At 63.6% G+C, this 113748-nt stretch carries 106 protein-coding genes, 1 tRNA gene and 1 pseudogene (2 of these 108 only partly in view); 54 read left to right on the forward strand and 54 right to left on the reverse strand.

All coding sequences use genetic code 11. From position 1 onward, the window contains the following. Window positions 1-714 carry the end of an L-piperidine-6-carboxylate dehydrogenase gene (gene amaB, locus AC522E_RS18460; RefSeq protein WP_500747687.1) on the forward strand. The gene continues 852 nt to the left of window position 1, outside the view, so the window shows 714 of its 1566 coding nt (coding positions 853-1566); its start codon lies beyond the left edge, outside the window; it ends in the stop codon at window positions 712-714. A gap of 102 nt (window positions 715-816) precedes the next feature. Continuing rightward, the gene (locus AC522E_RS18465; protein WP_500747688.1) at window positions 817-2496 is read left to right on the forward strand and encodes a thiamine pyrophosphate-binding protein; all 1680 of its coding nucleotides are present in this window, start codon (window positions 817-819) and stop codon (window positions 2494-2496) included. 23 nt (window positions 2497-2519) lie between these two features. Here the strand turns inward: AC522E_RS18465 and AC522E_RS18470 are convergent, their stop codons facing one another. The 3 genes from AC522E_RS18470 to AC522E_RS18480 form a co-directional block, all read right to left on the reverse strand. Next, window positions 2520-3092: a cysteine hydrolase family protein gene (locus tag AC522E_RS18470; protein ID WP_500747689.1), complete on the reverse strand. Its 573-nt coding sequence runs from the start codon at window positions 3090-3092 to the stop codon at window positions 2520-2522. Continuing rightward, a complete protein-coding gene (tal, locus tag AC522E_RS18475; protein ID WP_500747690.1) occupies window positions 3092-4063 on the reverse strand; it encodes a transaldolase in 972 nt (323 codons plus the stop codon). Before tal ends, AC522E_RS18470 begins: the two co-directional genes overlap by 1 nt. 66 nt (window positions 4064-4129) lie before the next feature. Further along, the gene (locus AC522E_RS18480) at window positions 4130-5020 is read right to left on the reverse strand and encodes a LysR family transcriptional regulator (protein ID WP_500747691.1); all 891 of its coding nucleotides are present in this window, start codon (window positions 5018-5020) and stop codon (window positions 4130-4132) included. Between the two features lie 119 nt (window positions 5021-5139). On the opposite strand from AC522E_RS18480, the gene AC522E_RS18485 reads away from it, so the two are divergent. The 5 genes from AC522E_RS18485 to AC522E_RS18505 all read left to right on the forward strand — a co-directional run bounded on the left by AC522E_RS18485 (window position 5140) and on the right by AC522E_RS18505 (window position 11474). Next, window positions 5140-6636: a CoA-acylating methylmalonate-semialdehyde dehydrogenase gene (locus tag AC522E_RS18485; RefSeq protein WP_500747692.1), complete on the forward strand. Its 1497-nt coding sequence runs from the start codon at window positions 5140-5142 to the stop codon at window positions 6634-6636. Between the two features lie 95 nt (window positions 6637-6731). Next, window positions 6732-7886, forward strand: coding sequence for an isobutyryl-CoA dehydrogenase (locus AC522E_RS18490; RefSeq protein WP_500747693.1), 1155 nt, complete (start codon window positions 6732-6734; stop codon window positions 7884-7886). Between the two features lie 15 nt (window positions 7887-7901). Next, entirely contained in the window at window positions 7902-8786 is an 885-nt protein-coding gene (gene mmsB / locus AC522E_RS18495) for a 3-hydroxyisobutyrate dehydrogenase (protein ID WP_500747694.1), read from the forward strand. Window positions 8787-9000: 214 nt separating this feature from the next. Continuing rightward, window positions 9001-10212: a peptide ABC transporter permease gene (locus AC522E_RS18500; protein WP_500747695.1), complete on the forward strand. Its 1212-nt coding sequence runs from the start codon at window positions 9001-9003 to the stop codon at window positions 10210-10212. Between the two features lie 92 nt (window positions 10213-10304). Beyond that, window positions 10305-11474 carry a M20 aminoacylase family protein gene (locus tag AC522E_RS18505; protein ID WP_500747696.1) on the forward strand — a complete coding sequence of 390 codons (1170 nt, stop codon included), beginning with the start codon at window positions 10305-10307 and terminating at the stop codon, window positions 11472-11474. A 76-nt stretch (window positions 11475-11550) separates the two neighbouring features. On the opposite strand, the gene AC522E_RS18510 is transcribed toward AC522E_RS18505, so the two are convergent. From AC522E_RS18510 to AC522E_RS18525, 4 genes are all read right to left on the reverse strand, one after another. Then, window positions 11551-13242, reverse strand: a complete 1692-nt coding sequence (locus AC522E_RS18510; RefSeq protein ID WP_500747697.1) for an L-lactate permease — start codon at window positions 13240-13242, stop codon at window positions 11551-11553. Window positions 13243-13386: 144 nt separating this feature from the next. Next, window positions 13387-14502, reverse strand: a complete 1116-nt coding sequence (gene ribA / locus AC522E_RS18515; RefSeq protein WP_500747698.1) for a GTP cyclohydrolase II RibA — start codon at window positions 14500-14502, stop codon at window positions 13387-13389. Window positions 14503-14650: 148 nt separating this feature from the next. Then, on the reverse strand, window positions 14651-15616 hold the full coding sequence (locus AC522E_RS18520; RefSeq protein WP_500747699.1) for a DMT family transporter: 966 nt from the start codon (window positions 15614-15616) through the stop codon (window positions 14651-14653). 67 nt (window positions 15617-15683) lie between these two features. After that, window positions 15684-16430: a hypothetical protein gene (locus AC522E_RS18525; RefSeq protein ID WP_500747700.1), complete on the reverse strand. Its 747-nt coding sequence runs from the start codon at window positions 16428-16430 to the stop codon at window positions 15684-15686. 152 nt (window positions 16431-16582) lie between these two features. On the opposite strand from AC522E_RS18525, the gene AC522E_RS18530 reads away from it, so the two are divergent. Further along, on the forward strand, window positions 16583-16873 hold the full coding sequence (locus AC522E_RS18530) for a hypothetical protein (RefSeq protein WP_500747701.1): 291 nt from the start codon (window positions 16583-16585) through the stop codon (window positions 16871-16873). A 52-nt stretch (window positions 16874-16925) separates the two neighbouring features. On the opposite strand, the gene AC522E_RS18535 is transcribed toward AC522E_RS18530, so the two are convergent. From AC522E_RS18535 to AC522E_RS18545, 3 genes are all read right to left on the reverse strand, one after another. Next, window positions 16926-17123 carry a hypothetical protein gene (locus tag AC522E_RS18535; RefSeq protein WP_500747702.1) on the reverse strand — a complete coding sequence of 66 codons (198 nt, stop codon included), beginning with the start codon at window positions 17121-17123 and terminating at the stop codon, window positions 16926-16928. Window positions 17124-17180: 57 nt separating this feature from the next. Further along, entirely contained in the window at window positions 17181-18959 is a 1779-nt protein-coding gene (locus AC522E_RS18540) for an SLC13 family permease (RefSeq protein ID WP_500747703.1), read from the reverse strand. A 61-nt stretch (window positions 18960-19020) separates the two neighbouring features. Continuing rightward, window positions 19021-19479: a CAP domain-containing protein gene (locus tag AC522E_RS18545; RefSeq protein WP_500747704.1), complete on the reverse strand. Its 459-nt coding sequence runs from the start codon at window positions 19477-19479 to the stop codon at window positions 19021-19023. A gap of 141 nt (window positions 19480-19620) precedes the next feature. Between AC522E_RS18545 and AC522E_RS18550 the strand changes: the two genes are divergently transcribed. After that, window positions 19621-20886 (forward strand): BaiN/RdsA family NAD(P)/FAD-dependent oxidoreductase, encoded by a 1266-nt coding sequence (locus AC522E_RS18550; protein WP_500747705.1) that lies wholly within the window; start codon window positions 19621-19623, stop codon window positions 20884-20886. Continuing rightward, window positions 20883-22685: a DNA helicase RecQ gene (gene recQ / locus AC522E_RS18555; protein ID WP_500747706.1), complete on the forward strand. Its 1803-nt coding sequence runs from the start codon at window positions 20883-20885 to the stop codon at window positions 22683-22685. The genes AC522E_RS18550 and recQ overlap by 4 nt, the downstream gene beginning before the upstream one ends. Window positions 22686-22789: 104 nt before the next feature. Here recQ and AC522E_RS18560 read toward each other — a convergent pair whose 3' ends face one another. Then, the gene (locus AC522E_RS18560) at window positions 22790-22990 is read right to left on the reverse strand and encodes a hypothetical protein (protein WP_500747707.1); all 201 of its coding nucleotides are present in this window, start codon (window positions 22988-22990) and stop codon (window positions 22790-22792) included. A gap of 14 nt (window positions 22991-23004) precedes the next feature. Between AC522E_RS18560 and AC522E_RS18565 the strand changes: the two genes are divergently transcribed. After that, window positions 23005-23328, forward strand: coding sequence for a YnfA family protein (locus tag AC522E_RS18565; RefSeq protein WP_500747708.1), 324 nt, complete (start codon window positions 23005-23007; stop codon window positions 23326-23328). A 300-nt stretch (window positions 23329-23628) separates the two neighbouring features. Here AC522E_RS18565 and AC522E_RS18570 read toward each other — a convergent pair whose 3' ends face one another. Continuing rightward, entirely contained in the window at window positions 23629-25902 is a 2274-nt protein-coding gene (locus AC522E_RS18570; protein ID WP_500747709.1) for a heavy metal translocating P-type ATPase, read from the reverse strand. A 123-nt stretch (window positions 25903-26025) separates the two neighbouring features. Here AC522E_RS18570 and AC522E_RS18575 point away from each other — a divergent pair, with 123 nt between their 5' ends. Both AC522E_RS18575 and AC522E_RS18580 read left to right on the forward strand, forming a co-directional pair. Next, entirely contained in the window at window positions 26026-26442 is a 417-nt protein-coding gene (locus AC522E_RS18575; RefSeq protein ID WP_500747710.1) for a MerR family transcriptional regulator, read from the forward strand. A gap of 406 nt (window positions 26443-26848) precedes the next feature. Next, complete coding sequence (locus AC522E_RS18580) at window positions 26849-27532, forward strand: Spy/CpxP family protein refolding chaperone (protein WP_500747711.1); 684 nt, start codon at window positions 26849-26851, stop codon at window positions 27530-27532. Between the two features lie 58 nt (window positions 27533-27590). Here the strand turns inward: AC522E_RS18580 and AC522E_RS18585 are convergent, their stop codons facing one another. Further along, window positions 27591-27836, reverse strand: coding sequence for a hypothetical protein (locus AC522E_RS18585; RefSeq protein WP_500747712.1), 246 nt, complete (start codon window positions 27834-27836; stop codon window positions 27591-27593). A 39-nt stretch (window positions 27837-27875) separates the two neighbouring features. After that, the gene (locus AC522E_RS18590; RefSeq protein WP_500747713.1) at window positions 27876-28352 is read right to left on the reverse strand and encodes a DUF305 domain-containing protein; all 477 of its coding nucleotides are present in this window, start codon (window positions 28350-28352) and stop codon (window positions 27876-27878) included. A 514-nt stretch (window positions 28353-28866) separates the two neighbouring features. Here AC522E_RS18590 and AC522E_RS18595 point away from each other — a divergent pair. Together AC522E_RS18595 and AC522E_RS18600 are read left to right on the forward strand one after the other, a co-directional pair. Continuing rightward, entirely contained in the window at window positions 28867-29124 is a 258-nt protein-coding gene (locus AC522E_RS18595) for a heavy-metal-associated domain-containing protein (RefSeq protein ID WP_500747714.1), read from the forward strand. A gap of 11 nt (window positions 29125-29135) precedes the next feature. Further along, window positions 29136-29609 carry a DUF411 domain-containing protein gene (locus AC522E_RS18600; RefSeq protein ID WP_500747715.1) on the forward strand — a complete coding sequence of 158 codons (474 nt, stop codon included), beginning with the start codon at window positions 29136-29138 and terminating at the stop codon, window positions 29607-29609. Window positions 29610-29656: 47 nt separating this feature from the next. On the opposite strand, the gene AC522E_RS18605 is transcribed toward AC522E_RS18600, so the two are convergent. After that, window positions 29657-30661, reverse strand: a complete 1005-nt coding sequence (locus AC522E_RS18605; protein ID WP_500747716.1) for an HAD family hydrolase — start codon at window positions 30659-30661, stop codon at window positions 29657-29659. A 167-nt stretch (window positions 30662-30828) separates the two neighbouring features. Between AC522E_RS18605 and AC522E_RS18610 the strand changes: the two genes are divergently transcribed. Then, window positions 30829-31671 carry a S1 family peptidase gene (locus AC522E_RS18610; RefSeq protein ID WP_500747717.1) on the forward strand — a complete coding sequence of 281 codons (843 nt, stop codon included), beginning with the start codon at window positions 30829-30831 and terminating at the stop codon, window positions 31669-31671. 75 nt (window positions 31672-31746) lie between these two features. Here AC522E_RS18610 and AC522E_RS18615 read toward each other — a convergent pair whose 3' ends face one another. Together AC522E_RS18615 and AC522E_RS18620 are read right to left on the reverse strand one after the other, a co-directional pair. Continuing rightward, the gene (locus AC522E_RS18615) at window positions 31747-33438 is read right to left on the reverse strand and encodes an arylsulfatase (RefSeq protein WP_500747718.1); all 1692 of its coding nucleotides are present in this window, start codon (window positions 33436-33438) and stop codon (window positions 31747-31749) included. Between the two features lie 15 nt (window positions 33439-33453). Next, window positions 33454-34431 carry a formylglycine-generating enzyme family protein gene (locus AC522E_RS18620; protein ID WP_500747719.1) on the reverse strand — a complete coding sequence of 326 codons (978 nt, stop codon included), beginning with the start codon at window positions 34429-34431 and terminating at the stop codon, window positions 33454-33456. A gap of 342 nt (window positions 34432-34773) precedes the next feature. Here AC522E_RS18620 and AC522E_RS18625 point away from each other — a divergent pair, with 342 nt between their 5' ends. Then, window positions 34774-35673: a hypothetical protein gene (locus tag AC522E_RS18625; protein WP_500747720.1), complete on the forward strand. Its 900-nt coding sequence runs from the start codon at window positions 34774-34776 to the stop codon at window positions 35671-35673. 167 nt (window positions 35674-35840) lie between these two features. On the opposite strand, the gene AC522E_RS18630 is transcribed toward AC522E_RS18625, so the two are convergent. The 9 genes from AC522E_RS18630 to AC522E_RS18670 all read right to left on the reverse strand — a co-directional run bounded on the left by AC522E_RS18630 (window position 35841) and on the right by AC522E_RS18670 (window position 44414). Then, window positions 35841-36263, reverse strand: coding sequence for an organic hydroperoxide resistance protein (locus tag AC522E_RS18630; protein ID WP_500747721.1), 423 nt, complete (start codon window positions 36261-36263; stop codon window positions 35841-35843). Between the two features lie 15 nt (window positions 36264-36278). After that, the gene (locus tag AC522E_RS18635) at window positions 36279-38234 is read right to left on the reverse strand and encodes an oxidoreductase (RefSeq protein ID WP_500747722.1); all 1956 of its coding nucleotides are present in this window, start codon (window positions 38232-38234) and stop codon (window positions 36279-36281) included. A 39-nt stretch (window positions 38235-38273) separates the two neighbouring features. Next, window positions 38274-39008, reverse strand: coding sequence for an SDR family NAD(P)-dependent oxidoreductase (locus tag AC522E_RS18640; protein ID WP_500747723.1), 735 nt, complete (start codon window positions 39006-39008; stop codon window positions 38274-38276). A 15-nt stretch (window positions 39009-39023) separates the two neighbouring features. Further along, complete coding sequence (locus AC522E_RS18645; RefSeq protein ID WP_500747724.1) at window positions 39024-39728, reverse strand: ABC transporter ATP-binding protein; 705 nt, start codon at window positions 39726-39728, stop codon at window positions 39024-39026. Beyond that, a complete protein-coding gene (locus AC522E_RS18650; protein WP_500747725.1) occupies window positions 39715-40485 on the reverse strand; it encodes an ABC transporter ATP-binding protein in 771 nt (256 codons plus the stop codon). Before AC522E_RS18650 ends, AC522E_RS18645 begins: the two co-directional genes overlap by 14 nt. Next, window positions 40478-41482 (reverse strand): branched-chain amino acid ABC transporter permease, encoded by a 1005-nt coding sequence (locus AC522E_RS18655; RefSeq protein ID WP_500747726.1) that lies wholly within the window; start codon window positions 41480-41482, stop codon window positions 40478-40480. Before AC522E_RS18655 ends, AC522E_RS18650 begins: the two co-directional genes overlap by 8 nt. After that, window positions 41482-42363 (reverse strand): branched-chain amino acid ABC transporter permease, encoded by an 882-nt coding sequence (locus AC522E_RS18660; protein WP_500747727.1) that lies wholly within the window; start codon window positions 42361-42363, stop codon window positions 41482-41484. The genes AC522E_RS18655 and AC522E_RS18660 overlap by 1 nt, the downstream gene beginning before the upstream one ends. Window positions 42364-42384: 21 nt before the next feature. Then, window positions 42385-43554, reverse strand: a complete 1170-nt coding sequence (locus tag AC522E_RS18665; protein WP_500747728.1) for an ABC transporter substrate-binding protein — start codon at window positions 43552-43554, stop codon at window positions 42385-42387. Window positions 43555-43718: 164 nt separating this feature from the next. Continuing rightward, window positions 43719-44414, reverse strand: coding sequence for a GntR family transcriptional regulator (locus AC522E_RS18670; protein WP_500747729.1), 696 nt, complete (start codon window positions 44412-44414; stop codon window positions 43719-43721). A 204-nt stretch (window positions 44415-44618) separates the two neighbouring features. Here AC522E_RS18670 and AC522E_RS18675 point away from each other — a divergent pair, with 204 nt between their 5' ends. From AC522E_RS18675 to AC522E_RS18685, 3 genes are read left to right on the forward strand one after another with little or no spacing between them, the layout of a single operon-like run. Continuing rightward, window positions 44619-45479, forward strand: coding sequence for an isocitrate lyase/PEP mutase family protein (locus AC522E_RS18675; protein ID WP_500747730.1), 861 nt, complete (start codon window positions 44619-44621; stop codon window positions 45477-45479). Window positions 45480-45497: 18 nt separating this feature from the next. After that, window positions 45498-46181 carry an isochorismatase family protein gene (locus AC522E_RS18680; protein ID WP_500747731.1) on the forward strand — a complete coding sequence of 228 codons (684 nt, stop codon included), beginning with the start codon at window positions 45498-45500 and terminating at the stop codon, window positions 46179-46181. A 5-nt stretch (window positions 46182-46186) separates the two neighbouring features. Continuing rightward, on the forward strand, window positions 46187-47581 hold the full coding sequence (locus tag AC522E_RS18685; protein ID WP_500747732.1) for a dihydroorotase: 1395 nt from the start codon (window positions 46187-46189) through the stop codon (window positions 47579-47581). 685 nt (window positions 47582-48266) lie between these two features. Here AC522E_RS18685 and AC522E_RS18690 read toward each other — a convergent pair. The 4 genes and pseudogenes from AC522E_RS18690 to AC522E_RS18705 form a co-directional block, all read right to left on the reverse strand. Further along, a pseudogene (locus tag AC522E_RS18690) lies at window positions 48267-49379 on the reverse strand (Gfo/Idh/MocA family protein); the annotation flags it as partial. Window position 49380: 1 nt separating this feature from the next. Next, window positions 49381-50166, reverse strand: a complete 786-nt coding sequence (locus AC522E_RS18695; RefSeq protein ID WP_500747733.1) for an ATP-binding cassette domain-containing protein — start codon at window positions 50164-50166, stop codon at window positions 49381-49383. Between the two features lies 1 nt (window position 50167). After that, complete coding sequence (locus AC522E_RS18700) at window positions 50168-51307, reverse strand: ABC transporter permease (RefSeq protein ID WP_500747734.1); 1140 nt, start codon at window positions 51305-51307, stop codon at window positions 50168-50170. Window positions 51308-51379: 72 nt separating this feature from the next. Beyond that, window positions 51380-52321 (reverse strand): sugar ABC transporter substrate-binding protein, encoded by a 942-nt coding sequence (locus AC522E_RS18705; RefSeq protein ID WP_500747735.1) that lies wholly within the window; start codon window positions 52319-52321, stop codon window positions 51380-51382. 291 nt (window positions 52322-52612) lie between these two features. Between AC522E_RS18705 and AC522E_RS18710 the strand changes: the two genes are divergently transcribed. Next, window positions 52613-53461, forward strand: a complete 849-nt coding sequence (locus AC522E_RS18710) for a MurR/RpiR family transcriptional regulator (protein WP_500747736.1) — start codon at window positions 52613-52615, stop codon at window positions 53459-53461. A gap of 70 nt (window positions 53462-53531) precedes the next feature. Here AC522E_RS18710 and iolG read toward each other — a convergent pair whose 3' ends face one another. Beyond that, window positions 53532-54521, reverse strand: a complete 990-nt coding sequence (gene iolG / locus AC522E_RS18715) for an inositol 2-dehydrogenase (protein ID WP_500747737.1) — start codon at window positions 54519-54521, stop codon at window positions 53532-53534. 145 nt (window positions 54522-54666) lie between these two features. Between iolG and AC522E_RS18720 the strand changes: the two genes are divergently transcribed. From AC522E_RS18720 to AC522E_RS18745, 6 genes are all read left to right on the forward strand, one after another. Continuing rightward, a complete protein-coding gene (locus AC522E_RS18720) occupies window positions 54667-56580 on the forward strand; it encodes a bifunctional 5-dehydro-2-deoxygluconokinase/5-dehydro-2-deoxyphosphogluconate aldolase (protein ID WP_500747738.1) in 1914 nt (637 codons plus the stop codon). Window positions 56581-56675: 95 nt separating this feature from the next. Continuing rightward, window positions 56676-58523, forward strand: a complete 1848-nt coding sequence (gene iolD / locus AC522E_RS18725) for a 3D-(3,5/4)-trihydroxycyclohexane-1,2-dione acylhydrolase (decyclizing) (protein WP_500747739.1) — start codon at window positions 56676-56678, stop codon at window positions 58521-58523. Between the two features lie 24 nt (window positions 58524-58547). After that, window positions 58548-59432, forward strand: a complete 885-nt coding sequence (gene iolE, locus AC522E_RS18730) for a myo-inosose-2 dehydratase (RefSeq protein WP_500747740.1) — start codon at window positions 58548-58550, stop codon at window positions 59430-59432. Window positions 59433-59442: 10 nt separating this feature from the next. Continuing rightward, window positions 59443-60246: a 5-deoxy-glucuronate isomerase gene (gene iolB, locus AC522E_RS18735; RefSeq protein ID WP_500747741.1), complete on the forward strand. Its 804-nt coding sequence runs from the start codon at window positions 59443-59445 to the stop codon at window positions 60244-60246. Window positions 60247-60330: 84 nt separating this feature from the next. Continuing rightward, complete coding sequence (locus AC522E_RS18740) at window positions 60331-60540, forward strand: hypothetical protein (RefSeq protein ID WP_500747742.1); 210 nt, start codon at window positions 60331-60333, stop codon at window positions 60538-60540. A 106-nt stretch (window positions 60541-60646) separates the two neighbouring features. Next, the gene (locus AC522E_RS18745; RefSeq protein WP_500747743.1) at window positions 60647-61618 is read left to right on the forward strand and encodes a DUF5996 family protein; all 972 of its coding nucleotides are present in this window, start codon (window positions 60647-60649) and stop codon (window positions 61616-61618) included. An 11-nt stretch (window positions 61619-61629) separates the two neighbouring features. On the opposite strand, the gene AC522E_RS18750 is transcribed toward AC522E_RS18745, so the two are convergent. After that, the gene (locus tag AC522E_RS18750) at window positions 61630-61929 is read right to left on the reverse strand and encodes an HlyU family transcriptional regulator (RefSeq protein ID WP_500747744.1); all 300 of its coding nucleotides are present in this window, start codon (window positions 61927-61929) and stop codon (window positions 61630-61632) included. 69 nt (window positions 61930-61998) lie between these two features. Beyond that, window positions 61999-62805, reverse strand: coding sequence for an MBL fold metallo-hydrolase (locus AC522E_RS18755; protein ID WP_500747745.1), 807 nt, complete (start codon window positions 62803-62805; stop codon window positions 61999-62001). Window positions 62806-63014: 209 nt separating this feature from the next. Between AC522E_RS18755 and kynA the strand changes: the two genes are divergently transcribed. Continuing rightward, window positions 63015-63875: a tryptophan 2,3-dioxygenase gene (kynA, locus tag AC522E_RS18760; protein WP_500747746.1), complete on the forward strand. Its 861-nt coding sequence runs from the start codon at window positions 63015-63017 to the stop codon at window positions 63873-63875. Window positions 63876-63891: 16 nt separating this feature from the next. Continuing rightward, on the forward strand, window positions 63892-65079 hold the full coding sequence (locus AC522E_RS18765) for an aminotransferase class V-fold PLP-dependent enzyme (protein WP_500747747.1): 1188 nt from the start codon (window positions 63892-63894) through the stop codon (window positions 65077-65079). A 12-nt stretch (window positions 65080-65091) separates the two neighbouring features. On the opposite strand, the gene AC522E_RS18770 is transcribed toward AC522E_RS18765, so the two are convergent. From AC522E_RS18770 to AC522E_RS18785, 4 genes are all read right to left on the reverse strand, one after another. After that, a complete protein-coding gene (locus tag AC522E_RS18770) occupies window positions 65092-65991 on the reverse strand; it encodes a carbohydrate ABC transporter permease (protein ID WP_500747748.1) in 900 nt (299 codons plus the stop codon). Continuing rightward, window positions 65991-66842 carry a carbohydrate ABC transporter permease gene (locus tag AC522E_RS18775; RefSeq protein ID WP_500750759.1) on the reverse strand — a complete coding sequence of 284 codons (852 nt, stop codon included), beginning with the start codon at window positions 66840-66842 and terminating at the stop codon, window positions 65991-65993. Before AC522E_RS18775 ends, AC522E_RS18770 begins: the two co-directional genes overlap by 1 nt. A gap of 154 nt (window positions 66843-66996) precedes the next feature. Next, window positions 66997-68316 (reverse strand): ABC transporter substrate-binding protein, encoded by a 1320-nt coding sequence (locus AC522E_RS18780; protein WP_500747749.1) that lies wholly within the window; start codon window positions 68314-68316, stop codon window positions 66997-66999. Between the two features lie 73 nt (window positions 68317-68389). After that, window positions 68390-69442, reverse strand: coding sequence for an ABC transporter ATP-binding protein (locus tag AC522E_RS18785; RefSeq protein WP_500747750.1), 1053 nt, complete (start codon window positions 69440-69442; stop codon window positions 68390-68392). Between the two features lie 410 nt (window positions 69443-69852). Between AC522E_RS18785 and denD the strand changes: the two genes are divergently transcribed. Genes denD through AC522E_RS18800 form a run of 3 tightly spaced genes read left to right on the forward strand, consistent with a single transcriptional unit; the run spans window position 69853 to window position 72386 of the window. Then, window positions 69853-70836 carry a D-erythronate dehydrogenase gene (gene denD, locus AC522E_RS18790; RefSeq protein ID WP_500747751.1) on the forward strand — a complete coding sequence of 328 codons (984 nt, stop codon included), beginning with the start codon at window positions 69853-69855 and terminating at the stop codon, window positions 70834-70836. A 19-nt stretch (window positions 70837-70855) separates the two neighbouring features. Beyond that, window positions 70856-71605 (forward strand): SDR family NAD(P)-dependent oxidoreductase, encoded by a 750-nt coding sequence (locus AC522E_RS18795; RefSeq protein ID WP_500747752.1) that lies wholly within the window; start codon window positions 70856-70858, stop codon window positions 71603-71605. A gap of 22 nt (window positions 71606-71627) precedes the next feature. Next, window positions 71628-72386, forward strand: a complete 759-nt coding sequence (locus AC522E_RS18800; RefSeq protein WP_500747753.1) for an SDR family oxidoreductase — start codon at window positions 71628-71630, stop codon at window positions 72384-72386. A 61-nt stretch (window positions 72387-72447) separates the two neighbouring features. Here AC522E_RS18800 and AC522E_RS18805 read toward each other — a convergent pair whose 3' ends face one another. The 3 genes from AC522E_RS18805 to AC522E_RS18815 form a co-directional block, all read right to left on the reverse strand. Continuing rightward, window positions 72448-73827, reverse strand: a complete 1380-nt coding sequence (locus AC522E_RS18805; RefSeq protein WP_500747754.1) for a COG3904 family protein — start codon at window positions 73825-73827, stop codon at window positions 72448-72450. A 172-nt stretch (window positions 73828-73999) separates the two neighbouring features. Beyond that, window positions 74000-74215, reverse strand: a complete 216-nt coding sequence (locus AC522E_RS18810; protein ID WP_500747755.1) for a hypothetical protein — start codon at window positions 74213-74215, stop codon at window positions 74000-74002. A gap of 788 nt (window positions 74216-75003) precedes the next feature. Continuing rightward, window positions 75004-75080 (reverse strand) — tRNA-Arg (locus AC522E_RS18815). 398 nt (window positions 75081-75478) lie between these two features. Here AC522E_RS18815 and AC522E_RS18820 point away from each other — a divergent pair. Together AC522E_RS18820 and AC522E_RS18825 are read left to right on the forward strand one after the other, a co-directional pair. Continuing rightward, window positions 75479-76459, forward strand: coding sequence for an aldo/keto reductase (locus AC522E_RS18820; RefSeq protein WP_500747756.1), 981 nt, complete (start codon window positions 75479-75481; stop codon window positions 76457-76459). A gap of 137 nt (window positions 76460-76596) precedes the next feature. Beyond that, on the forward strand, window positions 76597-77016 hold the full coding sequence (locus AC522E_RS18825; RefSeq protein ID WP_500747757.1) for a nuclear transport factor 2 family protein: 420 nt from the start codon (window positions 76597-76599) through the stop codon (window positions 77014-77016). Window positions 77017-77033: 17 nt separating this feature from the next. On the opposite strand, the gene AC522E_RS18830 is transcribed toward AC522E_RS18825, so the two are convergent. Beyond that, entirely contained in the window at window positions 77034-78062 is a 1029-nt protein-coding gene (locus tag AC522E_RS18830) for a cysteine synthase A (protein ID WP_500747758.1), read from the reverse strand. Window positions 78063-78742: 680 nt separating this feature from the next. On the opposite strand from AC522E_RS18830, the gene AC522E_RS18835 reads away from it, so the two are divergent. The 4 genes from AC522E_RS18835 (at window position 78743) to AC522E_RS18850 (ending at window position 83014) form a co-directional block, all read left to right on the forward strand. Continuing rightward, window positions 78743-79834 carry a TAXI family TRAP transporter solute-binding subunit gene (locus tag AC522E_RS18835; protein ID WP_500747759.1) on the forward strand — a complete coding sequence of 364 codons (1092 nt, stop codon included), beginning with the start codon at window positions 78743-78745 and terminating at the stop codon, window positions 79832-79834. 39 nt (window positions 79835-79873) lie between these two features. After that, on the forward strand, window positions 79874-81352 hold the full coding sequence (locus AC522E_RS18840) for a hypothetical protein (protein WP_500747760.1): 1479 nt from the start codon (window positions 79874-79876) through the stop codon (window positions 81350-81352). Between the two features lie 269 nt (window positions 81353-81621). Continuing rightward, a complete protein-coding gene (locus AC522E_RS18845) occupies window positions 81622-82389 on the forward strand; it encodes a sulfite exporter TauE/SafE family protein (RefSeq protein WP_500747761.1) in 768 nt (255 codons plus the stop codon). A 184-nt stretch (window positions 82390-82573) separates the two neighbouring features. Then, the gene (locus tag AC522E_RS18850; protein ID WP_500747762.1) at window positions 82574-83014 is read left to right on the forward strand and encodes a hypothetical protein; all 441 of its coding nucleotides are present in this window, start codon (window positions 82574-82576) and stop codon (window positions 83012-83014) included. A 75-nt stretch (window positions 83015-83089) separates the two neighbouring features. Here AC522E_RS18850 and minE read toward each other — a convergent pair whose 3' ends face one another. From minE to AC522E_RS18880, 6 genes are all read right to left on the reverse strand, one after another. Further along, window positions 83090-83353, reverse strand: coding sequence for a cell division topological specificity factor MinE (minE, locus tag AC522E_RS18855; RefSeq protein WP_500747763.1), 264 nt, complete (start codon window positions 83351-83353; stop codon window positions 83090-83092). Next, on the reverse strand, window positions 83350-84165 hold the full coding sequence (minD, locus tag AC522E_RS18860; protein ID WP_500747764.1) for a septum site-determining protein MinD: 816 nt from the start codon (window positions 84163-84165) through the stop codon (window positions 83350-83352). Before minD ends, minE begins: the two co-directional genes overlap by 4 nt. A gap of 22 nt (window positions 84166-84187) precedes the next feature. Then, window positions 84188-84901 (reverse strand): septum site-determining protein MinC, encoded by a 714-nt coding sequence (gene minC, locus AC522E_RS18865; RefSeq protein WP_500747765.1) that lies wholly within the window; start codon window positions 84899-84901, stop codon window positions 84188-84190. A gap of 105 nt (window positions 84902-85006) precedes the next feature. After that, complete coding sequence (locus tag AC522E_RS18870; RefSeq protein WP_500747766.1) at window positions 85007-85549, reverse strand: DUF4399 domain-containing protein; 543 nt, start codon at window positions 85547-85549, stop codon at window positions 85007-85009. Between the two features lie 13 nt (window positions 85550-85562). Beyond that, window positions 85563-87182 (reverse strand): SUMF1/EgtB/PvdO family nonheme iron enzyme, encoded by a 1620-nt coding sequence (locus AC522E_RS18875; RefSeq protein WP_500747767.1) that lies wholly within the window; start codon window positions 87180-87182, stop codon window positions 85563-85565. A 67-nt stretch (window positions 87183-87249) separates the two neighbouring features. Continuing rightward, window positions 87250-88185 (reverse strand): DMT family transporter, encoded by a 936-nt coding sequence (locus AC522E_RS18880; RefSeq protein ID WP_500747768.1) that lies wholly within the window; start codon window positions 88183-88185, stop codon window positions 87250-87252. A gap of 206 nt (window positions 88186-88391) precedes the next feature. Here AC522E_RS18880 and AC522E_RS18885 point away from each other — a divergent pair, with 206 nt between their 5' ends. The 4 genes from AC522E_RS18885 to AC522E_RS18900 all read left to right on the forward strand — a co-directional run bounded on the left by AC522E_RS18885 (window position 88392) and on the right by AC522E_RS18900 (window position 92917). Next, window positions 88392-89624 carry an MFS transporter gene (locus tag AC522E_RS18885; RefSeq protein WP_500747769.1) on the forward strand — a complete coding sequence of 411 codons (1233 nt, stop codon included), beginning with the start codon at window positions 88392-88394 and terminating at the stop codon, window positions 89622-89624. Between the two features lie 141 nt (window positions 89625-89765). Continuing rightward, complete coding sequence (locus AC522E_RS18890; protein WP_500747770.1) at window positions 89766-91004, forward strand: YeeE/YedE family protein; 1239 nt, start codon at window positions 89766-89768, stop codon at window positions 91002-91004. Window positions 91005-91116: 112 nt separating this feature from the next. Then, window positions 91117-91854: a hypothetical protein gene (locus AC522E_RS18895; protein ID WP_500747771.1), complete on the forward strand. Its 738-nt coding sequence runs from the start codon at window positions 91117-91119 to the stop codon at window positions 91852-91854. Continuing rightward, window positions 91847-92917 carry a thermonuclease family protein gene (locus AC522E_RS18900; RefSeq protein ID WP_500747772.1) on the forward strand — a complete coding sequence of 357 codons (1071 nt, stop codon included), beginning with the start codon at window positions 91847-91849 and terminating at the stop codon, window positions 92915-92917. Before AC522E_RS18895 ends, AC522E_RS18900 begins: the two co-directional genes overlap by 8 nt. 95 nt (window positions 92918-93012) lie before the next feature. On the opposite strand, the gene AC522E_RS18905 is transcribed toward AC522E_RS18900, so the two are convergent. Then, window positions 93013-93666: an MBL fold metallo-hydrolase gene (locus tag AC522E_RS18905; RefSeq protein ID WP_500747773.1), complete on the reverse strand. Its 654-nt coding sequence runs from the start codon at window positions 93664-93666 to the stop codon at window positions 93013-93015. A 158-nt stretch (window positions 93667-93824) separates the two neighbouring features. Between AC522E_RS18905 and AC522E_RS18910 the strand changes: the two genes are divergently transcribed. The 4 genes from AC522E_RS18910 to AC522E_RS18925 all read left to right on the forward strand — a co-directional run bounded on the left by AC522E_RS18910 (window position 93825) and on the right by AC522E_RS18925 (window position 97468). After that, window positions 93825-94937, forward strand: a complete 1113-nt coding sequence (locus AC522E_RS18910; protein WP_500747774.1) for an S-(hydroxymethyl)glutathione dehydrogenase/class III alcohol dehydrogenase — start codon at window positions 93825-93827, stop codon at window positions 94935-94937. A gap of 12 nt (window positions 94938-94949) precedes the next feature. Next, the gene (fghA, locus tag AC522E_RS18915) at window positions 94950-95813 is read left to right on the forward strand and encodes an S-formylglutathione hydrolase (RefSeq protein ID WP_500747775.1); all 864 of its coding nucleotides are present in this window, start codon (window positions 94950-94952) and stop codon (window positions 95811-95813) included. Between the two features lie 146 nt (window positions 95814-95959). Continuing rightward, window positions 95960-96481, forward strand: coding sequence for a hypothetical protein (locus AC522E_RS18920; RefSeq protein ID WP_500747776.1), 522 nt, complete (start codon window positions 95960-95962; stop codon window positions 96479-96481). A gap of 102 nt (window positions 96482-96583) precedes the next feature. Next, entirely contained in the window at window positions 96584-97468 is an 885-nt protein-coding gene (locus AC522E_RS18925; protein ID WP_500747777.1) for a tellurite resistance TerB family protein, read from the forward strand. 21 nt (window positions 97469-97489) lie between these two features. On the opposite strand, the gene AC522E_RS18930 is transcribed toward AC522E_RS18925, so the two are convergent. Continuing rightward, complete coding sequence (locus AC522E_RS18930; RefSeq protein ID WP_500747778.1) at window positions 97490-97969, reverse strand: NUDIX domain-containing protein; 480 nt, start codon at window positions 97967-97969, stop codon at window positions 97490-97492. A gap of 407 nt (window positions 97970-98376) precedes the next feature. Here AC522E_RS18930 and AC522E_RS18935 point away from each other — a divergent pair, with 407 nt between their 5' ends. The 4 genes from AC522E_RS18935 (at window position 98377) to AC522E_RS18950 (ending at window position 102459) form a co-directional block, all read left to right on the forward strand. Next, window positions 98377-98946 carry an SIR2 family protein gene (locus AC522E_RS18935; protein ID WP_500747779.1) on the forward strand — a complete coding sequence of 190 codons (570 nt, stop codon included), beginning with the start codon at window positions 98377-98379 and terminating at the stop codon, window positions 98944-98946. Window positions 98947-99143: 197 nt separating this feature from the next. After that, entirely contained in the window at window positions 99144-100307 is a 1164-nt protein-coding gene (locus AC522E_RS18940; protein ID WP_500750761.1) for an OpgC family protein, read from the forward strand. Between the two features lie 17 nt (window positions 100308-100324). Then, window positions 100325-101062, forward strand: coding sequence for an SGNH/GDSL hydrolase family protein (locus AC522E_RS18945; RefSeq protein ID WP_500747780.1), 738 nt, complete (start codon window positions 100325-100327; stop codon window positions 101060-101062). Between the two features lie 77 nt (window positions 101063-101139). Next, entirely contained in the window at window positions 101140-102459 is a 1320-nt protein-coding gene (locus tag AC522E_RS18950; RefSeq protein WP_500747781.1) for an AmpG family muropeptide MFS transporter, read from the forward strand. A gap of 85 nt (window positions 102460-102544) precedes the next feature. Here the strand turns inward: AC522E_RS18950 and AC522E_RS18955 are convergent, their stop codons facing one another. The 4 genes from AC522E_RS18955 to xylF all read right to left on the reverse strand — a co-directional run bounded on the left by AC522E_RS18955 (window position 102545) and on the right by xylF (window position 106727). Further along, window positions 102545-103297: an SDR family NAD(P)-dependent oxidoreductase gene (locus AC522E_RS18955; RefSeq protein WP_500747782.1), complete on the reverse strand. Its 753-nt coding sequence runs from the start codon at window positions 103295-103297 to the stop codon at window positions 102545-102547. A 143-nt stretch (window positions 103298-103440) separates the two neighbouring features. After that, on the reverse strand, window positions 103441-104220 hold the full coding sequence (locus tag AC522E_RS18960; RefSeq protein WP_500747783.1) for an ATP-binding cassette domain-containing protein: 780 nt from the start codon (window positions 104218-104220) through the stop codon (window positions 103441-103443). A gap of 11 nt (window positions 104221-104231) precedes the next feature. Then, window positions 104232-105533 carry a sugar ABC transporter permease gene (locus tag AC522E_RS18965; protein ID WP_500747784.1) on the reverse strand — a complete coding sequence of 434 codons (1302 nt, stop codon included), beginning with the start codon at window positions 105531-105533 and terminating at the stop codon, window positions 104232-104234. 147 nt (window positions 105534-105680) lie between these two features. Then, window positions 105681-106727, reverse strand: a complete 1047-nt coding sequence (xylF, locus tag AC522E_RS18970; RefSeq protein ID WP_500747785.1) for a D-xylose ABC transporter substrate-binding protein — start codon at window positions 106725-106727, stop codon at window positions 105681-105683. Between the two features lie 234 nt (window positions 106728-106961). Here xylF and AC522E_RS18975 point away from each other — a divergent pair, with 234 nt between their 5' ends. Further along, on the forward strand, window positions 106962-108170 hold the full coding sequence (locus tag AC522E_RS18975) for an ROK family protein (RefSeq protein WP_500747786.1): 1209 nt from the start codon (window positions 106962-106964) through the stop codon (window positions 108168-108170). A gap of 6 nt (window positions 108171-108176) precedes the next feature. Here the strand turns inward: AC522E_RS18975 and AC522E_RS18980 are convergent, their stop codons facing one another. Continuing rightward, a complete protein-coding gene (locus tag AC522E_RS18980) occupies window positions 108177-108797 on the reverse strand; it encodes a TetR/AcrR family transcriptional regulator (protein WP_500747787.1) in 621 nt (206 codons plus the stop codon). Between the two features lie 93 nt (window positions 108798-108890). Here AC522E_RS18980 and AC522E_RS18985 point away from each other — a divergent pair, with 93 nt between their 5' ends. From AC522E_RS18985 to AC522E_RS18995, 3 genes are all read left to right on the forward strand, one after another. Further along, entirely contained in the window at window positions 108891-109469 is a 579-nt protein-coding gene (locus AC522E_RS18985) for an isochorismatase family protein (protein ID WP_500747788.1), read from the forward strand. A gap of 122 nt (window positions 109470-109591) precedes the next feature. Then, entirely contained in the window at window positions 109592-112636 is a 3045-nt protein-coding gene (gene polA, locus AC522E_RS18990; RefSeq protein WP_500747789.1) for a DNA polymerase I, read from the forward strand. Window positions 112637-113112: 476 nt separating this feature from the next. Further along, window positions 113113-113748, forward strand: partial view of a calcium-binding protein gene (locus tag AC522E_RS18995; RefSeq protein WP_500747790.1) — the 5' end (the start) only. The gene runs 1680 nt beyond the window's last position; the window shows 636 of its 2316 coding nt (coding positions 1-636); it begins with the start codon at window positions 113113-113115; its stop codon lies off the right edge, out of view.

Raw genomic sequence — 113748 nt, forward strand, 5'->3', positions numbered from 1 at the left:
ACGGCCGATCTCGATCTGGCACTCCGCGGCATCGCCTTCGCGGCCATGGGCACGGCCGGGCAGCGCTGCACAACGCTGCGCCGCCTCTTCGTGCATGAAAGCGTTTACGACAAGCTCGTGCCGCGCCTGAAGAAGGTCTATGCCGGCGTCAAGATCGGTGATCCGCGCGCAGACGGCGTCCTCGTCGGGCCCCTGATCGACAAGGCCGCGTTCGATGGAATGGAGCGCGCCCTCGACGAGGCACGCGCGGCGGGCGGAATCGTCCATGGCGGCGGCCGCTTTACAGAGGGCGAATGCGCCAATGGCTACTATGCCCGGCCGGCCCTCGTCGAAATGCCGGAGCAGAAGGGTCCTGTGGTGCGCGAGACTTTTGCGCCGATCCTCTATGTGATGCGCTACTCCGACTTCGACGCGGTCCTGGAACAGCACAACGCGGTCGGGGCGGGCCTGTCCTCCTCGATCTTCACGCTGGACATGCGCGAGGCTGAGACCTTCATCTCGGCAGCGGGCTCGGATTGCGGCATCGCCAACGTCAATATCGGACCCTCCGGTGCGGAGATCGGTGGCGCGTTCGGCGGCGAGAAGGAGACCGGCGGCGGTCGCGAGGCCGGCTCGGACGCCTGGAAAGCCTATATGCGCCGCGCCACCAACACGATCAATTACGGCACGACCCTTCCGCTCGCCCAGGGCGTCAAGTTCGACGTTGACGCCTGAGACGACCGTGTCCCATAGCGGAGGGCGGCACAGCGCTGCCCTCCTCCCCTCTCCTCTCCTCTCCTCTCTTCGTCAGTTCCCTCCTTTCTTCGTGAGCCTCCCATGACAGCGCCCTCCCGCACCGGCGGCCAGATTCTCGTCGACCAGCTTCTCCTCCAAGGGGTCGATCACATCTTCTGCGTTCCGGGAGAGAGCTATCTTGCGGCGCTCGATGCGCTGCATGATGCCGACATCAATGTCACCGTCTGCCGACAGGAAGGCGGAGCCGCCATGATGGCGGAAGCCTATGGCAAGCTGACAGGCCGCCCGGGCATCTGCTTCGTGACCCGTGGCCCAGGAGCCACCAATGCCTCCCCGGGCCTGCACATCGCCAAGCAGGACTCGACGCCGATGATCCTGTTCGTCGGCCAGATCGAGCGCGGAATGCGCGAGCGTGAGGCGTTCCAGGAACTCGACTACCGCGCAGCTTTCGGCGCCATGGTCAAATGGGCGACCGAGGTCGACGATCCAGCGCGATTCCCCGAAATCGTCTCGCGCGCCTTCCATGTCGCAACATCAGGCCGACCCGGCCCGGTCGTGATCGCGTTGCCCGAGGATGTGCTCACCGAGGTCGCAAGCGTCGCGGATGCGCCGCGCTATACGGTGATCGAAAGCTATCCCGGGCAGGAGCAGATGGCACAACTCGAGGCGCTGCTGCACAAGGCCGAGAACCCCATCGCACTGATCGGCGGCAGCCGCTGGTCGCCCGAAGCGGTTGCTGAATTCTCGCGCTTCGCGGCCGACTTCAAGTTACCGGTGGCCTGCACCTTCCGTCGCCAGATGCTCATTTCCGCCGACCACCCGTCCTATGCGGGCGATCTCGGCCTCGGCGTCAACCCGAAGCTTCTCGAGCGCATCAAGAGTGCGGACCTCGTCCTGCTCGTGGGCGGCCGGCTGTCCGAAATCCCGAGCCAAGCCTACACATTGCTCGATATTCCCGCGCCTCGGCAGACCCTCGTACACATTCATCCGGATTCGAGCGAACTCGGCCGCGTCTATAGCCCGCATCTCGCCATCAACGCCTCGCCGGTGGCCTTCGCATCCGCTCTCAAAAGCCTCAGGGCTCCCGGCGCGATCCGCTGGAGCGAGGGCACCGATGTCGCTCATGCGAACTATCTGGCCTGGAGCGATCCTTCGAAGATCCGCCATCCCGGCAATCTGCAGATGGGCGAGGTCATGGCCCATCTGCGCGAGGCGCTGCCGACCGACACGATTTTCTGCAATGGTGCCGGCAATTTCGCCACCTGGATCCACCGTTTCTGGCCATTCCGTCATTACGGCACGCAGCTCGCACCGACGTCCGGCTCCATGGGCTACGGCGTCCCCGCCGCGGTCGGCGCAAAACGCATCCAGCCGAACAGCCCTGTCGTGGTGTTCGCGGGCGATGGCGACTTTCTCATGAACGGGCAGGAATTCGCGACGGCCGTGCAATATGACCTGCCGATCCTCGTCGTGCTCATCGACAATGGCATGTATGGGACGATCCGCATGCATCAGGAGCGCGAATATCCCGGCCGCGTCTCGGCAACGATGCTGAAGAACCCGGACTTCGCCGCCTACGCCAAGGCCTTTGGCGGCTATGGCGAGCGGGTGGAAACGACGGAGGAATTCGGGCCGGCGCTTCAGCGAGCGCTGACCTCGAGCAAACCCGCCATCCTGCACTGCATTCTCGACCCGGAGGCCATCACCCCGGCCATGTCGCTCTCGGCGATCCGCGAGAAGGCGCTTGCCGGTCGCGCATAAGGCTTCAGCAGGGCGGGGAGATCCTATGCGGCCTCCCTGTTTGCCCTAAAGCGGATCTCGCCTGCGGGAACGACAGCAATGGTCGCCGGTCCGGCATCGAAGCCGTCGAGCAAGGCATTGTGGTGGCTCACGATCTGCTCGACGGTGAAACGATCGGAATCCGCCGTCGTATGAGCATCGGCAACGAGCGAGACATCGTAGCCGAGGGTGACCGCGCGGCGGCATGTCGTGTCAATGCAGTATTGCGTCATCAGGCCGGCGATCACGAGATGTTTGGCATCGTGTTCGGACAGCACCGATTGAAGATCCGTCTCGTAGAAGGAATCGCAGGCCGTCTTTCGAACCACGATGTCCTCGGGCGCGCGATGCAGATCGCCGCAAATCTCCCATCCCGGCGTCCCAGCCTCGAGGCGATGCCCCAGGCTGCCATCGTGCTGGACGAAGATGATCGGAGCCCCGCTTTCCCTTGCCTGATCGACGAGACCGGCAATCCGGGTACGGACCTCATGGAAGCGCTGTTGGACGGCCGGGCGCGCAGCTCCCGGCACAGCCAGAATATTCGCCTGCACATCGATGACGACGAGGGCCATTTTCATCAGGCGGCCTTCGCCTCCTCGAGATGCTTCGCGACCAGGGCCCGCAGAGTGCGCAGATCCTTGACGAAGGAGCGGATTCCCTCGGCAAGCTTTTCGGTCGCCATTGCGTCTTCGTTGAGAGCAAAGCGGAAGTTCTTCTCGTCGAGACGTGATGCAGGCTGGACCTTGGCGACATTGTCGGGCGAGAGCTTGCGCGGCAGGTCGCCCTGCGCCACTGCCAGTTCGTCGAGAAGCGCCGGCGAGATGGTGAGGCGGTCGCAGCCGGCCAGGGCCTCGATCTCGCCGACATTGCGGAACGACGCTCCCATCACGACGGTCTTGATCCCCTGCGCCTTGTAGGATTCATAGATGCGGCGCACCGAGAGCACGCCGGGATCCGTATCGCCCGCATAGGGACCGCCGCCCGCCTTCACGTGCCAGTCGAGGATGCGGCCGACGAAGGGCGAAATGAGATAGGCCCCAGCCTCCGCGCAGGCCTGAGCCTGGACCTGGCTGAACAGAAGGGTCAGGTTGCAGTCGATTCCTTCCTTCTGAAGAATTTCCGCCGCGCGGATACCCTCCCAGGTGGAGGCGACCTTGATGAGGATGCGCTCACGGCCGATGCCGCGCTCCTGGTAGGCCCTGATGATCGCGCGGGCCTTCTCCACCGTGGCCGCGGTGTCGAAGGAAAGGTCCGCATCCACCTCTGTCGAGACCCGTCCAGGCACGATGCCGGCGAGTTCCGTGCCGAATGCAACGGCGAGGCGGTCGCAAATGGCGGCGATCACACCCTCCCGCGAGCCGCCCTGGCTGCGCCCCCAGCCCAGGGCACTATCGACGATGGCCGCATAGGCCGGGTTTTCGACGGCCTTGAGGAGGAGTGTCGGGTTGGTGGTGCAATCCTGCGGTTTCAGGCGGCGGACCGCATCGAGGTCACCCGTATCGGCGACGACGACGGTCATGGCGCGCAACTGGTCTAGCTTGGAGGGCATCGAGAACTCCGTGGTTTTGTTGAAAAAGCCTTAGACCGTCTCAAGGTCCGCGTGAAGTCTCGCCCCCTATGCAAAGAGGCCGCGGTTGGCTTTGACCCGGGCAAGAATGAACGATTGGACCTCCTCCACCCGGCGCAGGCTACGGACTTCCGCATGGGTAACGAGCCAATAGGTCCGCAAGTGGGAGATGCCGGGCAGGATCACGCGCAATTCGGGGAACTGCCGGATCGCATAATCGTGCAGCACGCCGATACCCGCACCCGCCCGTACGGCCTCGACCTGCGCAACCACACTCGCACATTCGTAGCGGCGTGGAGTGAGCTTCTCCAGCCCGGAAAAATAGTCGAGCACGGGGCTGTAGAGGAGGTCGGGCACATAAGTGACGAGGGTCTTGCCGGCAAGGTCTGACGGTTCCGCAATCGGGCCGTGACGATTCAAGTAGCCTTCCGAGGCATAGAGCCTCAGCCGGTAGTCGGTGAGCTTTCGCGAAACCAGACGGCCTTCCGTCGGCTGCTCGAGGGTGATGGCAATGTCGGCCTCCCGCTTCGATAGGGAAAAGATCCGTGGCAGAGCCACGATCTGCAGGGTGAGGTCGGGGTGGCGCTCGGCCAGGGCACCGAGTTCAGGCGCCAGGAAATAGGTGCCGAATCCGTCCGGCGCCCCGATTCGGACCGTTCCTGAGAGAGCGAGATCGGAACCGCCGAGCTCGCTGGCAACGGCCAGTGCCTGGCTTTCCATGCTCTCCGCGCTGGCCAAGAGGCGCTCGCCTTGCTCGGTCAGGGCGTAGCCCTGCGGGCTGCGCTCGAACAACTTGGCCTTCAGGGCTCCCTCGAGAGCGGCGATGCGGCGGGAGACCGTGGTATGATCCGCCTCGAGCTGTCGCGAGGCAGCGGTGAGGCGCCCCGCTCGCGCTACGGCGAGGAAGAAGCGAAGGTCGTCCCAGTTGAAGGCGCTCATCGTGGATACCCGGTTGCATTGGTGTTTTTGCACAATGCCACTTCATTAACGCCCATAGTCGTGCGATTTTGACAATGGTACAGAAGAGCCCGCCACATATTTTCAGGAGGAAAGACGCCATGCGCGAGATCGGACATTTCATCGGCGGCAAGCACGTACCCGGCAAGTCCGGCCGCACGGCGGAGGTTTTCCAGCCCATGACGGGTGAGGTCATCGCCCGGGTGGCTCTCGCCTCCAAGGACGAGCTGCGCCAGGCCGTCGAGAACGCCAAGGCGGCGCAGCCTGCCTGGGCCGCCACCAACCCGCAGCGCCGCGCCCGCGTCCTGATGAAGTTTCTGGAACTGATCGCCAAGGAGATGGATCCGCTGGCCGAGCTGCTTGCCCGCGAGCACGGCAAGACGATCTCTGACGCCAAGGGCGACATCCAGCGGGGGGTGGAGGTAGCGGAGTTCTGCACCGGTATTCCGCACCTGTTGAAGGGCGAATACACGGAGGGCGCCGGCCCCGGCATCGACATGTATTCGATCCGCCAGCCTCTGGGCGTCGTGGCCGGCATCACGCCGTTCAACTTCCCGGCGATGATCCCGCTCTGGAAGCTCGCGCCCGCCATTGCCTGCGGCAATGCCTATATCCTCAAGCCGTCGGAGCGTGATCCCGGCGTACCGATGCGCCTTGCCGAGCTGATGATCGAGGCGGGCCTGCCCGCCGGCATCCTCAACGTGGTCAACGGCGATAAGGACTCCGTCGACGGGATCCTGGACGATCCCGACATCAAGGCCATCGGCTTCGTCGGCTCCTCGGCCATCGCCGAGTACGTCTATGCCCGCGCTGCCGCGAATGGCAAGCGCGCCCAGTGCTTCGGCGGCGCGAAGAACCACATGATCATCATGCCCGACGCCAATATGGATCAGGCGGTGGACGCACTGATCGGCGCAGGCTACGGCTCGGCCGGCGAGCGCTGCATGGCGGTCTCGGTCGCGGTTCCCGTCGGCAAGGCCACCGCCGATGCGCTTATGGACAAGCTGATCCCGCGGGTGGAAAGCCTGAAGGTCGGCCCTTCCACCGATCCATCCGCCGATTTCGGTCCCCTCATCACCAAGCCCCATCTCGACAAGGTGCGTGCTTATGTCGATCTCGGCGTCCAAGAAGGCGCCAAGCTCGTGGTCGACGGCCGGAACTTCACCATGCAGGGCTATGAGAACGGTTTCTACATGGGCGGCTGCCTCTTCGACGATGTGCGTCCCGACATGCGCATCTACAAGGAAGAGATTTTCGGCCCCGTGCTTTCGGTGGTTCGCGCCAAGAACTACGACGAGGCTCTTCGTCTTCCGACCGAACATGAATATGGCAACGGTGTCGCGATCTATACCCGCGACGGCGATGCTGCCCGCGACTTCGCCGCCAAGGTGAACGTCGGCATGGTCGGCATCAACGTGCCAATTCCGGTGCCGCTCGCCTATTATACCTTCGGCGGCTGGAAGCGTTCCGGCTTCGGCGATCTCAACCAGCACGGCCCGGACGCGATCCGGTTCTATACCAAGACCAAAACAGTCACCTCGCGCTGGCCGTCCGGCACCAAGGAAGGCGCGGAATTCGCCATTCCGACGATGCAGTGAGACGAACGACGCCCTAGACTTGGGCAGGCTTCGATCCATTATGCGACATGGCCGGGCTCCCGGCCATGTTGTTAAAGGGGATACCATCCCGGATCATGACCCAGTTTTCCCTCACTGAAGACCAAGCTGCCATTCGCGATATGGCACTCGCCTTCGCGGCCGAGAACCTCGCTCCCCATGCGCTTGAATGGGACGAGAAGAAGCACTTTCCCGTCGATGTGATGCGCGAGGCTGCCGCACTCGGCATGGCGGCGATCTATACCCGCGACGATGTCGGCGGCTCGGGCATGACGCGGCTCGATGCGGCCCTGATCTTCGAGGCGCTTGCCACGGGATGCCCGGCCGTTTCGGCCTATCTGTCGATTCACAACATGGCGACATGGATGATCGACCGCTATGGGTCGGAGGAGCAGCGCCAGCGCTTCATTCCCCGCCTCGTCACCATGGACCTGATCGCCAGCTATTGCCTGACGGAGCCAGGCAGCGGCTCCGACGCCGCTGCCCTGAAGACGAAGGCGGTGCGCGACGGCGACCATTACGTGGTCAATGGCGTCAAGCAGTTCATCTCCGGTGCCGGTGTCTCCGACATCTACGTCACCATGGTCCGCACCGGCGCGGAAGGCCCGTCCGGCATTTCGACCCTGGTGATCGAAAAGGACATGCCCGGCGTCTCGTTCGGAGCCCAGGAGAAGAAGATGGGCTGGAATGCCCAGCCGACGGCGGCGGTGATCTTCGAGGATGTGCGCGTGCCGGTGGCCAATCGCCTGTCCGACGAGGGCATGGGCTTCAAGATCGCCATGTCCGGCCTGGACGGCGGGCGGCTCAATATCGGCGCGTGCTCGCTCGGCGGCGCGCAGGCAGCACTGGACAAGGCCCTCGCCTATGCAAACGATCGCAAGGCCTTCGGCAAGCGCATCGCCGATTTCCAGGCGCTGCAGTTCAAGCTCGCGGACATGGCCACCGAACTCGAATGCGTGCGCACGTTCCTGTGGCGCGCCGCGGCGGCGCTCGATGCAAGGGCGCTGGACGCGACGAAGCTCTGCGCGATGGCCAAGCGCATGGCCACCGATACGGGCTTCGAGGTAGCCAACCAGGCGCTGCAGATCCATGGCGGCTACGGGTACCTGGCCGATTACGGCATCGAGAAGATCGTCCGCGACCTTCGCGTCCACCAGATCCTCGAGGGCACCAACGAGATCATGCGTCTCATCGTGGCGCGGGATCTCGTCGGGCGCGGCAACCGTCCCTAGGAGAGCGAGAGACACATGACCAGCATTGCTTTCATCGGCCTCGGCAACATGGGTGGCCCCATGGCCGCCAATCTCGCCAGGGCAGGGCACACCGTCACCGGTTTCGATCTTTCGCCCGCCTCCTGCAATCAGGCGCGTTCGGACGGCATTGCCATCGCGGGCTCAGCCCAGGACAGCGTGAGGGACGCCGCCGTCGTCATCACCATGCTTCCGGCCGGCAAGCATGTGCTTGCGGTCTGGAACGACATCCTCAGGCAGGTGCGGCCCGACGCCCTGGTGATCGACTGCTCGACCATCGATGTGGACAGCGCACGCAAGGCCCATGCCATGGCGAAGGAGCAGGGCCTTCGCTCCCTCGACGCGCCGGTTTCAGGCGGTGTCGGCGGGGCCAAGGGCGCGACGCTCACGTTCATGGCGGGTGGGACGGTCGAGGCCTTTGCGCAGGCGGAGCCGATCCTCTCCCAGATGGGCAAGAAGGTCGTCCATTGCGGCGAGGCCGGCGCGGGCCAAGCGGCGAAGATCTGCAACAACATGATTCTCGGCATATCGATGATCGGCGTCGCAGAGGCCTTCGTGCTGGCCGAAAAGCTTGGCCTGTCCCACCAGGCCCTGTTCGACGTGGCCTCGACCTCGTCCGGCCAATGCTGGTCGCTCACCACCTATTGTCCCGTTCCCGGCCCGGTCCCGACCTCGCCCGCCAACAACGACTACAAGCCGGGTTTCGCGGCGGCCCTAATGCTCAAGGATTTGAAGCTCGCACAGGAGGCGGCCCTCGCCTCCGGCGCGACGACGCCGCTCGGCGCCGAGGCGGCGCAGCTCTATGCCCTCTTCAACAATGCAGGCCATGAAGGCGACGACTTCTCAGGCATCATCAACCTCATCCGGGGACGGAACGGCTGAGCGTCCATGGACGCGGGACATGTTGCCCGGTCCGCTCTTCGACCGCCATGCCCACGTCCTTGGCCAGCAATGACGAGGTCGCGCGGATCATGACCCGAAGAGGGGCCGAGGCAGAAACCTCTGGGAGGTGTTGCACGGGACCTACAGCTTTCGGATCCATGGTCCACTAGGCTCGTGTTCCAAAGAACCTCAACCTTCGATTGTCGAGCCTGACATGGCCCGTTCGCCTTCCCTTACGGCCGATCCCTCCACCGACGCCGCAGCGATGCTGCGGCGAACCGGCTTCGCACTCCTTCTCTTCGCGATTCCAGTCGCCGCCTTGCTGACCCGTCGGGCGGTCGTGGTTCTTGCGCCTCTGGCGGTGATCCTGCTGGTCCTTGCAGCCCTCATCGACGGCGGCGCGAGAGACCCTCGCGAGAAGTTTCTGCGCCTCGTGAGATCTCCCGGGGGGACGGCAGGTCTTGTTCTCCTCGTCTGGACGGCCCTGTCCCTGATCTGGACCCCGTTCGTTGAGGAGGCATCCGAGCGTCTTCTCAACATCGTCAGCATGGCTCTCCTGGGCCTCGCCGGCTATCTGGCGCTTCCGGACCGCATGCGCTCCGCCAATCTCTACATTCTCCCCGTTGGGGTCGGCCTCACGGCGCTTCTCGGCATGCTCATCGCCTTCGAGGGGGATTTCAGCTTCGATCCGGACGGGCAGAGCCTGGAGCGTGGCATGATCGTTCTGGCGCTGCTCGTATGGCCGGCAGTTGCCTGGCTGCATTCCCGCGGCCGCAGCCTGGAGGCGCTCCTCATCGCCGTCATCGTCGCTCTTGCAGCGCTCATGGCAGCCGAGACCCTCGCCCTCCAGGGCCTCGCGGCTGGGGCCATCGTCTTTGCCATCACCGCCATCGCCCCGCGCAGCGCGCCACGACTGATTGCACTGGTGATGGCCGGACTGCTTCTGTTCGCCCCTCTGCTACCCTTTGTCCTGAAACCGCTCGCCGTCGCCGTCACGGGGGCCGATTCGCCCCTGGCCGCCAGTCTCGACGTCTGGCGGCATGTGGTTCTCGACGAACCGCTTCGCCTGATCACCGGGCATGGGCTCGAGACGGCCCTCCGCGGCCGTTTCTTCAACCTGCTGCCCGTGAACGCGCCATACACGGTGCTCTTCGAGATCTGGTACGAACTCGGCCTCGTCGGAGCGGCCGCGGGAGCCGTTCTTCTCCATGCGGCCGTGCTCAAGTCGGGCGATCAGCGCCCAATCCTGGAGCCGGGGATCATGGCGGCTTTCGCGACCGCCTACGCCTTTGGATGCCTCGGGATCGGCACGGCCCAGATCTGGTGGTTCACGGCGCTCGTGGTGGTGGTGCTGGTCTTTGTCGCCATCGAACGGGGGCAATTCCGCACCATCCGCCCGAAAGCCGTTCTCCACCGCGGCCGCTGAAGAAAGGCGGCGTATTGTTTACCTGTTACAATTGACGGACAGCGCCTTCCTCTGCTTCGTTTGGCCCCTGCCAATTTGAGCAAGGATCTTCCATGCCGATCATCAACCGAATCGCCGATCTCGCAGACGAGATCGCCACCTGGCGCAAGGACTTCCACGAAAATCCGGAGCTTCTTTTCGACGTCCACCGCACGGCGGGAATCGTCGCCGACAAGCTGAGGGCCTTCGGTTGCGACGAGGTAGTGACGGGCATCGGGCAGACGGGCGTGGTCGGGGTCATCAAGGGACGCACGAACGCCTCCGGCAAGGTGATCGGCCTGCGCGCCGACATGGACGCGCTGCCCATCGAGGAAGCAACCAGCCTGCCCTACAAGTCCAAGACGCCCGGCAAGATGCATGCCTGCGGCCATGACGGCCATACGGCCATGTTGTTGGGCGCCGCGAAATATCTCGCCGAGACCCGCAATTTCGATGGCACCGCCATCATGATCTTCCAGCCGGCCGAAGAGGGCGGCGGAGGCGGCGATGCCATGGTGAAGGACGGCCTCATGGAGCGCTTCGGCGTGCAGGAGGTGTATGGCATGCACAACATGCCGGGCCTCCCGGTCGGCCATTTCGCCATCAAGCCGGGCCCGATCATGGCGGCGGCGGACCGCTTCAGCATCACGATCGAGGGCAAGGGTGCCCACGCGGCGCGGCCCCACGACGGCATCGATACGATCCTGGTGGCCAGCCACGTCATCACCGCCCTGCAATCCATTGCGTCACGCAATGTCGACCCGCTGGAATCGCTTGTCGTCTCGGTCTGTGCAATCAAGGCCGGCGAGACCTTCAACGTCATTCCGCAGACGGCGGAGCTCCTTGGCACCGTGCGCACTCTGTCGCCGGCGGTCCAGGATCTCGCGGAAGACCGCATCCGCACCATCGTGGACAGTGTCTGCGCCGCCTTCGGTGCCAAGGCCACCATCACCTATTCGCGCGGCTACCCCGTGACCGTCAACGACACGCAGAAGACCTCCTTCATCGTCGACGTCGCCAAGCAGATCGCGGGGGAGGGCGCCGTCGATGGCGCCGTCCAGCCGATGATGGGATCCGAGGACTTCTCCTTCATGCTTCAGGAGCGCCCCGGCGCCTATATTTTCGTCGGCAACGGCGATACGGCCGGCCTGCATCACCCCGCCTACAATTTCGACGATGAGGCGGCGCCATACGGCGTTTCGCTATGGGCAAAGATCGTCGAGGCCGGGATGCCGGCGCGCTGATCCGGCTCCTCAGCCGTCAACGACGAACGCCGCCGGTCGAAGCCGGCGGCGTTTTCATGTCGACCTTACGCGCGGGTCAGTGAACGACCATGGCCGTAAAGGGATAGACATAGGCCTGCAGCATCACCAGAACGCCGACGAGACACGCCAGCGCGATCGAATGCCAGAACACGAAGCGCAGGATGACGCCCTCGTGCCCGAACCAGTTGGTCGCGGTGGACGCGACCACGATGGACTGCGCATCGATCATCTTGCCCATGACGCCGCCGCTGGAATTGGTGGCGCACATGAGGATCTCGGAGAGGCCGAGCTGGCCCGCCGTGATCTTCTGCAGATTGCCGAAGAGAACATTCGACGCTGTATCCGAGCCCGTCAGCGCGACGCCCAACCAGCCGAGGAGCGCGGCGAAGAACGGGTAGAGCCAGCCCGTCTGCGCAAAGGCGAGACCCAGCGTTGCATCGATGCCGGAGTAACGGGTCAGCGTCCCAAGCGCGAGCATGGCGGCGATGGTGAGGAGGGAATAGCGCACCACCCAAAGCGTCTCGCCATATGCCCTGATCAAGCGCAGCGGCGAGTACTTCATCACGAAGCCGGAAATGAGCGCCGCGAGCAGGATGCCCGTGCCCGTCATGGTAAGGATGTTGAAGCCAAAGACGGCCGCCTCGGGCGAGGCCTTCGGCACAACGGGAGGTACCTTCTGCACCATGTTGTGCAGGCCCTCGAACGTCCATTTCGGGAAATAGAGCGGATTGATGAGATCCTTGAAGGTCTGGGTTCCCCAAACGAAGACGACGGCACAGAGGATGATCCATGGCAACCAGGCCTTGAACACGTCGCCCGAGCTGTGGCGGGGAGTTCCCGAAAGTTCCGCCGTGGCGGCGGCACTGAGGGAAGCGGGCCGGCTCGCTAGCGTTGCGGCGGTCTCGCCACTGCGCAGGGCCGGGCTGGTCCAGATCTCGGCGGGACGCCAGATCTTGAGGAAGCCGAACAGGCAGGCCATGGAAACCAGGGACGCGACCACGTCCACCAGCCAGGGGCCGTGATAGTTCGACACCAGGAATTGCGGGACCGCGAAAGCGACGCCGCATACGAGGATGGCTGGCCAGATCTGCAGCATTCCGCGGAAGCCGGCGAAGGTCCAGATGAGCCAGAACGGCACGATGAGCGAGAAGAAGGGCAACTGCCGCCCGGTCATGGCGCCGAGGGCGATCGGATCGAGTCCCGTGATGGCGCCCAGGGTGACGATGGGGGTGCCGAGGGCGCCGTAGGCGACAGGGGCCGTGTTCGCGATCAGCGACAGGCCGGACGCCGCAAGCGGCGAGAAGCCGAGCCCGATCAGAATCGCACCCGTCACCGCGACCGGAGTGCCGAAGCCTGCCGCGCCCTCGAAGAATGCGCCGAAGGCGAACGCGACGAGGAGCAGCTGGAGACGCCGATCTGCGGTAATTCCGGCGATCGAATCCTGCAGGGTCTTGAACGAGCCGTTCTCGACCGTCAGGCGGTAGAGGAAGATGACGTTGAGAATGATCCAGCCGATCGGAAAGAGGCCGGTCAGAGCCCCGAGACCCGCTGCCTCGGCGGCCATGCCGCCCGGCATGCCGAATCCGACGGTTGCGATCAGGAACGTGACGATCAGCGCAATGATTGCTGCAAAATGAGCCTGCATCTTCGCGAAGGCGATGAGACCGAGCAGACAGACGACCGGCAAGGCCGCGATGATGGTCGAGAGAACAGCGCTCCCGAACGGATTATAGACCTGGCTCCACATGGGCGTTCCCCTGGACCTGCCGGCCGATACCGGTACGTGGTTGAGGCGGTCAGGCCACTGGGTCGTCCGCCCGCAACAAGGTTAGAGCGGCGAACTCATGCGACAATATGGACTAAAGAAGGACAGGACCGGGCAGCGGCCGTTTCAATCCTTGGCGGAGGACGCCAGCAATCCCTCGATATCGATGTAATGGCCCGCGCGGTCGCGCTTGGAGGCGAGATAGCGCACGTTCTCCGCCGTCGCCCGTCCGAGGACGCGGTGGTCCGAGACGACATCCAACCCGGCCTTCTTCAGAGCCCGGATCTTCTCCGGGTTGTTGGTCAGGAGGCGGACTGCCGAAACGCCGAGTTTCTGCAGCATGACGGCAGCGAAGTCGAAATGGCGCTGGTCGGCGCCGAAGCCCAGGACCTCGTCGGCATCGTAGGTATCATAGCCCTGGGATTGCAGCTTGTAGGCGCGGATCTTGTTGGCGATTCCGTTTCCCCGGCCTTCCTGGTCGAGATAGAGCAGGATGCCGCCCTCGTTCTGGGCCATGAAGTGGATGGTTTCACGCAACTGGTCGCCGCAATCGCATTTCAGGCTGCCGAAGAGGTCCCCCGTGAGGCAGGCGGAATGCAGGCGCACCGTTACGGGCTTGGACAGGTCGGGAGAACCGACGACGATGGCGACCTGGTCGCGCATTCCCTCGCCCCCACGGAACACGACGAATTCGCTCTTGGGAGCTCCCTCGAGCGGCACGGGCGCCCGGCTGACGATCCTGATGTCCCGCGTCTTTGCGCTGCGGTGGTTGCGGATGGCAGCCCCGGAAACCCGGGCGAGCGATGAATCGATCACGATTCCCGCCGCCAGAGGCACTACGATCACCGCCGGCAGAACAAGAGACAGGCGGGCCAGTTCGAGAGCCTCCTCGTCGAAGGCGTCCGCGCAGCGAATGGGCGCATCGATGCGGCCGTCGAGCTTGAGGGCGAGCATCTCGATCCGCGTCCTGTCGACGGACGGCAGCGCCACGGCTCCTGCCGCGTCGCGCTCGAGCCCCAGCCGGCGCAGGCGGGCCGATGGCAGCACAAGATGGGCCCGCCCCCCGGCCACGGCCTCGATCCGCTCTCCCATGGCCTCGTCAAGGTCTTCGATGCCGAGCGCAAGCACGCTGCCTTCCGCTCCGTCGATCACGACCGGGCGCGCACTGCGAAATTCCGCGATGGCCCGCTCCACGGCCATGACAGCCGGATCATCGGACAGACTTAGGACAAGACGCGTCATCGATTGAACTCGAGCAGCCCGGCTGCGTTCGCAAAAGGTCGAATTTACCTGGCGACAGAGCGCTTTCCGCCAAGCTTTCGAAAGGTTGACCTTAGCATATCCCCAGGGAAGTCCCTAATGCCGCAGATAGGATGGCTGCCATGCGGGTTCAACAATCCGCCCGCTTCCCTTCGGGCAGCTCGGCCGAAGCGGCGGAGCCGCGAAGGGCCGAAACCAGCCGCCCGTCGATGAGCACCAGTCCGGTGCCGATGAGCGCCATACCAGCGACATGCCGCATTTCCAGCTCCTCGCCCAGAAACACGATCCCGAACAGGATCGCGCTGATGGGGATCAGAAAGGTCACGAGCCCCACATTCGTGGCACCGGCCCGTGCGAGCAGGCGAAAGAAGAGAATATAGGCGAACGCCGTCGAGACGAGGGCCAACCCCGCCAGGGACAATAGGGCCCCAGTGCTGGGCACCGGCAGGGCCCATGGATGATCGACCGCGAGCGCTACGGGCAGCAGCAATGCGCTCGACGCGCTCACCTGTCCTGTCGCGGTCGCCAGCGGCGGGATTCCCATAGCCCGGAACCGCCGCCCGAAAACGCCGGCGAAGGCATAGGACAGGGCGGCTCCCAAAACCGCGAGCTGGGCTGGGACGCTGACATCGTAGGCCGAAAGCGCCGCCGTTCCGATCATCACCGCGACGCCGACAAAGCCGACGAAGACGCCCATGAGGCGTTGCCCCGTCAACCGCTCGTCGGCGGTCAGAAAATGCGCCACGATGACCGTGAAAAGGGGCGTCGTCGCGTTGAGAATGGAGGCCAATCCGCTGGCGATATGGCTCTGCCCCCATACGATGAGGCTGAACGGGACCGCGTTGTTCAGGATTCCCATGCCGAGGAATGCGACCCAGACCTGCCGCCCCCGCGGCATGGACATTCCCAGGGCGGCGAGAGCAAGCCTCAGGGCGATGGCAGCCATCACAACGCGCAGCGCCACGATCGTAAGAGGCGGCAGTTCCTTCACGGCCACCCCCACGAATAGGAACGAACCGCCCCACACGACGGAGAGGACGATCAGAAGCGCCCAGTCCGACGCCGCCATGGTTTTCCGAATGGAAGTCTCTGCCATCTTGCCCTCACGGTTCCGAGCGCCTTGATGGCATGACCGTGGGCGATCCGCGACCCGATTCCTGTTTTCAGGAAAGATCGTACCAGTCTCCATTCTGCTTGCAGACGACCGTCGCGCCCTTTCGCGTGCCCTCGCTCCCTCTCCACTCCTGATTGACGATTCGGCAGACGAGACCGGGCATTCCTCCGTTGGACACGTGCTGAATGCTGACCTTGCCCGAAGCGCCCGTCTCGGGATTGCTCCAGGTGGCACTGCGCCCGGCCACCCCGTCGATGACCGAGAGGATCGCGTTCGCCTCCACGGGGCGATCTTCCTGCGGGACGACCCGCGAAGCCGCCCGCTCGGCGTCGGCCTGGGCCATGGCGCTCTGCACTTGGCCGCGGGCCGCGGACATCTGCGCCGTCACCATCCCGGTCGATGCGGCCTGCATGGCAATGCCAGGGGCGGCGGCCAGCAGCCCGACGCCGCCCGTCATCGCTCCGCCGACGGCCGCCTGGGCAATAGTCGACGCCAAGGCCAGGTTCTGCATGGCGATGGCCTGACCCATCTGGCTGTCCACGGCCGCCATCAGGTTCGGACGATCGGTCCGGCCGGCGGCAACATCGCGGAGCCTTGTCGCGATCCTGCTCAGCTGCAGGTTTTCCGACGCATCGTCGTCCGCCGGAGCAGCGCTCTGTGCGAAGCTCGCGGCCGTTCCCGCGATGCCGGTAGGGTCCAGGCCGGCGACCGCCCCTGCCATCCGGGCGCCTCCCGTCTCGTTGCAGGCGCATAGGGCAACGGCGAGAAACGCCATCGATATGAATTCTTTCTTCATGAAATCAGCTCCGTATGGATACGTATTATCATATCCTTACGGATAGGGAGAAGGCCTGACCGGCGCGCCGGCGGGAAAGAATTGGTTTACGACGATCTCCGGTTCGGCAGGGACTTTACTCCCCGTTCACTCCTTCGGGACGAGGGTAGGTCATGACCTGTTCCCTGAACGTCGCGAATGTCATGAACTCGGATTCCTCCCTCGATCGACCGATCTCGACCTCAGGCGTCCCTGGCAGGCAGCGCCCCTTCATCGGGTCGGGAAGCGTCCGGCCGATCCCTGCTCCGGCGCGGCACCGCAGCTTTATTCTCGGCCGTTCCGACGCAAGACTCCGGTCTCTGGTCAACCAGGAGGAGCGCGACCGGCTCCACTGCTGGTCCATGGTCGTGGCTCTGACCTCCTCGGCGGCCGGTCTGGCGCTCCTGCTGACGGCCGCCTTCTGATTCGCGGCTTGTGAGAGAAAAGCCCGGACCAGGTCCGGGCTTCCCGTCGCGTTCAGGCCACCGGCCCCGGATTGGGCGGGCTGCCGGGATTGGGAGTATTCGGCTCCGCCGGGGGGAGATCGGGATCGGTGGCCGGGATTTCCGTCGGCTCGCCGGCCGGAACCTCGGTCGGCGTATGGCCGGGAAGCACGGGATTGGGAAACGGGGTTTGGGGCTGCGGTTGCGGATCGTAGGGTCCGGGTTCTGACATGACGCATACTCCATGGTTGCCTCTGCGAAGCTAACGGGCGGGTCTTGCGTCCGTTCCTCAGTGCAGCGGCCAGAACAGCATGATGAGCGGAATGCCGACCACCACGACGATGATCGAGAGCGGCAGGCCGAGACGCGAATAGTCTCCGAATCGGTAGCCGCCGGGCCCCATGACCAGCGTGTTGCATTGATGCCCGATGGGGGTCAGGAAATCGCAGGCTGCGCCGATGGCGACTGCCATCAGGAACGCATCGGGCTTGAACCCCAGCTGCGTCGCGAAGCTCGCCGCGATGGGCGCCATCACGAGGACCGTTGCGGCATTGTTCAGGAAAGGCGTCACCGCCATCGCGGAGATCATGATGAGGATGAGCGCGCCCGTCGGCGGCAGCATCTGCGCGACGGACGAGAGCCACGCGGCGATCAGGTCCGTGCCGCCGGTCGTGCGAATCGCCTCACTGACCGGGATGAGCGCCCCGAGCATGACGATGATCGGCCACTCGATGGTCTCATAGGCCTCCCGCAAGGTGATGGACCCAAACAGGACCAGCAGGACCCCGGCGCCGAAGAATGCGATGGCGACGGGCAGGATGTCGAAGGCGACGAGCACCATCGCCCCCGCCAGAATCGCGATCGGCAGCAGGCTTCGGCGTGCATTGCCGAGACGGATCTCCCGCTCGGCCAGGGGCAGGCAGCCGAGATCCTTCAGCGTGTCGGGCAACTTCTTGAGATTGCCCTGGAGGACGAGCACATCCCCCGGCCGCAGGGTAATGGCGCGCAGCCGCTCCGTGAACCGCACGCCGCTCCGGCTCACGGCCAGCAGGTTGACCTGAAACCGCTCATAAAGCGCGATGCGCTCGGCCGAGAGACCGGCGAGAACCGAACCGGGTCCGACGATGGCCTCGATGACGCCGATCTCATCGGTGGCTTCGTCGGTCTCGGGACGCCGATGTTCATGGCTGAGCTTCAGCCCGGCCCGGGCAACAACGCTTTCCAGGGCGCCTGATTCGCCTTCCAGGATCAGCACATCGTTCCCGCGAATCGTGGCGTCGGGCAACGGATACGAGCTTCGGGTCTCGCTGCGGATGATGGCGGCAACCTTGACATCCCCGTTCGCCATTTTCCGCAGATCGGCAACCGTTTGTCCGACAATCTCGGATTCCGGAGGGACTCGCGCCTCCGTCACGTAATCGGTGATGTTGAGGGCCTCGTCGAGGGTCGCGGCACCCCTCCGCCCCTTCGGAAGCAGCCGGTAGCCGAAGGCGAGAAAGATCACGCCCGCAACGGCGATCCCCGCGCCGACGGGGGTGAAGTCGAACATGTGGAACGGTTCGCCAAGCAGTTCACCCCTCACCCGCGAGACGATGATGTTCGGCGACGTCCCCACGAGCGTCACGATCCCTCCCAACAGGGAGCCGAACGCCATGGGCATGAGGAAGCTGGAGGGCGGGGTTTTCGTGCGACGCGCGATCTGGAACGCCACCGGGATCATCATCGCCAGGGCGCCGATGTTCTTCACGAATGCCGACAGGAGCGTCACGATCGCGACGAGGGCGACAACCTGGATCTGCGTCGTCCGCAGATACGGGGCGATGCGGTTGAGACCGGCCTCAAGCACGCCGGATCGTGCCACCGCGGCGCTGACCAGAAGCGCACTTGCCACGATGATCACGATGTCGTCGCTGAAGCCGGAGAATGCCTTGTCCGCAGGTACAATACCGACCAGCACCGAGATCAGGAGCGCGAGGGCGGCGACCACGTCGTACCGGAATCGGCCCCAGACGAAGAGAGCCATCATCCCGGCGACGACGGCAAAGGCGAGGATTTGTGGATATGTCATGAAGGACGCACGGTAGAGACCGACGTCTCAACGCACAACGCCCCATATTGTATCCGTGATCCTATTGGCCGAGAACGAGAGCCCAGTAGCGTCCGTAGCGGCTGTTCGAATCGGCCCGGGCCAGCCCGATATAGCGGGCCTGCGGCATCAGGAGGTTGACGTTGTGGCCGGCAGAGGCCTGCCAGCGCTTGATCGCCGCATCGACCGAGGAGGCACCGGCCGAGAGGTTTTCCGCGGAATAGCCCCGGATGCCGAACTCGTTCATGCGGCTGCTGAAATTGCCGTGGCTCAGGGTTCCCGCCGCGGCAACGGCCCTGGCCTGGTGTTCCGCCGCCTGGTTCAGGCGCGGATCAACCGCTACCGGACTCAGGCCCTTGGAGACCCGGTAGGCTGAAATCAGGGCGGCAGCGGCGGCCGCATCCTTCGTGGAGCTCGACAGGACCTCACTCGTCCGCGGAAGGTCGCTGGCGCAGCCGGCGAGCGCCAGCACGGTCAGAAGACAAAGGAAAAACGCCCGCATTGGAATCCCCTTGGCGGCGTTCGACGCCGCTCCCCTTGAAAAAACCCGTCATGCCGGTCATGTGGAGCACGACCGGACCGTCCCGCTGCATGCCATGTCGTCGGTCGAGGGTCCAGAATGCCTCCCGCGTCAGCTCATCGCATGCCTCCTTCCTCCTCTCGTGCAGCCGTCATCGGCGGAGGCCCCGCGGGCCTGATCGCCGCAGAAGTTCTGGCAAAGGCAGGGGTGTCCGTCACCGTCTACGATCACATGCCGTCCGTGGGCCGCAAGCTCCTTATGGCAGGGCGGGGAGGGCTGAACCTCACCCACAGCGAGGACTTTGTGCGTTTCGCAGGCCGGTATGCCGAATCGGAACCCGCCCTGCGCCCCCTGCTCGAAGCCTTCGGGCCTGGCGATCTGCGCGCTTGGAGCCACGGGCTCGGGCAGGAAACATTCGTCGGGTCGAGCGGGCGGGTCTTTCCCAAGGCCTTCAAGGCCTCGCCGCTTTTGCGTGCCTGGCTCGGACGCCTTGACAGGCTCGGGGTGCGCTTCGCCCTGCGCCATCACTGGGACGGCTGGGATCCGCAAGGACGGCTCGTCTTTTCGCTTCCCGGGGGAGAGGCCGCTTTCGATGCACCCGATGCCGTGATCCTCGCACTTGGTGGCGCCAGCTGGCCGCGGCTCGGGTCTACCGGGGACTGGACCGCGATTCTCCAAGAGCGCGGCGTCACCGTGACGCCTCTGCGCCCCGCCAATATGGGCTTCGCCATCGCGTGGTCGGAGGCGATCCGAAGCCGCTTCGAAGGGGAACCCCTGAAACGAATCGCGCTTGATTTCGGCGGCCGCCATGTCCGGGGCGAGGCCATTGTCACAGCCCATGGAATTGAGGGTGGCGCCGTCTATGCGCTCTCAGGCCCGCTTCGGGATGCCATCGCCCGGGATGGACGCGCCACCGTGCGGATCGACCTGCGCCCGGATCTCTCCGTCGACAGCCTGGAGAAGCGGCTCGGCGCCCCACGCCGCGGACAATCGACTTCGACATTCCTTCGCAAGTCCGCCGGTCTTTCGCCCCTCGGCGCCGCCCTCCTGCGCGAGGGTGATGCCACTCTCCCCACCGAGGCCGGCGCCCTGGCGCGGCTGATCAAATCCGCGCCTCTTGTCCTGACGGGAGTCCGGCCGATCGAGCGCGCCATTTCGACGGCGGGCGGCGTCCCCTTCGAGGAACTCGACGATACCCTGATGCTTCGCCGTCTGCCCGGAACCTTCGTGGCCGGGGAAATGCTGGACTGGGAGGCCCCGACCGGCGGATATCTGCTGCAGGCCTGCTTTGCGACCGGCGTCGCAGCAGCCAGAGGCGTGCTCCGGTACTTGCGGATTCCCGATGCCGCATTGACCGAATCCGGCCCGTCAGTCACACGGCAATCGTGATCGATCCGCAACAGATTCTCCACGACGTCTTCGGTTTCCCCTCCTTCCGCGAAGGGCAGGAGGAAATCGTGCGTGCCGTTCTCGGCGGTGAGGACGTCCTCGCGGTCATGCCGACGGGCGCCGGCAAGTCCCTGTGCTACCAGCTGCCGACCCTGGTGCGGCAAGGCCTGACCCTGGTGGTCTCGCCACTTATCGCCCTCATGCGCGACCAGGTCGCGGCCCTGCGCCATTTCGGCATCGAGGCGGGCAGCCTCAACTCCGCCAATGACGCGGAGGAGAACCGCCGCGTCACGGACGCCATCCGCGATAGGCGCCTGCGCCTGCTCTACGCCTCGCCGGAGCGGCTGGCGAATACGAACGCGACGGAATGGCTCGCGCGGGCCGGAGTCGATCTGCTGGCCATCGACGAGGCCCATTGCGTCTCGCAATGGGGGCACGACTTCCGACCCGAATACGCCATGCTCGGCGAGGTCCGCCGCCGCCTGGGAGGCGTCCAGACCATCGCGCTGACAGCAACCGCGGACGTGGCGACGCGGGGCGACATCATGGATCGCCTGTTCGAGAGCGAGCCGCGCCTTTTCATCCATGGCTTCGACCGGCCGAACCTGCGTCTCGCCATGCAGGCAAAGGAGAACACCAAGCGCCAGCTCTTCACCTTCCTCGACAAGCATCGCCACGAGAGCGGCATCGTCTATTGCTCGTCCCGCGATGCGACGGAGAGGCTTGCGGATTCGCTGTCGCAGGCCGGCTATCGTGCCCTGCCCTACCATGCGGGCATGGCCCAGGCCGAGCGCGCCAGGAACCAGGACATCTTCCTGCAGGAAGACGGCATCGTGATGGTGGCGACGGTCGCCTTCGGCATGGGCATCGACAAGCCCGACGTGCGCTTCGTCGCCCATGCCGCCCTACCGAAATCCATCGAGGCCTATTATCAGGAGATCGGCCGCGCCGGCCGCGACGGCGCTGCCGCCGACACGCTCACCCTCTACGGGCTCGACGACATGCGCCTGCGTCGGCAACAGATCGAGGACAGCGAATCCTCTGACGAGCAGAAGCGCGTCGAGCGCCAGCGGCTCAATGCGCTCGTTGCCTTGTGCGAGGCGCCGCACTGCCGCCGCCAGACGCTGCTCGCCTATTTCGGCGAGAGCACGGAGCCTTGCGGGAATTGCGATCTTTGCATTGACGGTGTGATGTCTTTCGACGGCACCATCGAGGCGCAGAAGCTTCTCTCCGCCATCGTGCGCACCGGCGAGCGCTTCGGCACCGAGCATCTCATCAGCATCCTTGTCGGCGAAGAGACCGATGCAGTACGCCGCTTCGGTCATGCCCAGCTCAAGACCTTCGGCGTCGGCGCCGACCGCTCGAAGACCGAATGGCGCTCGCTGCTACGGCAGATCTATGCCGCCGGCCTCGTCGGACTGGAGCTTGCGGAATACGGGCGCTGGACACTGACCGACAGGGGCGTCGCCGTGCTCAAGGGTCAGGAGAGGATCGAGCTGCGCTCCGACGTGCTGATGAAGCCGCGGGAACGCCGCCGCAGGCGCGCCGCCTTCGAGGCTCATGCCGCGGTGCCCGGCGACGATCCGTTGCTGCTGGAGCTGAAGGCGCTGCGCACCCGCCTCGCGAAGGAGGAGGGCGTGCCGGCCTATGTCATCTTCTCCGACCGCAGCCTCATCGACATGGCGGCGAAAAAGCCGCGTTCGACGAGGGCCTTCGGCGAGATCCACGGCGTCGGCCAGGCCAAGCTCGACCGCTATGCGGACGCGTTCCTTGCGGTTCTGAAGGACCATGCGGCCTAGAGGATCGTGCAGACCCGGAGGCCTGCGTCTGCAACCCGATGGGCCACGCTCTTGAAATGCGATCCGATGGTCTGCATGGAATGATGCACCGAATTCCTTGCGCGTCATTCCGGGACCGGGACGCGCGCCTCGCTGCGGACCGGACAAAGCACCTCGGTGGCGTTTCTTGCCGCCAGCGGCATCCTCGTCCACTCCGGAATGGGCAACGCACTGGAGGCTTGGCTCGTCTCCATCATGCCCGCCTGGCAGACCGAACCCACGACGCGCTTTTCATGGCTGACTGCTTGGCAATCGGGACGATCCATAACAGGGTCTTCCCATGACGATTCTTGCATATGCCGGCGCTGCGGTCGCCGAGATTGCGGGTTGCTTCTCCTTTTGCGCCTGGCAGCGCCTGGGCAAATCCATCTGGTGGCTCGTTCCGGGGGGCGCTTCGCTCGCTCTCTTCGCCTACCTGCTGACGCTCGTCGACAGCGATGCCGCCGGGCGGGCCTATGCCGCGTATGGCGGCGTGTACATCGTCGCCTCCCTGCTCCGGCTTTGGGCCATCGAGGGCGTCCGGCCCGACCGGTGGGACCTCATGGGCGCCGGCATCTGTCTCCTGGGAGCCGCGATCAACCTTTTGGCGCCGCGGACGGCCTGAGCACCTGCAACTCGCTGTCAACATCGCGGTGCTGTTGCTCGGGCGAGCGTTTCGCCTTCGTAGCGCGTAACGGATGACTCATATCCGCAGGCGGGATTCCGGAGCCGCATGCGTTCACCGCCCGCGTGCGGCCCGATTGCGCCTTTGTGTCTTGTGACGAAAGAGCTGCTCGTCGATACGCCCGAGGCTCCGGACCATCGGTGGCTGACGGCCACGTTCATCGACGGTCTCCTTGTCCCTCTGCAGGTGGAAGAGAGGATCAGCTGGACGCCGGGCCAGATGCTGGAATGCTGCAGGGAGTTACACCTTCCCTCCAGCTCGGAGCAACCGCATGGCGTTGGCAGTGACCAGCACCGTCGCGCCGGTGTCGGCCAGGATCGCCGGCCACAGGCCGGTGATGCCGAGTATGGTCGTCACCAGGAACATGGCCTTGAGGCCGAGCGCGATGGCGATGTTCTGGCGGATGTTGGCCATGGTGTCCCGTGACAGGCGGACCATGCGGGCAATATCGAGCACGCGCCCGTGAAGGACCGCGGCATCGGCGGTCTCCAGCGCCACGTCCGTACCGCTGCCCATGGCGATGCCGACGTCGGCAGCGGCCAGGCCCGGCGCGTCGTTGATGCCGTCGCCGATCTTAGCGACCACATGGCCGTTGGCCTGCAACTCCCGGACGATGGCCTGCTTGTCCTGCGGCAGCAGGTCGGCCCGGGGCTCGATGCCGAGCCCGGCCGCGATGGCCGTCGCCGTGCGCCGGTTGTCGCCGGTGACCATGAGCGTGTCGACGCCGGCCCGCCTCAGGGCCTCGAGTCCTTCCTTCGCATCCGGACGCGGCTCGTCGCGCATGGCGAGTACGCCGGCAACCTGGTCGCCCGCGAGCAGCACCGAGACGGACTTGCCCTCTTCGTTCAGCCCGGTGATCAGGGCGGTCTGCTCGGCCGTGAGCGCCACCTTCTCACCGGCCGCGTTGGGCGAGCCGAGGAAGAGCGCGACCCCGCCGACGCTGCCGGTGACGCCCTTGCCACCAACCGCCCCTGCATTCGCAGCCGGCGGAACCGGCACGCCGGCCTCCGCCGCTTTCGCCAGGATCGCCGTGGCGAGCGGATGGCTGGACCCCGTCTCCAGAGCGGCGGCCAGGGACAGCACCTCGCGCTCCGCGCGGGCGACCGGGACAATGTCGGTCACCTTCGGCCTGCCCTCGGTCAGCGTGCCGGTCTTGTCGAGGGCCGCCACGGTTATGGTCCCCAATGTCTCGAGGACGGCCCCGCCCTTCATCAGAAGGCCCCGCCGGGCGCCCGCCGCCAAGCCGGCCGCGATAGCCGCCGGCGTCGAGATCACGAGCGCGCAGGGGCAGCCGATCAGCAGGATCGCCAGGCCCTTGTAAATCCACTCGCCCCATGGCGCGCCGGAGAGCAGCGGCGGCACGACGGCGACGAGCGCACCGACGACGAGGACAGCGGGGGTGTAGTAGCGTGAGAAGCGGTCGATGAAGCGCTCGGTCGGGGCCTTGCTCTCCTGCGCCTCTTCCACGAGGCGCACGATGCGCGCGATGGTGTTGTCCTGCGCCGCCGCCGTGACGCGCACGTGCAGCGCGCCGTCACCATTGATCGTGCCGGCGAAGACGGTCTCGCCGTCGCGCTTGCGCTTGGGCACGCTTTCGCCGGTCACCGGCGCCTCGTCGACGGAACTCTCGCCGGAGACAATCTCGCCATCGGCGGGAATCCGGTCACCGGGGCGGACCAGGATGACGGAGCCGACCGTCAGGCTCTCAGCCGGGACTTCCTCGGTCTTGCCGTCGCGCTCGATCATGGCCGTCTTGGGCACCAGCTTGGTCAGGTTCTGGATGCTGGCCCGGGCACGTCCCGCGGCGACGCCTTCGAGCAGCTCGCCCACCAGGAACAGGAACACCACCATGGCCGCCTCCTCGGTGGCGCCGATGATCACCGCGCCCACCGCCGCGATGGTCATGAGCATCTCGATGGAGAATGGGGTGCCGAAGCGAGCCGCCACGACGGCGCGGCGGGCGATCGGCACCAAACCGACCGCCATGGCGAGGACAAAGGCCCAGTGCCCGGTCTCCGGCAGCAGCTGGCCGATGACGTAGGCGGCGACGAGCGCCAGGCCGCAGGCGATGGTCAGGAGGCCGCGCCGGCTCTTCCACCACGGGCCATCACTCCGGCCATGATCGTGCAGGTGCCCGTGCAGGCCTGCGGAGGCCCCAGCATCATCGTCATGCTTGTGACCATGATCGGGGTCATGGTGATCATGAACGTGGCCGTGCTCGTGATCATGATCGCAGCCGGGGAAATGCTCGTGGCCCTGGTCTTGATGGCTCTTCCGCCGGACGTCCGCCGGCTCCTGCCCAGTGACCTTGTACCCCAGCGTCGTGATCCTTTTGGCGAGCGCGGCCGGGACGACCGTACCATCGTGGTCGACCGTCACGGTGCCGGAGGGGACCGAGACGTTGACGCCAGCCACGCCCGGGGCGCGCCGCAGAGCGGTGTCGATCTTGGCCGCACACGAGGCGCAATCCATCCCGGTAACCCGGTAGCGGGTCCTCTGCTCCTTCGATGACATGGTCTCAGGCCTCTCCTCGGGAGTGTCGGGCACACTGCACGCCTCACACATCACAAACCTCTTCACTTTGATTCGGATGCACCGTACATCCTCTAGCGACTAGAGGTTCAAGAGGCTTTTGTGATGAATCTGACGATTGGCAGCCTGTCCCGGCAGACCGGGGTGAAAGTGCCGACCATCCGGTACTACGAGCAAATCGGCCTCCTGGCTGAGCCGGTCCGCACCGAGGGCCAGCAACGGCGCTATGGCTCCGACGCGGTCCAGCGCCTCAACTTCATTCGCCACGCGCGCGAACTCGGCTTTGAGGTCGAGGCCATCCGGCAGCTCCTCAGCCTTGTAAGCCAGCCGGACCGTTCCTGCGGCGAGGTGCACGAGATCACCAAATCCCATCTCGCTGAGGTCAACGACAAGATCGCCCGCCTGATGGCCCTGCGCGATGAGCTTGAGGCCATGGTGAAGTGTGACCATAAGCGGATTTCCGAATGCCGGATCATCGACGTTCTGGCCGATCACGGGAAGTGCTGCTACGCCGCACACTGACTGATCCGCTGCATTCCCGGCCGCGGGACGAAGCGCATCGGAGCGGCTTCATCGAAACGGCTGCATGTCTGGTCCAGGTCACGACCAGGAGATTAGGGCAAAGAATGGCACGTCCGCCTTGCTCCAGTAAGCTGACGAAGATCTTGGAACAAAGGCTCAGCCTGGGGTTTTGTCGGTGGAACGGCGAAGGTTCACGGGTGGCTTCGCTCCATGCCGCTCTCCCAGGCCAGCGAAATCGGCAACGCCATCCGCCCGTGCACGGCCAAACCCTGATCCGTTGCTGGTGGGCCAAGATCACCGCCTGCTCTAACCTCTTCGGGACCGTAGCGCTCGATCACAAGGGAAACGGATAGCGCATCCATGCATTTCCCAATCCCGAGAGTCGGGTTCAAAAGGAGAGCCTGCCATGAAGACGCCCATTCTCGCCGCCGCCCTGATCACCCTCGCCGCACCGGCCCTTGCCCTGACGCCAGCCGACCATGATCGGCGCCACCCGGCCGTCACGGCCGTAGCCCAGGCCCAGTTGACCGTCCCGGCGCAGTCTCAGGCAGCACCCTCTCAGTCCGGTATGCAGATGCCCATGGGCCAGATGATGGGCAGAGGAATGATGGGCGGGCCCGGCCGGGGCACGATGGGTCGGTTCTCCGCCGAGGACATGAGCGCCTTCATCGACGCCCACATCTCGGCGATCCACGCCGGGTTGAGGCTCACCGCGGACCAGGAGAAACTGTGGCCGCCTGTCGAAGCCGCGATCCGGAATCTCGCCACCCTTCACCTCAGCCATATGCAGGCCATGCGTCAGACACGCGGGATGATGGCAAGGGATCCGGTCGGCCTGCTCCGCGCCATGGCTGACCGGATGAGCCAGGGAGCGGATGCGATCCGCAAGCTCTCGGACGCGGCATCACCGTTATATGCAACACTCGACGAGGCTCAGAAACGACGGCTGCAGGTGCTCGTCCGCATGGGCGGCCGCGGCATGATGGGGCAAGGGATGATGGGTCGAGGAATGATGGGCCTCGGCGGCCCCATGATGCGTGGCGGGTCCGGCGACGATGATGACGCCGACGACAGCCAGGACAACCGCTGACTCCGCGAACCGGATACGGCTCTGACCGGGCACGGGATGACCGGGTGAATTGCGGTGTCTATTCCTGCGTGGGGCCCCCTTTGAGAGCCAATCGCGCGAGCTCGGTCGCGGCCTTGCGAACCTCGTCTTCCACAAAGTCGTCGACGCTCACGCGGGCCGGCGACACGGAGGGCTCCGACAGGCGGCCGTTTTCAATCGAGAAGGTGTAGACACGCCCGTCGGGCGTGAAGGTCAGCATGAGCTTGCCGCCGTCGCGCTCGAGGCGGAAGTCGTCGGTCCTCGGTGATCGCGTCTGGCTTTGCATCGCCTCTCTCCGTGGTGGTGGGCATAGACGCCATGGGTTCTAGGAGGCATCGGCGGACGTCTTCCGGCTGCCGTTCTCCAACGCCCGGATGAGGGCCTTCATCTCATCGATCTCCCGGCGCTGGGCACTGATGATGTCGTCGGCAAGCTTTCTAACGCGCGGGTCGGAGATATTGGCCCGCTCGCTCGTCAGGATCGCGATGGAGTGGTGCGGGATCATGGCCTTCATCCAGGCGACGTCGCCGACCGTGTCCTGGCTGCGGACGAGGTAGAGGGCGATCGCGAACACCGCCACGCTGGCGAGGAAGATGGCGAGATTGGCCTTGGTGTTTGCATACATGCCGAGCATGAAGGCCAGCATGATAATGGCCATGGTCGCGCCCATGATCAGGGCCATGTAGGCCCTCGTCTGGCTCCAGTAGATGTGATCGGCGCTGTAGACGTTCAGGTACATCAGCCCGAACATCACGACGGTGGACGTCACGATCATCACGCCGAAACGCACGTACTTGGACATGTCGTTATCCTCCTTTTTGAGGCTCGGTGTGGATCAGGCCGCCATCCGGCAGCTCTTGGCACGGCGGCGCCACTGGTCGACGCGCTCCCGCATATCGCCGATCTGCTCGAGGCAGTCGGTCACTGCCAGGCCGAGGCGGGTCTGAGACCAGCGCAGGGACTCGACGATCCCGCATCTCTTGGAATATCTGGTGCATAGGGTCTCCCTCAATTCCAGGCCCAGTGAGGTCATGGCCCGTGAGGGCACGGCGCCTGACGCGCGCCGGGCGTGTCCCATGGCGGGCGGAAGCCCACACCGGAGCATGCGCCAGTATCGCGACCGTCAGGAGACGGAATGTGAGGCGAAGACAGGCCACAACACCTTCCTGGGGCCACTCCGCCAACGGCAGCGCCGCGGTTCGGTTCCCAGGAGAGCGAACGCCGCCAAGGCCGGGTTCGCGAAACAAGCGCTTGACCTTGCCATCGTGGGAAGGTGCAGGAAATGCCCATCGTCATCCCGAACTGGAGAGCACACCATGTGCGGATGCAGCACCTACCAGACCCAGTCCATCCAGGCCGTCGGCCGTGATCCGTCCACTCTTACCCTGCGGGTGGAGGACATGACCTGCGGCCACTGCGCGAGCGCGATCAAGAAGGCCATCGAGACCGGATTGCCGGGCACACGCGTCGAGGCGGATCCGGCCTCCAAGCTTGTATCCGTCGTCGGCAGCACCGATTTGCGTTCGATCAACGCGCTCGTGAGCGAAGCGGGCTACACCCCGTCCGCCGCCTGAAGGAGGATTTCATGCTCGACCGCCGCCGTTTCCTGACCGTCCTCGGCGCCGCGGGCGCAGTCCTTGCCATGAGGCCCGCCTTCGCCGAGGCGGGTCTGCCGAACGTCCTGGTGAACAAGGACCCGTCCTGCGGATGCTGTTCCGGCTGGGTCGACCACTTGAAGTCCGCCGGTTTCCCCGTCGCAGTCCGGGAGACGCCGGAGATGAACCGGGTGAAGGACCGGCTCGGGGTGCCCGATGATCTCGCCTCCTGCCACACGGCCGAGGTGGAGGGCTACGTGATCGAGGGGCACGTGCCCGCCGACGCCGTGAAGCGCCTGCTGGCCGAAAGGCCCCAAGCCAATGGGTTGGCCGTTCCGGGAATGCCGATGGGATCTCCAGGCATGGAGATGGCGGGCATGGCGCCGGACACCTATGACGTCGTGCTGTTTGGGCCCTCGGGCCGGACCACATTCGCGCGCTATCTGGGCACTCGCCCAGTCTGATCCTTGCTCACTTGTCTCCTGTCGTTGCGGTGATCCTCATCGCACGTTCAGGGGGATCTCGGTTCGAAGGCGAACACCGTCCTCCAGTCCCGCTTCATGTCGACCACGGTCCACCCTTTTGCAGTGGCTTCATCGAGCGCCTTGTCGAGCTGGCCGATATGCGAGGCTCTGTCATAGGCCCATTCACGGTCGCCGTCGGTGTGGTGGACGATGCCCATGAAGCGGCGACCGTCTCCAGCCGCCGTCCATTGCAGCATCTGGTGGTCGCCGTCGGAGTTGCCGAAGGCAAGGATCGGCCGGCGCCCGATGAAGCGATTGATTCCGACCGGCTTGCCCGGACCGTCGTCGACGAACTCGACTTTGCCTTCCTTGATGAGCTCCGGCCTGCCGTCGGCGCCTGTCTCGAATTTCGTCACGGCGGACGATCCCACCACCTGCTCTGGCGGAATACCATAGGCCCGCTCCGCGAAGACGCGCATGAACTCGACACCGCCGCCGGAGACGATGAAGGTCTTGAAGCCGTTGGCGCGCAGATAGGCGAGGAGTTTGAGCTGCGGTTGATAGACGAGCTTGTCGTAAGGCTGGTTGAAGCGCGGATGGCGGGCCGAGGCCAGCCAGTCCGATACGATCCTGGCGAACGCGTCCGTCGTCATGCCGCCGTGGCTGGCAGCCACGACTTCGAGGACTCCCTTCTCGCCCGATGCGGCGAATGCCTTCGCGTCGCCCTCGATCACCGCCTTGAACGGCTGTGCGTCCTGCCACTCGGGGTGCTGCGGTGCCAGCGCCTTCACACGGTCAAACGCGAAGGAGAACTGGAAGTAGACCGGCTGCTCCGCCCAGAGCGTGCCATCGTTGTCAAAAACGGCGATACGCTCGGCCGGCGGCACGAAGCCGGGACCGTCATCGCGCGTGACGTCCCCGACGAAGTCGACGATGGCCTGCTTGACGGGACCGTTGTTCCAGGATGGCAGCGGATCGGGTTGTGCAGCCGCCGCGGAGATCCAGGCCATGAACAGGGTGAGAAGTCCGAGCCGGTACAGACGAAGCGACATGGATGCCTCCTTTGCCATCGCCTGAACAGATGCCAGGCGTGTGAAGCTCTATCGGCCACGCTGGAACCGCCCCAATCGATCCTGAGTTGAGAGGGAACTCCTGGATCTGTTGCGTCGGCGTCGCCTTCGTTGTTCCGCAGTTCCAGCAGCGGACAACGGGGAAATGCATGGGTACGCCATTGCAGGTCCGGGCGAAGCTTTGCGCCGCCGGTCTGGCGCTGCTTCCAGTCATTGGCTTTGACGGGGCCACCGTGCGGGTTGAGGCGCAGGAGCCTGCCACCCCCTGTGTCGACTCGTCCGGGTTGGCCCGTTCCGTTGTCAGCATTGCCTGGTATTACGACAAGCCGAGGCCGGGTGGCGCAGGCAAGGAAGTCATCGGGGAGCGCGCAACAGCCTGGTTCTATGCCTCGCCACGAATCCTCGTCACCGCAGCGCATTTCGCCAACGAACTCCCCGCTGAAGGATGGCAGGATGTAGAACTGCGCCAAGCCACGCGAGAGGGCGAGCCGGACACGATCACCCAGGCCAAACTGCGCGTCGTCGTTCGGGGACGATCCGCTGAAGGTCAAGCGAGCGGAGCCAGGACGGCAGAGGATGTCGCAATCCTCGAATTGCAGGAACCCTTCCCGGAGGCGCAGATGCTCGATATCGAGCTGCAAACGCTGCCAAAAGGCGCGACTGTTCTTGTTCTGGGCTATCCCGGCGGAAGGATGCAGGCAGCACGCGGAATCATCCGCACGACCGACGATCCCGCCGGCAGGTTTGCTGGCCTGGCGCTTCTTGAGGTTCAAGGGTCCAACCGCCTCCTGTTCAACGGCGGCACCTCCGGGGCGCCGGTGCTCGACTGCCGGCAGGGCCACGTCGTCGCCATACTCAATGGCCTCCTGACAGGACCTTCGCTCCCGTTCCTCCCGCCGGGGCACTCGGTGATCCCGACCCCCTGGGGCAGCCCGACCAACACAGCCGTTCCCGCATCCTCATTGACTGCTTTCCGCAATCGGATCCTGTGACGGGCGGAGGGCACGGAATCGCCTCGGGAACGAGCGCCCTTTCGCGGGGCGCCCGCTACCATCCGGGTTGCAGGCCTAGTTGGCCTGGCGCGACTGCACAGATCTCTCGATCTGCTCCTTTACCGCCTCCATGTTGAAGCTCCCGCCCTTCTGCATCGGCGGGAACTCGATGAAGCTCTGGGCGGCCTTCGCGACCTCCTGCTGCACGAAGACGTAGCGCCAGAACTCGTAAGCGTACCAGTTGTAGTAGCCGAGCGATCCGATTTTGCCGTCAGGCATGCCCGTGCGCTCGTAGGGGTCCAGCCGCAGATTGACCAGGATCGGCCAGTCGACCTTCTGCGTCGCACCCAGCCAGCCATTCGGCTGATCGGTGAAGCGGTACTTGAAGTCGTCTATCCGCACTGCGCTCAGCGTCGACTCCGTGAGATAGTAGATCTCGTGTCGCTTCGACGGGCCCTGGCCGGTGATGAGAGCAGTCTGGTCGTAGCCATCGAGATGGACCTTGTAGGTCATGTCGCCCATCTTCTTGCCGGCCTTGAGCTCGTCGGTGATGCCCGAGTTGCCGGCCGCTGCGACGAGGGTCGGGAACCAGTCGAGACCCGATATGATGCTGTTCTCGACCTTGCCCACGGGCACCTTGCCGGGCCAGCGGATGATCGCCGGCACGCGGAAGCCACCCTCGAGCGCGGTTCCCTTGCCGCCGGCGAACGGCGTCTGGCCGCCATCGGGCCAGGTGAAATTCTCGGCCCCGTTGTCGGTCGTGAAGACCACGATGGTGTTGTCCGCAAGGCGATTGTCGTCCAGGTATTTCATGACCGAACCAACGACGTCATCGAGCTGCGCCATCCCGGCCTCATAGATGCTCCAACCGTTCTCCGGCGTGCGCATCGCCTGGTACTTTTCCGACAGATGCGTGATGACGTGCATCCGGGTCGGATTGAGCCAGACGAAGAACGGCTTGTTCTCGCCGCGGGCCTTGTCGACGAACTTCAGAGTGGCATCGAGAATCTCGTCGTCGACGGTCTCCATCCGCTTCGGACAGAGCTGGCCGGCATCCTCGATCCGCTGCTTGCCGATCCGGCCCCAGCGGGGTTGCTCGCTCGGATCGTCCCGGTCGGTCGCAAAGGCGTGGATCATGTTCCGGGGACCGACCGTGTCCCGTAGCGCCTGCGGATAGGTCGGCTGGCAAGGATCCTCCATCGCATCCAGGTGATAGAGATAGCCGAAGAACTCGTCGAAGCCGTGCACGGTCGGCAGGAAGCGGTTCAGGTCGCCGAGGTGGTTCTTGCCGAACTGACCGGTGGCATAGCCCATCGACTTGAGCACCGTCGCGATGGTCGGCGCCTCGTCCGGCATGCCCAGGGGCGAGCCGGCCTGCCCGACGGTAGTCAGTCCGGTGCGGATCGGCAACTGTCCGGTGATGAAGTTGGCACGTCCGGCTGTGCAACTCGCCTCGGCGTAATAGTCGGTAAAGCGCATGCCCTGGGATGCAAGCCGGTCGAGATTGGGCGTCCGTCCTGACATTATGCCCTGGTTGTAGGTGCCGATGTTGTTCCAGCCGATGTCGTCGCCCATGATGAAGATAATGTTCGGCCGGGACGGCGCCTGGGCGGCGGCCGGCGTCAAGGCGGTGGCGGAGATGAGTGCGGTGGCGCCGAGAAATGCGGTCCGCGACGCGCTGTACGCACCGGCGAACGCCCCCTTGAGCCAGGACTCGTGGTTTGTGGTAGCCGGCTTCGGCGCCTCCGTGGGAACTCCGTGGTGCATGAGTAGCCTCCTCTTTCAGGTCTCAAGGGACTCTCGCCTGACACACCGGAAGCCGATGTGGCTCGTCGAGGTGTCGATGGGCTGGGCGTGGCGGGCAGCGGGCCGGTAGCGGCGGCAGTAATTCTCGGCGCAGAGGTGCGATCCGCCTTTCAGCACCCTGCGCGGAATCCGGATCTTCGGCTGGCATGGATCGAAGCTGTCCTGCTCGCGTCCGCCGCGCGGATTCTCGGGGATGCAGCACGGCCGCGCGGCATCGGCCGGATGCCTGGGCATGTAGAAATCGCTCGTCCACTCCCAGACGTTGCCGATCATGTCGACGAGGCCGTAGCCGTTCGGCGGGAACGTACCGACCGGCGTGGTGCGCTTGTAGGCATGAGGCGAGAGGTTCTGGTGCGGAAACCGGCCATGCCAGAAGTTCGCCATCTGCCGCCCGTCCGGCTCCAGCTCGTCGCCCCAGGCGAACTCGGCCCCGTCGAGCCCGCCTCGGGCGGCGACCTCCCATTCTGCTTCCGTCGGCAGGCTCTTGCCGGCCCAGGCCGCGTACGCCTCCGCGTCGGCGTAGGCGACATGGACCACGGGATGGTCGTCGAGACCCTTGATCGAGGAGCCAGGGCCGTACGGCCTGCGCCAGGTCGCTCCGAAGCGGAACGTCCACCATTGGCTCCAGTCGTTCAGAGTGACTGGATGGTTCGGCGGGGTGAACACCAACGATCCTGCCCGGAGCATGTGCGGCAGCGCGCCCGGGTAATCCTTCGGATCGGGAGGCTTCTCCGCGACGGTGACGTGGCCCGTCGCCGCCACGAAGCGGCGAAAATCCCGATTGGTCACGGGCGCCCGGTCGATCCAGAAGCCGTCGACGGTGACCCGGTGAACGGGCGCCTCCTCGGGATAGTGCTTGTCCGAGCCCATCCGGAACGTGCCGCCGGCAATCCAGACCATGCCGGACCGAGGGTCGGCATCGGCGCTCAGCTCGTGACGCTCAAGAGACGACATGGCGGCGTCCCTGCTGCCCCGGCAGCGGAGCGCGCCGGGTCGCGTGAGCGGACGCAACGGATTTACAGGTATCCATCGGCTCCTCCCTTGGGTTACGCAACCACTCGGCACAGGAGCAACGTCGACAAAGCTGTCGAACCAAGGCGGATCGTCGGGAGCTCAGGTCCTACGCAGGACTTTAACTTCTGGGAGCATGATACGCCCTACAGCCGGGCTGGCAAGCCGCGGGCGCGGCGCGAGTGCACCGCTGACCCGGGCCACGCTCGCCGGCGCCTTGACGCGGGACCCAGCCTCGGCTGCAATGGCCGGGGGCTGGATCACAGGACCCGAAAGGGGTTGTCCATGGACTGCCTTTCACGATGGGCGCTGTCTTGCGCCACGGTGCTGTCTTGCCTGGCCGGGGGAGCCAGCCAGGCGGCACGGGCCGCGGATCTCGCTCCTGCGCCAAATCCTGTCGGGTCCGCACCCGTTTCTCCACCCGGCTGGACCTTCCGGTTCGTTCCCTACGGCTGGCTCACCGCGATGAACGGTACCCAGACGGTCCGGGGACGAAGCGTCAAGGTCGATGCGAGCTTCATCGACATCGTCGAGAAGAGCGACACGCTCCTGGCCCTCATGGGTACCTTCGAGGCCCGCCGCGGCCCGTTCGCCCTTTACGGCGACCTGGTCTGGAGCAAGGTCGGGCTCGAGGGCGGCAACATCCGCACCCGCGCGCTGGCGCCCGGTGTGACGGGAACGCTCGGCACGTCCCTTGGTCTGGATGTTACGATGGCCATCGCCGAGGTCGGCGCCGCCTACGAGGTTGCGCGCTCCGGTCCGCTGGCCTTCGACGTCCTCGGCGGCGCCCGCTACTGGTATCAGGAAGCGGATCTGTCGTTCGCCGCAGCAGGTGCGATCGACATCGGCGACCTGGAGCTGGCGGGGGCTCGGGCCTTCGCCCGGTCCGGGTCCGTCGACTGGCTCGATCCCGTGATCGGCGCCCGCGTGCGCTATGCCGTGGCGCCGGGCCACGAACTCTTCCTGCGCGGCGACATCGGCGGGTTCGGCGTCGGCAGCAGGTTCTCATGGCAGGCCGTTGGCGGCTACGGCTTCGACTTCGGCACCTACAATGGCATCACCTTCTCGGGGATAATCGGCTATCGCGCCTTGTCGGTCGACTACGCGCAGGGCGAAGGCCAGCGGCGCTATGAATTCGACATCATCCAGCACGGTCCGGTGTTCGGCATCAGCGCCCGCTTCTGACCTACGATTGCTCCATTCCAGTCGCACCGGTCCCGATGGGACGAGCGTGCCCAAGGATCGATGGTCTGGAATGGCCGTTTCAGCGAATGCTTCGGCACTGGGAGACCGGATACAGATAAGCCCACGCGAATGGTCTCGTCCGCTATGGAGTCTGCGCGTGGATGCGTTCACTCAATCCTGTGACGAATGACGACATCCACCGTCTGCTTGATCGAGTTGGAATACGGGCAGACGTTATGGGCGTCCGAGACCAGGCTGGCGGCCTCTTCAGGCGACAGGCCGGATAGAACAATGTCAAGTTCCGCGGAAAGGACAAACCCGCCCTCTTCACGCTTCACAAGCCCGATATGGGCCGAGACCTCGTTGCGGGACAGGGTGAGCTTACGTGGCCGCGAGAGCGCTTGCAATGTCGCGCCGAAGCAGGCGGCATACCCTGCGGCAAAGAGCTGCTCCGGGTTCGTTCCACCTACGCCGGGCCCGCCCATCTCGCGGGGCCGCACAAGTTGCACGTCCAGCCCACCATCATCCGTCACCGCGCGCCCCTCGCGACCGCTGAACGCAGTGGCACGGGCAGTGTAAAGAGTCGACATGGCTTTCTCCTAAGATCAGGTCATACGGGCGACGGCATGAGCGTCGTAGATTGCTTCAAACAGGCTATGAGGCGCACGGGCATCGCCAACGACCGCTACAGGAACACCCAATCGCTCAAGTTCGGACTGCAGGACAAAGGCGCCGATGCCGCGGGATGCGAACAGAATGTCGTCAAAAGGACCGAAGGCGATTGTCTCCGCAGTGAACTTGTTGCGGGCGTGCACATGCCGATCCTGGATCGACTTTATCGCATGACCGGGCCGAAGTTTGACCCCCTGCTCTTCCAGACGCTCCATGGCTATCATCCGGCTGTAGATATTGACGTCCCAAAGGGGACTGTCCGGTGCGGAGAAGACCGTGACGGCAGCGCCGCGTGCTGCCAGGGTCTCGGCGGCAGACAGGGTCGCCCACGAGCCTGACTTATCGCAGATAGCAACTTGGCGCGATTGCCAGTGCTGACCGACATCGAGCATGGCCTCTTCGATCCGTCCGTCCATCCCGGGAGGGAGAGGCTCATCCTGAGCACCGGTTGCTAGAATGAGTACGTCGGGAGCAAAGGCAGCAATGCCCTCGGCCGTGGCATGGCGGTTGAGTTCTATCTCAGTGTCCGTTTTCTGAACCTGCTGGACAAGATAGGAGCGCATTCTGTTCAGGTCGCCCCGTCTGTGACCGAGGCCGCCAACCTGGAGCTTCCCACCGAGTTCGCCGGCGGCCTCCCATATGGTCACCTTGTGTCCGCGCTGCGCGGCAACACGGGCTGCTTCGAGGCCGGCAGGTCCGCCACCGACGATCAGAACACGCCGGGGATCATCCGTCTTCTCGGGCAGTTCGGGCCATTCCCGCTCCTTGCCGGAGCGCGGGTTCATCATGCAGGCGATCGGGCGATGAAAGGCGATTTGGCCGATGCAGTGGTTCGAAGAGATGCAGGGCCGGATATTGTCTTCCTCGCCCGCCAACGCCTTTTCGATGATGCGTGGATCGGCCATGTGAGCGCGGTTCATGCCCACCATATCGATCTTACCGGTAGTGAGTGCATCCTCGCAATCCCGCAGCGAGGTGTAGCGGTTAACGGTAATGAGCGGGGTTTCGCCGATCACGTCCCGCAGCCGTATTGTTTCTTCGAGATACGGATGATGGGGATAGCTCATGTCCGCGACATGGTGCCCGATGCTTGGCCAATGATAGGCGGCGACCGAGGCATGGATGAACGCGCAGCCGGATCGCTGAGCGGCGAGCCGGATGATCTCCAGACTCTCCTCCGGCGTCATCCCTCCGTGCATCAGGTCTGCGACGGACACACGGACTCCGACCTCAGCCTTGTCGCCGACGGCTCCAAGAACAGCGTCGAGAATCTCGAGGGGATAGCGCATGCGGTTTTCGAAGCTGCCGCCATAATCGTCCGTCCGGAAGTTGCATGCCGGCGACAGATATTGGTGCAGCAGATGTCCGTGCCCGAAATGCACCTCCATGCCCTCAAAGCCCGCTTCGATGGCAAGCAGGGCGGTGCTGACATAGGCCTCCCTGACCTCGTCCATTTCCGCGCGGGTCATCGCATGGGGAATCTCGCCGCTCGTCGTCCATGGAACGGGCGAGGGGCCCCAAGCCGGCAGGCGCTCGGTGAAGTTATCGGAATGGCGTCCGGTATGGGTGATCTGGGTAAAGGCGTGCGCACCTTCGCTCCTGATGGCATCCGTGATGCGACGGAGCATCGGCACCGCTGCGGGCTCCCCGCCCGAGAGGCCGCCCGCGCGGCCAAGTGACGTGCGATGAACGCGCAAAGGCTCGAGAAAGATCAGTGCCACGCCACCCTTCGCCCGTTCCTGGAGGTAGGCGAGGTGCCGATCCGTCGGCAGGAAGTTCTCGGCGAAATTCGTGGTATGGGCAGGCAGGAAAATACGGTTGCGAAGGCTCACATTGCCGATGCGGAAAGGCTTGAAGACATTAGGGTATTTTTCGTGGGCGGACATCATTCGACTTCCCTGCGAGACACTTAGCAACTGAACAGCGATTTAACTCAAGGTTCCACCGCCATCGGCGAGGACGGTCGCCCCCACCAGGGCCGACATTTCAGGTGCCGCGACGGATAGGATGATGTCCGCGATCTCCCCAATTTCGAGGAAGCGGCCGACCGGCATGCGCGCGACGACCTGAGCGACATATTCAGGGGATTGCCGCGCCACCTCTGTCATCGGAGAAGAAACCGGTCCTGGAGCAACGCCGCAAACGCGGATACCTTCCTCGATCCATTCAACCGAGGAAGCCTTGGTGAACTGCACGATCGCGGCTTTCGACGCCGCATAGACGGCCCGTCCGCCACCGCCGCCGAAGGCATGCTGTGTCGCAACGTTGACGATGACGCCACCGCGCCCACCGGTGCTCTTGCGCATCCTGCGCGCCAGACCGATTGCCAGCTTCATGGAGCCTATCGTGTTGATGCCGAAGACCGAATCGATGTCCTGAAAGCTGTGCTCGAACAGCGGCTTTCGCAGAATCACCCCGGCATTGTTGATGAAGATGTCGACTTCCCCGACCTCTTCGCAGGCCCGGACGATCTGCTCGCTCTGCGTCTGATCGCAATGGACGATGCGCTTGGCGCCCAATTCCGCAGCGAGGGCTGTCAGCGCCTCGCCTGGCTGATCGATAAGGATCAGCTCGGCCCCCTCCCGGCGAAATCTGCCTGCGGTCATGGCCCCAATTCCGCCGGCTGCGCCGCTAATGGCCACGACTTTTCCGTGAAACCTCATGGATACGATCCAGTCCTAGTGGCCCAGATAGGCCGCAAGCAGCGACTTATCCCGCAAGAGTTCTTCGGCAGGGCGGCTGAGAGCGATCTTTCCAGCCTTCAGCACGATGGCATCAACGGCCGAATGGATGGCAACGCCGACATTCTGCTCGACAAGGAGAACCGTCAGGCCATTCTCGCCCAGGGTGCGGATCGTATCGATCAGCGTATCGACCATTGTCGGCGACAATCCTGCGGACGGTTCATCCATCATGATGACTTTCGGGTCGCTCATGAGGGCACGGCCGATTGCAACCTGCTGCTGCTCGCCGCCCGAGAGGGCTCCGGCCGGACGCTTGAGCTTCTGCGACAGCATCGGATAGATCGACAATACGCGATCCATTCTCTCCGCCCGTAGTCTGCTGCTCGAGACGGTCGCAGCTCCGGCCATGAGATTGTCGCGAACGGTCAGGGACGGAAAAACCTCGCGCCCCTGCGGGACGTGGGCGATCCCGGCCTCGACTGCCTTTCTTGGACCGGCACCCGTCAGCCGTCGATCACCGACGTAGATTTCGCCGGACTTAAGAGGCACCAATCCGGAGAGCGCATAAAGCGTTGTCGACTTTCCGGAGCCGTTTCCTCCCATGAGGGCTGTCACGACACCTTCGCGGATGGACAGGCTCAGTCCGCTCAGGACCTGCGTTTGGCCGCGCCAAACCTCAATGTTCTCAGCTCTCAGCATAGTATCCCCGCCCGAGATAGCTTTCGATCACCTTAGGATCGGCCGTGACCGCCTCGGGCTTTCCATTGGCGATCACGCTGCCCGCGCTCATGACGATCACGCGGTCGCAGGAGTTCAGGACGAGCTGCATGACATGTTCGATGAGAAGGACAGTCGTGCCGAAGGTCTTCCGGATCTGCTTGATCTTACTGGTCAGCTCGTCGACACGGGGAGCAGTCAGTCCGACTGCAGGCTCATCCAGAAGCAGGATCTTGGGCTGGCTCACGAGGGCGCGAGCAATCTCGACCAGCCTTTGCTGGCCGAAGGAAAGGCTGGTTCCCAGGCGGTCCGCAAAGGCGGCCATGCCGACCCAGTCCAGGATTTCCATCGCTTTCCGGCGAGCCTCATCCTCCCGGCGCGTGACAGAAGCTGTGTTGAAGAAAGCAGGCACGAAGCCGTAGCCGATCTCGGGCTCGACACCGAGCATGACATTCTCAACGACGGTCATACCACCGCAGAGAAGGCTCGTCTGAAAGGTCCGGCGGATCCCGGCGGTGGCGATGACATGAGCCGCCTGACCCGTCATGTCACGCCCGTCCAGTCTCACGCATCCCTTTTGCGGGCGGTGAATACCGGTAATCACGTTCATGACGGATGTCTTGCCGGCGCCGTTCGGGCCAATCAGCCCGAGGATTTCACCTTTTTCGAGCGCGAAGGTGACATCCTGGAGAACTTTTACGCCACCGAAGGACAGAGAGAGGTGGCTGACCTCAAGCATTATTGCCTCCCGTGGAGAGCTGGGCCAACCGTTCCCCTGTTTTCGGCGCCTCGGCGACGGTCTGACGACGGCGACGGTTGCGGAGTTCCGTGAATAGAGGCGTCAGGCCCTTCGGAAGGAAGAGGACAAAGACGATCAGCATTCCGCCGAAGATAACTTCGAGCCAGCCTTGCGAGTCACGCAGATATTCCTGAAGCGCGATCACGATCACAGGGCCGATGATAGAGCCTCCCATCGTTCCGAGGCCGCCTACTACGACCATGATCTGCATCAGAACCATCTGATCGAGATTGAAGCTCTCCGGCGCCACGAAGCCGAGCAGCGCAGAGAAAAGACCGCCCGAGAGACCCGCGAAGGCGGCGCTGATGGCAAATGCAATGGCTTTGGTGCGCGTGACGTTGACGCCCATCGAGGCGGCGGCGATCTGATTATCCCTCACTGCGATGAAGCGCCGGCCAAAACTGGTGCGTACGAGAGATCCGACCAGGACATAGCTGACGAAGCACAGGACAAGCGTCACAAGAAAGGCGCTTTGGGTTTTGTCGAGACCGAAGCCCAATGAGATGGCCGGTGCTCTGAAGCCGCCTGCTCCAAAGGTCACCGAAGTCCAGTTGATGAGAACCCAATGGACGGCCTGAGCCAAGGCCAGGGTAGCGATGGCCAGATAGATGCCTGACATGCGCAGAGCCGGAAGGGCGAAGAGGAGCCCACAGGCGACTGTGCCAACAATCGCAATCAGCCAAGCCAGCGGGAAGGGCAACCCGAGGTGAAGCTGGAGAAGGCCTGTGATGTAGGCGCCGATGCCGAAGAGCGCCGCGTGCGCGAATGACAGCTGCCCCGTATAGCCCATCAGGACATTCAGCCCGATGATGAGCAGGATGAAGATCAGCATACGGTTGAACATGAACAGGAAGTAGGGGTTCATGTTCAGACCGATCGCCGCAGCAATGAGTGTGACTATCAGGGGGATGAACCAACGCGATTTCAGGACGCGCATCAGACGGACCTCCGCAGCTTCGCGCCGAACAGACCACGTGGGAAGAAGACGAGAGTGATGAAGATCAGGACGAAAGCGGAAAGCTCCTGCGCCTTGGTAGCGATGTAGCCGGAAACAAAGACCTCAGTGAGCCCGAGGCAGATCCCGCCGATGACTGCACCGGGAAGGCTCACGATCCCGCCGATGATCGCCGCCGCAAACCCTTTTAGGAACAGTGGAAATCCCATATCGGGATAGAGCAGCGTCGAAGGAGCCAGGAGAAAGCCGGCAACCCCGGTGACGACAACACTGACGACGATGGCGCTGCAGAGGACGAGCGATGTCGGAATGCCCACGATCGTGGCCGCCCTAGGATTGTCGGCGACGGCCCGCATGAACAGACCCAGGCGCGTATAGCGGAAGAAGAGGGAGAAGAGCACGAGCATGATTATCGCGCCGCCCATCATCACGAGATATTGCAGCGGGACGATGACGCGACCGCCGAAGAGAATGAGCGGCGGGCCCGAGATGAGCGGGGGGATCGCCAGATAATCCCCCTGCCCTCCCCAAACGATGCGGATGATCCCCTTGAGAAGGAAGGACAGGCCGATCGTTGCAATCAGCAGAGCTGCAGCATGTTGCGGCTTCAGGAGAGGCCGCAACAGAAAGTACATCCCTATTCCGACCAAGGCCGAGATGACCACAACACCGAGCAGCGCCGATGCCGCCCCCAAGCCGAATGCCACCAGAATCGAGTAGGATAGGAATCCGCCTCCAGCGACAATATCGCCTTGCGAGAAATTGACGGCATCCGCTGCTTTCGCCAGGACGACCACGCCAAGCGCGATCAATCCGTAAAGCAGGCCGTTCGCGATGCCGCTCGCGACCAGAACCGAAAACATGCTGCAGGTCCTTCGTTGACGCTACTTCAGCGACGAAATGCCGACGACTTCAGCAGTGCCATTTGGAGAGCGTTTGACCCATGCCGCGGATTGCAGGCACTGATGGGTTTCACAGTTGAGCGGGGCCGGCGCAAATGTCGTTTGCACGTCCCGAACCGCATCCATTGCCGACACGAAGGAAGCCCGCGTGAGGTCCGGCCCTGCGGCTTCAAGCGCTTTCGCCACGAGTTCGCCGGCGGTGATGCCATACAGGTTATAGGAGTGCGGTTTATCGGAGGGGAATTTCGCCGTCAGCTTCTCTCTCCACGGAGCAGCTTCCTTCGCCTCGACTGGGTACTTCGTGGGCGAAATGGTCAGGAACGTATCCGTGGCACCTGGAACGGCAACCTGATCATAGAACGCCACGGGATCGGGGATCACGCTCGTCCCCAGGAACTCGGCCTTGAAACCGAGACGGGCGGCGTCACGGAGGAAGATGGATGCCGGCTTGGGATAGTTGATCAGGAGAACCGTGTTGGCGCCCGAGGCCTGGACGCGAAGCACCTGAGCGGTTGCGTCATTGGCCTCCATGGACAACTCCTCATCCACGGCGACTTCAATTCCGGCGCCCTTCAGGGCCTCAAGGAGCGTCGTATGACGGTCACGGCCCCAGGCATCATGCTGGGCGACGATCGCGACCTTCTTGATACCCTTGTCGCTAAGATACTTGGCCTGAAGTGCGCTCTCGAGGTTCGACGTGAGCATGGATGTGAAAACGGTCGGCTGCTTCGGAGCCGAGATGGCATTTGAAGCGGCGGCGAAATTCACGAACGGAATGCCGGAGCTCAGGATATCTTCCTTGGCGGCGACGACGCCGTTGGAGCAGGAGCCCCCCACGATCGCGAAAACCTGATCGGTGTGAATCAGCTTACGGACCGCCGTGATGGCGCCGGAAGGATCACATTGATCGTCGACGCGAACGAGTTGAAGCTTCCGGCCATGGATACCGCCCTTTGCATTCACCTCGTCGAACAGCACTTCGAGGCCGTTCATCGTCAACTTCCCGAATGCGAAGTTTGCACCCGTGATCGGTCCGAAGGTTCCGATCTTGATCGTATCGGAGGTGACACCGGTTTCGGCTGAGGCCGGCAGCGCGACGCTCGTCGCTGCCAGCAGGCCCAACAGAAAGGCACTTTTGGAATGAAGCTTCATCTGATTCCCCTGGAATTATATGCTTCGGCAGGCTGCACTGCCTTCCAAGGGTAAAGTCGCCCGGTTCAAACTGTCAACAGTTTATGTCGAGTCTGGCTAGAATTGGCCGCCGATGGGCGCCAGCTGCGCGAGATCCGCTCAATATGACCGCCGAATGACCATTATTACGTAGCCATTCGTTGCGATTGTAGGCAATTTGGCTTATCGCGCAGCGCTGCCATCGTACTGATCCGGGCATTTCGAAGGTGGAGACGCATCGCCGCTTCGGCCAGATCTGGATTCCGCGCAGAGAGTGCATCGACGATCTGTCGATGCTCAGCAAGCGCAGCCATCGCACGTCCAGGCTGCGTACCGGACTTCCTGCGCTGGATACGCAACTGGAAATAGATCTCGTTCATGAGAATCTGCTGGATGGGCGCACATGATGCGGCACGCATGATCGCAAAATGAAAGTCCTCATCCCCGGTACCCTGCAGATACCGCGCCTGCGCCTCACCGTTGATGTTCATGGTGTGAGCGTCAAGCATCTCATAAATAGAGGAGATTTCCTGATTTGTTATGGATTGAGCCGCCAGGCGAGCGGCCATTCCCTCAAGGGCCTCGCGCGCATAGAAGAGTCCTTCGATCTCCTCTCGCGTCATGCCACGCATGCGAACGCCCTGGTTGAGTCGACGCTCGACCAGCCGTCCCTCAAGCCTTCCCAGAGCCTCTCGTAGCGGTCCTCGGCTAACCCCCAACTGACGGGAAAGGCTGGACTCGGAGATACGCTGGCCAGGCTCAAACTCTCCGGAAGTAATGACCCCCAGAAGCTGCTCCATAATTTCGTCGACAAGCGATCCCCGCCGCTTTGGCTCAGACATGATTTCAATGCTCAGTTATATCTACAGAGGCTATTCTATAGCAGATTCCGAGCAGAGTGCTTCTAGAAAATTTCTCGACGCCGGCGGCAGGAGCTATGGGACAGGGGAAATACATCCTTCTGTCGACAGTTTGCCTAAACTGTTGACAATCGCGAGTGTGCAGCTCAATTTGCATCCATCAGAATTCATTTGGTTGATGTGAGCATGACGAAGAATGAGCGCCTTAAGGAACTCGCGATGAGGCGCGAGGCCATCATCGTGCCTGGCGCAGCCAATGCGATGTTTGCAAGGCTGATAGAGGATGCGGGCTTCCCGGTGGTCTATGTGACGGGCGCAGGCATCGCCAACATGGCGCTGGGCATGCCTGATATCGGCCTCACGACATTGAGCGAAGTCGCCCAGACAGTCAGCGCCATATCGGATGTGGTTGACCTTCCCCTCATCGTGGATGCGGATACCGGCTTCGGCAATCCGCTGAACATGCACCGGACGGTGAAGCTCCTTGAGAAAGCCGGGGCGTCCGCTCTCCAGATTGAGGACCAGGTCTTCCCGAAGAAGTGCGGCCATTTCGCCGGGAAGGATGTCATTCCAGGCGCGGAGATGGTTCAGAAGATCAAGGCTGCCGTCGACGCGCGAAAGGATCAGAACCTTCAGATCATTGCCCGCACCGATGCCCGTGCCATCAAAGGATTGGAAGCGGCCTTGGAACGAGCCCACAGCTATGTAGAGGCTGGCGCCGACATCATTTTCGTCGAGGCGCCCCAGAGCATCGTGGAACTCGAGCACATCGCCAGGAGCTTCTCCGTTCCCCTGGTGGCCAACATTGTCTTCGGAGGCAAGACGCCGGATCCGGGACGCGCGTGGTTCGCGGAAATGGGCTTCGCCTTCACCCTCTATGCCAATGCGACTCTGCAGGCCTCCCTGCGAGCATCGCGCCAAGTCCTTGAAGCGCTGAGCCAGGATGGCTCGCTGGAACAGGTGGCGGACAAGCTCGCTGGCTTCGAGGAAAGGCAATCCGTTGTGGCCAAGCCCTATTGGGACAGCCTCGAACAGAAATTCACCTGATAGCGATTGGAGCCGAAGATGAGCATGCCTTGGAGCGGGATCGTTCCCGATGAAGATGAGCGCCGTTATGACGCCGCCGGCTTCGGCCGCAAATCATCCCTGGGAAAAAGGCCAGCGCTGCTGATCATCGATGTCCAGTACCGGACGATCGGCACGAGCCCATTGCCGTTCTGGGAATCCATCAAGGAATTCTCTACCTCGTGCGGAGATGTGGGATGGGCCGCTATGGCCAATATCCGCAGCCTCCTCGACTATTTCCGCGAACGTGACTGGCCGGTGATGTACCCCTACGTCGCTCCCAAGGAAGCGTTCGATGTAGGGCGCTTGGCCGAAAAAGTGCCCGCTCTCATGACGATTGCCTCCAAGGGCTACGAGTTTCCCTCTGAAATCGCGCCACTGCCGAAGGATGTCCTTCTGCCCAAGAAGCATCCGTCAGCCTTTTTCGGCACCCCGCTCGCAAGCTATCTGATCGACAAGGGCGTCGACAGCGTCGTTGTAACCGGCTGCACGACGTCCGGCTGCGTGCGCGGATCGGTGGTCGACGCTTTTGCCTATAATTTCCGTGCCATTGTGCCACATGACGCTGTCTATGACCGCTCGCAAACGGCTCATGCGGTCAATCTCTTCGATATGGCTTCCAAATACGCCAACGTCATGACCACGAGCGAAACCCTCTCCGCTCTGACTCAAATTGTGGACTGAGCACCATGTACGATACGATCATTCGCAACGTCAGAGCCGTTCTGCCGGACACCGGTGTCACATCGTGCTCGATCGCCATTTCGGATGGCAAAATCGCGAAAATTCTTCCGGTCGAGACAGATGCACACGCTACTGAAGCCATAGATGCCTCCGGGCTCGTCGCGCTCCCAGGTGCCATCGATGCCCATCTCCACCTAGGCCACGGCAATTCCATTGCACGGCCGATGGTCCCCGCCGACTCCGACGGGGAGACGGCGGCGGCGGCCAAGGGGGGCATCACCTGCTTCATCCCATATTTGCTGGATACGGGCGACTACAGCAATATTGCCTCCGAGGTTCTCGATGTCACGAGCGCGGGTGCCCGTATCGATTTCGGCTATCACTTCATCATCTCAACGGAAGAGCAGCTCAGCGCCGTTCCTCGCTATATCGCGGAGCATGGGGTTGTCAGCTTCAAGCTGTTCATGAACAACCGGGGCGGCGAAGGGAGCCGCCTTGGACTGCCTGACATCGACGACGGATTCCTTTTCCGCCTCGCCGAGAGTGCCGCAGCGCATGGGGGCCTCGTAGCGCCGCACCCGGAGAACATCGAGGTTGCCTGGGTGTTACGCGATCGGATCAAGGCGCAGGATCCCGAAGGAAAGGGCGGGCTGAAGGCGTGGGATGACAGCCGTCCCGATTTCGTTGAGGCTGAGGCCGTGCAGCGCATCGCGTATCTTGCCAAGCAGGTCGGAGCGCCGGTCCACGCCGTGCATATCTCGTCGACAAAGGCATTGGAGGCCGGACTTCTGCAGCGTTCGGCCGGCGCATCCCTTACGATGGAAACCTGCCCTCACTACCTGACCCACGATATTGATTGGGAGGGTGGTGACGTTGGCAAGATCAATCCTCCGGTCCGGCGTCGAGAGAACTGCGAGAGGCTTTGGCAGGCTCTGGCGAATGGTGAGATCGACACGGTTGGAACCGACCACGTCCATCGTCCGAAGAGTGCAAAGAAGGGCGGCATCTGGTCAGCCTCGCCTGGATGCCCTGGCATGGAGACCATGCTCCCTGTGCTCCTGAGCGAGGGGTATCACAAGCGCGGATTGTCACTCGAGCGCATTGCCGAGCTGACGGCGGAGAATCCTGCTCGCATCATGGGACTTTCGCATCGCAAAGGCTCCATTGCCGAGGGCATGGATGCCGACCTTGCCCTTGTAGACCTGGAGAAGGAGTGGGTTGTTTCCGACGCAGATGTCGTTTCATCAGCCGGGTACTCAATCTATGAGGGCTGGACGTTTAAGGGAGCAATCGTCCACACTCTCGTGCGTGGCAGCTTTGCTGTACGGGACGGTTCACTCGTAGATGCTTCTGTCGGGGCCGGCCAATATATCAAACGCCAGCTCAGACCTTCCGCCTAGCAGCCTTAGCGAGCTCGGTCCGGATGGCGTCGCGCTCGTCACTGCACTTGGAACCATTCAGCGGGATCTCGCCGACAGCGAGTATGTCAAACCCGCAGCACCTGGCTACGAACTGGTAGCAAGCGGCGCGTGTCGCCTCGGAATTATTGCGCAGAAAATCGGCGACAGTCCTGGTGGCACTGCCGGATGATGGGGATGATCCAGTCGAGACGGTGGGGATGGGGAACCATCATCCCCGCCACTCCGGCTACCGCTTTCGCCGGAAGTGATCCGCGACTCCATTCGGTTGTACTGCCCTTTCCGTCAGACCTGTCGAAGCGCGCACGACCCGGCCGTGCAATCCCGGCCAGCCCACCGCGTCCCGCGCTCGACCGTACAAGTAATATCAGGAGGCTCATATCGGGCGCCGATCCAGGGTCACATGTGCACGCTGATCGATCTGTCGATCACGCGCCCATCCTTGGCTGATCCAATCCTCATCTGTTGCTGCTGCTCGAGCATGTCGATCGGCGCAGCTCACTATGGATCGAGTGCCGTCCTGGCCGCGTTGTCCCGGTTTGCGTACCTTGGGGCCAATCTTGACTTACGGCAGATGGCTCGAGGAGCCGGCGCGCTCGCCATCGGCGGTCGGGGATCCGCTCTCGCACGACCGCGCCCGTTCGGAGCCATGGCTCAGCGCTGCTCTCCCGACCTCCGCCCATCGGTTCTGATGGGCGCTGCGTGCAATGGCGTCGACGGCGCGCTCGATACGGATGCCGTCATCGAAATCAATGATGTGCGCCGTCTCGCCGGCGATGCGGCGGATCAGCTCGCGGCACTCGATGATCTTCAGTTCGTTGAAGCCCAGCGTATGCCCAGGGGCAGGAATGAACCTGTCGTAGGGCGGATGGTGCGGCGAGGTCAGGATGGTGCGAAAGCCCTGAACGTCCTTCGGCCCTTCCGCCGTGTAGAGCTGGACTTCGTTCATTCGCTCCTGGTCGAAGACGATGGTACCCTTCGACCCGAAGATCTGCACGAAGATGCGCCCCTTGCGCCCCCAGGCGGACCGATTGAGGGCGATGAGCCCGGATGCACCGTTCTCCAGTTCGATCAGCGTCGTGGCGATATCATAGGTCTCGACCCCGCGCCGCCCACCTTCTCTCATGGGGCGATCGGCATAGGGCTTCGCCATGTGACCGCAGACACGCTGGACATGGCCGACGAGAACCTGGATCAGGCTGAGCGCATGCACACCGAAATCATCCAGTGCGCCATGACCGGATGTGGCTTCGCTCTTCCAGGAGAAGAGCTCGTCCGGATCGGCCATGAAGTCCTCGTCCATTTCAACGCGGACATGGTTGACGTCGCCGATCCGGCCGTCATTCAGCATGCGCTGGATCAGGCGGATTGCCGGGTTCTGGACGTAGTTGTAGCCGAGTGCCGCCACCGTGCCCGAGGCACGGGCGGCGTCCTGCATCCGTTCCGCATCGGCGAGCGTCGTCGCCATGGGCTTCTCGCACCAGACATGCTTGCCGGCGCTCAGTGCCGCAACGGCCATTTCCGGGTGTAGTGCATTCGGCGCCGTGATCGACACCACGTCGACGGCGGGATCTTCGACCAGGGAGCGCCAGTCATCCGTGGCTGTCTCGAAACCAAGCTCCCGCGCCTTCCCTTCCGCGCGCTCAAGAGAGGCTTCCGCGAGCATCGCGAGACGCGGACGGGGCACATCGCCAAACACCGGTGCGACGGCGTTCCAGGCGAGCGCATGGCACTTGCCCATGAAACCCGTGCCGATCAGTCCGATGCCGAGCGCCTTCATGTCACACCATGCCGCCAAGTTCGGCCGAGAGCGATTGCAGTTCCTTGCCCCCGGCCATGAGATTCTGCAACTCGTCGATCTGGATCGCGGATTTGGTATAGGTGCCGAGAGTCCGGCCTCGGTTGAGGACCGTGAAGCGGTCGCCCACCGCATAGGCGTGGCGCACATTGTGGGTGATGAAGATGACGCCGAGGCCCTTCTGGCGCACCTGGTGGATGTATTTGAGCACCATCGAGGTCTGCGCCACGCCAAGCGCCGAAGTCGGCTCGTCGAGGATGAGAACCTTCGCGCCAAAATAGACCGCGCGGGCGATGGCGACGCATTGGCGCTCGCCGCCGGACAGGGTGCCTACGGCTTGGTTGGGATCGCGGACATCGATGCCGATCCGATGCATCTCCTCCCGCGTCACCTCGTTGCAGTGATCGAAGTCGATATAGCGCATCGGCCAAACGCCTTTGGTCGGCTCGCGTCCCATGAAGAAATTTCGCGTCACGGACATCAGCGGGATCATGGCAAGATCCTGATAGACCGTCGCGATGCCGGCATCGAGCGCATCGCGCGGGCTCGTGAAGGTGACGTGTTCGCCATCGACGAGAAATTCGCCGCTCGTCGGCCGATGTACGCCGGCGAGCGTCTTGATGAGCGTGGACTTGCCGGCGCCATTGTCGCCGAGAAGGCACATGACCTCGCCGCGGCTGACCGTGAGCGACACGCCCGAGAGAGCGATCACCGAGCCGAAATGCTTAACGAGATTGCGGATGTCGATGAGCGGAGCCGTGCTATCCATGTCAGCGCTCTCCCGTGACCTTGCGACGGATGAAGTTGTTGAACAGCACCGCGAGCAGAAGCATTGCTCCGAGGAACACCTGGAACCAGTCCGAGTCGAAGCGCGTATAGGTCAGCCCGATCGAAACCATGCCGAAGATGATGGCGCCGAAGAAGGCGCCGATGGCCGAGCCGTAGCCGCCGGTGAGCAGGCAGCCACCGATCACGGCGGCAATGATCGCTTCGAACTCCTTCTGGAATCCGCGGCGGGAATCTGTGGAGCCTGCGTCCAGCACCGTCAGGATTGCCACCAGGGCTGCGGCGCATGCCGTGAGCATGAAGAGGCCGGTCTTCACCCGGTCGACAGGAACGCCGGAATTGCGCGCCGCGTTCGCATCGCCGCCCGCGGCGAAGATCCAGTTTCCGGCACGCGTGCGCAGGAGGATCCAGGTGGCGACGAGGGCGAAGAGGATGAACCACACGATGGAGACGGGAACCCCGGTAACGGTCGGAGTGCCGTTCGGGAATTTGCCGATGATGTCATGAGCGGCGAGCCAGGCGAAGACGCCTTCCAGCGCATTGCCCGAGAAGATCTCGCGGACGATGCCCTCGCCCGCCCTGTCGCCGATGCCGCGCATCTGTGTCGACCCACCGGTCGCCCATTTCAGGCCGACGAGGGAGAGGCCACGCAGGATGAAAAGGAAGGCCAGGGTCACAATGAAGGATGGCAGCCTGGTGCGAATGACGATCTGGCCGTTGAGTCCGCCGAGAAGGGCGGCCAGGACGAAGGTCGCCGCGATGGCGAGAAGAAGCGGCCAGCCGGTCAGGGTCAGGAAAGTTCCAAAGATCAGGCCGGCGAAGGCCACCATCGATCCGATGGAAAGATCGAATTCACCGCCGATCATCAGCATTGCCGCCGCGATGGCGAGGATGCCGAGCTGCGCGGCGGGGGCCAGAATGTTCATGACGCCCGCAAGCGTGAACATCGAGGAATCCGCGGTCGAGAGAAAGAAGATCGTGACCAGAACAAGACCTGCGAGCGCCCCGAGCTCGGGACGGCGCATGATCTTGGTCAGGAGCGACACTTCCTTCAGACGCTCGTCCGCCGCGGGACCGGGAGGGACCGGTGCGACAGGCGCGGTCGAGTGACTGATGTCCGTCATGGGGACCTCCCTCTGGAGACAGCCTCGATGGACGAAGGCCCGCGGCTGCGACCGCGGGCCTCGCGCAATCGCCTAGCGGATGCCCTTGGCCGAGAGATCGACCACCTGGGCGGCCTTGTCCTTTGTGATCAGGTTCGGGCCCGACGGCACGTCACCACCCGGGATCAGGCCGTACTTCGCGTTGAGCGCCAGGAAGACAACCGGCAGGTACCCCTGAAGGTATTGCTGCTGGTCGATGGCGAAGGCGGCTTCGCCCGCGGACACGGCCTTCAGGAAGTTGGCGGACAGGTCGAACGAGGCGACCTTGACCGAGCCGGTCTTGCCGGCCTCCTTCACTGCCGCAACAGTCGGCTCTCCGGACAGGGGCGCTCCCAGCGCCATGATGGTGTCGATGGACGCGTCCGAAGACAGCGCCGCCTTCACCTTGGCCCGAATGTCGGACGGATCGTTGGAGACCGGCAGAACGGTGACCTTGCCGCCGAAGCCTTCGCTGAAGCCTTTGCAGCGCAGGTCGAGCGACACGTTGCCGACCTCGTGGTTCACGCACAGGCCGACCTTGCCCCCCATCTCCTTGAGTTTGGCGCCCGCGGCCTTGCCGGCATCGAGTTCGTCCTGGCCCACATGGAGCAGCGCCCCAAGCTTCTTCGACACGTCTGATCCGGAATTCATGGAGATCACCGGGATCCCGGCGGCCACGGCCTTCTGGATCGACGGACCGAGGGCCGAGGAATCCGGAATCGACACAATGAGGCCGGACGGCTTCTGGTTGACTGCGGCGTCAATCAGCTGGGACATGGCGACCATGTCGAACGTCTCGGGCGCCCGGTAATCCACCTGCACCTTCATGTCCTGACCGGCGGCGGTGACGCCGTTCTTCACCACCGACCAGAACGGATCGTTGGCCTGACCATGGCTGACGACGATGATGCGGGCATTCTGCTGAGCCACGGCCGGAACCGCGGCGGCGAGGGTCAGGGCTGCGGCGGCAGCAAGACCAGTGATGAACGATTTCATAGGCTTTCCTCCCGAAGGGTCTCGTTGTTCATCGCGGCCGGTGCTTCCGGCTTGGCGACGTCGATACGGCTCGAATGCCGCGCGATTGAGTTCCGCAGAAGGTGAGCAAACGACTCGTCTGAGCGAATCATCTGCAAGCGCGGCGTTTCCTCTGCCAGTCGGATCGCCCTCGAAAACGGAACGATCAAACCTTTTGTTCTTAATTGTGGAATTTTTATTCCATTTTTGACGGATCGGTGTCAAGGTCTCCTCTCGCCGTCGGAGATAGGGCGCAGGAGGATCGAAAGAAGCATGGAGGCCCCGTCGCAGGCGAAGCCGGATCCCGTGCCGGACGACTATGAAAGCCTGAAGCTCCTCTTGCTGAGGCGGCGCGAGACGTTCCCGAAGCGTCTGAAGCAGCTCGCCGCCTTCGCGCTCGAGCATCCCGAGGAAATGGCATTCGGCACCGTGGCCGGCATCGCCGACCATGCAGGTGTGCAACCCTCGACGCTGATCCGCTTCGCGAAGGGTCTCGGCTACGACGGCTTCTCCCACCTGCAGCAGATCTTCCGCGATCGGTTGCGAGAGCGTTTTCCCGACTACCGGGAGCGTCTCCAGGGCCTGCGCGCCTCGGAGGGATCCCATCTCCACGCCACATCGCTCCTCGACGGTTTTACGGAGGCAGCCGCCGTTTCTCTGGACCGTATGCGCAGCTCGATCGGCATGGAGGAATTCTCCCGCGCGATTGCGGCCCTGGCCAAGGCGGACACGATCTATCTGCTCGGCGCGCGCCGCGTCTTCCCGGTTTCGGCCTATTGCGCCTATGCGTTCGGGAAGCTGGGGGTCCGCTCCATCCTGATCGACCACGTCGCGCAGTTGGGTCCCGAACAGCTCGCCACCGCCAGCGACCGGGACGCGGTCCTCGCGATCAGCTATACTCCGTATTCCCCCGTGACCATCGACCTGGCCGCGACTGCGTCGCGACGGGAGATTCCGGTCGTCGCCATCACCGATTCGGCATTCTCGCCGCTGGTGAGCAGCGCCGCCGTCTGGCTCGAGATCGCGGAGGCGGATTTCGGGGCCTTCCGCTCGCTCTCCGCTTCATTCGCCCTGGCGATGGCGCTCGTGGTCGGGGTAGCGGAGAAACGGGCAGGAGCATGAGCCCCGGAACGAAAACGGCCGGGCGAGCCCGGCCGAGATCGTCGGATTTGCAAGCTGTCCCGGACGCTTGCTAGAGCTTCACCGGCTTCCCGCTCTTTGCGGATTCCGTTGCCGCATCGGCCAGGCGCTGCGCCTTGAGGCCGTCATAGCCCGTCGGGTCGCACACGGTGCCCTTCTTCACGGCAGACAGGAAAGCATCAAGTTCCGCCCGGTAGGCGTCCGCGTAGCGCTCCAGGAAGAAATCCTGCACGGGATCGGCGGTAATTCCGGCGGCGTTCGCCACCTCCACCGTCGTGCGATGGATGTTCCCGGCACGGATCATGCCTTTCGAGCCATGCACCTCGATTCGCTGATCGTAGCCATAGGTCGCGCGGCGGGAATTGGAGATCTGCACGATTCGGCCCTTAGCGGTCTTCAGCATCACCGCCGCGGTATCCACATCCCCAGCCTGGCCGATGGCGGGATCGACGAGGGACGAGCCGACCGCATGGACCTCCACCGGCTCGTCGCCGAGCAAGAGAAAACGCGCCATGTCGAGGTCGTGGATCATCATGTCCCGAAACAGACCGCCCGAAGTGGCGATATAGCTGACTGGCGGCGGGCCGGGATCGCGCGACAGGATCGTCACCAGCTCGACCTCACCGACCTCGCCGTCTGCCAGGCGCCGGTGCAGGCTGGCGAAATTCGGATCGAAGCGCCGGTTGAAGCCGATCATCAGCGGCGTTCCCGCCTTCTCGACGGCGGCGAGGCAGGTCTCGATCCGGGCGCTGGCGAGATCGACCGGCTTCTCGCAGAACACGGCCTTTCCGGCCCGCGCGCCGCGCTCGATGAGATCGGCATGGGTGGTCGTCGGCGTGCAGATCAGGATGGCATCCACATCGGCCCGCTCGACGACCGTATCGAGGGAGGCGACCTCCGCCCCTGTCGCTCCCGCAAGTTCTTGCGCGGAGGGCCCGTGGGGATCCGCCACCGCCACAAGGCGGGCCTCCGGATGAGTGGCGGCATTGCGGCCATGAATGCGGCCGATTCGGCCCGCGCCCAGAACGGCGATCCTGATCATGTTGTCCCCGAGATGTTTTGCCAGCTTAGAAGCAAGTTTGGAATTGATGTTCCAGACCAAGCTGCTAATAGAATAAACATTCTATTGCCGCAAGGGTCCGTCAGAGACCTGCGCCCGGCCGCGGGGCCGGCTCCGGAGTATGATCATGAAGCCGATTCTGGATGTCGTCACCATCGGCCGCTCGTCCGTCGATCTCTACGGTCAGCAGGTCGGCGGCCGGCTGGAGGACATGGCCTCCTTCTCGAAGGCGGTGGGCGGCTGCCCTGCTAACATTGCTATCGGCACGGCGCGCCTGGGCCTGAAATCGGGCCTGATCACCCGGGTCGGCGACGAGGCCATGGGCCGCTTCATCCGCGAGCAGATGGAACGTGAGGGCGTCTCGACGCAAGGAATCGTCACGGACAGCGAGCGCCTGACTGCGCTCGTGATCCTCGGCGTGCGCGACGAGGATTCCTTTCCGCTGATCTTTTACCGGGACAACTGTGCCGACATGGCGCTGACCGCGGACGATATCGACGAGGCCTTCATCGCCTCCGCGGCCGCCATCGTCGTGACAGGCACGCATTTCTCCCGCGAGAACACCGCTGCCGCTCAGAGGAAAGCAATCCGCGCTGCGAAGGCTCACGGTCGAAAGGTCGTGTTCGATGTGGATTACCGACCCAATCTCTGGGGCCTTCTCGGCCATGGCGCCGGCGATTCGCGCTATGTGCGGTCGGATGCGGTGACGGAACACCTGAAGCCGATCCTGGCGGAATGCGACCTCATCGTCGGCACGGAAGAGGAACTGCACATCGCCGGCGGGTCGGAGGATACGCTCCAGGCCATCCGCAACATTCGCAATGTTTCGACCGCGACCATCGTCTGCAAGCGCGGGCCGATGGGCTGCGTCGTCTTTCCCGGCGCTATTCCGGATTCCCTCGATGCAGGCGTGAAAGGCCCGGGCTTCCCGGTCGAGGTCTACAACGTTCTCGGCGCCGGCGATGCGTTCCTCGCCGGCTTCCTGCGCGGCTGGCTGAAGAACGAGGCGCTCGAGACCTGCTGCGCCTACGCCAATGCGAGCGGCGCCTTCGCGGTCTCGCGCCTCCTGTGCTCGCCCGAAATCCCGACCTTCACCGAGCTCCAGCACTTTCTCAAGAACGGCAGTCCCCACCGGGCCCTGCGTTTGGACGAAAAGATCAACCACATCCATTGGGCGACCACCCGCCGGCCCGGCCCCGACAGCCTTATGGCGCTCGCCATCGATCATCGCATGCAACTCGAAGCGATGGCGAAAGACATGGGAGCACCGGTCGAAAGAATTTCGGATTTCAAAGTGCTCGCCGTGCAGGCCGCCGCGCGCGTCGCCGACGGCAGGCCCGGATTCGGCATGCTTCTCGACGGTACCTATGGCCGCGAGGCGCTGTTCCGCGCCGCGGACCATCCGTTCTGGATCGGACGCCCGGTAGAGCGCCCCGGATCGCGTCCGCTCGATTTCGAGAATGGCGGCAGCCTCGGCGCGCAGCTCCTCGAATGGCCCGTCGGCCATACCATCAAATGCCTGTGCTTCTATCACCCGGACGATCCGCCTGAGCTGAAGGCGCGGCAGGAACGGGAGCTGCTTCGTCTCCATGACGCCGCGCGCAGGATCGGTCGCGAGCTGCTGATCGAAATCATCGCCGGGAAGAATGGTCCCCTGAAGACGAACACGGTCGCCGCTGTGCTGCAGCGCCTCTATGATCTCGACATCAAGCCGGATTGGTGGAAGCTCGAGCCGCAGACGGAGGCAGCTGCCTGGCAGTCGGTCGGCGAGACCATCACGCACAACGATCCTCATTGCCGCGGCATCGTCCTGCTCGGCCTGGAAGCGCCGGAGGACGAGTTGGAGGCGGCATTCGCTGCCGCTGCCAAGGAGCCCTGGGTGAAGGGCTTCGCGGTGGGGCGCACCATTTTCAGCGAGGCCGCCCGCAGCTGGCTCTCGGGAGAGATCACGGACGAGGCTGCTGTCGCGGATATGGCCGGGCGATTCCAGCGCCTCGTCGATGCGTGGCAGCGTGTCGCCGGACAAGCGAAGGCCGCCTGACGAACACCACGATCTGCGGGGCTCTTGACCGGTTCCGCACTTGACGTTCTGGATGGCGACCCCCTGCCGCCTGCCCGATTTGAACAGGAGCCCGCATGAGCACGATCCGCCTCACAATGGCCCAGGCCATCGCTCGATTCCTGACGATGCAGAAGACCGAAATCGGCGGAGAGATCCTGCCTCTCTTCGCAGGCGTCTGGGCCATTTTCGGGCACGGCAACGTCGCCGGCATGGGCGAGGCCCTGCACGCCGTGCGCGACCGGCTTCCCACCTATCGGGCCCACAACGAACAGGGCATGGCCCATGCGGCCATCGCCTTCGCCAAGGCCTCCCGCCGTCGCCGCATGATGGCCTGCACCACCTCCATCGGACCAGGCGCGACCAACATGGTGACGGCCGCGGCCGTCGCCCACGTGAACCGCCTGCCCGTGCTGCTCCTGCCCGGCGACGTCTTCGCCAATCGCAGGCCCGATCCGGTGCTGCAGCAGATCGAGAGTTTTTCGGATGGGACGGTTTCCGCGAACGATTGTTTCAAACCCGTGTCGCGCTATTTCGACCGCATCGCGCGGCCGGAGCAGATCATTCCCGCCCTGCAACGGGCGATGACCGTGCTGACCGATCCGGCAGAATGCGGCCCCGTGACCCTTGCCCTGTGTCAGGATGCACAGGCGGAAGCCTACGATTATCCGGAAACCTTCTTCGCGGAAAAGATCTGGAACCCGCGTCGCATCCGGGCGGACCGGACGGAGCTGGCAGAAGCCGCCGCCATCATCCGTGAGGCGAAGAAGCCGTTCATTGTGGCCGGAGGCGGCGTGCTCTATTCCGGCGCCGAACAGACCCTCGCGGATTTCGCTGCGAAGCGGGGCCTTCCACTTGGGGAAACCCAGGCCGGCAAATCGAGCCTGCCGCACGACCACGCTGCCAATCTCGGCGCCATCGGCGTCACGGGTACGGGCGCAGCCAATACGCTTGCGGAAGAGGCGGATGTGGTGATTGCGGTCGGCACCCGCCTGCAGGATTTCACCACCGGCTCCTGGGCCCTCTTCAAAAATCCGAACCGCCGCATCGTGGCGCTGAACGTTCTTCCCTTCGACGCAACGAAGCACAACGCGAAGTCCCTCGTCGCCGATGCCAAGGCCGGGCTCGAGGAGCTGAGCGAGACCCTCGGCGCCTGGAAGGCCCCCGAATCATGGACGGCAAAGGCAGCGGAAGAGAAGGCGCGCTGGTTCAAGGAATCCGCGCACTTCACGGATCCTACCAACGCGGAGCTGCCTTCGGATGCACAGGTGATCGGGGCCGTGCAGCGCAACGCCCCCCCCGGCGGGGTGGTGGTCTGCGCGGCGGGCGGACTTCCCGGTGAGTTGCACAAGCACTGGAGGGCGGCGCAGGCCGGCGGCTACCATATGGAATACGGCTATTCCTGTATGGGCTACGAGATCGCCGGCGGCCTCGGCGTGAAGATGGCGGATCCGAGCCGCGATGTCACCGTGATGGTCGGCGACGGTTCCTATCTCATGATGAATTCCGAACTCGCCACTTCGGTGATGCTGGGTCTCAAGCTCACGATCGTCCTTCTCGACAATCGGGGCTTCGGCTGCATCAACCGGTTGCAACGGGCGACGGGTGGCGAGAGCTTCAACAATCTGCTGCAGCATACGCGCCACGTGACCCTGCCGGACATCGACTTCGCCGCCCACGCGGCGAGCCTCGGCGCCGATACCGTCAAGGTGAGAGGCATCGGCGAATTGGAGACGGCGTTGAAGGATGCGCGCAAGGCCGAGCGCAGCACCGTCATCGTCATCGACACCGACCCGTTAGCTTCGACCGATGCAGGCGGACATTGGTGGGACGTGGCCGTGCCCGAAGTCTCGGTGCGGCCGCAGGTCAACGAAGCGCGCAAGGCTTATGAGAGCGCACTCGCCTCACAGCGGGTGGGCGACTGAACAGCACAACGAGAGAGAACAACCATGACGATCCGGATCGGGGCGAACCCCATTGGCTGGTCGAATGACGACATGCTGGAACTCGGCGGCGAGACGCCGCTCGAGGTCTGCCTCGCGGAAGCGAAGGAAGCCGGCTTCGAGGGCATGGAGCTCGGCAACAAGTTCCCCCGCGAGCCTGAGGCTTTGAAGAAAGCGCTTGCTCCCTTCGGACTCGCCTGCGTCTCGGGCTGGTATTCCGCCGAGCTCCTCACCCGCGATGCGGATGCGGAGATGAAGGCGTTGCGCCCGCATCTCGATCTTCTCAAAGCGATGGGCTCGAATGTCCTCGTCTTCGCCGAGACCTCGAACGCCATCCACGGCGATCGCGCAAAGCCCCTGTCGCAGCGCCCGGTGATGAGGGCGGGCGACTGGGCCGAGTTCGGTCGCCGCGTCACGCAGGTGGCGGAGCAGACCCTAAAGGAAGGGGTGCGCCTCGTTTACCATCACCACATGGGCACCATCGTCGAATCCGAGGCCGATATCGACGCCTTCATGAATGCGACCGGCGACGCTGCCCATCTTCTGCTCGATACGGGACATGCCACGTGGGGCGGCGCCAACCCAGCGGCATTGGCACGCCGCTACCGCAACCGCATCAGCCATGTGCACACCAAGGACGTTCGCAGGGCCGTGATGGAGACGTCGAAGGCCCGGAACTGGAGCTTCCTCGATTCGGTGCTCGAGGGCGTCTACACTGTCCCCGGCGACGGAATGGTGGATTTCGTCTCCGTGTTCAAGGAATTGCCGGGCTACAGCGGCTGGGTGGTGATCGAGGCCGAGCAGGATCCCAAGAAGGCTCACCCGCTTACCTATGCCGAGATGGGCTTTGCCAACCTCACCCGCTTCCTGAAGGAAGCCGGGCTGCGCTAGGAGGACAGAAATGCCGAATCTTCTGATCAAGCCGTCGCAGCCCGATCCGAATGGGCGCATCCATGCCATCACGCCGGCCTCCGCCGGTTGGACCTATGTGGGTTTCGAGGTCTTTCGCCTCAAAGCCGGGCAGAGCCTGCGGCAGGACACCCATGACCGGGAAGCCTGCATCGTCATGCTGGCCGGCCGTGCGAAGGCGACGGCGGCGGGTCAGGATTTCGGCACGATCGGCGGACGCTCCTCGCCCTTCGAACCCGACCCATGGGCACTCTATGCGCCCGCCCATTCCGAATGGTCCATGATGGCCGAAGGCGATTGCGAGATCGCGGTCTGCACCGCCCCGGCAGAGGGCAAGCTGCCGGCGAGGGTCATCCGACCGGATCAGGTCGGCCAGGAGACGCGCGGGAAGGGCACGAACACCCGTCATGTGCGCAACATCCTGCCCGAGACGGAGCCAGCGGAGAGCCTGCTCGTGGTAGAGGTCATCACGCCCTCCGGCCATTGGTCGAGCTATCCGCCGCACAAGCACGACCGCGATGCGCTGCCGAACGAGTCGCTTCTCGAGGAGACCTATTATCATCGCCTCAACCCACCGACCGGCTTCGCGCTCCAGCGGGTCTATACGGATGACCGCTCCCTCGATGAGACGCTTGCCGCCAGCGACGGCGACGTGGTGCTGGTGCCGAAGGGCTACCATCCTGTCGGCGCGCCGCATGGCTATGAACTTTACTACCTGAATGTCATGGCGGGACCGAAGCGGATCTGGAAGTTCCACAACGATCCCGCCCATGAATGGATGCTGGCGAAGGCGTGATCCCCGGAACGGGCTGCGCAGGTTCAAATTGTACCCACATTCCCATGTGACAGTTCGCCGGAAACTCACAGGGAGAAGGTCCTCATGACGCGTTTCGCATGGGCCATCGCAGCGGCGATCGCCTTCTTGTCCGGCGGCTGCGCGGTCTATGGATCGGCCGAGACTGCGACCGTCCATGTCCAGGGCGACACAGCGCGCGTCACTGCCGATCGATGGGAGGGAAGCGTCGCCTGTGGCCCTGGACTGGGGCAGACCTCCTGCGCTGCGGGCTCCGTTCGCGAGGGGTTCCGCTAAGCGGCATGCTCTCCTGCCGGCGAGAGGCTTCCTTGCGGTCATGCCTGCCCTAGTTCAGAGGAAGCGTGTCCTTTCACGCGTTCCGCTCCCGTCACGACGGATGAGGATGACCCGAATGAGGAGCAGCGAGACCTCCGCACAATCCCTGTGGCCCGCGCTGGATTACCCGCAATGGCGCGACACGGCGATGACCCTTCAGCTCTGGACCCAGATCGTCGGCAAGACGCGTCTGTCCCGGACACCCTGGCTCAATCATTCGTGGCATGTTGTTTTCTACGTCACGGCAAGGGGCTTGAGCACCTCGCCCTTTAGCGTGAACGGCGAGATCATGGAGATCGAGTTCGACTTCATCGCCCATGTGCTGCGGATCCGCACCAGTGCCGGCATGGAGCGCTCACTTTCCCTGACCGCCCAGCCGGTCAGCGCATTCTACGACACTTATCTCGCCGCGCTCGCGGAGCTGGGCTTTGTCGCGACGATCCATCCGGTTCCAAACGAGATCGAAACGGCGATTCCCTTTCCCGAGGACAATATGCACCGCGCCTACGATCCGGACGCAGCGCATCGTTTCTGGCGCGTCCTGATCCAGGTCGACCGCGTGTTCAAGCTGTTCCGCACGGCCTTTCTCGGAAAATGCAGCCCGGTCCACTTCTTCTGGGGTAGTTTTGATCTCGCCGTGACCCGCTTTTCCGGTCGTAGGGCCCCACCGCATCCGGGCGGCGTGCCCCACCTCCCCGACGCCGTGGCGCGCGAGGCCTATTCGCACGAGGTGAGCAGTGCGGGGTTCTGGCCAGGAAACGATGCGTTTCCGCATGCGGCCTTCTACTCCTACGCCTATCCCGAACCGGAAGGCTTTCGCGAACGGCCCGTCAGGCCCCCCGCCGCATCCTTCAATACGCAGCTCGGCGAATTCATCCTGCCATATGAGGACGTACGGCGGGCCGGCTGCCCCGACGACGCTTTGCTGTCCTTCCTGCAATCGACCTACGACGCCGCGGCTGATACGGCGAAATGGGACCGTAAGGCGCTCGAATGCGCATTCGGGAAGCCCGGCCAGCCTCGCTCCGTCACATGGTGACGGCTCGTCCGTCAGGAAAACAGCCTGTCGCCCTGCTCGTCGATGATCTGCCTCGCCTTGGTGATCGAGAAGGTGATTGCGTCATCCTTGCTCGCATGGGTCTCCGCCCGCACGAAACGATGCTCCTTCGTTCCGTCGGGAAAATCCTTCTCGATGCTGCCGGCAGTCTGGAACTGGCCCTTCGCGGCATAGGGTGCGGGCCGGATGCGATAGCCCTTGTACTCGACCGCCTCTGCCACCGGCTCAGGCCTGGCCTCCGAAGCTCCTTTCCCGGTCAGGCGGGACAATAAGTCTGAGAAAAGGGAAGCCATGGGACGCATCGAACTCCTGTGACGCTCTGTCATATCATGGGCCGGCCGTCAAACGTCAATGGACTTGCCTCAACCGAGCAGCTCGATATAGCGCTGCACCGAGCGTGCGACGACAGCCTTGCCGCCAGCCCTGACATCCTTGCCGACGAAGGCGCCGTAGATGCGCTGGAAGTCCAGCCCCTCCAGCCGTGCGCCGATGCGGCGGACCTCTGCTGCCGACAACGGCATCATGTTGGGATAGCTCCACAGGAAACTGACCCGTCGCACGTCCGCCGCGACCTGAACGACATCTCCGGACAGGAGAACGCCTTCCCCGTCATGGGCTCCCGACCAGTGCAGCACCGTGCCGCCTGCGAAATGCCCGCCGAGTCTCACCAGGGTCACGCCAGGGAGAATCTCACGGAATTCTTCTTCCCACGAGACGATGGCGTCGGATGAACGCATGATCCATTGCCGGTCGGCCGCATGGAGATAGATCGGTGCGTCTCCGAAAGCGTGGCTCCAGTCCTGCATGGTGGTGTAGTAATGCGGATGCGAGATCGCGATGGCCGACAGGCCGCCAAGGGCTCGGACGATCTCGATGGTCGCGTCGTCGAGATGGGCGATGCAGTCCCATAGGACATTGCCGCCGGGCGTGCGCAGGAGAAACGCACGCTCGTTGATGGCGAAGGCCGGGACTGTGTGAAGGCTGTACAGATCCGGCTCATGCAGGCGCCACGCATTCGCATGCGATGCAGCGAGTTTTTCCCGCGTCGTCCAGGACTGCCCGCCCGGCGGGACGTATTGTCGTTCGTCCTCGCAGATCGGGCAGGCCGGCGGCGGTGCTTCCGCCGGTGGATACGATGTTCCGCACGCGGAGCAGAGGAAGGTAGGCATGGCGAATCCGGTCGGTTCGAAATGAAGAGGCGCAACCTACCCCGCCGCGCAACCGGAACATAGTCCCGGGCTGTCGAAGGTTCGATGCTGCGCACCACTTTTCATCCGGTCCGGATTTTTGGCCGGCACGACGGTGCAACATGGTGCGGGTTTTACATCCCGGCGCCGGTTCCATAGGATCGGTACACTTCGAAGGACGGGAGCACCGAATGGGAACCGGACGGAGTCCGAAGGACATGGGTGACGCCTCTTCTGGCACCGAAGGCATCCACACCGATTTCTCGGAGGGAATGAGCTACGGCGATTACCTGCATCTGGATACGCTACTTTCGGCCCAGATTCCGTTGACCGGAGAACATGACGAACTGCTTTTCATCGTCATTCATCAGGTGATGGAGCTCTGGTTGAAGCTGCTGAACCGAGAGCTCGACACGGCCCTCGGCCATATCCGCAGCGACGAGTTGCAGCCGGCCTTCAAGTGTTGCGCGCGCATCAACCGCGTTCAGGAGCAATTGATCCAGGCCTGGACCGTCCTCTCGACCATGACGCCGTCCGACTATCTCCGCTTCAGGCCATCCCTCGGGCGCTCGTCGGGCTTCCAATCGTGGCAGTATCGACTGGTGGAGTTCAAGCTCGGCGCGAAGGATGCGGCGAAGATCGCGCCCCATCGCCACCGGCCCGAGATTGCGGAGAGGCTCGATCGGGCCTATCGGGAGCCCGGCCTGTACGACGAGGCCCTGCGCCTGCTGGCGAGGCGCGGCTACCCAATTCCCGTCGAGATCGTCGCCCGCGACGTGACGCAGCCCTATGCGGCGCATCCCGGAGTCGAGGCCGTGTGGGAAGAGATCTATCGGCATTCCGACAGGCATTTCGATGTTTATGAACTTGCCGAGGAACTCGTCGATCTCGAGGATGCCTTTCAGCAATGGCGCTTCCGGCACATGAAGACCGTCGAGCGCATCATCGGGATGCGTCGCGGCACCGGCGGCAGCGCCGGCGTGGCCTATCTGAGGCTGGCGCTGGAGAAATCCTTCTTTCCCGAACTGTGGTCGGTCCGGACCAGACTCTGACGAAACGGATTTTCCGATGCTCGATCTCCGTAGCCGCTTCTCCCGGTTCCTCAACGCCGCGCCCGGGCGCCTTCACTTTGCCGCGCATAGCCACCATCCGTGGCCAGACGTGACACGGGACGCGCAGATCCAGGCCTGGGACGATGCCGCACGCCTTATGGACGACAAATGGGAGCACATCCTCGGGCCGGTGCTGGAGGAGTTTCAAAGGCATATCGCAGGTCACCTGCGCCTTCCCGACCCCTTTACCATCACGGTCGCTCCCAATACGCATGAGTTGCTGCGGCGCATCCTGTCCTGTTTCCCGGTCACCAGGCCGATCCGCATCCTGACGTCCGATAGCGAGTTCCACTCGTTCAGCCGGCAGATCGCGCGCCTGGAGGAGGACGATCTCGTCGCGGTCACGCGGATTCCGGCCGGACCGTTCGCCACGTTTGGCGAGCGTTTCCGCTCCGCCGCCGGCCAGGGCCATGATCTCGTCTTCGTCAGTCAGGTATTCTTCAATTCGGGCTTTCTTGTCGATATCGAGCCAATCGCCGCCGATGCCGGCGACGCCATGCTCGTCATCGACGGCTATCACGGCTTCATGGCCCGCCCGACCGACCTCTCCCGGCTGGCGGGTCGGGCCTTCTATCTCGCCGGCGGATATAAATACGCCATGGCCGGAGAAGGCGCGTGCTTCATGCATTGCCCACCCGGCTGGGGACCCCGGCCACGGGACACTGGCTGGTATGCGGCCTTCGGGAATCTCGCGAAGACTCAGGGGAGGCAGGTTCCGTACAGCGAAGACGCCTGGCGCTTCATGGGATCAACCTTCGATCCCTCGGGAGTCTATCGCTTCAACGCGGTCATGCGCTGGCTCGCGGACGATGGAATCAGTGTTGCAGCCATCCACGACCATGCTCTTTTGCTGCAAGAGCACTTTCTCCAACGTCTGGATGCCTGCACCGGGCTTTCGTCCGGGGCCCTCGTGGTGCCGAGTGAGGAGCCTCGGCGCGGCAATTTCCTGACCTTCGAGACGCCCGATGCGCAACAGGTCCATGAACGGCTGAGGTCGCAGCGTGTCGTGACCGACCTGCGCGGGAACCGTCTCCGCTTGGGTTTCGGCATCTATCAGACGCGGGACGAGGTGGACGAACTGATCCGCCGCATCCATGCATCGTCCGCCTTTGGCGAAGGCCGCGGCGGCGCCGCGGCCCATTAGGCTTCCAGCGCCCTATTCCTTTACTGCACCCGTCATCGAGGACACGTAGTAGTCCACGAAGAACGAGTAGAGCAGCACCACCGGCAGGGAGCCCAGAAGCGCGCCCGCCATGAGGGCGCCCCATTCGTAGACATCCCCGCGAACCAGTTCGGTCAGCACGCCGACCGGGACCGTCTTGTTCTCGGAGGACTGAATGAAGGTGAGCGCGTAGATGAACTCGTTCCAGGACAGGGTGAAGGCGAAAATTCCTGCGGAAATCAGGCCTGGAACGGAAAGCGGCAGCATGATCCGCGTGAGGATCTGCCAGCGCGACGCACCATCGACCAGCGCGCATTCCTCGAGTTCGTAAGGGATTGACCGGAAGTAGCCCATCAGCAGCCAGGTGCAGAAGGGAACCAGGAAGGTCGGGTAGGTGAAGATCAGGGCGAGTTTGGTGTCGTAGATCCCGAACTTGAAGATCATCACCGCCAGGGGAATGAAGAGGATCGAAGGCGGCACCAGGTAGGCAAGGAAAATCGCAAGACCGGTCCACCGGGAGCCGGGAAACCGGACCCGCTCGATCGCATAGGCTGCAAAAACGGATGCGGCCAGGGACAGCACTGTCGATCCCACCGCCACGATCATCGTATTGAGGAGCCAGGCCGGATAGGAGGTTTCGAACAGCAGGTAGCGAATGTGCTGCAGGGTCGGCTGCGAGGGCCAGAAGGGGCTGTAATCCCGAAAGTTCGTCAGCTCCGAGTTGGGTTTCAGTGCCGTGATGGCCATCCAGTAAAACGGGAACAGCAGCACGAAGACGAAGATCGCGAGCGGCAGGTAGATCGTGACAACCCGGCGCGGCAGCCGGTTCAGATAGCTCATTCCGATGCTCTCGTCGGCGAGAGCGGGGTCGGCCGGCCTTGCGGAATAGCTCATCAGTCGCCTCCTCCCTGCTGCCAACGTCGCCGCTGCAACCCGAAATAGCTGAACAGGATCGCAGCCAGGAGGAACGGCACCATTGCGACGGCGATCGCTGCACCCTCCCCGAGCTGGCCGCCGGGAATGGCACGCTGGAAACTCAGGGTGGCCATGAGATGGGTGGCATTCAGGGGGCCACCGCGGGTGAGGACGTAGATGAGCTGGAAATCGGTGAAGGTGAACAGCACCGAAAAGGTCATCACCACGGCGATCAACGGCGACAGCATCGGCAGCGTGATGAAGCGGAAGCGCTGCCAGGATGTGGCGCCGTCGAGAGTGGCGGCCTCGTGCAGGGAGGGCGAGATCGTCTGCAGCCCGGCCAGCAGGGTGATTGCGACGAAGGGGATGCCGCGCCAGACATTGGTAAGAATCACCGTGATGCGGGCATTGGTGGTGTCACCGAGGAAGTTGATCGGCGACTGGATGAGGCCGAGCTTTATAAGCGACCATGAAATGATCGAGAACTGGGCATCATAGATCCACCAGAACGCGATGGCGGACAGGACCGTGGGCACCACCCATGGCAGGAGCACGACCGCGCGGATGAGAGCCTTGAAGGGCAGATGTTCGTTGAGCAGAAGAGCAAGCCACAGGCCCAGGACGAATTTCAGGATGGATGCAGCAACCGTGTAGAGGATCGTGTTGAACACGGCGAGCCAGAAGAGGCTGTCCTCCCACAGGAGCTGATAGTTCTCCAGGCCGATGAAGACACCGGCGCGGCCGATGCGTGTGTCGGTGAAGCCGAGCCACACGCCGAGACCCAAAGGATAGGTAAGAAAGATCAGCAGGAAGGCAGCTGCCGGCAGCATGAAGAGAAAACCGATGAAACCCCTGCGCTGCAGCAGCGGTTCGCGCACAGGCGCCGTCGACGCATCCGTGTGAGTGAGGGCCGCTCCGGCCATAGGCGCCTCCGGTGACTCCAGAAATGTGGGCGGCGCCTGGACAGCGCCGCCCGTTCGTACGTCAGACGCGATAATAGCGGTTCGCGCGCTGCTCAGCGCGCTTGGCCGCTTCTTCCGGCGTGCGCTGTCCCGTGGCGGCTTCGGCCACCATGTCAACCATCACATAATCGGCCATGGTCGCGGCCGACGCATAGCCGAGCGGACCGGCATAGCCATTGGGCCGAAGGGTCGAGGACGCGCGCTTGAAGGGCTCGTTGACGGGATCCGCCGTCCAGACCGGATTGTCGATCATGCCCTTCAGCGGCGGACAGCAATAGGCGCTCGAGGCCGAGATCCAGGCATCCATCTGCGGCTTGTCGAGCATGTATTGCAGGTACGCTCGGGCTGCGTTGGGATACTTGGTATACTGGAAGATGACCGCGGATGTGGTCTGATGGAGTTCCACCGGCTGCCCCACGGGGCCCGTGGGAAGAACCGTGGAGCGGATATCCTTCGCGATCTCCGCCATCTTCGGATCGTTCTTGGCAGAGTAATAGAGGGACACGCCATTAGCGGTCACCGAGATGTCGCCGGAAAGGAAGACGCGGTTGTTGTTGATGTCGAGCCAGCTTTCCGTGCCCGGGATGAAGGTCTGATAAAGGTCGCGGGCATATTGCAGCGCCTTGATCGTCTCCGGCGAGTTGATGACGACCTTGCCGCTTTCGTCGACCATCTTGCCACCGTGGCTCCAGACGATCCAGTGCGCGAAGTTGTTGCCGTCGCCAACGGCCTTGCCGAGCGCGAAGCCCGCAGGTTTGCTCTTGGCCTTGAGCGCCTTGCACATCTCCAGGAATTCATCCGTCTTTTCTGGAAACTTCGACCATCCGGCCTGCTGGAGCATGCTCTCACGATACAGGATGCCGTTGCCGATGGCTGCGAGCGGAAGCGCGATGAACTTGTCGCCCTTCTTCGCGTATCCTTCGAGGCCCGGATAATAGCCGCCATAGCGGCTCGCGAAATTCGTCGCGATGTCGGTCACGTCGAGGAGCTTGTCCGGATACTGGAACGGGTCGTCGAACCAGACAAGCATGACGTCAGGACCAGAGCCCACATTGGCGGCCACGGCCGCCTTCGGACGGATGTCCTCCCAGCTCTCCTTGTCGACCCGGACTTCGACGCCGGTTGCTTCCGTGAACTTCTTGCTGTTGGCGAGCCATGAATCCTCGTCGCCTTTGACGAACGGCGTCCAACGCAGCACCCGTAGCGAAGCGCCCTGCTCCGGCTTGTAGCTTGGCGCTGCCGCCTGCGCGAAAGCTGGCATGGCGCCCAGAAGCTGGGCCCCCGCCGCACCCGCCGCGACACCGGCGGTTCCGAGAAGCAGATCACGTCTAGACAGGGTCATCGTCGTTTTCCTCCGCAGCCCGGGATTTCTAGAAGAGCGCCACGACCTTCCCGGCAGGGCCGCAGGCTTGAAGTCAGTTGATGCGCCGCCCGGTTTCCTTGTCGAAGAGGTGGACGAGGGCGGGATCCGGCTGGATCCGGATGACCTCACCGGGTTGGGCGTTGATGCGTTCGCGAAACACGCAGGTGATCTCATGACCCCGGATCCTGGCAAAAACCTGCGTCTCCGAGCCGGTTGGCTCGATCACGCTGACTTCCACCGGAATGCCCTGATCGGAGAGATGGAAATGCTCTGGCCGAATGCCGTAATAGGCAGGGCGTCCGACCGATGCGGCAGGCACGTTCCGAACCGGCAGGATCAGGTCGCCCATGGCGAAGCCTGCGCTTTCGATCCGCCCCTCCAGCACATTCATGGCGGGCGAGCCGATGAAGCCGGCGACGAAGAGATTGACCGGGTGGTCATAGAGCTCCAGGGGCGCGCCGATCTGCTCGACCACGCCATCGTGCATCACCACGATCTTGTCGGCCATGGTCATGGCCTCGATCTGGTCGTGGGTGACATAAACGGTCGTGGTCTTGAGCCGCTGGTGCAGGGCCTTGATCTCGGTGCGCATCTGCACCCGCAGCTTGGCATCGAGGTTGGACAGCGGCTCGTCGAACAAGAAGACCTGCGGATCGCGCACGATCGCCCGGCCCATGGCGACACGCTGGCGCTGGCCGCCGGACAACTGCCGCGGATAGCGGTCGAGGAGCTTGGTCAGCCCCAGGATCTCGGCGGCACGCTTGACCTTCGTATCGATCTCGGACTTCGGCGCGCTCTTGAGCTTGAGGGAGAACGCCATATTGTCCGCGACCGTCATGTGCGGGTAGAGCGCGTAGTTCTGGAACACCATGGCGATGTCCCGTTCCTTGGGTGGAACGTTGTTCACCACCCGCGACCCGATGCGGATCTCGCCGCCGGTGATGTTCTCGAGCCCGGCCACCATCCGCAGCAGGGTCGATTTCCCGCATCCCGATGGGCCCACGAGAATGACGAACTCGCCATCCTGTATGTCCACGGACACGCCGTGAATCACCTGGGTTGCACCGAAAGCCTTCTTGACGTCTCGAATTTCAACGGAGGCCAAAGGACACCTGCTCTGTTCCAAAGAAGAGGAGGTGCACCACGGGACTGTGTGGCCGGCGCCTGCTCATGGCAAGCGGCCGGCGCGTCAATGCCGTTTCACGGCCTTGAACCATGCGCTTCCTCCCAGCCCCCATCGTTAAGCTGCTCGTCTGGCGCGAGCTTGCACTACGATTAATAGTATTATTCCAGCAGGATCAGCAGAAGATCAAGCCGCTTCGCAGAATGCGTCCGCTCAGTGGAGCGCGAGCCTGTTTTTCCGAATGGAAACAACGGTTGCGACGGCGCACCGCATTCCTGTACGGCATAGTTTCCGGTGAGGAGGCGCATTAGACTTTGGTCGGCACCGCAACACTTATTGCCAAGGCGGTGGTCGCCCGTCAGACTAGGCCGAACGCAAAGGAAAGCATGCTGATGAAAGTCCTCGTCCTCGGTGCGGCCGGCATGGTCGGGCGTAAACTGACCGACCGCCTGGCACAGGAGGGACACCTCGGCGGACAAGGCATCACCCAATTGACGCTGCACGACGTTGTCGCACCCGCCGCTCCTGCGAATGTTTCCTTCGCCGTTGCGACAGCCACGTCAGATTTCTCTGCTCCCGGCGAGGCCGCAAAGCTGATCGCGGATCGTCCGGACGTTGTTTTCCATCTTGCAGCCATCGTCTCGGGGGAAGCGGAGGCCGATTTCGAGAAGGGCTACCGCATCAATCTCGACGGAACCCGCGAGCTGTTCGAAGCCATTCGCGCTGTCGGCGACGGCTACCGGCCGAGAATCGTCTTCACATCCTCCATCGCGGTATTCGGCGCACCCTTTCCCGATCCGATCGAGGATGAGTTCTTCCTCACGCCGCTCACAAGCTACGGCACGCAGAAGGCCATCGGTGAACTCCTGCTGGCGGATTACACGCGACGTGGCTTCTTCGACGGTGTCGGCATTCGCCTGCCGACGATCTGCGTCCGCCCGGGCAAGCCCAACAAGGCTGCCTCGGGCTTCTTCTCCGGCATCATCCGTGAACCGCTGAACGGGCAGGAGGCGATACTGCCCGTTCCGGAGGACGTACGGCATACGCACGCCTCGCCGCGCTCCGCCGTCAATTTCCTGATCCATGCGGCAACTCTCGACGGCACGCGGCTTGGATCACGGCGCAGCCTCACTATGCCCGGCGTCTCGGTCACGGTGGCGGAGCAGATCGCGGCCCTGCGCCGGATCGCTGGGGATCGGGCGGCAGGCCTCATTCGCCGCGAACCGGATCCGGTCGTCATGAAGATCGTGGAAGGATGGCCCCGACGTTTCGACGCCAAGCGGGCGCGAAGCCTCGGCTTCAAGGCAGAAGAAAGCTTCGACGATATCATCCGCATCCACATCGAGGACGAGCTCGGTGGAAAGATCGCTGACTGAAACTTCGGGAAGGAGTGCCATGAGCGGCAAAAGACGGTTCGAAGGGCGAAGAGCCGTCGTGACGGGCGGCGTATCGGGAATTGGTCTCGGTGTCTGCGCGAGGCTGGGCAGCGAGGGCGCCACGATCGCCATTTGGGACGCCAATGCGGGAGCCCTTGAAACCGCCGAGGCGGTGAAGGATTCCGTCGCCGCGGCCATCCAGGTGGACATCACGGACCCCGACGCCGTCGACGAAGCCTGCAGCAAGACCGTCTCCGCCCTTGGCGGCATCGACATACTGGTCGCGTGCGCGGGCATCACCGGCCCGAACACCACGCTCTGGGAATATCCGGTCGCCGCTTGGCGGCATGTCATCGATGTGAATCTCAATGGCCTGTTCTACTGCAACAGGGCCGTCGTCCCCGAGATGCTGAAAGGCGGATACGGCCGGATCGTCAATGTTGCCTCCATTGCCGGCAAGGAGGGCAATCCGAACGCGTCGGCCTATAGTGCATCGAAGGCAGGAGTGATCGGGCTGACCAAATCTCTCGGCAAGGAACTGTCGAAGAATAACATCACGGTGAACTGCGTCACGCCTGCGGCGGTGCACACGCCGATCTTCGACCAGATGAGCCAGGAGCATATCGATTTCATGCTCTCGAAAATTCCGATGGGGCGGTTCGGCAAGGTCGAAGAGGTGACGTCGCTGATCTGCTGGCTCGCCAGCGAAGAATGCTCTTTCACGACAGGCGGCGTATTCGATATCTCCGGTGGACGCGCAACCTATTGACGCGCTGTGAAAAGGAAAATCTATGGCCGACAATGAGAAGATCGCGATCGTCACCGGAGCTGGAACCGGCGTCGGGCAGGCGATTGCGCGGGGCCTTTCGGAAGCCGGTTTCAGTGTCGTGCTCGCCGGTCGCCGGAGGGAACCTCTCGAGGCAATGGAGCAGGACCTCAAGACCTCGGGGGCCGTGGCGCTCGCGGTCCCGACGGATGTGACGGACCCCTCCTCCGTTGCCAACCTTTTCGCCAGGACCAGCGAGCGCTTCGGGCGCCTCGACCTCCTGGTGAACAATGCTGGCATCAACACGCCGCCGGTTCCCCTGGAAGACCTCTCCTTCGAGCAATGGAAAAGTGTGGTCGACACCAATCTGACCGGCGCTTTCCTTTGCACGCAAGAGGCTTTCCGGCTGATGAAATCCCAGACGCCACGCGGCGGACGCATCATCAATAACGGATCCGTCTCGGCCTATGCACCAAGGCCCCTTTCAGCCCCGTATACGGCCACGAAACACGCCATTACCGGATTGACGAAGTCGACCTCCCTCGATGGACGGGCTTATGATATCGCATGCGGGCAGATCGATATCGGCAATGCCGCCTCCGACATGACCGCCAAAATGTCGAGTGGCGTGCTCCAGGCCGACGGTTCCGTTGCGTCTGAACCGACGATCGATCCGCGCCACGTAGCCGACGCCGTCGTTTACATGGCTGGACTACCCCTCACAGCCAACGTTCAGACGATCACCGTGATGGCGACCAAGATGCCGTTCATCGGGCGCGGGTAATGACCCGTGCTTCCCTTTCGCTCCGGAAGCGAGCGAAGATGTGCCGGGTGTCAAGCCGACATCACACTTTCGAGAAGATGTGTCTCAACAACCTAACCTGGCTCAGGCGATCTCGATAAGAGATCTGCCTGAAGAATTCGATATTCACTTCACAATACGCATCATATTCTGATGGCAGCAGGCTCGCTCTGTCAAAGAGGGCGACTTTGCCGGGTAGATTGCGTTCGATCTTCGTGAGAACGTCCTGCAGATCGCTCATCACTTCAGCGGCCGAAGGTACACGCGCCGGCGTCCGGGACCCAGTCCGAATGATTTCGGCCTGGAGTTCGATCTCTTTCGCGCTGAGGTCTTTGTACTGGCTAAGATCCACGCGCTTGTTGGGCGCTTTGCTCGAATCTGACAATGCCACGCACGCCAACACGTCGTCGCGCCGCAGGCGTTGAAGATACTGTTGACTGATTGCGACCATCTGCATCAGTGCGCTGTCGGATGCCAGAGGGAGATATTTTTCCACGATAGGCTGGTAGAGCGCCCTCATGCTCAACGCAGCAGATGCGACAGAACCATCCCTGGCGAACGCTGCGGATCCTCCTGCCACGAGCTTCTCGAACACCGCGGGTTCGGCGACGCGGATAACCTCGAACACCGGATGCTTCGCAAGTGCCGCGCGGAGACGGTCCTCGACGCTTACCTTTACGATCAGGCCTGATTCTTCGAAACTGGAACGGTCAAGCACACCACTGATGAGTTTGGCGCGTTCCAGCTCGATCTCGGTGGGATACCACATGGACGTGGAGGGCGTCGCCATCGCCTTGTCGGCAAGCGCAGGAGGCACGCCCAGATCAACAAGCGCTCGCTTTTCCTTTGCAATATCATCCTTATCGGTTTGATTTGTAATCTGGTTTGATGGGGCGTGAAACCCAAGTCTGCCTTCGTCAGCGATCCATCGCTCGCTTCCACTGAGGAAAATGTGAGAGCATGCCGATACGCAGTAATCAGTGATAACCGTCTTAAGTCCTCGCGCCTGCACCTCTCGCGCAATATCTTGAGCTTCGGATATCCAGCCTCCATTGCTTGTAAGCTTCACGATCTTGGCGTTCGGGGTCGCTCTGAGGCCCTCAAGAAACAGCTTGTGGGCTCCAACCTTGATCTCTCCATTAAATTCAAGAACCGTTCCGCCCGTACTGGAACTCACGCTCAGCTGTCTCTTGGGCTCTTCGACAACGAGAATATCGACAAAGCGGCTGTAAATCGGTGCCACACCTGTTGCGAGCTCGCCGATGAGCCGTAACACGCCAACGACGACCATTGCCTTGGCAATCCCCGCCCAGAACCGTGAACCACCTCGTTGAGGATTCTTCGTAGCCGAGCGCCAGACACCGACGGCCTGCCACGTGTAGGCTACGAGGAGGAGTTCCAAAACGCTGGCTTCCTTTGCCATCCCCCCTTGTTGTTGTCGCGGGATCGTTAAACCGCTCCGAAGGGATTGATGTATCGCATTCTCGAACGGAAAGCCGGTTGCCACTTTCACTGACGCGGACCCCAATTTCCCGAAAGTGCTCTAAGCGGGTCGAGCCCGACGACTCGATGGCAGCGGAGAATGAACTGAAGAGTCACGCCCTGTGGCAGGTGCGCGACAGGGCGATCACGGATGGGACATCGCGGCGTCCCACCACATGGCCCAGCTTGTCCCTTCCCTGTAGTGCAACGACCGGGACGATGCGAAGGGGATCGGAATGAGGGAGTTGGCCATTGCCTATTTTGGCATTGCCGTTGCGCTGCTGGTCCTCTCGACGGGCATCGAAGATGATGATGTCCGTCTGAGTCATGTCCTCATCGCGGCGCTGGGCTGGCCACTGATCGTTCCCGTGATGGCTTGGAAGGGGCGAGCCCGCCGCTGACGCACAGGGTCTTGACGGGCACGTGGCCGAGAGCAGTTCACTCTTATGTGCGATTGCGAATGTGCCGATTGTCCTCATATGCGGTGGTCGCAATGAAAAGATTGTGCCTGGCCCTCGCCGTCACGAGCTTGCTGGTGGACGGAGCATTGGCCCAAACGAGGCCCCTCACTCCTGGAATGAGCTGCAGTCGGGCCAATGCCCTTGTCACCCGTCAAGGTGCCATCGTCCTGGGGACCGGGCCGTACACCTATGACCGCTATGTCAGAAGCCAGGCCTTCTGCCTAACGACCGAATTTGCCCGTCCGGCGTGGGTGCCGACGGCGGATAACCCACAATGCTTTGTTGGCTATACCTGCGTTAGCCAGCCGCCGAGTGTAGGATGGCTGTCTCTTCACAATCGGAAAGACTTGTTGAATTGACCGGCCCGGGTGGCGGATCGAGACTGATTCTCGGCTGACAGCTTGGTTTTCTCCCTCTGGTAAACTGAGGTTCCCTTCGGGGAGCCTCTTTTGTTGTCATACCGAGGAATGACGACAGCCACCTGCCCCTTGCACCGACCAGGTTTCGGCGCGACGCGGAACGTCCTGCTGCCTTCCTGAGGACGCCGGAGGGAAGCGTTTCCCTTCAGCGATGCCGGCGCTATCGCAGCTTGATTTCAGGGACTATTTCGGCGTCCAGGCCATTCATGGAACCCCTGCCTAGCGGGAATTCGAGATTGGCGCACCCGACACGATTCGAACGTGTGACCTTTGCCTTCGGAGGGCAACGCTCTATCCAGCTGAGCTACGGGTGCTTGAGGCGCACGGCCTAGCACCTCCACTACCCGATTAGGCGCTCAAGGGCAACCTCTCCGGGACCAATGGACGCCAGCGCTCCTCGAACAGACCGATGCCTTCAGACCTGCATCATTCTGGCCGGGTCCGGTCAGGCCCGCCGAGGCCCCACGCTCCTCAGGGAGTGCCCGCTTAGACCGGCCGTGTTGGGAGCGGGCTGCTCCGATCCATGGAGAAAGTGGATCGGAATGTGGCCGGACGGCTTGACGGAACGCCTGGTGGGGACATCTTCCACCCCGGTCGCTCGGCGGATTGTCGGAACGGACGGCCTCGTCTCGCCCCTCATGCCGATTCCGGATGCCGGGCCTCATCGGACCTTCTATCGAATCCTGCTTCGAATCCTGTTTGGAGATCGGTCATGCAACATCGCCGCCTTCGTGATCTGGACGTGTCGGCCCTCGGCCTCGGATGCATGGGGATGTCCGACTTCTACGGCGGCCGCGACGAATCCGAGGCCATCGCCACGATCCACAGGGCGGTCGAACTCGGCGTCACCTTCCTCGACACGGCGGACATGTACGGTGTCGGGCGCAACGAGGAACTCGTCGGCCGGGCCATCCGTGACCGGCGCGACCGGGTCGTCCTGGCGACGAAGTTCGGGAATATGCGGGCGCCGGACGGCACATATCTCGGCATCAACGGCAAGCCTGACTATGTCCGCCAGGCCTGCGAGGCGAGCCTCAAGCGGCTGGGCGTCGAGGTGATTGACCTCTATTACCAGCACCGGGTCGACCCGCAGACACCCATCGAGGACACCGTCGGCGCAATGGCTGATCTCGTGCGCCAGGGAAAGGTGCGATATCTGGGCCTCTCGGAGGCGGGTCCCGACACGATCCGCCGGGCGCATGCGGTACATCCGATCACGGCGCTGCAGACTGAATACTCCCTGTGGAGCCGCGATCCGGAAAGCGAGATTCTTCCGGCGGTCCGTGAGCTGGGCATCGGCTTCGTGCCCTATTCGCCTCTCGGGCGCGGATTTTTGACGGGCCAGATCAAGAGCGTCGATGATCTCGACGCAGACGATTACCGGCGCAATACGCCGCGCTTCCAAGGCGAGAACTTCCAGAAGAACCTCGACCTCGTGCGTGAAATCGAGATGATGGCCGAGGAAAAAGGCTGCACTCCGGCTCAGCTCGCACTGGCCTGGGTCATGGCGCAGGGGAGCGACATCGTCCCCATTCCGGGCACCAAGCGGCGGCGCTATCTCGAGGAGAATGTGGGTGCGCTCCAGGTCGAGCTGAGCAACGACGATCGCGCGCGTATCGACCGCATCCTTCCCCTGGGCGCCGCCGCCGGAACGCGCTACGCGGCCCCGCAGATGCAAGCGCTCGGGCGCTGATCGCGGCCCGACCGAGGCTGATGGGCGCCTTCAGGAACGCGGGTTGGCATTCATCGTCATTGTGTCGCCGGACAGCCATGCCCACTATCGGCCGAAACCGGCTGGAGGCGAGGCCTCGCCGTTTGAAGGAGGGTCCAATGACCGTCGAGAGCGAGAACATCGCCCTTCTCAAGGAAGCCTACACGCAATGGGTCGACAGGAAGGGAGCCGATTCCGCGTGCTGGGCGAACATCATGTCCGACGATGCATCGCTCGGCTCGCTGGCCGATGGACGTCCGGAAATGCCCTTTACCGCACGCCGGGCCGGCAAGGCGGAGATCCTCGGCTATCTCGACGGACTGATGCGGGACTGGGAAATGGTCAGCTACGACATGAACGAATTCATTGCCCAGGGCGACCGGGTCGTCGTTGTCGGAAGGGTCGCCTGGCGCAACAGGGCGACAGGCAAGGTCGCCGATACACCGAAGATGGATATCTGGCGCCTTCGGGATGGAAAGGCGGTCGACTACGCGGAGTTTTATGACACCGCCTGTTGTCTCGATGCGGCAAGGCCCTGAGCGGTCCCGTCCGCCCTTCAGACGAGCCCGGGGTCGAGCGTGCTCGACCGTTCGAGCCAGGCTGGAACGGGTAGATTCTTCGAGCGCAGGAAGGCGGGATTGAAGAGCTTGGACTGATAGCGCGTGCCGTAATCGCAGAGGACCGTGACGATGGTGTGGCCCGGTCCAAGATGCTGCGCGAGACGAATGGCTCCGGCCACGTTGATTCCCGACGAGCCCCCGAGGCAAAGGCCTTCGCCTTCCAGGAGATCGAAGATGATCGGCAGCGCCTCCTCGTCCGGGATCCGAAAGGCGATGTCAGGCGCGAACCCTTCCAGGTTCCGCGTGATGCGGCCCTGGCCGATGCCTTCCGTGATGGATGAACCTTCGGACTTCAACTCGCCGGATGTGTAGTAACTGTAGAGCGCCGCGCCCATGGGATCGGCAAGGCCGACCATGATCTTAGGGTTGCGTGCCTTGAGAGCCATGCCGACACCGGCGAAGGTGCCGCCGGTCCCGACGGCGCAGATGAAGCCGTCGACCCTACCCTCGGTCTGATCCCAGATCTCCGGCCCTGTGGTCTCGACATGGCCTTGGCGGTTCGCCACGTTGTCGAACTGATTGGCCCAGATGGCGCCGTTCGGCTCGGAGGCGGCCAGGCGCTCCGCGAGGCGTCCCGATACCTTCACGTAGTTGTTCGGATTGGCATAAGGCACCGCGGGGACCTCGATGAGTTCCGCGCCGCACAGGCGCAGCATGTCCTTCTTTTCCTGCGTCTGGGTTTCGGGAATGACGATGACCGTCCGATAGCCGAGCGCGTTGCCGACGAGGGCGAGACCGATGCCGGTATTCCCGGCAGTCCCCTCGACGATAATCCCTCCCGGGCGCAGCAGGCCGCGCTTCTCCGCATCCTGAATGATGAAGAGCGCCGCCCGATCCTTCACGGATTGCCCGGGATTCATGAACTCCGCTTTGCCTAGAATGGTGCAGCCGGTGATTTCGGAAGCCTTGCGCAATGTGATCAGCGGCGTGTTGCCGATCGCCTCAACAATTCCTCGATGGATCATTGTCTGCATCCCTGCTTCACCGTGCTCAGGCCTTGTACAGGATGCGATGCGGGTTTCTCCAGCCCCCTCTCGCCAAACTGCCCGAGCCCTTTCCGTCCGGAGAGCACTCCCGACCGGTTCGGACCGCATCGACCGGTCTGGCGGACGGAACCACACTTGGGGCAGCGCGACGGACTTGCATCCGATCATAAGGAAACGACGTCTCGGCGCCGTGCATATTCAGCGCCGGCACAGAGATATTCGCTCCGCATAAACTATAGTATCAGAGGTCCCGCGGAGCGATATCGAGGTCAACCATCCTACAGATTTGCGAATTAACTCTGGTGATTTGCAAATATACCGCCAAGACAGGATTATATAGACAAGCAATATTACTTTGTAGTTAGGCTTAGCTCTTTGTGGTTATTTCGCTCAATCTCGAATTGTATTGACCGGACTGCTGATCGTTCTACGATCAAATGCCTTATTGCCCCGATCAGTCTTGACGCGAATACAACAACTCCATTGCGGAAGACCAGGATCGGCAACGAAGAACGATGTCAAAGGCAGTCCGGGGAGGACTTTCGATGTCAGGATGGGTACCAAACCCCTTCACGCCGCTTCGCCATCGGCAGGAAAGTCTACGGGCAGAAGGCCCACGCTATTCGATTCTTCTCCGAAGTCTCGCGCGAAGCATCCTGTTGACAGGGACCCTTCTCCTTGCCGGCACGGTCGGGACTTCCGCGAGGGATGTGCCGGCGAATGCGACCCGTGCCAATGCGGGGACGATTGGCATCATCTCGGGAGGGGCTGACGGCACCTACATCCGTATTGCCGCCGATCTGGCCAATGTGCTCGACGACGAGAACCTGCGCGTTCTTCCGATCATCGGGCGTGGCTCGCTGCAGAATCTACGGGATGTCATGTTCCTGCGAGGGGTGGATATCGGCATTGTGCAGATGGACGCCCGCGAGCAGTTGAAGACCGAGAATCTCCAGAGCGAGGCCGTCAAGCGGATGCGCTTCATCGCGCGGCTTTACAACGAAGAAGTCCACATCCTGACGAGCCGCGATATCACCGACATCCGGCAACTCGACGGCAAGAAAGTGAATATCGACAAAGCCGGAAGCGGCACTAACCTCACCGCGCAGATCATCTTCGAGAAACTGGGAATCAAGCCCGAGCTCACGACCTTCGATCAGGGTTCTTCCTATGAGCGCCTGCGGTCAGGAGAGATTCAAGCGGCCGTCTATGTCGCCGGTCGCCCTGTGCGCGCGATGACGGAATTCCAGGGCGATGGGCGCTTCCATCTGTTGCCGATCCCGTTCGAGGGGGAGATCGCCGAAACCTATTTTCCGGCGCGCCTGACGAATACTGACTATCCGCGATTGATCGATGCGGAAAGACCGGTCGAGACGCTCGCGGTCGGCAGCCTGCTCGCGGTCTTCAACTGGCCGGAAAACTCGGATCGCTACAACCGCGTGAAGCGGTTCGTGAACGCCTTCTTCTCGAAGTTCGATGAATTTCTGCAGCCGGGACGTCATCCCAAGTGGAAGGAAGTCAACCTCGCCGCCGAAGTTCCGGGGTGGGAGCGGATCAAACCGGCACAGGAGTGGCTGGACCGGACTGCCTCGGCGAAGGGGCCGACAGATCAGTTCCGCGGCTTCGAGGCCTTCCTGAACGACAAAGGGGCCCCGGCCTCCGCGGCGCAGCGGGAACACCTTTTCCAGGAGTTCCTCGCCTGGCAGAACGATCGACAGAGAGCAGCCCGCCGCGCGACCCGGCAGGATTGATCCACTGCAGGAGGGGAACCCCCGCCGAGGAGGTCCGACATGAAACGATGCGACGACCCGATTTTCTCGTCCGTAGCTGCCGCCAAGCGCGCGTCACCGCATCATCTGCCGCCGGGTTCCGCCCGTACGATCGCAGCAGAAATACTGCTGGTATCCCTCTTGGCCATCCCCCTGTCCGCAAGGGCGAATGACCTGCCATCATCGACTGCCGCCAACGCCGCGATGCCAGCGCAAGGGATCGACCTGGATCGGGAACAGAATGCCCGACCGATAGTCCAGCCCTTCATCCCGGCGGAGGACATCACGAGATTGCTGCCGCTTATCGTGACCTTGCCCGAGCACAAGAAAATGGCTGCCAATCTCGAGAGGCTCATCCGGCAGAACGATCTCGACCTGGCAGAGCGCCAGCTCCGCGAGGCCATGGAGGCGGGCGCGCTGGCCTCCATTCTTATCGACTGGCTGCGTCATCCGGACTTCCCGAAGGCCCTGCAGGCCCTCGACCTGCCGGAAACCGTCGATGACGGCGCGGCCCGTTCTTCACGACAGGCCAGCCTCCAGCAGAACGTGGGCGATGCGGTCGTGGCAGCGCCCAGAGTGACCGAGCTTGCGCAGGCGCTTGATCGGGAGCGCGAGCGCGCGGACGTGGCCGCCCGGAACCTCGCTGCGGTGACCGAGGAGTTCAATGCACTCAAAGCCGTCCATGCGAAGACTGCCTCCGCCACAGGAAATGCGGCTGACTTGCAGACGGCTCTGGAGCAGCAGCGGGTGCGCGCCGAGGCTGCGGTTCAGGAGCTCGTCGGCACCACGGAGAAGATGCATGCCCTCGAGGAGGCGCAGAGCCAGAAGGCCTCATCCTCTGCTGAACTCGTGGCGCGCCTGAGAGAGGAGGCGCAGCAGGAACGGCAACGGGCCGATGCCGCTGTGCATCAGCTGGCAGACGTGCTGGAGGAATTCCGTGTTGTGAGAGGCATCAGGGAAACCGGATCGACGCCTTTGATACTCCGTCTCGAAAGGATCGGTGTCCGCGCTATCGTGCCGCATGAATCCGAGGATCGCGCTGCGCCCTCCCAGCCGGTCGCGGAGACGGGAACAATTTCATCTGTGGGAGCCGTAGAACCGATCGCATCGGCCGAAGTGACCCAAGCGACGCCCGTATTGTCAGCACGGGAGAAAGGTGGGACACCGCCCTCGTCGACACAGGCCCGTCCCGCGGCGCGTGGTCCGGAGACGAACGTCGCACTGCCATCCGCCTCGGCGGAGGATCGCCTGACCATGCGCGGCGATGCGCTTTTCCGGCAGGGCGATATCAGCGGCGCCCGTCTCCTGCTCGAACGGGCGCGAGAGGCAGGCAGTGCCCGCGCCACATTCATCCTCGCGGAAACGTTCGATCCTCACGTCCTGTCCGAGCGGGGCGCGGTTGGGATCCGGAGCGACGCCGCGAAGGCGAGAGACCTCTATGGCCGGGCGCTGGCCCAGGGAATCGACCAGGCCAGCGCCCGTCTCGACGCGCTGAAGTGAGGGGGCCAGCAGCAGTCCGTTGTCCAAACACCTTGACAAGGGCGTCCCTCTTTCGCGACGGGGCAAGCGGACCTGGCACTTGCCACCTGGGCCCTTGCTACCCGCGCGAAAAGGCAAGGAACCAGTTCTCCGCAAGTGACGAAGCGCTGCTCAATGGATGAGGGCAACAGAGCGATCCCAAAGGCGGATTCCACTTTTCAGGCCCAATGCTCTATGAGACACGTTCATCCCTTTGTCCCGATAGGGGCTCTCTCGCACAATTGTCGATCATGGATCTTTCAACTGCAGCGCTCCTTGCCGCCTCCGGGCTCGGAGCGGGCCTCGTCAACGCCATCGCGGGTGGAGGCACTTTCTTCACGTTCTCGGCGCTCATCGCCGCGGGACTTCCGCCGATCATGGCCAACGCCACGAGCGCCGTCGCGGTTACGCCGGCCAATTTTGCCAGCGCCTGGGCCTACCGCCGCGAGCTCGCGGCGAACCTCAAGCGATTCGCCGCTCTCGGCATCGTCAGCCTGATCGGAGGCCTGCTCGGCGCCTATATCCTGACCGCCACGGACAACGCCGCCTTTCGGCTGCTGGTGCCATGGCTCCTGCTTTTTGCCACCCTGTTGTTTGCGGCGAGTCCCCAGATCGTCTCCCTCGCGCGTTCCATCGGCCGCGCGGAGGGCAAGCATCCCTCCCGGCGCGCCTGGGCCGCAGGACTGGCATTCCAGTTCCTCGTCGCAGTCTATGGTGGCTTCTTTGGCGCCGGCATGGGCATCGTCATGCTGGCGGCGCTCGCCATCACGGAGGGGGATGATTTCCATCTCATCAACTCCGCCAAGCACCTCTGCTCCACCGTGATCCAGCTCGTGGCGGTCGTCCTGTTCATCATTGCGGGCTTGGTCAGCTGGCGCGAGACGTTCATCGTCGGTGCGGCATCCGTCATCGGAGGATATGCGGGCGTGGCATTCGGGCGGAAACTCCCGGCACCGGTGATCAGGTGGCTCGTGATTGCGGTCGGCGCCCTGCTGACGATCTACTTCTTCATCCGGTAACAGAATGACGCAAAGCGGCGCTCATCTGATCCTTCAAGTTATCGATCCGTTAAGGATAGTGTTGCGCTCCTTCGAAATGATGCGATCGAGAGCGTGATTTCCGTGCGCTTGCCCGATTCACGCCACAACCATGGCCCTCACTCGGTCGGCATGATTCTAATGTCACAAGAAAAGGGACAACGCCGTGGCAGACTCCAAAAATCTCGCAGGCCTTGACGGATCTCAATCGGTCAGCGCTCTCGGTCTACGCTGGGCCGCGCTGCGCGGCATGCTCGCCTCGCCTCTGATCACGAGCGAGGAACAGAGTTCGCTGCGGGATGAGCTTCTGCGCGAATTGCGGACCATCGAACAGGATTTCGCCACGCTGCAGTCCCGCAACCTCATGGAGGTTTCGGCGAAGATCGACGTGGCCAAGACCGCCCTTCGTGAAAGCATGGGAACGGGCAATTCCTGGATCGCGTCCCTGCTCGAGAGCGTCCAGGGCGACCTGCAGACGGCGACCGCCCGGACGCCATCGGCGACACCCAACCGTCCCGTTTCGAACCTGCCGCGCAGCTATCCACAGCGGCCGGATGCGGAAACGGCGACACCCGCTGCAGAAGCCGAATCTTCTTCGGCTGCGTGAGCATCGCCTAAGCGTGGGCTCCTATCGAAGCACATAAGGTAAGGGCGCCCATCGGGGCGCCCTTTCCACTTTGTGTCAGGCTCCTGCCGAGGCAGGAGCAGGAATTTCGACCTCGATTTCGAGGGTCGACATGTCGGACCCGCGATTCATCTTGATCTGAACACCATCGTGCTCGATCGTCACGTGACGGCGGACGACGGCGAGGATCTCTTCGCGCAGAACCGCAACGAGATCGGACTTGCCGCCGACGACGCCACGTTCGTGGGCGAGAAGGATCTGAAGTCGCTCCCGCGCCACCGGCGCGGAGGTACGGCGACTGAAGAAGCTCAACAAGTTCATGCGGCCCTCCGTCCGAACAGCTTCCCGAACAGGCCCTTCTTGTCGGTCGGGACCGTCATCTCCACCGTCTCGCCCTTCAGGCGCCGAACGGCATCAAAATAGGCTTTGCTTGGCGCGCTGGTCGGATTGTTCAAGGTGACAGGCGAACCAACGTTCGAGGCGCGCAGCACCTCTTCGCTCTCGGGAATGATCCCGATCAGCGGGATGGAGAGGATCTCGAGCACATCGTCGACCTTCAGCATCTCGCCGCGCTCGGCGCGGACGGGATCGTAACGGGTCAGGAGCAGATGCTTCTCGACGCGTTCGCCTTTCTCAGCCTTCTCGGTCTTGGAATCGAGCAGGCCGATGATGCGGTCGGAATCGCGGACGGAGGAGACTTCCGGATTGGTGACGACCACCGCGACATCCGCGTGGCGCATGGCGAGCGTTGCGCCGCGCTCGATGCCCGCCGGGCTGTCGCACACGATCCAATCGAACTTCTCGCGAAGCTCTGTCAGGACGCGGGCCACGCCCTCTTCGGTCAGCGCGTCCTTGTCCCGGGTCTGCGAAGCGGGAAGCAGCGAGAGATTCTCGATCCGCTTGTCCCGAATGAGCGCCTGGTTGAGCTTCGCATCGCCCTGCACGACGTTGATGAGGTCGAACACGACCCGCCGCTCAGCGCCCATGACCAGATCGAGATTGCGCAGGCCGACATCGAAATCGATCACGACGACCTTCTCACCGCCATGGGCCAGCGCAGCGCCCAGAGCCGCCGTGGAGGTCGTCTTGCCAACGCCGCCTTTGCCAGATGTTACGACCAAGACTTTGGCCATTGTCGTCTCTCTTTTCTGTCTGTCAGTCCAACGATTTCAGGATGATGGCATCGCCATCCAGGTTGACCTGGATCGGCTGACCGCGGAACTTCGGCCCCAGATCGTCAGCCGTCTTGTAAAGCCCATCGACGGCGATGAGCTCGGCTTCGAATTTGCGACAGAAGATGCGGGCGCGCGCATTGCCGGTGCAGCCTGCGATGGCGCGTCCGCGCAAGGCGCCGTAGATGTGGATGGAGCCGCCAGCCACGACTTCGGCACCGGAAGCGACCGAGCCGAGAATGGTTACGTCGCCATCGGTATGCAGGATCGACTGGCCTGACCGGAGCGAGCCCTCGATCAGCAGAGTCGAGTTCGCCGCGGGCTCCGGTGTCGACGTGACGCCGACCGGCAGGGCATCGAGATCGGGCACCTCGATATCTCCGGCGGAACGGCCGCCATTGACCGCCGCAGGCATGTCGGCGTCGAGAACCTGTGGGGCAGCGCCCTCCAGCCCGATGATGCGGATCTCGCGCATCTTGAGGGCCGCGAGGAGGAACTTAAGTTCGGACTTGGACGGCTTGAGCGCCGAAACATCGAGGATGATCGCCCGGTCCGCGAAGAAACCGGGGGATCCTTTAGCCACCGCGTCGAGGTCCTCGAGCCAGTCCCGCAGCGGCACGACGGGCGCGAGAACCAGGGCCAGAAACGATCTGCCACGGAAGCGAAGGGAGGGGCGGGGGCGAACGGCAATGGTCACGAAATCAGATTCCTTATATGCTCTGATTTCGTCGTTTTATGGTTAACAGCCAGTTAAAGAAGACGGTGATCTCCAACAATTTCGCGGTTTTTCAAGCGCGTCCCGTCAGCGCTCCGCCCGACTCGTCTGCGGTGCCTTGCGCGCCCGCGGCGGCAAGACCGTCACCGTGATCTTCTTCGACATGAGAACCGGCTTGAACGGCTTATGGTCTGCGTCGCCGAGCACGAGCTGCAAGGTATGACGCCCCGGCGGGAGGTCAAGGCGGGTCTCCGTCTGGCCGGCCCCGAAGTGGAGGTGTTGCCTGTCGGTCGGAAGCGGCTCGGTCGGCTCGATCGCGTCCTGCACGTCGACCAGGAGATGATGGTGGCCCATGTTGGGTGTCCTGTCGCCGGCGTGGGTCACGCCCATGTTGCGCAGGCCGAAGCGGACAGGGAACGATCCCCGGATCCGCTGCCCGTCGCGGGGGTAGATGATGTAGAGAACCGCGTCCGATGGCGCCGGGGTCGGGTCCTGGGACGGGAGCGGCGCCTGGGGAGGTGCCGGCGCCTGGGCTGGGGCCTGTGCCTGGGCGGAGGCCGCCGCTCCGGAGAGGATAGAGCCGGACAGCACGATCGCGGCGGCGAGGCGGCGCTGAAGGTCGGCAGGCATGAATCCTCTCCTTTCACAGCGAGCGCGCGACCCGCAGGCCGTGCGCGGGATAGCGGACACCGGTATCGTAGTGCATGCGACTGGCCGACCGGGCATAGCTGGCGTCATTGCGCCAGGACCCGCCGCGCAGCACGTGCTCGCGGCAATTCGGCTCCGCCCACGCGGATCCGTCCGCGGGCGCGCCGTGATAGGTGGCATGCCAGCAATCCGCAACCCATTGGGCGACGCCGCCGTTGAGATCGTTCAGCCCGAACGGGTTGGCCGACAGGCTGCCGACTTTCAGAGGTTGATGGACATCGTAAGGCTCGCCGCAGCCTTTGCAATTGGCCATCTTAGGCGCCATCTTCTCGCCCCACCAGAAGCGGCTGGCGGATCCCGCCCGCGCCGCATATTCCCACTCCGCCTCGCTCGGCAGCCTGTATGGCTGGCCCGTGGTCCTGGCGAGCCAGGCGACGTATTGCTGGGCGTCGAGCCAGCTGAGATTGCGCGCCGGGTCGGATTCGTCCCCCTGCACCACATCGGCGCACGCCTTGGCAGCGACACATTGATTCCATTCGGCGACCGTGACCGGATAGCGCCCCAGACCAAAGGCTGCGACCTGCACCAGATGGATGGGCTTTTCCGATGGATCCTCATCGCTTCCCATCCGGAAATTTCCTGCCGGCACGCGGACGAGTTCCGGGCATCCCTGGCAATCGCGGACATGAGACCCGGATTCTGCAGGCTTGATGGGTGCCGGTGGAATCACGGCGGCTGTCGGCGCCGGCTTTGGAGGAGCCGGTGGGGCCGGCGGGGCCGGGACGATCGGAATCGGCAGGACGCCGCTGGAGGGCGGAGGGACCGGTGGCATCCCGGGCAGTGATCCGGAGTTGGCAAGGTCGCTTGTCGGCTGCGTCTCCGCAGGGGGCGGCTGCAGAGCCGGAACCGATCCTGTCGCTGGCTGCTCCAGGCCTGCGGTCTGCCGCGCACCCTCGGACGGCTCGGGCCTCATCAGCGACCAGCCGACGGCCCCCAGGACCAGCAGGGTCACTACGCCCGCTCCTGCCCAGCCCCAATGGCTGCGTGCCGCCTTCGCCACCGCGGCCGGATCGGGCAGGACCCGGTAGATCCGCACAGGGTCGGTGATGTTCTTGAGTTTTTCGTCGCCAAGGGATTGGTAGCCGCAGACCAGCTTGTTCTTGATCTGCTCGTAAACGCCGCCCGAGATGAACACTCCGCCGGGATCGGCGAGATTCTCGAGCCGCGCCGCGATGTTCACCCCTTCGCCATAGATGTCGTCGGGATCCACGATCACATCACCGAGGTTGACGCCGATGCGATAGCGGATCCATTGCTCCGGCGGGAGCGAGGTGTTGCGGGCCGCCATGGATTGCTGAATCACGATGGCGCAGCGGACGGCCTCGAGGGGGCTGTCGAACATGGCCAGGAAGCCGTCGCCCGTGGTTTTGACGAGACGGCCGTAATGCTCCTGGATCGTCGGTTCGATCAGCTCGCGCCGGTGCCGCTTGAGGCGGGCAAGCGTCCCCTCCTCGTCCGATCCCATGAGGCGGCTGTACCCGGAAATGTCCGCAGCAAGAATCGCCGCGAGACGGCGCGGGCTCCCGACCACATGCGATGTGCTCTCTCCGGGCATGAGCAACTCCCGACAGCACGATCAAGGCTGAGGAGCCTACACCCTAACGTTAGGTCAGCCAACATGATCAGGCTTTCGCGGAGTGCGCCCGGACACGTTCGCGATAGGCCGTGTAGAGGCCGCTGAGCGCGATGATCCCGGCTCCGGCGATCGTGAGGGAATCAGGAATGGACCCGAACACGAGATAGCCGAGAAAGCCCGCCCACAGGAGCTGAACATAGGAGAAGGGGGCAATTGCCGAGGCGTTGGCATGGCGATACGCGAGAATGACGAGCCAGTGCCCCATGGTCGAAAGGACGCCCATGGCAAGGCCGAGACCAATCTCGGAGAGACCTGGAGCGACCCAGACGAAGGGCAGAAACAGGCTGAGAAGGATCACGCCGACCAGGGCCGAATAGGCGAGCGTCGTCACGGCCTGATCCCTGCCGCTCATCTTGCGGGTGACGACGGCGGCCGTGGCCCAGCTCGTGGCACCGAGGAGCGGGAGGATCGCGGCCGCTTCGAAGGTGCTCGTGCCGGGACGGATCACGAGGAGAACGCCGAGGAGGCCGACGCAGGCCGCGCTCCACCGGCGCCAGCCGACGACTTCTCCAAGGAAAGGAATGGAGAGAGCCATGATCAGGATCGGAGAGACGAAGTAGATCGCTGTCGCCTCGGCGACGGGAAGATAGGGAAGGCCTGCCGTGAACAACAGAGCCGATCCGACCATGCCGAGGCCGCGCAGGACCTGGAGGCTCGGGCTGTGGGAGCGCAGGGCTGTGCCGCCGCCGGTAGCGAGGAGAAAGGGGATCACCAGGAGTCCGAAGGTGACATAGCGCAGCCAGGCGACTTCCACGGCCGGAAGCCGGCCGGCAAGCTCCTTGGTGACGACGTCTGAACAGGCGAAGAAGACCGTCGAGACCACCATGAGGACGGTGCCCCGGAACTGCGATGTCGACGCGATACGGCCAGAATCCGCTTCCGCGGCGGATGCGGCCCGTCGGGCCATCGAAGGAGCAACCATGAATGTCTCGAAAATCGGTATCGTCCAGGAAGTGCTGGATGGGACGATCTATCAACCCCCTGCCATGAGCAATGGTTCGCCGCGAAAGAAAAGCGCAAAGGCGACAGGCATTCCATGCATGGGCGGAATGGATCCTGGCCCCCTTTTCGCAAAGCCTTGCTTTTTGAGCGGGGAACAGGACAGGACATAGCGCGTGGAGCAATGGAATGCATGAGCATGGCGCACAGGAAGCGCGACGGCTCGAAAGCGGGACGCCCGCCTTCAGGCGCCTGAATCTCGCCCTCTTCGCCGCCGGCTTTGCCACCTTTGCCATCCTCTATTGCGTACAGCCCCTGCTGCCCGTCTTCTCGCAGGAGTTCGGGGTCAGCGCCGCCGCCAGCAGCCTCTCCCTTTCGCTGAGCACGGGAATGCTCGCCGTCACCATGCTGGTTACCGGGTCCGTCTCCGAGGTCTGGGGCCGCAAGCCCCTGATGGTGGCATCCCTCTTCTCCTCGGCCCTTCTGACGGTACTCTCCGCGATCTCGTGGGACTGGCAGACGCTGCTCCTGACCCGCCTGCTGATCGGTGCGACCCTCAGCGGCCTCCCAGCCATCGCCATGGCCTATGTGAGCGAGGAGGTCGATGCCCGGTCGGTCGGCCTCGCCATGGGCCTGTTCATCGGCGGCAACGCCATCGGCGGCCTGGCGGGACGCATCATTACCGGAGTTCTCACCGACCTCGCATCCTGGCGGGTCGCCGTTGGCACCATCGGCCTCCTCGGCATCGCTGCCGCTTTCGCAGCATGGCGCAGCCTGCCGGAATCACGCCACTTCCAGCCACAACGTGCCAATCCCGGAGCGCTTCTGGACTCTTTCGCGACGCACCTGCGCGACCCGGGGCTCCGGGCACTGTTTGCGGAAGCCTTCCTGCTGATGGGCGGGTTCGTGACCCTGTACAATTACCTGGGCTACCGCCTGATCGCGCCGCCCTACGGCCTCAGCCATACCGCCATCGGAGCGATCTTCGTCATTTATCTCGTCGGCACCTTCAGCTCGACATTCGTGGGTGATCTTGCCGGGAGGCTCGGGCGAAGAAAAGTGCTTTGGGCCATGATCCTGATCATGCTTGGCGGCTCGGTCGTTACACTTTCCGGGTCCCTGCCTGTGATCCTGCTCGGAGTCGTCTCCGTAACCTTCGGGTTTTTCGGCGCGCATTCGATCGCGAGCAGTTGGGTCGGACAGCGAGCCCAGACGGCGAAGGCGCAGGCGTCCGCCCTCTATCTCTTTTCTTATTATCTGGGCTCGAGTGCGATCGGCACCTTGGGCGGGGTGTTCTGGTCGTCCTGTGGCTGGCCGGGCGTCACAGGGCTCGTATCGGCCCTGCTGCTGATGGCGCTGGCCATCGCCTTGTGGCTTATAAGGCTGCCTTCCCAGCTGCGGCGGGCCCCAGAGGATAAATAACATTTATTGTCTGTTTATAATTTCTGGATTTGCATCTTGAATGTAAATTAAGCAGAGCTCATGTTTGACGATGTGAATTCGTAGGCCACTTGGCCCGAACCGGAAAGGCACGGCCGCCATTCCGAGACCAGGATGTCCAACATGTCAGGATCCGCCGTCGCTTCGGCGCCCCCTCGGCCTGTCCGTGCGGGATCTGGAGCCAATCCCCAGGCTTCGCTTGCCGCCGGCATCGGCATCGCCGCCGGTGCCGTTCTGATCGGTGCCGTCGTCCATCCGCGCCAGGCCCTTCTCTATGTTCTCGGCGCGGCGATGGGTCTGGCGCTCTATCACGCCGCTTTCGGCTTCACTTCGGCCTGGCGGGTCTTCATCTCGGACCGGCGGGGCAAAGGCCTGCGCGCCCAGATGGTCATGCTCGCCGTCGCGTCGATTCTGTTCTTCCCGGTACTCGCCTCGGGATCCCTGTTCGGTCAGCCGGTCTCTGGCCTCGTTTCCCCTGCCGGGATCTCGGTCGTGTTCGGCGCCTTCATCTTCGGCATCGGCATGCAGCTCGGTGGCGGCTGCGCCTCGGGTACGCTCTATACGGTGGGCGGCGGTTCGACCCGCATGCTGATCACCCTGGCGGCTTTCATCGCCGGCTCGGCCATCGGTGCGGCCCACCTCCATTGGTGGGCGGCCCTGCCGAGCCTTCCCAAGGTTTCGATCATCGAGCTCTGGGGGCCCTGGATCTCGCTTGCGGTGCAACTGGCGGTCCTCGGTGCCATTGCAGCAGTGACGATGATCTTCGAGCGTCGCCGTCACGGCCGCCTCGACGTGGCGGCCTCGCCGCCGCGCACGGGCCTTGCCCGTGTCCTGCGCGGCCCCTGGCCGCTGGTGGCCGGCGCCGTGGCCCTGGCGCTCCTGAACTTCGCGACCCTCGCACTGGCCGGACGCCCCTGGGGCATCACATCGGCCTTCGCTCTCTGGGGCTCGAAGATCGCCGAAGCGATCGGATTCGACGTGGTGAGCTGGCCCTATTGGTCGTCGCCCGCCCGCCAAGCCGAGCTTCACGGCAGCATTTTCAACGACGTCACGTCGGTCATGGATATCGGCATCGTGCTGGGCGCCCTCCTGGCGGCCGCCCTCGCCGGCCGTTTCGCTCCCGTCTGGCGCATCCCCCTGCGCTCCGCGATCGCCGCCATTGTGGGCGGGTTGCTCCTGGGCTATGGCGCGCGCCTCGCCTATGGCTGCAACATCGGCGCCTATTTCTCCGGCATCGCTTCCGGCTCCCTGCATGGCTGGGTGTGGCTCGTGGCGGCCTTCGCCGGCAATGTCCTGGGCACAAGGCTGCGCCCGATTTTCGCCCTCGAAGTCGAACGGACACCAAGGATCACCGGCTGCTGACCCTCCGGGAGGCGCCAGACAACGTCAGCGCCCCCTCCTCCGGAAACACCTGTCCGTAGGGAACCTCGGCCGCTCCAAACCGCTTTCTCTCCCGCAATGGAAGGTGAGAAGCGTGAAAACCATCGCGGCGACCGGCACACATCTCTTGAGAACGACGGCCCTGCTTGTCGCCGTGCTCGCCATCGGCCCCGCCGCGCAAGCCCAGGCAAACCGGCCTTGGGTCGATCCTCCCGCTGATCTGGGAGCATCTTCTCCACCCCAGGCGCAGCCTGCACCCGCCGAACCTGCCCCCCCTCCGCCACCGGTTACCCCGGCGCCTTCCGATACGGCAGGATCGAACCCACCGCCGCCCGCGGAGGTCGGTCCTCCCGAGCGGAGCGCTCCAGCGGTGGCAAAGGGGGACCCGCACCCTGAGCGCACCGAAGCCGCGCGAAATCTGACGATCCGCTATCTCCGGTCCTGGTCGGCCGCGACGGACGACACGCTCGATGCCACGGCGGAATTCTATGCCCCGCGCGTGCTCTTCCACGGCAGGCTGGTCAGCCTGCGCAACCTCATGCGCGAGAAGCGGCGCTTCATTCGCCGTTGGCCCGAGCGTCAGTACCGCCCCCTCGAAGATACCATTCAGGTCGCCTGCGAAGCGCAGGGCAACGATTGCACCGTGCAGGCGATTTTCGAATTCAGCGCAGCCAATCCGCGGCGGGGTCGACAGACGCAGGGCACCGGAGCCCTTCAACTCGTAGTGAGCGTCGTCGACAACCAGCCCATCATCTCGGCCGAGGGCAGTCTCGTGCTGGACCAGGGCGCCGACGACCAGATCATGACGCCGGAGGATTCGGACGATGACTGAGTTCGATGGTCACGACCAGGCAAGCATGGCCGATGGTCTGCAGGCCATGCGCGAACGGGTGCGCGCCGTCATCCGCCATGAGATCGATCTGTTTCATCCGACCGATGAGGCCCGCCAGCCCCTGGAGCTGATCGTCGAAAGTTCGTTGCGGTACTCAGAGAGAGACGGCGTGCTGACGGTCGTCGCCTTGGACGAGACCGGAACCCCTCGCCCTGACGGCGAGGAGAATGCCGAAACTGTCGTGCGCTCGGTTCTGGAGGACATTCGTCGGACAAGACCCGCGCTATTCAAAGCCGCGACGGACGAGCCATCCGACGCCGAGAGCGTGCCTGCGAGTCACGACGCGGATGCTCCGGATCGGGATTGGCTCGACGTCGGTTCGTCGTCGCCAATCTCCGGGGCGCGACAGGCGAGGAGCTCGTCTCCTCTGCCCGCGACCTGGCGTTCAATCAATGCCTGGTTCCACCGGCAGGCGCCCCGCTGGAGAAGCGCCGCCGCTCGTCAGGGTGAAAAACTCAGCGCCCTCGGCGGACACGTACCAGTCTTGCTTCGCCGGGCACGCGAGACCGTGCAGGCATCTGCCGATCCTGCGCGCAAAGACCGCTTTTGGCACAGAAGGCCGCTCGTTCTCGGCGGGCTCGCAGCGTTCCTCGCCCTCGGGACCTTCACCCTGGTTCGAATGGGCGGCGACTCCCGGGATCCCGCAGAGACGGGAGCGGTCACCCCATCGACGGGGCTGGAGGCAGGCTCCCTCCGTGGGGTGCCTGAGGTGATCGACACCTCCACCTTGTCTCTCGATGGTCGCGTCCTTCGCCTCTTCGGCGTGGAATGGGCGCCCGGTGGCGGCAAGCCGGACGATCTCGTCCGCTACCTGTCAGGACGGGAGGTGGCCTGCGAAGAGGTCGCCTCCACCAACACCTATCGCTGTCAGATCGATGGGAAGGATCTGTCCACGGTCGTTCTTTACAACGGCGGCGGCCGCGCGACCGCTCAGGCCACGGAAGAGATGAAAGCTGCGGCCGGGCACGCCCGCCAGGCCCGAATCGGCGTCTGGAGCCGTTAGGCATCGGATCGCCTGTCGCGGAAAACTCAGGTCCCTGTGCGTGGACGGACCCCGGTTCCGATCAGTGCCCTGGGATCGCGACCAAGCGGGGCCCGTCAGGCGAGCATCCCCTCCTGAAGGAAAGGATTGGTCGTCCGCTCGTGACCGATCGTGCTCGTCGGGCCATGGCCGCAGATGAAGGTGACATCGTCTCCGAGCGGCAGAAGCTTCGTCTTGATGGAGTCGATCAGGGCAGCCCCATTGCCGCCGGGCAGGTCCGTTCGACCCACGGAACCGTTGAACAGCACATCGCCCACCAGAGCGAAGCGCTCCTTGCGTGCGAACAGCACGACGCTGCCGGGCGAGTGGCCGGGGCAGTGGAAGATCTCGAGGGGGAGGTCGCCGACGACGACCGTGTCGCCTTCGTTCAGCCATCGGTCAGGCGTGACCGCGCGCACCCCGTCAAGCCCATACATCCGTGCCTGTTCCGGCAGACCCACCAGCAGCGGCCGGTCTGCTTCGTGCGGTCCCTCGATGGGAACACCGAGTTCCTCCCTCAGTTCGGCCGCGCCTCCGGCATGATCGATATGGCCATGGGTGAGGATGATCTTCTCGACTCTGACGCCGCTCTGAGCGATGGCTGCACGGATGCGGTCGAGATCGCCGCCTGGGTCGATCACGGCGCCAATCTTGGTGCTGTCGTTCCACAGCAATGTACAGTTCTGCTCGAACGGCGTGACGGGAATGATGGCGGCGCGGACATCTGACACGTTGAAGACCTTGAATAGCGACGTGATAGGAGCAATCGAACCGAGATAGGGAATCCGGGGCCACCTTGGGAACCCCCGCGGGTACCGGATCCCTTCTCTTGACCTCGTGCCCTCCCGGTTCACATAGTCACCCGCAACATCAGAAGGAAGAGATCGGCATGGAAACCAGAGCAGCCGTGGCATGGGAGGCTGGCAAGCCTCTCACCATCGAGTCCGTTCGCATCGAAGGCCCCCGGGCGGGCGAAGTCCTCGTGGAGGTCATGGCAACGGGAATCTGCCATACGGATGCCTACACGCTCTCGGGTCTCGATTCCGAAGGCAAGTTCCCGGCGATCCTCGGTCATGAGGGCGCGGGCATCGTGCGCGAGGTCGGCGCCGGCGTGACCACCGTCAAGCCCGGTGACCACGTCATTCCGCTCTACACGCCCGAATGCCGCCAGTGCAAATCCTGCCTGTCCCGCCGCACCAACCTGTGCACGGCGATCCGCTCCACGCAAGGACAGGGCCTGATGCCCGACGGCACGTCGCGCTTTCGCTGTGACGGCGACACGGTCTTCCACTACATGGGCTGCTCGACCTTCGCCAACTTCACCGTATTGCCGGAGATCGCTCTCGCCAAGGTGCGCGAGGACGCACCTTTCGACAAGATCTGCTACATCGGCTGCGGCGTCACCACAGGCATCGGCGCGGTGATCTACACCGCCAAGGTGTGGCCTGGGGCGAATGTCGTCGTGTTCGGTCTCGGCGGCATCGGGCTGAACGTGATTCAGGGCGCGCGCATGGTCGGGGCAGACAAGATCATCGGAGTCGACATCAACCCGGCCAAGCGCGCCATGGCCGAGAAGTTCGGCATGACCGACTTCATCAACCGGAACGAGGTCGGCAACGACAAGGTCGTGCAGGCGATCATCGATCTTACCGGCGGCGGCGCGGACTTCTCCTTCGATGCTACCGGCAATGTGAATGTGATGCGACAGGCGCTGGAATGCTGCCACCGCGGCTGGGGCGAGAGCATCATCATCGGCGTTGCGGAAGCGGGAAAGGAGATTTCCACCCGTCCGTTCCAGCTCGTGACCGGACGTGTCTGGCGTGGCACGGCGTTCGGCGGCGCGCGGGGCCGCACGGACGTGCCGAAGATCGTCGACTGGTACATGGAGGGCAAGATCAACATCGACGACCTGATTACCCACACCATGCCGTTGGACGAGATCAACACTGCCTTCGATCTGATGCACGAGGGCAAGTCGATCCGCTCCGTCGTCATCTATTGAGTGGGGATCGCCGTGGCGCTCGAGGTCCTTTCGCAGTCGCGCTGCTTCGGCGGCACGCAGTTCGTCTTTCGCCATGTCTCTGCTGAGACCGGCACGCCCATGCGTTTCGCCGCTTACCTGCCGCCACAGGCGGCCGCAGGACCGGTACCGACGGTCTGGTTTCTGTCGGGCCTGACCTGCACGGAGGAGAATTTCACCGTGAAGGCAGGCGCCCAGCGCATCGCATCCGAACTCGGTCTCCTGCTGATCGCGCCGGATACGAGCCCGCGGGGAGAGGGCGTGCCGGACGATCCGGAGGGCGCCTATGACGTCGGGCTCGGAGCCGGGTTCTACGTCGACGCCACGCAGGAACCATGGCGAAAGACCTACCGCATGCGCACCTATCTCGAGCGCGAGCTTCCTGCACTCATCGGCGCGGAACTCCCCGCCGACATGACGCGCCAGGGCATCATGGGACATTCGATGGGCGGGCATGGGGCGCTGACCATCGCTTTGCGCAATCCCGGGCGCTTCGCGGCCGTCTCGGCCTTCGCGCCAATCGCCTCGCCCATGAACTGCCCCTGGGGCGAGAAGGCTCTGACGGCCTATCTCGGTCCCGACCGGGCTGGCTGGCGCGAGTACGATTCGTGTGCCCTGATCGAAAGCGGTGCGCGGGTGCCTGATCTCCTCGTCGATCAGGGGACCGCAGACGGCTTCGTGGAAAGCCAGCTCAAGCCGCAACTCCTCGAAGAGGCATGCGCCAGGGCCGGGCAACCGCTCACCCTGCGCCTCCGGGAAGGCTACGACCATTCCTATTTCTTCATCACCAGCTTCATCGAGGATCACCTGCGCTGGCATGCCGAGCGGCTTCGAACGGCCAAGCTTTCCCGGATCTGATTTGATTCCCATCGGGTGTTCTGGCGCACTGCTTGCGAGGTAACGCAAAGGAATATCGATCTTTGGAACGATAGAGCATAGCTCTCGAAGATCATTTGAGCTATGAGAGCGCTCTTCATCCGAATCTTTCAGCCAAAGCCGCCCCCATGGATCAAAGTCACCAATCTCCCGCCAGTCCCAATGCCGACAAGCTGGTCGGCAAGGCCGTCAGCATGACTCAGGCGGCGTTGGCCTCCGATGCCGGCAAGGCCGTGCGGGTGGCCCTCACGAAGGGCCAGGAGGGATTGATCCAGCATCTCTCCGACGCGGCCCAGAAGAACGCTCCCGATCCGATTACCCAGGCGCGCCTGCTCCTCGCCGAGCAGAGCCAGAATTTCGACGTGATGCGTGGCGCCATCAGCCAGATCGGACAATCGCTTGCCCATCTGAACGACACGACGCCGGATCAGCAGGCACGGCAGCCGCACACGATGACGCTTCTCAACGCCCAGGCGGAGGCCATCCAGGGACTGACATTGCTGGTCCTGAAAGGGCAGCAGGTCCAGGCCGAATTGATCAACGCCGTCGATGCGCAGTCCCGCCAGAGCACGAATACGGGGATGCCGAAATGGATCTACTACATCATGGGTGCCATGATGGTCTGGAGTTTCCTCGGCATGATCTTCTAGAAGACGATACGCCGTTATTTGGGACGAACGACCATAGACTTGGCGCGAGTTTGCGTCATTTTGGATCCTCCAGTAAATTTCATGGATGAGCGGGGCTGATTCATGTTTGATGCCAAGAAACTTCTCGACGCACTGGGAACGCCTGCTGCCGGCGGGCAGGCGCCTGCCGCACCCGCGCCCAGCAAGCCGCCGGAGGTGCCCAAGCCGGCTGCCGCCAGCCCGCTCGGTGCCGGCTCCCTTCTCAGCGACCTGATCGACCTGGCGAACCGGCCCTCCCCGCCGCCTCCGGCGCAGGCCGCGGGAAGCGACGCGGCCGCGCCGAAGCCCGAAAAGCCCGCATCGCCTCCGCCGCCAGCGGATCTCACCGACCTGCTGCTTCGCCGTGCCCAGGATTATCTCAAGACCCCGCAAGGCAACGCTGCCGTGCACGCCGTCATGCTCGGCGTGACCAAGGCCGTCGTAAATTCGGAAACGGGCCGCAAGCTTACGGAGAAGGCGAAGAACAAGGGAGCAGCCCTGTTCGGTCGCTTTCTCAACAAAGGCGGCGAGCCTGGCCCACTGATCGATGCCGAGCCGATCCCAGCTTCCGCACCACCGGCCGCTCTGCCCGCGCCGACCAGCGCCGAGGGCGACAACACCGCGTTGCTGGTTCTGCGCGCGATGATCGCCGCGGCGGCAGCCGATGGCCGGATCGACGAGGGTGAGCGGACACGCATCCTCGGGACGCTCAAGAATGCGGGAATCGATGGCGAGGGCGTCCATCTCATCGAGGCGGAACTGTCGCGGCCTGCCAGCGCGGCCGAGCTTGCTGCCTCCGTGAAGACGCCGGAAGCCGCCATCCAGGTTTACACGGCAGCCCGGCGCATCATCACTCCGAATACGGTGGAGGAGCGGGTCTTTCTGGCTCATCTGTCGGGTGCGCTTGGTCTCGACCCGCGCATCGTTGCGCAGATCGACGCGGCTGCATCGGGCGTCGTCGACAACTAGACCGAGCGCCGCAGCGCCGCCTCAGTCAAAGAGATCCGGGTGGCGCAGGGCCAGCGCTTGGGCGAGGACGAGGGTCTTCAGATCCGAGAGGGCATTGCGCTCCAGCATTGACTTGAGATCGGCAACAGCGATTTCGCGGACATCGAGGTGCTCCTGCTCCTCCGCGAGCCCGCCGCCCCCGCTTGTCCTGTCGGCGAGGGAATAGGGCGCGAGGAAGAGGTGGATGCGCTCGGTTGAATATCCTGGCGAGGCCCAGGCCGCGCCGAGCGGTTCGAGCGCGTTCAACTGAAGTCCCGCCTCCTCCATGGCCTCGCGCCGGATGCTGGCCTCCGGCATCTCGCCCGGATCGATGATACCGGCAATCGCCTCCAGGAGTTCAGGAGGCGCGCCGACCTGCAGGGCGGGAGCCCTGAACTGACGAACGAGAATTACCGTTTGCCGCGCCTCGTCATAGGGGAGCACAGCGGCGGCAGGCGGGCTCACCAGCACTTCACGCGTCATTTCCTCCCCATCGGGCCGCATGATCGTGAGTCTGATCAAGCTCCGCCGCCCTTCGTGGAGGACTTGTCTCCGCGTGATCCTGTACTGCGTCATGACCTGCCTGCCTCCCGGGGCATTGTTCACGGCCGAGGCTGCTCCGTACCGTTCAGGGAGCCAAGCTTTTCCGCGCCTTGCCGTTCCGCGCAGGAGCCCGAATTTCGCTTTCTGCGTTATCGGATTGGGGTGGTGCCCGGAGACATGCAGGGGACGATCTGGTCGAAGCCATCCGGAAGAAGATCGACGACGCGGATCTTGCCGAAACGGATGTCAATCACCTGACGCTTGCCGAGTTCTACCGTCTCAAAAAAGACAGTATCGGGCCGCTGCGAAGCTGGATGGACCGGAATTGGACTCTTTCGGAAGAAGCGTTGCGAACGTCCAAGGTGCATGCGCTCATCTGCGAGCTCGATTTCCCGATCATCTACACCACGAATTTCGACCGCAACCTAGAAACCGCATTCGCACTGCACGGCAAGCCGTACGTGAAGATCGTCAATGCCAAGGACATTGCGTGCATTCGCGACGGAGTTCCCCAGATCGTCAGGCATCACGGCGATTTCGACGACGATGAATCCATTGTCATTGCAGAGACCGCCTATCTCGACCGACTGTCCTTCGAATCGCCCCTCGACATCAAGTTCCGCGCCGACGCGCGGGGCAGGACCATCCTGTTCGTCGGATACAGCCTGTCGGATCTGAACATCCGGTTCCTCCTGCATCGCCTTTGGAAAACGTGGAATGCATCAGGTTTCGAGAAAGACCGGCCGCCTTCGTACGTCTTCATGCTTCGCCCCAACCCCGTCGCGGAAGCCGTGCTGGAGCAATGGGGATTGCGCGTGCTAACCGAACCCGAGTGCGCGCCGGAGAAGGCCCTCGAGACATTTCTTGCCAAGCTGAGCAGCAGAGTCGCTTTCGGCACGGACAGGAGCGCAGAATGATGCATGTCGGTCTAGATTGACGGCAAGCATGATCATGCAGAAGTGAAGGACTGCAAGCTGGAATTTCGCACGATTCAGACGATAAGAGTCTGACAAGGATTGTTCGCGTAGCAGCATCGCGGCGACGATCGCCGCGATTCGGTCGAACCTCGGTGCCACCTTGGCGTTTTCAATAGGAGACATGGGAAGTGCAGCCGATGAAGGACGTGGGACGCAATGGGACGATCGATCTTTGGCGAGGGCTCGTCCTCGTCATCATCTTCGTCAACCATATCCCGGGCAACGTCATCGAGCATTTCACGCCGCGCAGCTTCGGATTTTCCGATTCCGCCGAGGCTTTCATCTTCATCTCGGGGCTCTCGGTCGCACTGGTGTACTATCCCAGGCTCCCGCAGGGCGACGCCCTTGGGGTCGTGCGCCGTTGCCTGCGACGTTCGTTCGATCTCTACCGCATTCATCTCCTTCTCACGGCGGGCGCCATCGCCCTTTTCTCCATCGGCTATGAGCTCAGCGACGACATCGGCCTGATCGAAGCCGATGGGCGCAGTGCCGTGTTCGGGAACACCACGAAGGGTGTCACCGGCATCCTGGTTCTCGGTCACCAGCTCGGCTATTTCAACATCCTGCCGCTTTATATCGCGCTGATGCTCTGGGCCCCGGCGGCGCTGATCCTGGCACGGATCCATGTGCTCCTCGCCCTTATCGTCTCTTTCGGCATCTATGCGCTGGCTCGCGACGGCCTGCTTGCGCTCCCCAGCTGGCCCGAACCGGGGACCTGGTTCTTCAATCCCTTCGCGTGGCAGCTCCTGTTCACCCTGGGCATCGTCGCGGGCATCGTCTTTTCCGCTCGCCCCCTTCCGCGCACGCAGACCTGTCTGACCTGCGCCGTCGTCATCCTCGCGAGCTCACTTTTCGTCCTGACGGATGTGTTCGGTCTCGCACCGGGACTGCGCGACGCGGCCTTCACGCAGCTCGACCTGCCGAAATACGATCTCGGGCTCGGCCGTCTGGTGCACTTCGTCGCCCTCGCCTATGTCCTCGTCCAGTGGCGCATCGGCGAAAAGCTTGAGCGCACGATCATCGGCCCCGACCTTCGGCGGCTTGGCCGCAACGGCCTGGTGATCTTCGCCGTCGGATCGCTGCTGAGCGCTCTCGGGCAGGTCATCATGACGCTTGCCGCCGTCAAATCCTCTGCTAGTCCGCACATGATCGGTATGATATTCACCATCGCCGGGGTCATTGGTCTCCTGGCACTGGCGCGATATCTGGAATGGAACAAATTCAACGCGGGCGGCCCGCAAAACGGCCGGACACGAAGTCTCTCCCTGTCGCCCGCTTCGCCGGGGCGCTTTTCTCCCTGAGCCTGGCTTTTCTGGCGATGTCGGTTCCAGCCCGCGCCGATGACGGCGCCTGCCGCGCAACCGGAGCAGTCTTCAGGCCGCAGGGCCTCCTGAGCGCGATCGCGCAGAAGCTGAACCGCCACGAACCCGTGCGCATCCTGGCGATCGGCTCCTCCTCGACGGAAGGTGTCGGAGCCTCGGCTCCGGATCGGGCCTATCCGGCCCAGCTTCAGGAGGACCTGACCAACCTCTGGCATGAGAAGGTGGCGGTCGTGAATGCCGGCATCGGCGGCGAGAAGGCGAGCCAGACCGTGCTCCGTCTGGAAGAGGCCCTCAGAACCGGCGGATATGATCTCGTCATCTGGCAGGTGGGCACCAACGATGCAGTGTCGGGCGCGGCGGAGGATAACTTCCGATCATTGCTCGAGCGCGGGATCGCGGCGGCGAAGGCCACGAAGACCGAGATGATCCTGCTCGATCAGCAGTATTTTCCGACGATCCGGGACATCGCACGGTATGAGAGATACGTGCAGGCCGTCGGCCTGATCGGCGAGGAACGGCATGTCCCGGTCTTCTCCCGATATGCGATGATGAAGGAATGGGGCAGCCGTTCCGCGGCAGAGCTGCGCTCCATGCTGTCCCCGGACAGCTTCCACATGGGTGACAAAGGCTATGATTGCCTCGCCGGCCGTGTGGCGCAGGACATCCAGTCCATCGTCCCGCGTCCCGTCGCAGGAACGGAGCGGACGATGGTCGCAGCGACGGGACGTCGTTAACGGGGTCGCAAGGCCCGGCCCTCAGATTGAGGGCTCGACCCCTGGCGGGCGAGATCGACAGGCAAACAAGGATCACCATGGCTGAAGCGTCGTCTCCCGGGAAACGCCGGCTCGCATTCGCGGATCTCCTGAAGGACGGGCGCGTCGCGCTCATGCTGCCGCTCGGATTCTCTTCGGGCCTCCCGTTTCTTTTGGTCTTCAGCACCCTCTCCGCCTGGCTGCGGGAAGCCGGGATCTCACGCACCGAAATCGGCATGCTGAGTTGGGTCGCGCTCGCGTATTCGTTCAAGTTCCTTTGGGCTCCCATCGTCGACCGCTACGATGCGCCTCTTTTCGCGCGTCTGCTCGGCAGGCGCCGGGGATGGATGGCACTGTCCCAGATCGCCACGGCTGCAGGTCTTGTCGGCATTGCCCTGGGCGACCCGCAGACGCATCTGATGCTCATCATCGCCTCCGCACTACTGGTGGCGTTCTCCTCCGCAACGCAGGATGTGGTCATCGACGGCTGGCGCATCGACGCGGCCGCGACGGAGCGCCAGGGCATGATGGCGGCAAGCCTTCAACTCGGCTATCGCCTGGCCCTGATCTGCGCCGGCGCCGGCGCGCTCTACATCGCGGAATTCGTGAATTGGCGCAGCGCCTATCTCGCCATGGCCGCCCTGATGAGCGTCGGACTCGCGGGAACGCTCCTTGCACCCCGGCTCGACGGCGGTGCGGTGCGCGAGCGCCTGCCCTTCGCCGCCGCCATTGTCGAGCCGCTGAGCGAACTTTTTCAGCGCAAGGGGCTGGTCCTCATCCCGATCCTGGCCCTGGTCGCCTGTTTCCGCCTGCCGGATTTCGTCGCTGGCGTCATGGCGAACCCGCTCTACATCGACCTCGGGTTCTCGAAAGCCGACATCGCCAATGTCTCGAAGCTCTACGGCGTCTGGATCGGCATCGCCGGTGCCTTCGCAGGCGGGTTGGCGGCGACGCGGATGGGCCTGTGGTGGACCCTGCTGATCGGCGCCTTCATCGCCGCGTCCTCGAACCTGATGTTTTCCTGGCTGGCGGTCGAGGGCGCACGGCTCGATCTGCTGATCCTCGCCATCAGCGTCGACAACTTCGCTGGTGGCTTCGCCGGCTCGGCGCTCGTCGCCTACATGTCGAGCCTCACGGCGCCGGGATTCGCGGCGACGCAATACGCGCTGCTCAGTTCGCTCTACGCCCTGCCTGGAAAACTCATCGGGGGCGCATCGGGCGCCGTAGTCGACGCCTATGGCTATCCGCTCCTTTTCTCGGCCACCTCCGCCATCGGAATCCCGCTGGTCATCCTGTGTCTTGTAGTCAGGCGGGATACGATGAGGAGAGAGGACGAGCCCGTCACCGGGCCTGCGACCGGCGCGGAATCGCGCGCCTGAACGCGGGGCCTACTGTCATTCCGGGACACATCCGAGGTGCCCTCACCCGTGGGGAGAGGGCGGCCGCATGGTCCTGCCCTCTGCCTTAAACCCAGCCGCCATCCACCAGGTAGCTCTGCGCAGTGATTGCGCCCGCGTCGTCTGAGGCGAGAAACAACGCCACCTTCGCGATATCCTCCGGCACGAGCTTGCGTTTCACGCATTGGCGCTTCAGGAGTTCCGCCTCGCCTTCCGGCGTCAGCCACAGATCGATCTGGCGCTGGGTCATGATCCATCCCGGCACGATGGAGTTGACCCGGATGTTCTTCGGTCCGAGCTCGCGCGCCAGAGCCCGGGTGAGGCCGACGACGGCCGATTTCGCCGTCTTGTAGGCCACGAAGGAATCGTTGCTGACGAGATAGCTTGTCGAGCCCATATTGATGACCGAACCACCACCCGCTTTCTCCATGTCGGGCAGCACGGCCTGCGTGGCGAAGAACTGGTGGTCGAGATTGGTGGCGAAGCGCTCACGCCAAAAGTCGGGCGTGACCTGATCGATCGTATGCCGGTCGTCCCGCGCCGCGTTGTTGACGAGGATCGTGATGGGGCCGAGCGCTTCGCCCGCGCGGCGGATCGCAGCCTGAAGGGCCGGGATGTCGCGGACGTCGGTGCGCTCGAAATGCGCCCTTTCGCCGAGGCGCTTCGCCAGCGTCAGTCCGGCCTCAGCATTATAATCGAGCACGGCGACCTTTGCTCCCTGCGCATGGAATGCCGTCGCGATGCTCTCGCCGATGCCGCTGGCGCCACCGGTAACGAGGACGGTCTTGTTTTTCAGGGTGCCATAGATGGTCTGGGTCATGAACGGAGCCTTTTCGATCAAGCATCTGCAATGGTCGGTCCGCGAAACCTCGCCGTGATTCCGGGACGGCCCGTATCAGGCTCCGCTGGCGCGGCGTGGAATGATGGAACAACCGGATCCCGGCAACGACGCCGGAATTCGTCTCAGCTTGCGCCGGGTCCCGGCGTTGCGCCGGACGGACATTTGCCGAGAATGATCATGCCGAGCACCTCGTCCTGCGTCACGTCCGCGACATTCGCGGTTCCGACGAGTTTGCCGTTCTTCATGACGCTGACGCGGTCCGCAAGACCGAACACGTCATGGATGTCGTGGCTGATGAGGAAGATGCCGATGCCCTCCTTCTTCAGTTGAAGAACGAGATCCGCGACCTGCTGCGTCTCCGCGGGCCCGAGAGCGGCCGTCGGCTCATCCATGATCAGGACCCGGGCATTGAAGTAGATCGCGCGGGCGATGGCGACCGATTGGCGCTGGCCGCCCGAGAGCGCCTTCACCGGCTCCTTGAAGCGCCGGAAATGCGGATTGAGGCGTGCCATCACCTTGCGGGTCTCGGATTCCATCGTGGCATCGTCGAGAGTGCCGTAGGAGGTCAGCACCTCGCGCCCGAGGAAGATGTTGCCGGCTGCGTCAATATTGTCCGCAAGCGCCAGGGTCTGGTAGATCGTCTCGATCCCGTAGCGCTTGGCGTCGCGGGGCGATGCGATATCCGCGTGCTCGCCATTCACGTAGATTTCGCCCGCATCGGGCCTGTAGGCGCCGGACAGGATCTTGATCAGCGTCGACTTGCCTGCGCCGTTATGGCCGAGCAAGCCGACCACTTCCCCGGGGAGCAGATCAACGGACACCCCGTCGACCGCCTTGATGCCTCCGAAAGCGATGGAGATGTCGCGCATCTCGACGAGAGGCGCTGTCCCATTTGTGTGCATGACACGCCCCCTCATTTGATGCGACGGCGATAGAGCCCGTCGACCCAGACGGCCAGCACGAGCACGGCGCCGACCACGATGTTCTGCAGGGGCGTATCGACCCCGAGCAGCACCATGCCGGATTGCAGGGATTGCATGACGAGCGCGCCCAGCAGCGCACCGGCGATGGTTCCAATTCCGCCGGCGAGCGACGTGCCGCCGATTACGGCCGAGGCAATGACGTAGAGTTCGTCGAGGGTTCCCGCCGAGTTTGTCGCCGCGTTGAGCCTGGCCGTGGAAATGCAGGCGGAGATGCCGCACAGCAAGCCCATCAGGCCGAATACCTTCATCAGGATCCAGCGCGTGTTGATTCCGGAGAGTTCCGCCGCTTCCGGATTGCCGCCGATGGCGAAGACATAGCGACCGAACCGCAAGCGTCTGGCGAGAAATGTCATGAGGAGCCCGACGACGACGGCGATCAGGACCGGCAATGCAACCCCGTGGGGGATCGACAATCCGCCTTCCGGCCAGGCGATGCCGTTGGCCTCCGCCCAGCGCCGTGCGGTTCCGACCGGCAGGGGGTAGGAATTGGCAATGGCGGCGGCGCCGAGCACCGCACCACAGGCAAGGACCGTGATGGTCGCATCGGCCCAAACCGGACGCACGGGAAAGCCGAAGCGGATGCGCCGGCGCCGGGCGAAGCCGAGGGCGACGACGATCAACCCGCCTGCGATCGACGCGAGAATCCAGGTCGCAGTGGCTCCGAGCGCCCCTTCGACACCCCCGCCCAAAGCCTTGAAGCGTGTATCCATGGGCGCGATGGTCTGGCCTGCCGTGACCCACCAGGCAGCCCCGCGCCAGACGAGCAGGCCGCCGAGCGTGACGATGAAGGAGGGAATGCCGAGATAGGCGATCAGCCAGCCCTGGAAGAGACCGATGGCGCCGCCGATGGCCACGGCGATGAGGACCGCGATCGGCGCCGTCAGCCAATGTTCGAAGCCGAGCCAGCCGGGAAGCCATTGCACCTGCACCACGCCGATGATCATTCCAACGAGGCCGAGGATGGCTCCGACCGACAGGTCGATGTTGCGCGTGACGATGATCAGCACCATCCCGGTCGACATGACGGCGATGGACGCAGTCTGGACCGACAGGTTCCAGAGGTTGCGCGGCGTGAGGAAAAGGCCGCCTGAGAGGATATCGAAACCGATCCAGATGACCGCGAGCGCGCCCAGCATGCCCAGCATGCGGACATCGATCTCGAGCTTGGACAGGATCGATCCATCCGAGGATGAACTCTGCGGCGGGGCCGTCGTGGTGGCGGGTGCGGTCATGACGTGGCTCGCTTCAGGAGAGCGTCCTTCCGGAACGGCACCGAGCGCCGGATCCGGAACCGACAGAGCTGGTGCTCATGGGTCCCGGGTCCGCCCAGGAGGTGCGTCCCGGAATGACGGAGCGTCGTCCCGAAAAGACGGGATCGCTCAGTTGCAGACCTTCACGGAGCCAGGCTTCACGCCCTGGCAGACGACATCCTTCGTCACCCATCCGGCATCGACGACGACGTTGAGGTTGTCCTTCGTGATCGCCACCGGCGTGAGGAAGATCGCTGTCATGTTCTGCTTCTTCGGACCGAGATTCCACGACATGGAACCCTTGATCTCGTTCAGCTTCTTGCCGCCGGCAAGCTGGAGGGCAATCTCCGCCGCATTGCGTCCGAGTTCACGGGCATCCTTGAACACCGACACGGTCTGTGTGCCGAGGGCGACCCGGTTCAGCGCGGCCTTGTCGGCATCCTGGCCCGAGACCGGCACGGAGCCGGCCATGCCCTGCGCGGCAAGGGCCGCGATCGCACCACCCGCCGTGCCGTCATTGGCGGCAACGACCGCATCGACCTTGTTGTTGTTCTTGGTCAGGAACTGCTCCATGTTCCGCTGCGCGTTGGCAGGGAGCCAGCCATCCGTATAGGCCTCGCCGACATTCTTGATCTTTCCGGCATCGATGGACGGCTTGAGCACCTCCATGGCGCCCTGAAACAGGAAGTTGGCATTCGGATCGGCGCCCGAACCCTTGATGAAGACATAGTTGCCCTCGGGCTTCACCTTCATCACCTCGCGGGCCTGGAGCCGGCCGACTTCCACATTGTCGAAGGTGAGATAGAAGGCCTGTGGAATTTCGATCAGGCGGTCGTAGCCGACAACCGGAATTCCCTCGGCCACCGCCTTTTCGACGGCCGGGCGAATGGCGTCGGAATCCTGCGCCAGCACGATCAGCGCCTTGGCGCCACGGGCGATCAGGCTCTCGATATCCGTCAGCTGCTTGGCGGGAGAGGATTGCGCGTCGGCGGATACATAGGTGCCGCCCGCCTTCTCGACGGCAGCCTTGATCGCCGCCTCGTCCGTCTTCCAGCGCTCCTCCTGGAAGTTCGACCAGCTGACGCCGATTACGGGCCCCTTCCCTTGCGCAAAGGCCGCATTCGCCGACAGGGCGAGAGCGGCAAGACTGAAAAGCAAATGCTTCCTGGTTAACATCGGTTTCCCTCCTGGGGCAGCGCGGTCCCCGCAGCGCCCTCTTTGTCATGGCGAGCGTCTCGCCCCGATGCGTGCCGGAGCCGGTATGTGTGCTCGTCTCGCCCTGTGTATTTTTCGAGCGTGGAAATAATTATCCTGCGCAACCTGGCTTTCAAGCGGCCAGGCTCTTAGCAATTGGTCGATGAAGCCTATTTTTTGAATTGTTTTATTCAGCGCGCGAATAAATATGAGGGGATGTCGATCCCGGCCCTCACCCCCCGCGAAGCAGCCCGACGGCGCCTCCTCGATGCTCTGCGCCGGGAGGGTCCGCTGGCGCGCGTAGAGATCGGCCAGCAGCTCGGCATGAGCCCGGCCAGCGTTTCGGACCTGACAGCGAGCCTTCTCGATGAGGGAATCCTCGTTGCCGAGGAGGGCGGGGATGCCCTGCCCGGTTTGATCCGAGGCCGCCCGAAGGTGCGCCTGTTCCTTGCTGAAACCCTCGGCTCGGTGATCGGAGTCTGGACCGGCTTCAATCGCATCGAACTGCGGCTGGTCGACAGCGCCGGACGCAACCGGGCGAGCCGGCATGTGGAGCGTCCGCTGCGGACTCTCGAGGCCGAGGCCCTGCTGGACGTACTCGCGGAAACGATCACCGCCTTCGCCCACGATACGGGCGCGCCGGATGTGAAGGCCATCGGCCTCGCCTGCCAGGGCTATGTGGACACGAGGGAGGGCGTCGTGGCCTGGAGTCCGGTTCTCGGCACCCGCGACCTGCCCCTGGCGGCCGGGCTCGCCGAACGGCTCGACAAGCCGGTGCTGATCGAGAACGATGCAAGCGCCATGGCCTTCGCCATTGCCCAGCGCGATCCGGCCCTGCGCTCCGGCCGCACGGCATGCCTCATGATCGGGGACGGCGTCGGCCTCGGCTTCCTCGTCCAGGGCGAGCTATACCGCGGCGCGCGCTCGGGCGGCAGCGAGTTCGGCCATGTCCGCCTGCGCCGCGGCGGGCCGCAATGCCGCTGCGGCGGCCGCGGCTGCATCGAAGCCTTTCTGGCCGATTATGCGCTCCATCGCGATGCGCAGTTGATCGACCATCGTCCGGCGCCGTCCGTGCTCATTCCGAGCGAGGATGCCATGAGCGCCATCGTCAGCCAGGCGCGCGCCGGCGACACGGCCCTCCTCAGTCTCTTTCGCGAGGCCGGAGAGGTTCTGGGCGATGCCGCAAGCATCCTGATCCAGACTTTGGAGCCGGATCACCTCGTGATCTGCGGCCCGGGCACCCGGGCCATGGACCTGCTCGGCCCCTCTTTCGAAGCGGCGCTGGAATCGCAGACCATTCCCGCCCTGCGCGCCCTGACCACGATCCAGGTCGTGAAATCGTCGATGGATCTTCTCACCGAGGGTGTCGTCATGCAGGCGCTGCGGGAACTCGATCTCGATCTCGCCCGGTTGAAGGCCGCCTGAGAGGCATCAGGCCGCCTCTTCGATCTGGCGAAGCAGCATCATGCGCAGGTCGCCCAGGACCTCGTCCCGAATCATCAGGTCGGCCTCGCCGCTGATGGCGACCGAAACGCGCATCAGATGAAGGACGATCACGGCCATTCGTTCCGCACGATCGCGGGACAGCGGCGGATCGATGACAGTCAGCAGCGTGGCGATCTGGCCGCGCATGCGTCGCCGCCGCTCCGCCTTCTGCTCCTTGTCCCCTGCCGGCCTGTCGGACAGGATGACGAAGGAGGGGTGCGCCAGGAGGAAGCCGGACAGGTCCGCGAACAGCCGCTCGACCAGAGCGGCCGGCGTTGCCCCCCTCACCGTCGCCTCCAGGGCTCCAAGCATCTCCGACAGGGCCTCGCCATTCGCGCTCTGCAGGGAGTCGGCGAGAAGCTCCTTGGTGGGAAAGAACTGGTAGAGCGAGCCGATCGAGGCCCCCGCGCGGACGGCGATCTCGGTCATGGTCGCGGCATCGAACCCCTTTTCGGCAAAAACCTCCTCACCGGCCTTCAGAAGGGAGGCGACGCGCTCGCGCCCGCGGCGGCGCTGGGGGGCGCGCACTTCCGGATCGGTGTTTGCCCTTGCTTTTTGTGAGGACATCCTCATATATCCAAAATATGAGCCTACCCTCATGTTTCGCGACGTGCCAGGGCGGGCTCGAGACATCCCTCCTCGATACCGGAAAGTCCATCCATGCTGAAGCTCGATCCCCGCAGCACCGCCCTGATTCTCATCGACCTCCAGAACGGCACCCTCGGCCTGCCCCTGACACCGAACAGCCGGGAACAGGTCGTGGCCAACGCCGCGGCGCTTGCCACGCATCTGTCACGGGCAGGCGGTACCATCGCACTGGTGCGGGTGAGTTTTTCGGACGATTACCGGGACAGGCCACAGGGCGAGACCGACGTGCCGATGGTTCTCCCATCTGGTGGGTTGCCGGCCGACTGGAGCACCTTCGCGCCCGACATCGCCGCCCTCCAGCCCGACATTCTGATCACCAAGCGGCAATGGAGCGCCTTCTTCGGGACCGAACTCGATCTTCAGCTGCGCCGGCGCGGAATCGGAACCGTGATCGTCGGCGGCGTGATGACCAATTTCGGCGTCGAATCGACCGTCCGGGATGCGTGGCAGCTCAATTACGCGACGCTCGTCGCGCACGACGCCTCGAGCAGCCTCGGACCGGACCTCCATGACTTTGCCGTGAACAGGACGCTGCCGCGCGTGGCGCGGGTCCGCTCGACCCGGGACATCGTCGCGGCGCTGGCGGCCTGAGCCCGGTGGGTTCCCAGCGGCGGGCCGGGCGCGAAAAAAGCCGCCCCCGGCACGAAGCCGTAGCTTTCGGGTCGCGAAGCCCTTATTTCTCTGGCACGAGAGATCTTCACATTCGAGACCCAATGGCTTCCTCCCGCCCCGTCACCGCCGGCGATCACGTGTTTCTCGTCGACGGCTCGTCCTTCATCTTCCGGGCCTACTTCCAGTCCATGAACCAGGACTCGAAGTACAACAGCCGCATTTCGGATGGCATGCCGACGGGCGCCGTGCGCCTCTTCGTGTCGAAGCTCCTGCAATTCGTGCGCGACGGTGCGGCCGGCCTCATGCCGACCCACCTCGCCATCGTGCTCGACAAGTCGGAGGGATCGTTCCGCAAGGAGCTTTACGAGAACTACAAGGGCCACAGGCCGGACGCGCCGGAGGACCTGAAGGTCCAGATGCCCCTGATGCGCGAGGCCATCCGCGCCTTCGGCCTTGAGCCTATCGAGCAGGCCCGCTACGAGGCGGACGATCTCATCGCTACCTACACCCAGGAAGCCAAGGCGCGGGGCGCGAACGTGCTCATCGTGTCCTCGGACAAGGACCTGATGCAGCTCGTCGGTCCCCTCGTCTGCTTCTACGATTTCGAATCGGGCTCCAAGGGCAGGCCGGGCTACCGTCCCGAGCGGAATCTCGATGAAGCCGCCGTGACCGAAAAATGGGAGGGCATCCCGCCGGAGAAGATCGGCGACGTGCTCGCCCTCATGGGCGATACCTCCGACAACGTGCCGGGTGTCCCGGGAATCGGCCTCAAGACGGCGGCGCAGCTGATCAAGGAATACGGCGATCTCGACACGCTTCTCGCCCGCGCCGGGGAAATCAAGCAGCCCAAGCGCCGGGAAACGCTGATCACCAACGCCGATGCGGCACGCCTGTCGAAGAAGCTCGTGACCCTCGATTGCGAGGCACCGCTGCCGGTGCCGCTCGATGCGGTGCGCCTGCCGGAACCGGACCCGAAGGCGCTGATCGCGTTCCTGAAGGCGATGGAATTCAGCACCCTGACCCGGCGCGTCGCCGATCTTTACGACGTGGACCCCACCCAGATCGAACCGGATCCGCGGCTGATGCCCGGCGGCGAGGCGATCACCTGGCAACGCTTCGGCGGTCCCATCGCCGCGGAAGAAGACGTGCCGTTCTCCAGCGGCGGAGCGATCCCGGCCGATATCGATCCCTTCGCCGGGCTCGACCTTCCGGAGACGGCCGGGCAGCGCAGGCCCGTGGAGGGTCTCGGGACCCCGTCCCAGCTTGCCGGACGGCGCGCCACGGAAGCGGCCTCGCAGGCTGTCGACGTGTCGGCCTACGAAACGGTCACGAGTGTCGAACGCCTCGCGGAATGGGTGTCGCAGGCCCGCGAACAGGGCTATCTCGCTGTCGACACGGAGACCAGCGCGCTCGACGCCAATCTCGCCGATCTCGTCGGATTCTCGATGGCGCTCGCGCCCGGCAAGGCTGCCTATGTCCCGCTTCAGCACCGCAACGATTCCGACCTTTTCGGCGGCGGTCTCGTCCCCGGGCAGATTCCCCTCGACAACGCCCTCGCCGCGATCAAGCCGCTCCTGGAGGATCCGTCCGTCCTCAAGATCGGCCAGAACCTGAAATACGACTGGGTCGTGTTCAAGCGTTACGGCATCGACCTGCGTCCTCTCGACGACACGATGCTGATCTCCTACGTGCTCGACGCGGGCAAGGGCTCGCACGGCATGGACGAGCTTTCGCGCCGCCATCTCGGACACTCTCCCATCAGCTTCTCCGATGTCGCCGGGACCGGCCGCAACAAGGTGAGCTTCGACCGGGTCGAGATCGCGAAGGCCACGGCCTATGCGGCCGAGGACGCGGACGTCACCCTGCGCCTCTGGCACATGCTGAAGCCCCGCCTCGCCGGTGAGCATCGCGCCACCGTCTACGAGACCCTGGAGCGTCCGCTGGTCGACGTGATCGCGCGCATGGAGATGCGCGGCATCGCGGTGGATCGTCAGATCCTCAGCCGCCTGTCCGGCGATTTCGCCCAGAGCCTCGCGCGGCTCGAGGACGAGATCCATGAGATCGCCGGCGAGAAGTTCGCCTTGGGATCCCCGAAGCAGATCGGCGACATTCTGTTCGGCAAGATGGGACTGCCGGGCGCGAAGAAGACCCCATCGGGCCAGTGGGCGACGCCCGCGACCCTGCTCGACGAACTGGCGCAGGCCGGCCACGTTCTGCCTGAGAAGATTCTCGAGTGGCGCCAGCTCGCCAAGCTGAAATCGACCTATACGGACACTCTGCAGCAGCACATGCATCCTGACACGAAGCGGGTGCACACGTCCTTCTCCCTCGCCGCGACGACGACGGGGCGCCTTTCCTCTTCCGAACCGAACCTGCAGAACATCCCGATCCGCACGGAAGCCGGCCGCAAGATCCGCAAGGCCTTCGTGGCGCCGGAAGGCTCCAAGATCATCTCCGCCGATTACAGCCAGATCGAGCTGCGCATCCTGGCCCACATCGCCGACATCCCGCAATTGCAGGAGGCTTTCGCCAAGGGCCAGGACATTCATGCGGCGACAGCCTCGGCCATGTTCGGCGTGCCTCTCGACCAGATGACCCCGGACCTGCGCCGCCAGGCCAAGACGATCAATTTCGGCATCATCTACGGCATTTCCGCCTTCGGCCTCGCCGTGCGCCTGGGCATTCCCAATGCGGAAGCCGCCGCGTTCATCAAGCAGTATTTCGAGCGGTTTCCCGGCATCCGCACCTATATGGACGAGATCAAGAAGGCGACGCGGGAAAAAGGCTACGTGACGACGCTGTTCGGGCGCGTCTGCCATTATCCGCAGATCAAGTCCGGCAATCCGTCCGAGCGCGCCGCCGTCGAGCGCCAGGCGATCAATGCCCCGATCCAGGGCACCGCCGCCGACATCATCCGCCGCGCCATGATCCGCATGGAGGACGCGCTCAAGGCCGAGCGCCTGTCCGCGCGCATGCTGCTGCAGGTGCATGACGAACTGGTCTTCGAAGCCCCCGACGAGGAGATCGAGGCGACGCTCCCGGTCATCTCCCGCGTGATGACGGAGGCGCCCTTCCCCGCCGTGACTTTGAAGGTGCCGCTCGCGGTGGAAGCCCGCGCCGCGCAGAACTGGGACGAGGCGCACTAGGCGCCTCGGCTTGAAGCGGACAGGAACAACGAAAAGAAAGCCAGACCTGCCGCAACGGCATGCGCTGGCCCTGGAACCAGGCATGTGCTCCCACGCACAGCCGCGCTTGCTTCCCTCGGATGCGACCGGATGTGGCACCGAGATATTTATCCCTGCAATCGCAGCGGCTTATCTGAAGAAATACCCCATAGATATTACGTAAGGTAAAGCAAATCTGTCAGGTCGACCTCCCCGAATGGAGAGTTGCTGGGCATGACGCGCGGTCATATAGCGCTTGATCGAGTTGCTTTACTCACAATGCAGCGGCCAATGCTTGATGGCTGCATGTCAATTCGGCAGGCCTGACAAGACTACGTCGACCATTTCTTAATTCATACCGCAATGCGGGCCTTTTCGCCCAACTTCAACCTCTCGACAGAACTTCGCCCGGGCGACCGGCAAACGCCGCCAACCCTTCCGCCAAGGAGACCAAGAGTATGACTTACAAGTTTTGGGGAACAGAAGATGCCGTCCGCTCCGGCGGCAGTCTCGATCGCGATGCGCTGACAATGCTGCCGAACGGCGGATATGTCGTGACTTGGCGCGAGAACGCGAAGATCGCGTTCCAGCTTTACGACGGGAACGGCGCCAAGTCGGGCACCGTCAACTTTGTCGAGTCGTCAACCCTCGCGCAGCAATTCTCCGATGTCTACGCGTATGATGCGGATGGCGGCTTCGTCATCACCTGGACGGAAAGCAACCCGGTTTCTGGTCGTACGCTGCGCAATCAGAAGTTCAACTTCGACGGATCACAGAATGGCGATGCATCAGCTTTGAATGCGATCACCGATACGGACGGGGCACAGACGAGCGCCGATACGATATCAAACTCCTGGGCGACGACCTACATCGAGAAGAACGGATCCACCAGGGCTGTTAAGTTCATTCAGAACGGAGTGTTTGTTGAGGTTGCCACTGGCTCTGGGGTTGATCTGCCGGATGTTGCCTTTCTTGGAGGGGGCAAGCATCTCGTGACCTATAAGAGCGATTCAACCAATGTCGCTTTTAAAATCATATCCGATGGTGCTGTGGGTGCTGGATTGACGATCTCCGGCACGAGGGCCGATGCAGTC

Source organism: Microvirga sp. BF8, from assembly GCF_059888585.1.

Coding starts and splice junctions, on each gene's coding strand:
- AC522E_RS18465 (WP_500747688.1), top strand. CDS start 817: ATGACAGCGCCCTCCCGCACCGGCGGCCAGATTCTCGTCGACCAGCTT.
- AC522E_RS18470 (WP_500747689.1), bottom strand. CDS start 3,092: ATGAAAATGGCCCTCGTCGTCATCGATGTGCAGGCGAATATTCTGGCT.
- tal (WP_500747690.1), bottom strand. CDS start 4,063: ATGCCCTCCAAGCTAGACCAGTTGCGCGCCATGACCGTCGTCGTCGCC.
- AC522E_RS18480 (WP_500747691.1), bottom strand. CDS start 5,020: ATGAGCGCCTTCAACTGGGACGACCTTCGCTTCTTCCTCGCCGTAGCG.
- AC522E_RS18485 (WP_500747692.1), top strand. CDS start 5,140: ATGCGCGAGATCGGACATTTCATCGGCGGCAAGCACGTACCCGGCAAG.
- AC522E_RS18490 (WP_500747693.1), top strand. CDS start 6,732: ATGACCCAGTTTTCCCTCACTGAAGACCAAGCTGCCATTCGCGATATG.
- mmsB (WP_500747694.1), top strand. CDS start 7,902: ATGACCAGCATTGCTTTCATCGGCCTCGGCAACATGGGTGGCCCCATG.
- AC522E_RS18500 (WP_500747695.1), top strand. CDS start 9,001: ATGGCCCGTTCGCCTTCCCTTACGGCCGATCCCTCCACCGACGCCGCA.
- AC522E_RS18505 (WP_500747696.1), top strand. CDS start 10,305: ATGCCGATCATCAACCGAATCGCCGATCTCGCAGACGAGATCGCCACC.
- AC522E_RS18510 (WP_500747697.1), bottom strand. CDS start 13,242: ATGTGGAGCCAGGTCTATAATCCGTTCGGGAGCGCTGTTCTCTCGACC.
- ribA (WP_500747698.1), bottom strand. CDS start 14,502: ATGACGCGTCTTGTCCTAAGTCTGTCCGATGATCCGGCTGTCATGGCC.
- AC522E_RS18520 (WP_500747699.1), bottom strand. CDS start 15,616: ATGGCAGAGACTTCCATTCGGAAAACCATGGCGGCGTCGGACTGGGCG.
- AC522E_RS18525 (WP_500747700.1), bottom strand. CDS start 16,430: ATGAAGAAAGAATTCATATCGATGGCGTTTCTCGCCGTTGCCCTATGC.
- AC522E_RS18530 (WP_500747701.1), top strand. CDS start 16,583: ATGACCTGTTCCCTGAACGTCGCGAATGTCATGAACTCGGATTCCTCC.
- AC522E_RS18535 (WP_500747702.1), bottom strand. CDS start 17,123: ATGTCAGAACCCGGACCCTACGATCCGCAACCGCAGCCCCAAACCCCG.
- AC522E_RS18540 (WP_500747703.1), bottom strand. CDS start 18,959: ATGACATATCCACAAATCCTCGCCTTTGCCGTCGTCGCCGGGATGATG.
- AC522E_RS18545 (WP_500747704.1), bottom strand. CDS start 19,479: ATGCGGGCGTTTTTCCTTTGTCTTCTGACCGTGCTGGCGCTCGCCGGC.
- AC522E_RS18550 (WP_500747705.1), top strand. CDS start 19,621: ATGCCTCCTTCCTCCTCTCGTGCAGCCGTCATCGGCGGAGGCCCCGCG.
- AC522E_RS18560 (WP_500747707.1), bottom strand. CDS start 22,990: ATGGATCGTCCCGATTGCCAAGCAGTCAGCCATGAAAAGCGCGTCGTG.
- AC522E_RS18565 (WP_500747708.1), top strand. CDS start 23,005: ATGACGATTCTTGCATATGCCGGCGCTGCGGTCGCCGAGATTGCGGGT.
- AC522E_RS18570 (WP_500747709.1), bottom strand. CDS start 25,902: ATGTCATCGAAGGAGCAGAGGACCCGCTACCGGGTTACCGGGATGGAT.
- AC522E_RS18575 (WP_500747710.1), top strand. CDS start 26,026: ATGAATCTGACGATTGGCAGCCTGTCCCGGCAGACCGGGGTGAAAGTG.
- AC522E_RS18580 (WP_500747711.1), top strand. CDS start 26,849: ATGAAGACGCCCATTCTCGCCGCCGCCCTGATCACCCTCGCCGCACCG.
- AC522E_RS18585 (WP_500747712.1), bottom strand. CDS start 27,836: ATGCAAAGCCAGACGCGATCACCGAGGACCGACGACTTCCGCCTCGAG.
- AC522E_RS18590 (WP_500747713.1), bottom strand. CDS start 28,352: ATGTCCAAGTACGTGCGTTTCGGCGTGATGATCGTGACGTCCACCGTC.
- AC522E_RS18595 (WP_500747714.1), top strand. CDS start 28,867: ATGTGCGGATGCAGCACCTACCAGACCCAGTCCATCCAGGCCGTCGGC.
- AC522E_RS18600 (WP_500747715.1), top strand. CDS start 29,136: ATGCTCGACCGCCGCCGTTTCCTGACCGTCCTCGGCGCCGCGGGCGCA.
- AC522E_RS18605 (WP_500747716.1), bottom strand. CDS start 30,661: ATGTCGCTTCGTCTGTACCGGCTCGGACTTCTCACCCTGTTCATGGCC.
- AC522E_RS18610 (WP_500747717.1), top strand. CDS start 30,829: ATGGGTACGCCATTGCAGGTCCGGGCGAAGCTTTGCGCCGCCGGTCTG.
- AC522E_RS18615 (WP_500747718.1), bottom strand. CDS start 33,438: ATGCACCACGGAGTTCCCACGGAGGCGCCGAAGCCGGCTACCACAAAC.
- AC522E_RS18620 (WP_500747719.1), bottom strand. CDS start 34,431: ATGTCGTCTCTTGAGCGTCACGAGCTGAGCGCCGATGCCGACCCTCGG.
- AC522E_RS18625 (WP_500747720.1), top strand. CDS start 34,774: ATGGACTGCCTTTCACGATGGGCGCTGTCTTGCGCCACGGTGCTGTCT.
- AC522E_RS18630 (WP_500747721.1), bottom strand. CDS start 36,263: ATGTCGACTCTTTACACTGCCCGTGCCACTGCGTTCAGCGGTCGCGAG.
- AC522E_RS18635 (WP_500747722.1), bottom strand. CDS start 38,234: ATGATGTCCGCCCACGAAAAATACCCTAATGTCTTCAAGCCTTTCCGC.
- AC522E_RS18640 (WP_500747723.1), bottom strand. CDS start 39,008: ATGAGGTTTCACGGAAAAGTCGTGGCCATTAGCGGCGCAGCCGGCGGA.
- AC522E_RS18645 (WP_500747724.1), bottom strand. CDS start 39,728: ATGCTGAGAGCTGAGAACATTGAGGTTTGGCGCGGCCAAACGCAGGTC.
- AC522E_RS18650 (WP_500747725.1), bottom strand. CDS start 40,485: ATGCTTGAGGTCAGCCACCTCTCTCTGTCCTTCGGTGGCGTAAAAGTT.
- AC522E_RS18655 (WP_500747726.1), bottom strand. CDS start 41,482: ATGCGCGTCCTGAAATCGCGTTGGTTCATCCCCCTGATAGTCACACTC.
- AC522E_RS18660 (WP_500747727.1), bottom strand. CDS start 42,363: ATGTTTTCGGTTCTGGTCGCGAGCGGCATCGCGAACGGCCTGCTTTAC.
- AC522E_RS18665 (WP_500747728.1), bottom strand. CDS start 43,554: ATGAAGCTTCATTCCAAAAGTGCCTTTCTGTTGGGCCTGCTGGCAGCG.
- AC522E_RS18670 (WP_500747729.1), bottom strand. CDS start 44,414: ATGTCTGAGCCAAAGCGGCGGGGATCGCTTGTCGACGAAATTATGGAG.
- AC522E_RS18675 (WP_500747730.1), top strand. CDS start 44,619: ATGACGAAGAATGAGCGCCTTAAGGAACTCGCGATGAGGCGCGAGGCC.
- AC522E_RS18680 (WP_500747731.1), top strand. CDS start 45,498: ATGAGCATGCCTTGGAGCGGGATCGTTCCCGATGAAGATGAGCGCCGT.
- AC522E_RS18685 (WP_500747732.1), top strand. CDS start 46,187: ATGTACGATACGATCATTCGCAACGTCAGAGCCGTTCTGCCGGACACC.
- AC522E_RS18695 (WP_500747733.1), bottom strand. CDS start 50,166: ATGGATAGCACGGCTCCGCTCATCGACATCCGCAATCTCGTTAAGCAT.
- AC522E_RS18700 (WP_500747734.1), bottom strand. CDS start 51,307: ATGACGGACATCAGTCACTCGACCGCGCCTGTCGCACCGGTCCCTCCC.
- AC522E_RS18705 (WP_500747735.1), bottom strand. CDS start 52,321: ATGAAATCGTTCATCACTGGTCTTGCTGCCGCCGCAGCCCTGACCCTC.
- AC522E_RS18710 (WP_500747736.1), top strand. CDS start 52,613: ATGGAGGCCCCGTCGCAGGCGAAGCCGGATCCCGTGCCGGACGACTAT.
- iolG (WP_500747737.1), bottom strand. CDS start 54,521: ATGATCAGGATCGCCGTTCTGGGCGCGGGCCGAATCGGCCGCATTCAT.
- AC522E_RS18720 (WP_500747738.1), top strand. CDS start 54,667: ATGAAGCCGATTCTGGATGTCGTCACCATCGGCCGCTCGTCCGTCGAT.
- iolD (WP_500747739.1), top strand. CDS start 56,676: ATGAGCACGATCCGCCTCACAATGGCCCAGGCCATCGCTCGATTCCTG.
- iolE (WP_500747740.1), top strand. CDS start 58,548: ATGACGATCCGGATCGGGGCGAACCCCATTGGCTGGTCGAATGACGAC.
- iolB (WP_500747741.1), top strand. CDS start 59,443: ATGCCGAATCTTCTGATCAAGCCGTCGCAGCCCGATCCGAATGGGCGC.
- AC522E_RS18740 (WP_500747742.1), top strand. CDS start 60,331: ATGACGCGTTTCGCATGGGCCATCGCAGCGGCGATCGCCTTCTTGTCC.
- AC522E_RS18745 (WP_500747743.1), top strand. CDS start 60,647: ATGACCCGAATGAGGAGCAGCGAGACCTCCGCACAATCCCTGTGGCCC.
- AC522E_RS18750 (WP_500747744.1), bottom strand. CDS start 61,929: ATGGCTTCCCTTTTCTCAGACTTATTGTCCCGCCTGACCGGGAAAGGA.
- AC522E_RS18755 (WP_500747745.1), bottom strand. CDS start 62,805: ATGCCTACCTTCCTCTGCTCCGCGTGCGGAACATCGTATCCACCGGCG.
- kynA (WP_500747746.1), top strand. CDS start 63,015: ATGGGAACCGGACGGAGTCCGAAGGACATGGGTGACGCCTCTTCTGGC.
- AC522E_RS18765 (WP_500747747.1), top strand. CDS start 63,892: ATGCTCGATCTCCGTAGCCGCTTCTCCCGGTTCCTCAACGCCGCGCCC.
- AC522E_RS18770 (WP_500747748.1), bottom strand. CDS start 65,991: ATGAGCTATTCCGCAAGGCCGGCCGACCCCGCTCTCGCCGACGAGAGC.
- AC522E_RS18775 (WP_500750759.1), bottom strand. CDS start 66,842: ATGCTGCCGGCAGCTGCCTTCCTGCTGATCTTTCTTACCTATCCTTTG.
- AC522E_RS18780 (WP_500747749.1), bottom strand. CDS start 68,316: ATGACCCTGTCTAGACGTGATCTGCTTCTCGGAACCGCCGGTGTCGCG.
- denD (WP_500747751.1), top strand. CDS start 69,853: ATGAAAGTCCTCGTCCTCGGTGCGGCCGGCATGGTCGGGCGTAAACTG.
- AC522E_RS18795 (WP_500747752.1), top strand. CDS start 70,856: ATGAGCGGCAAAAGACGGTTCGAAGGGCGAAGAGCCGTCGTGACGGGC.
- AC522E_RS18800 (WP_500747753.1), top strand. CDS start 71,628: ATGGCCGACAATGAGAAGATCGCGATCGTCACCGGAGCTGGAACCGGC.
- AC522E_RS18805 (WP_500747754.1), bottom strand. CDS start 73,827: ATGGCAAAGGAAGCCAGCGTTTTGGAACTCCTCCTCGTAGCCTACACG.
- AC522E_RS18810 (WP_500747755.1), bottom strand. CDS start 74,215: ATGACTCAGACGGACATCATCATCTTCGATGCCCGTCGAGAGGACCAG.
- AC522E_RS18820 (WP_500747756.1), top strand. CDS start 75,479: ATGCAACATCGCCGCCTTCGTGATCTGGACGTGTCGGCCCTCGGCCTC.
- AC522E_RS18825 (WP_500747757.1), top strand. CDS start 76,597: ATGACCGTCGAGAGCGAGAACATCGCCCTTCTCAAGGAAGCCTACACG.
- AC522E_RS18830 (WP_500747758.1), bottom strand. CDS start 78,062: ATGATCCATCGAGGAATTGTTGAGGCGATCGGCAACACGCCGCTGATC.
- AC522E_RS18840 (WP_500747760.1), top strand. CDS start 79,874: ATGAAACGATGCGACGACCCGATTTTCTCGTCCGTAGCTGCCGCCAAG.
- AC522E_RS18845 (WP_500747761.1), top strand. CDS start 81,622: ATGGATCTTTCAACTGCAGCGCTCCTTGCCGCCTCCGGGCTCGGAGCG.
- minE (WP_500747763.1), bottom strand. CDS start 83,353: ATGAACTTGTTGAGCTTCTTCAGTCGCCGTACCTCCGCGCCGGTGGCG.
- minD (WP_500747764.1), bottom strand. CDS start 84,165: ATGGCCAAAGTCTTGGTCGTAACATCTGGCAAAGGCGGCGTTGGCAAG.
- AC522E_RS18870 (WP_500747766.1), bottom strand. CDS start 85,549: ATGCCTGCCGACCTTCAGCGCCGCCTCGCCGCCGCGATCGTGCTGTCC.
- AC522E_RS18875 (WP_500747767.1), bottom strand. CDS start 87,182: ATGCCCGGAGAGAGCACATCGCATGTGGTCGGGAGCCCGCGCCGTCTC.
- AC522E_RS18880 (WP_500747768.1), bottom strand. CDS start 88,185: ATGGTTGCTCCTTCGATGGCCCGACGGGCCGCATCCGCCGCGGAAGCG.
- AC522E_RS18885 (WP_500747769.1), top strand. CDS start 88,392: ATGCATGAGCATGGCGCACAGGAAGCGCGACGGCTCGAAAGCGGGACG.
- AC522E_RS18890 (WP_500747770.1), top strand. CDS start 89,766: ATGTCAGGATCCGCCGTCGCTTCGGCGCCCCCTCGGCCTGTCCGTGCG.
- AC522E_RS18900 (WP_500747772.1), top strand. CDS start 91,847: ATGACTGAGTTCGATGGTCACGACCAGGCAAGCATGGCCGATGGTCTG.
- AC522E_RS18910 (WP_500747774.1), top strand. CDS start 93,825: ATGGAAACCAGAGCAGCCGTGGCATGGGAGGCTGGCAAGCCTCTCACC.
- AC522E_RS18920 (WP_500747776.1), top strand. CDS start 95,960: ATGGATCAAAGTCACCAATCTCCCGCCAGTCCCAATGCCGACAAGCTG.
- AC522E_RS18925 (WP_500747777.1), top strand. CDS start 96,584: ATGTTTGATGCCAAGAAACTTCTCGACGCACTGGGAACGCCTGCTGCC.
- AC522E_RS18930 (WP_500747778.1), bottom strand. CDS start 97,969: ATGACGCGTGAAGTGCTGGTGAGCCCGCCTGCCGCCGCTGTGCTCCCC.
- AC522E_RS18940 (WP_500750761.1), top strand. CDS start 99,144: ATGAAGGACGTGGGACGCAATGGGACGATCGATCTTTGGCGAGGGCTC.
- AC522E_RS18945 (WP_500747780.1), top strand. CDS start 100,325: ATGTCGGTTCCAGCCCGCGCCGATGACGGCGCCTGCCGCGCAACCGGA.
- AC522E_RS18950 (WP_500747781.1), top strand. CDS start 101,140: ATGGCTGAAGCGTCGTCTCCCGGGAAACGCCGGCTCGCATTCGCGGAT.
- AC522E_RS18955 (WP_500747782.1), bottom strand. CDS start 103,297: ATGACCCAGACCATCTATGGCACCCTGAAAAACAAGACCGTCCTCGTT.
- AC522E_RS18960 (WP_500747783.1), bottom strand. CDS start 104,220: ATGCACACAAATGGGACAGCGCCTCTCGTCGAGATGCGCGACATCTCC.
- AC522E_RS18965 (WP_500747784.1), bottom strand. CDS start 105,533: ATGACCGCACCCGCCACCACGACGGCCCCGCCGCAGAGTTCATCCTCG.
- xylF (WP_500747785.1), bottom strand. CDS start 106,727: ATGTTAACCAGGAAGCATTTGCTTTTCAGTCTTGCCGCTCTCGCCCTG.
- AC522E_RS18975 (WP_500747786.1), top strand. CDS start 106,962: ATGTCGATCCCGGCCCTCACCCCCCGCGAAGCAGCCCGACGGCGCCTC.
- AC522E_RS18980 (WP_500747787.1), bottom strand. CDS start 108,797: ATGTCCTCACAAAAAGCAAGGGCAAACACCGATCCGGAAGTGCGCGCC.
- AC522E_RS18985 (WP_500747788.1), top strand. CDS start 108,891: ATGCTGAAGCTCGATCCCCGCAGCACCGCCCTGATTCTCATCGACCTC.
- polA (WP_500747789.1), top strand. CDS start 109,592: ATGGCTTCCTCCCGCCCCGTCACCGCCGGCGATCACGTGTTTCTCGTC.